Here is a 115,343-nt window from a genome sequence, read left to right as displayed (position 1 = left end):
AAACACATCGGAATTACCGATAGTGACTGCTCCAGCCGCTACTTGGCTCAGACCGGTCCCACTGCCGCCTCCTTGTACCGTGATACTATATTCAGGATTTTTTTCTGTAAAACTTTGTTGAGCTGCTTCTACTAACGGCTGCAAGGCTGTTGACCCTACAGCGACGATTTCTGTATCTGATTTTGATTCATTTGCTGATGATCCATCTGTATTGCTGCCGCAACCTGCTAAGATGATCCCCGTGATCCCTGTCAATGCTAAAATAAAGCTAAGCTTTTTCAATGTGTTCTCTCCTCTCTTGATTACATTTTTAGTTTATCAAGCGGTTGTAAACCTACCATTGAGTTGGTGTAAAGTTTCAGTGAAGTTATGTAAATTTTGTGTAAAAGCCGTTTCAAAAAACACATCAGTAACGTTTTATGAAAAATAGTGGTACACTTGAAACAATTCATAGATAAAGGAATGATCTATATGTTAGAAATCCATTACACCGTCAACAATAACGCAGAATATGTAAAGACATACGAAAAAGCCAGCGATTTTGTCGCAGCTCAATACAAAGAAGTCCCAGATCTGCAAGACAATTACACGATTGTCAAAGTGTTGCTGGAGGGCAACGAACTATCTCTGAAAGAAAAGACAGTCGGCGGATTATTCGATTACTTAAATAACTAAAAAACAGGACTCAAAAACAGCATAGACTGTTTTCGGGTCCTGATTTTTTTGTTCATTACTCAGCTGTCCGCTTAAAATTCTACGTTATTTTTCAACCACAGGAATGTAGATAGCAAATGTATTTTTTCCTGTGAACAACCCTGTTAAGATTTCTAAATTAAAATTCCCAGCAATCGCAACTTTTTCAGAAGCACCGATTTCTCCGTAAGATTGACCGATGAAAGCATCGATTTGTTCTTCGGCGATTTCTTCGGCTTCAAAGAATGCATATGTTCCAGCCTTGATCTCAAAGGTTGTAAATGAATCAGAAGAAGCTTGGACACCAACTAAATAGTTTTGCTGTTCGTTATTGAAATTCACACCATAGATTTGATCGTCTTGAGCGTTTTTTTCAAGTGTGTCTTTTTCAGATAAGAATTTTTTCCGCAAAACTTGTTTATCTTCTGTTAGTTTGCGAAAGCCGTCTTGGCTGTTAGGTACCTCTAGAGTCGTTGAGACCCCTGTGATCGTCATAGCGTTTAAGTTTTTCAATGTAAAGCTCATTTGATACACCTCTTTTTTATTTTTGTACATACAGAGTATACGATACAAAAGATGACAACTGTCTGTCATCTAAAAAAACAAATGTGCCGCCAGATAAAATCAGAACAGCTGATGACCTTAATTTTAGCCCTTTTCACAAAAAAACTCATGCAATCTGTTTTAAAATGATTGCATGAGTTTTTATAGAAATTGCTTATTTAGCAGTGACCACAACTGTTCGGTTGATGTTGATCAAAAAGCCGATATAGCGGATCAAGACGTATAATACCATCAAGAAAGCTCCTGCACATTCGATGATTTCTAATGCATCCAGTAAGACATAGTGATAACCGGCTGCTGTTAAAAATCCATTTACTGATGTCAATGCTGTCGCTGTGATCACCAACGGGAATGTAAATGCGGCATAACTTGGGTAGAATGGTAATTTCAACAGTTTGATCACGCGTCCCAGAACCCCTAAATACAAGATTTGTGATAAAATCAGTAAGCCTACTACTAATAACATGGATTGACCGGTAAATGATTTCATATAGCCAGTCAGGCAAAGGGAACCTGGTGCGGCAATGATCGTGATCAACGGCAATGTTGGTTCAGCCATTTCTACTTTCAATACGCGTTTTAAGACGATCGGCAGCAATGCAAGGTAAAGCACCAATGCTACCCAGAAAATCACTTGTCCAAGACTAGGATAAAATTTTCCAGCTGTTACTGAGATCACGCCAATCCCAACAAATACGATAAACCAGCTTGGGTAAACATCATGGATCTTGACTTGCGGTTTAGCTAAGTGATGATAGATGAAATAGCCCATCAATACGAAATGTACAACAACTGCCAACAACCACACATATCTGACAAGTCCTGCGATCGCTTGGAATTGTACAAAATAAGTACAGATCACCATCAAAGCCATTGTAAAGGTCGGTGATACCGAAGCGACGATAGGATCTTTCAATCCTTGTGTCGTATGTTTAAATAAGAAAAAGACTTTTGCTAAAATGAAGACCATCAATAAGATACCGATTGCTCCGATGCTATTTCCTAAAAGGACCAAGTGTTGATCCTTCAACAGATTTCCTAATGAAACTAAGCCTAATATCAGTCCACAGATTGGAACCGGAATTGTTTTCAGAAAGTTACTCATATATTTTCTCCTTTTTTTCTTTTTCTAAAGTATAGCTTGTTTTTTATCATTATGGAAATAAATGTTTATGATATTTATTATTACGATACATAATTAAAAATCAGGAGGTAACTAATGTTCTCGCTTATTAAAACCTTTATTGCTGTTTACGAAACCAAAAACTTTACTCACGCTGCCGAATCGCTATATCTGGCGCAACCGACTGTTTCTTCGCAAATTAAAAAGTTAGAGTCGTTGTTGGGCGTAGAGCTGTTTTTGCGTAAATCCAAGCATGAGATCATCCCGACTCCGGAGGCGGATTTTCTTTATCCTCGGTATCTCTCTATCTTGAAAGAATGGCAGGAATCTTCTGAACGAGTTTCCCAAAAAGAAAATTTTCGCGAACATTGTCATATCGCAGCCTCCAATACTTGTGCGATCCATCTGCTGCCAGAATCGATCCCCGATTTGATCGAACGATTCCCTAGAGTCGATTTTCAATTCAGTATGATGAATTCAGAAGAAGTCGTCCATCAATTGGAACAAAACAAAGCAGATATCGGTCTGATCGAAAAACATCAGCAGACACCGATCCTTCATCGCGAATTGCTGATGAAAGATCAGTTGGTACTGGCCGGCGATCCTGACTCTGAATTTTGGATCCAACGGGAACAGACTTCTGGATTGCGAGTGTTCAATGACGCATACTTAAAAGCTCACAATCTCACTCCCAAAATCATCGAAGTCAATAATAACGAAATGGTCGTTTCTATGCTTAGACAAGGAATCGGCAAATCGATCATCTCCTGTCTAGCCATTACAGAAGATATCCCTTGGCGTCCACTAGATGATTTAGAAAACCGTTCACTGTATTTGCTGACTCATCGCAAGGAGCGCTCACAACAATTGCAAGACGTAGCTGCTTTTCTCAAAGAAAGATTCCAACAATAAAAAAGACAAACAGCCCAGCTGTTTGTCTTTTTTTAAACTTTCCACCATAGTATTAGTCTTTTTTAGAAGCTGTATCTAAATAAGCACCTAATCGAACCATGGCTTCTTCAAGAGATTCCATGCTGGCAGCATAGCTCAAACGAACATAGCCTTCCGCTTCAGGTCCGAATGCGATTCCCGGAATCAAGGCCAGCTGATTTTTCTCTGCCAAATCGATACAAAACGCCATTGAGTCTTGTTCCAAACCGGCCGGGATCTTCGCGAAAATATAAAACGCCCCAGAAGGTTTCGCTACTTCAAAACCATACCCTGTCATTTTTTCAAAAAGGAAATCCCGACGTGCCAGATATTGTTCCCGCATCGCTACGGTATCATTTATTCCTTGTACTAAAGCGTCGATAGCCGCTTTTTGCGAAATAGTAGATGCCGCTGTCACCAAGTACTGGTGGACTTTAATGATCTCTGCAGTCAATTCTTTAGGAGCGAAAATAAAGCCGATCCGCCATCCCGTCATCGCGTGAGACTTGGATAATCCATTGATCAAAATCGTTTGCTCCGGCAAAAATTCCGCGATAGAAACGTGGCTGCCGTCATAGGTCAACTCACTATACACTTCATCACTCAATACAAATACTGGATATTTTTCCAACACTTCCGCCAAAGCTTTGACTTCATCCCGAGAATAAGTTACTCCTGTAGGATTGCTTGGATAGTTGAGAATCACTGCTTTGACATCATCACCATGTTCTTGCAAAGCCGATTCTAAAACTTCAGGAGCCAATACAAAACCGTTATCGCTTGTATCCATATAAACGGGTTGAGCACCTGCCAACGTGATCACCGGCTCATACCCAGGATAGATCGGTGCCGGAAGCAGAACTTTATCTCCTTCATTCAAAATCGCTAATAACGAAGCGGATATCGCTTCTGTCGCTCCGATCGTAACCAAAATTTCTGATAACGGATCATAGGACAATCCATATTTCTCTTTTAAAAAATATGCCGCTGCTTGTCGGACATCCACTAAACCGGACATCCCTGTATAGTGGCTGAAATTTTGCTGAATCGCGGAAATCCCCGCTGTTTTTACATGTTCTGGTGTATTGAAATCAGGTTCCCCCAGCGTCAATTTTAAAATATCAGGAATCTGGGAAACTTTTTCATCAAATTGACGGATCAGTGAAACCTGGATTTTACCTACTTGTTTGTTAAAACGTTGACTTAACTTATTCAAATAACTCAGCTCCTCTTTATTGTCTATTATCCTACCACAAAACCAAGAAATATTTAACAGCATTTATACTTGCAAACAAATTAACTCTCCGTCTAAACACTTGCAAACGAAATAACGATATGTTAGTTTATAAATAGATATTAATATAAAACGTTTGGAGATGATTAGATGAAATCGGAAAAAGTTTATCAATTGACAGATTATACTCAAGGATATTTTCAGGAAAACGACTATTATCATTGTTTATATTGCGATCAAAGTTATGAAGAAGGTCTGATTTATACGATAGATCAGCCGATGACTGCTGTAAAAGCAATGAAAAAGCATTTGGACACCGTGCATCACGGTCCTTTATCAGCGCTTTTAAGCCAATCAAAAGAAATCAGCGGATTGACAGAGATTCAACAAGAGATCCTGACTTTATTCGCACAGCAGTTGCCGGATGCCGTGATCGCCCAACGATTAGGGATCTCCACTTCGACAGTACGCAACCATCGCTTTAAATTGAAAGAAAAACAGCGGCAGTCGTATGTATTTTTAAGCATTATGTCGCTTTTGCAGTCGGATGAGTATTTAATCCCTCACACCGGAGCAACAATGGTGGACGACCGTTACCAAATCACAGAAGCTGAAAAAAGCAAAGTACTTGCTACTTATTTGGATGACGAAGGACGAATCAAACAATTCCCAAGCAAAGAAAAGCGCAAGATCATTGTGCTTACAGAGATCGCTCGTCAGTTCGATCCCCAAAAGAATTATTCAGAATCCGCCGTCAATGAGATCATCAAACGTTTTATCGAAGACTATGTGACGATTCGTCGCTACCTGATCGAGTATGGTTTTTTAAAGCGGACGAAAGACGGAAAAACCTACTGGGCAACCTCCGCTTGAATCTCCTCAGGTTCCAGCAAAAACACTATATTTTAAACATCCTTTTTAGAGGATGTTTTTTTATCTGTTTATAATAAACATTCCTTTAATAAAAAACTTGAGTATTCTTTTATTCTGACTATAGACTCCTTAGAGTTTTATCATTTAAAATGTAAACCTTTACAAAAGGTTTGATAATTCATTTTTTTATTTCTAAAATAAAAGTAGGTTATTATAACAAAACTCGGAGGTGGAGTACATGACCGGCAAAATCGTTCGGCTTCCTATCTTATTGTTCTGTATGCCCTTTGTTTATATTTCGTTGGTTTTAGATACGCTCTACCATTCAAGTTTTGGTTTTATGGCTTTGTTGTTCGTATGTTTAGCGATCGGCTTTTATTCAAAAGCGACTAACCAGCTCAAATGGTGGACTTTAGGTAACGTAGTAAGTACGATTTTATCGCTGGTGTTACAAAGCAAACATCCGGATTGGCAATTTATTTATCAGCCCTTCCATCCAACATTGCTGGTATTAGGATTGTCTGGACTTTACGTGATCCCGCAGCTTATCGGGATCTTTTGGGCCACTTTTCTTAAAGCTTCATCTAAGGAGTAAATATACTGATCCAACGATGTTTCCAACAAAGCATAAAAAAAATGGTATACCATACATCTTTAAAAGCAGACAGGTGTCTGGCTTTAGAAACGTATGGTATACCGTCTTTTTGGTTACAAATAAATCATGTATGATTGCTGATGGATCATTCTTCGATTTCTTTTAAATAGATTTTTTTGATGATCAATTTATCAAATAAAGTAGATGTACTGTCTTGTTCGCCGATCACTTCTGCTATCACGGTTTTGTCGTTGTGTTTTTTCCGCAAACGATACGCGATCTTACCGCTTTCTTTCAGTTCGTTGATCATATCAACGACACCTCCAAATCCGGTTTTCCGCGTGATGAAGCCGAAAGCTACCATTCGTTCATCAAGATTCTTGGCAGTGATAGTCGATCCTGTGATCAATGTATTGTGCATCATACCTAAGAAATCATCCAACCCATCCACTGTTGGCAGATCAGCTTCTGGTTGTTCCGGGCGCTTGTTTAATTCCTGCAACAAAGTTTCATATTGTTCTTGTGTCAACATGACTCCAGCTACTTTTTCACGGTTAAAAACATACACTGCTGTACCAGCTTCCCGTGCTTGATTAAATACATCCATTGGAGATTTTTTAACCTCAGTTATCGAAGTAGTGGGAACCTCTAACTTTTTCAGTTCCATAATTCTCCCTCCTTGTCTCAACGTTCACATTATAGCATAACTGCACCGGTGAACAGCAAGCGAACAGGCGAATTTTTCCTGATCAGCGTTATTTTCGTTTATTTCTTTTTTCATTAAGGATGTTCGAAAGGGACAAGCTGTGGGAGAATTGCCAGATAAAAAAACCGAAAGACAGTCGTTCCTGTGAAGAACGTAACACTATCTTTCGGTTATTTTTTATTGAACATCTTTTTTGAAGGTCCTCAGTAAATAGCGGGCTTTACTTGATCTTCAATGTCATTGCATTGATCGCTACGATGATGGTACTCAATGACATCAGCAATGCTCCCACTGCAGGATTCAAGATGATCCCAATCGGCGCTAGGATCCCTGCTGCTAACGGGATGGCTAAAATATTGTAGCCTGCCCCCCACCAAAGGTTTTGGATCATTTTTTTACGGGTTTGTTTGGCCAGATCAAGAAAATGCAAGATATCTTCCGGATTGCTATTGGTCAATACAACATCCGCTGAATCGATGGCAACATCCGTTCCTGCACCGATCGCGATCCCGACAGTTGCACGAGCCAGACTCGGTGCATCATTGATCCCGTCACCTACCATAGCGACACGATGATCTTTGGCTGATTCTTGAACGATTTTTTCCTTGTCTTCAGGAAGCAATTCACCATGGAATTTATCGATGCCTAAATATTCAGCGACTGCTGCAGCTGCTTCATGATTATCCCCTGTCAGCATCACTGGTTCGATTCCGCGTTCTTTCAATGTCTTGATAAAAGTTTTGGCTTCCGGTTTGATTTGATCTCCTAACGCGATCAACCCTGCCAAATGATCATCGATCAAAAGATAACTGATAGTATTGCCCTGTTCTTGATATTTTTGGATGATCTTAGGATCGACACTATCTGTTTTCTTCAGTGCTTTTTCATTGATGATCTTTACTTTTTTATTCTCTACAGTACCTTCTAGTCCAACACCGGAGATGTTTTTCACATCTTCTGCGGAATACGCCGTCACATTCTGTTTCTCAAGATATTTCATGATCCCGATCGCGATCGGATGATTGGCGGAAGCTTCCAAGGCACCGACATATTTCAGTAGTTCTTTTTGTTCGTATTGTGAATCGATCACTTCAAAACCAGTTACTGAAAAATCTCCTTGCGTCAATGTACCGGTTTTATCCAGCAAGATCATATCCAAGTCATGGGCTTGTTCCAAAGCGTTCCGATTTTTCAACAGTAAGCCGTTTTTAGCCGCGATAGATGTGGAACGAGCTACTACCAACGGAACTGCCAATCCTAAAGCGTGAGGACAGGCGATGACAAAGACGGTCACCATCCGGTCCAGTGCAGTAGGCAGGTCTGAGACAAACAACCAAATAACGAAGGCCAGTAAACCTACAGCTAATGCGACATAAAACAGCCATTTCGCTACTTTATCCGAAAGAGCTTCTAACTTGGATTTCTCTGATTGAGCTTTGCGGACCATCTCCATCACTTTTGCAAGATAGCCGCTTTCGCCTGTTCCGGTTACTTTGACTTGAATCGTGCCGTTGCCATTGACTGATCCGCCGATGACTTTTGCACCGACTTCTTTGGCAACGCCCCGAGATTCGCCGGTCACCGCGGATTCATCGACTGTCGTAGAACCTTTTTCAATGATTCCGTCTGTAGGCATTTTATCTCCGGCACGAACGATCAGCAGATCGTCCACTTTGACTTCTTGTAAAGAAACTTTTTCTTCTCCATCTTTTGTCAATCGTGTGACTGTATCCGGCAACAGTTCCGCCAGTTTTTTCAAGGCGTTGCCGGCATTAGAGACTGCATTCATCTCGATCCAGTGCCCCAATAACATGATCACGATCAGCGTTGCAAGTTCCCAAAAGAAATCCATGACATGCTCGCCATGCAGAAAATGATTGGCGATAAATGCGTAAAGACTGTAGATATACGCGACAGAGATCCCCATTGCGATCAAGGTCATCATGGCTGGATTTTTTTGTTTCAGTTCCATTTTTGCTCCGCTTAAAAACGGCTGTCCCCCATAGATGAACAAGATCGTGGCTAAGATCAATACGACCCAATCAGATCCGGGAAAAGTAAATTGAAATGGCAACTCTAATCCCATCATTGGTGATAGAACAATGATCGGGATAGCCAAAACCAATGAAAGCCAGAATTTCTGCTTGAAATTCCCCATATGCATGGAATGATCCATGCCGCCCATATCATGACCCATGTCGCCATGGTCCATGTGATGCATATGAGCATCATGATCTGAATGATGGGATGAATGGTCCTCCTTCATTTCTTTTTGGTGCATCTCATGATCGTGATGCATCTCGTGAGACATTTCGTGTGAATGATGGTCATGTTCTTCGTTCATTTCTTTCATGTGATCCATCTGCGGATGCTTTTTCTCTACCTCTGGATCATGTTGTACTTGTTTCGATGTTTCCTCCTTCACTTCTACCCCTTCTTTCACTTGATCATTAAATTTGGTCGTTAAATTTTTGTACGGTTCAAACTCAATGAATTCAATAACACACTCACAGAACTGAAAGCCATAGCGCCGCCAGCAACGATTGGATTTAAGAATCCTAATGCTGCAAATGGGATACCAATCGTATTATAAACAAACGCCCAGAAAAGATTTTGTTTGATTTTGCGGATCGTCGCTTTCGACAGCTTGAGCATTTTTTCCAAATAAGCTAAATCGCTGTGGATCAAAGTCACATCGGCAGTTTCCATCGCGATATCAGTACCGCTGCCCATGGCGATCCCTACATCTGCCAATGCAAGAGCTGGAGCATCATTGATCCCATCGCCTACCATGCCGACAATTTCACCGTCTTTTTTCAATAAAGCGACTTTTTCAGATTTGTCTTCCGGCATCACTTCAGCAAAGATATTTTCCTCTGGGATCCCTACTTGTTTACCGATATGACGTGCAGCTTGCTGGTTATCACCTGTCAGCATATAGACATTGACGCCGCTGTTTTGCAACGCTGCGATCGCGTCTTTAGATGTAGGTTTGATTTCATCGGCAACGGCGACTCCTGCGAGTACCTGCTGTTCGTTCGCTAAAAACATGATGGTTTTTCCTTGACTGGTCCACAGATCAGCCGCTTGTTGCAACGAATCCGACATCTTTTGCGTTAAAAATCGTTGCGTCCCTACTTGATACTTTTTCCCTTGGATCAGGCCTTCGATCCCTTTTCCAGGCAATACTTGAAAATCTTCTACTTCTAATAAAGGAAGATCTTCTGCATAGTGGACGATCGCTTTGGCTAATGGATGTTCTGAGTGCGCTTCTAAACTTGCCAACAACCTTTTTGCTTCTTCGTCTTCTGTTAGAAAATCAGTTACTGTTGGTTGTCCTACTGTTATCGTACCAGTTTTATCCAAAATTACGCTAGTGATATGCGAGGCGGTCTCCAACGCTTCCCCGCCTTTGATCAATATGCCGTTTTTAGCTCCTAGACCGGTACCTACCATGATGGCAGTCGGTGTCGCTAATCCTAATGCGCAAGGGCAGGCGATCACAAGGACAGATACGCTATGGATCACTGCTTGCTGCCAATCACCGGTTAAAATACCTGTCAGCAGTAAAGTGAACAATGCTACTATTAAAACTACGGGCACAAAAATACCGGAAATACGATCGGCGATCTGTTGGATCGGTGCTTTAGATCCCTGCGCGTCTTCCACCATCTGGATGATCCGTGCCAAGACCGTTTCATTGCCGACTTTCAGGGCTTTGATCCTTAATGTCCCTGTGGTATTGACTGTACCGCCAAAAACTGTCGCACCTTCTACTTTTTCAACAGGCAGGCTTTCTCCCGTCAGCATACTTTCATCTACTGCCGTTGCACCTTCCAATACCAGACCATCTACTGGGATCTGTTCGCCGGGGCGTACTAGAATCTCCATTTCCATTTCGATGGCTTCGATCGGCAACTCGATCTCTTGACCGTCTTGCAGGACACGAGCGATTTTGGCTTGTAAGCTCATCAGCTGCCGGATCGCTTTACCCGTCCGGTTTTTCGCTGCGGCTTCTAAATATTTGCCTAACAGGATCAAGGCAATAATCATGCCGCTGCTTTCAAAATACAGTTCATGGACATTATCCGCAAAAAAACCGTTGTACACGCTTAATACGTAGGCCGCTGTCGTCCCCATCGCAACAAGGACATCCATATTGGGTGCTTTGGTCTTCAACGCATGATAGGCACCTTTATAAAAACGAGCTCCGATCACAAACTGGATCGGTGTGACTAAAATCAACTGAACGATCGGACGATGGAAAAACATCACCCAATCTTGATGACTCCCCGCTACCATCGCGATCATAGAGATCATTAGAGGTGCTACCAAGATCAAACTGATGATAACGTCTCTTTTCATATTGGTGATGTAGCGTTTTTTCTCAGCGGCAACTTGCTGACGATGAGCTTCATCATCCAAAATAGCCCCATAACCGATATTTTCAACACTTGCGATCAATCGATCTGCCGTCGTATCGTCAAATTGAACGGTTGCTTTTTCAGTGGCTAAATTGACCGTTGCCTTTTGGACTCCGGGCTGTTGTTTAAGTTCCTTTTCAACACGAGCGGAACAGTTTGCACAAGTCATTCCCGTAATGACGAAATTTTGGACTTTAGTATCACTCATTTACAGCACCTCTGCTTCATACCCAACTTCAGTGATCTTATCGGCGATTTGCTGACTTGAGACTAGGTTCTCATCAAATTTCACGACACCATTGTTTTTCTTCAGTTGGATTTTTACTTTTTGGATACCGGGTAATTCATTGATCCCGTTTTCTACTCTAGCGACACAATGTTCACAGCTCATACCTTTGATTGAAAATGTTTGTTTCATTATAATTTCCTCCTGATTTATATTATCTTTTACAATTACATTGTCCTGGAATACAGTTGCACACGATAGTTGCGACTGGTTCCTTTTGTGATAAAACTTTTTGGATCTTTTCGATATCTTCTTGCGTGAGATCCGCTTCAGCGATCAAATCAGCGATCGTCGTCCCGACTCTTTTCGCACAGATATGGGAAAACAAGGTTTCCGTAGCGCTGCGGACGGTCTCTGCTTCACCGACAATAGGGAAGTAAATAAATTTTTTCCCCTCTGTTTCAGTGCGAACGACTTCTTTTTTTACCAAACGTCCTAACAATGTTTTGACAGTCGCTAGTTTCCAGTTCATCGTTTCAGAAAGCAGCTCATCGATTTCTTGCGCAGAAGCTTTGCCAAGTGTCCAAAGTACCCGCATGATCTCCCATTCTGAATCGCTGATCTTGATTGGTTCATGGATTGTCTGCATATAAAGCCTCCTTGTTTACAGTTGTAATCGATCTTTCATTTCAAAGTTTACACTTGTAAACGTAAGCTGTCAACTACTTTTGTTCAAAAAAAGACTGCGACAAAAATCGATGTTCCACAGATGACCCAACTATGCAGTCATAGTTAAGCCTCTGCTTGATCGATTTATGTCGCAGTCTATTCTTTTATTTGTAAATCAAAATTCTACATGATAGGTTGTTTTGGAGTGGAATGGGTTTTCTGGACGTAAAATGATATCCCCAAATTGAGAATATTTTTCCGTGCCTGGAATACCTTGAGGCTCGATAGCGATTCCGCCGTGGTCTGCCATCTCACCATATTTCATCTGCATACCTGCTTCTGAAGCTCCCGTTGTGTAAATAACGACTGCAGGCGCTGTCGTTTCGATCTCCAGCCGAACTTTTTCATCAGGGCTCGTCAAAACAAGATCCGGTGTTTGTTCATGGTCTAAAATAAATGGGTCATCCAAGTACGTATCGCTGATTTTTCGACCTTCGACGAAATCAAATTTCGTTCCCGCCACATCGACTTTGTTTCCAGTGGTGGTCACATCGGGATTGGTTTCCGCTACTTGTTTCGCGCCTACTTTCAATGTATGCTCATTGATACTGTTGACAGGAGATCCCGTCAAGTTGTAATAACCGTGGTTTGTCGGATTATAAAGTGTTGGTTTATCCGTTGTTGCTGTGTATTCGATTTGGTAATTATTGTCATCATCCAAGCTGTATTTTACTTTGGAAACGACATTTCCCGGAAAGCCGTTTTCTCCATCTGGATGTTCCAACGTGAAGATCACACCGGCTTTGTCTCCTTCTTCAAAGACTTCCGCTGCCCAGTCTTTTGTATCATAGCCTTCAAAACCGCCATGAAGAGTGTTGCCGCCGTCATTGTCTTGAGTTTGATATTCTGTGCCGTCGATGTTGTAGCTGGCCCCTGTGATCCGTCCGGCTACCGGTCCGATCGTTGCTGCGTAATAGCGGGCTTTTTTATGTTCTGCGATCGTCTTGAAGCCGACTAAAAGATCCCGATCCTCTCCGTCTACCGGTATGATCCAGTCCAACGCTCGTGCGCCTTGGGGACTGACCGCTAGCCGCACATTATTTTTGTTTTCAATCAAATAATATGTTCCATAATTTTCATTTTCTAATTTTTGTACATTGACCATTGTGACACCATCCTAACTGAAGTTTAAATAAAGCCTTTTCATTTTTAGTATAGACATCTTATTTGCTCTCGTCAATTCCTGTCGGGTTATCAATAAATGTTTTTTTATAAAAAAAAACGAAACTCAAAATGAGTTTCGTTTTCGTCTACTGGGGTAGCTGGATTCGAACCAACGCATGACGGAGTCAAAGTCCGTTGCCTTACCGCTTGGCTATACCCCAATGGTGGAGGAGAGTGGATTCGAACCACTGAACCCGAAGGAACGGATTTACAGTCCGTCGCGTTTAGCCACTTCGCTACTCCTCCAAAGCTGTATTAAAAAACCTGACTACGTTATAATACAAAAATTTCCATGAATTTGCAAGTGGTAATTTTAAATTTTTTTCGCTTTTTTTAGTCGTGAAGATTGTGTTGTGAAATGATCGCTTCAACAGCAGCGTCAAAATTTTTATATGAGCCCAGATCGGTCTCTCCTAAAAAAGCTTCAAATTCTTTTGCGCCGACAGTCAGCACTTCGCCGATCACTTTTTTGCCAATGATCAATTGTGCTACTTCATAGGTCTTGCCTTTGATCGTTTTTTTCGTTTCTTCCAAACGTACTTCGATATCTTTATTCTTTGCCATGTTTTCACCTCATTTTGCCTTGCCGGCTGTTTTCTTCTCGCTGATCCAGCTGACAGAAGGTACGTTGCCTATTTTATCATATTTCTGCAAAATTAACAGGATTTGACCCAAAGAAAAACGACCGTCTGCAAGAGTCGGCCGTTTTTCATTATTCTGCGTCTTTTTGCGGTTTTGTTACAACTGCCGAGACCACATGATACCCAGCCTCTGTCAAAAATTCTCTGACTTTTTCTGATTCTCGCGTTTCTACTTGGATTTCTACGATGGTAGCAAGCTCCATGCGATTCACAACGATCGTTAAAATACTTAGATCATGTTCAGCCAAAACATTTGTCAGCTCCGCCAAGATCCCTTTATGATCGTCAGTGATCTGGACTGTCACCCTTGTCCCGCCATCATGATAACCGGTGATTTTTAAGAACGCATCAAAAATATCATTGTTGGTAATGATCCCAACTAAACGTTCGTCCTCGATCACCGGGAGCACCCCGACATTGTTTTTCCGCATCTCATAAATCGCGTCTTCTAACAGCGCGTCTGGATCGATGGTCAACACTTTTTTCTCCATCACATCTCCAACAGTCGTTTTGTTCAATAGATAATTGATTTCATAAACGCTGAGGCTTGTCGCTTGTGAGGGCATCGCCGCTGAAATGATTCCTTCAGTGATCAAACCTACCAGCTGTTCATCCTGCAAAACCGGCAGCCGATGAATGTCGTGGCGTTTCATTAAATCAACCGCGTCAAAAATCGGTGTTTCCGGATGGACGACGACTAGATTTTTGGTCATAAAATCTTTTACACTCATGTTTCATCCTCCTAGATAGGCTTTTTTCACTTCTTCACTGGCTAATAACTCTTGGCCAGTACCTGACAAAACAACTTTCCCGGTCTCAAGAACATACCCTTGATCAGCGATCGACAACGCCATCTTCGCGTTTTGCTCGATCAGTAGGATCGTGGTCCCCTGCTGATTGATTTCTTGGACGATCGAAAAAATCTCTTTGATGAAGATCGGCGCCAGACCCATTGACGGTTCATCCAGCAATAGTAATTTCGGCTTAGACATCAGCGCGCGGCCGATCGCAAGCATCTGCTGCTCGCCTCCAGAGAGTGTCGCAGCGTCTTGACTTCTTCTTTCTTTCAGAACCGGAAATTTTTCGAACACCTGTTGATAATCTTTTTTGATTTCGCCGTCTTTGCGTAAAAAAGCGCCCATTTCCAAATTTTCCTGCACCGTCAGACCTGGAAAAACATGCCGTCCTTCAGGAACCTGTGACAAACCGCCAGCAACGATTTTTTGCGGCGCCTCTTTCGTGATCGCTTTATCCATAAAAGTGATCGAACCGTTTGATGGACGTATCAGCCCGGAAATCGTCCGTAAAATCGTGGTTTTTCCAGCTCCATTGGCTCCAATCAGCGAAACGATCGATCCTTTTTTTACTTCAAAGGAGACATCATGGACCGCTTGGATCAATCCATAATGGACAGATAGGTTTTCAACTTTCAGCATCACATTTCCCCTCCCAAATAAGCCTCGATCACTCGCGGATTCGTTTTGATCATCTCTGGATCGCCTTCTGCGATGATCTGTCCATATTCTAAAACGTAGATTCGTTCACACACTTCCATCACCAGACTCATGTCATGTTCGATCAATAAGATCGTCAGCTGGAACTCCTTTTGGATCTTGCGGATCAATTCGGTCAATTCCGCGGTTTCCTGTGGGTTCATCCCGGCTGCCGGCTCATCGAGAAACAACAGCTTCGGTTCCGTCGCAAGTGCCCGCACGATCTCCAGACGCCGCTGTTCGCCATAAGGAAGATTTTTCGCCAATACATCAGCTTTTTCTTCCAACTTAAAGATTGCCAGCAATTCATAGGCTTTTGCTTTTAATTTCGCTTCAGTCTTATAAAATTTAGGCAGCCGCAGAATACTCGTGACTAAAGAAACCTGATGCTTGCCGTTCATCGCGATCAAAACGTTCTCCATCACTGTAAGATCTTTGAATAAACGGATATTTTGAAATGTTCGGCTGATCCCTTTGTCTGCGATCTTATAAGGTTTGACGCCGTTCAAGCGTTCTGTCTTTCCTTGACTTTCAAAGATGACATCCCCTTCGCTGGGCACGTAAACGCCGGTCAGCAAATTGAAAAGCGTCGTTTTTCCAGCGCCATTGGGTCCGATCAAGCCTACCAGCTCGTTGGTCTCCAAATTCATGGTGACATGAGAGACGGCTGCCAAACCGCCGAAATTTTTAGTCAGATCTTTAACGTCCAATAGAGGCATTTGAATCATCCCCCTTTTTCCAGATTTTTTCAGTCAGTTTTTTGACAGAAAATTCCCATGTGCCCAGTAATCCGCCAGGCTTGAAGATCATGATCACGATCAATGCCAATGCGTAGATGATCATTCGCAACACACCGAAATCTTGGAGATACATGTTCAAAATCCCTAATACCACAGCCGATACGATCGATCCAGTAATACTGCCCATACCGCCGAAAACGACGATGATCAAGACATCGATCGACTTCATGAAGCCATAGTCCTTTGGAAAAACTGATTGTTGAAAACCAGCAAACAAGGTTCCCGCGATGCTGGCAGTCACAGCTCCTAATACAAAAGCCGTCACTTTGACTTTTGTCGTATTGACTCCCATCGATTCAGCGGCAATCTCATCTTCACGGATCGCCAAAGTTCCCCGACCATGCCCACTATTGATAAAATTAGCAACAACGATCACCGTTAAAACAGTAAAGAGATAGACCATCTCCCAGCTGGTGAACTGCAAGATACCAAAGATCCCTGCAGCCCCATTCGTTACTTCAGGCATATTGATGATCAATAACCGAATGATCTCCGATACCCCCAAAGTCGCGATTGCCAAATAGTCGCCCTTCAAACGCAGTGTCGGGATTCCTACTACTAATGCTACGATCCCTGAGAGTGCCATCCCTAACAGCATACCTGCAAAAAAGCCCATATACGTCGGTGTATTGATGGCAATGATCGCGCCGGAATACGCACCGATCGCCATAAATCCCGCATGTCCCAATGAGAATTGTCCGGAAAAACCGATGATCAAATTCAAGCCTACTGCTAAAATAATATTGATCCCGATATTGATAATGATTCGATTGGTGAACAGTGTGATCACACCGCCATTATATAAAGCCAGCAGTACGCCATAAATGATCAATGCGATCGCCAACCAGCCTAAATTGTATTTTAGATTTTTTTTCATGGCTGCCACCTACACTTTCTCTTTAAGATTTTTTCCTAAAATCCCTGCCGGACGAATCAATAAGATCAAAATCAGTACGATATAAACGATCGCATCTTTAAAATCAGAAAAGCCCAGAGCTGTCGCCAAGGTCTCTAATAGCCCGATCACAAAGCCGCCCAAAGCAGCCCCCGGGATGATCCCGATACCGCCTAAAACAGCCGCTACGAAGGATTTCAACCCAGGCACGACACCCATCAAAGGATCGATGGAATTATAGTAAAGCCCGATCAGCATCCCTCCAGCCGCTGCCAGCGCTGAACCTAACGCAAATGTAAATGAGATCGTGCGATTGACATTGATCCCCATCAATTGCGCCGCGTCCGCATCGACACTGACTGCCCGCATGGCTTTACCCATCCGCGTTTTTTTCACGATCAGTTGCAGCAACAGCATCAGAATCAGTGAAACAGCAAGAATCAGTACTTGGATATTGCTGACTTCAATAAACCCTATCTGATAAGTTTTTCGTTCAATGACTTGCGGAAATGATCTGGTATTCGCGGAAAAGAAATATGTCATAATATTTTGCAGCAAGAACGAAACACCGATTGCTGTGATCAATGCTGAGATCCGCGTTGATTTTCTCAAAGGTCGATAAGCCAGAAACTCGATCACCACACCCAACACGGCACAGACAGCCATTGAAATCAACAAAGCCGGGAAAAAGCCGATATTTGCTTGATTGATCAAAAAATAGCCGATAAAACTCCCAATCATGTACACTTCACCATGGGCAAAATTGATCAATTTGATAATGCCATAAACCATCGTGTATCCTAAAGCCAATAACGCGTATATACTTCCTAGAAACAAGCCATTGATCAACTGTTGGATCATCGTTTCCATCTCATCACATCCACCCCATCTTTTTTAAAAGAGACCGTGACACAAGTCGTAAGCTAACAGATATCCTACTATATACAGCGCTTCATACGATCAATCCTGCAAATGATATTTGCGGACAGGCTTTATATAGTCTGGTATTTTACTTAGCGTTGACTTGTGACACAGTCTTTTTGTTAGTTAGTATCGTCTAGTCATCTAATGCAACTGCTTCTGCTGAAGTTTCTTTGCCTTCTGTCAAGCCTAAAACAACCGCCGCTTTTTCAGGATTATGATTTTTGTCGATCGTGATTTCACCGGTTACACCGACAAAATCTTTCAATTCAGACAACCCGGCAGCGATTTTTACTGAATCAGCAGAGTCTTGATCTTCTATCGCTTGTTTCAACATATATACTGCGTCATATGCCAAAGCAGAAAATTGTGAAGGTTCTTCATTGTATTTTTCTTTGAAAGCTTTGATGAATGGTTCCACTTTATCTGTCGCTGGCGCTTTTGTTGAAAAATGCGCTGTATAGTATACATCGGAAACATTTTTTGCACCGGCGATCTCTACCAATTTAGCATCGCCAAATCCATCTGCGCCGATGATTGGTTGTGTGATCCCCATTTCTCTTGCTTGTTTGACGATCAGCCCAGCCTCTGCATAATACCCAGGTACAAACAGCACATCAAAGTCCGCTTTTTTGATTTTTGTCAGTACCGCTTGGAAATCTTTGTCGCCGGCAGTGAAGTTTTCTTCCATGACGACATCACCTTGATATTCATCTTTAAATGCCTTAGACAATCCAGTAGCGTAATCGCTGGAGTTATCTCCCAAGATCACCGCTTTTCTTGCTTTCAATGTATCATCGGCATATTTAGCTAAGATCTTCCCTTGAAAACTGTCTTGGAAACAAGAGCGGAAAGCAAATTGCTGCACGCCGTTGCCGGACAATGTAATGGAATCATCCGTTCCAGAAGGAGTGATCAACGGCACTTGCGCTTCTGTCGCGCTTGGTAATGCCGCTTTGGTAGCTCCAGAAGTCGCTGGACCGATCATAGCGACTACTTTGCTGTTGGTCGTCAAATTGGCAGCTACCGTTCCTGCTTCATTGTTATCTGACTTATTATCTTTCTCAACGATTTCTAGTTTCTTACCTAACACACCGCCGTCTTTGTTGATCGTTTCTACAGCAAGGTCGATTCCTTGTTTTTCTGCGTTGCCGTAAGCAGCAACTGAACCTGACAATTCCAAGTTCGCTCCGATCTTGATGGTTTCACCTTCTTGCTTATTACCGCCATCTGCGCCAGTTGTATTATTATCTGCTTTAGGTGCTGCGCTGCAAGCACTCAATAAAAATGCAGCGGCTAAAAAAACCAATTTCTTTTTCATCCTGCATCCCCCTTTATCTCTCTTGGATATGTTACTCAATATACTGAACTATTTCTAAAAAGTCAAATAATTTTCAGAATATTTTATCTTTTCTGAATTAGCAGATTTATTACGTGTGATTTAGAGTAAAAAAAAGAAGCCTATAACAGACTTCTTTTTACTTTCAGAAGAACGATCCGCTCAACAAAGCATTTCTTCTAAAAACTCATATCTCTGCTTTTATCCAGATGGTTATCCATCAGGGGCACTTATCACAAATTTATCCCATCAAATACTGCCTGATCAGAAATGATTTGCTTAGTGACACTTTTAAGCTTCACCTTGTTGCCGTGCATGGAAGTTTGCAGCAGCACCCACTAAATTCGCATCATTTCGATAATCACATAGCAAAATCTGAGGGACAAAATCTTTCAAATCTTGGGCTTGGAGTTTTTCCAGCATCCGGCGATTGATCTCATCTACCAATCCTTCTTTTGCACTGATACCGCCGCCTAAAATAATCACTTCAGGATCAAAAGCAAATTGGATACTGAATAATCCTTGTGTCAAATAGTCATAGAATCGTTCTGTTTCTTCTTTGGCGACTTTATCTCCTTGTTCAGCTAAAGCAAACACGTCTTTCCCGCTTTTAGCGGAACGATCCAGACCCATACGGTCACAGTAGCGCCAAGCCATTTGAACCGCTGTTCCTAATTGCGAGAAGGTTTTTCCCTGATCTAAAAACATCAATCCAAATTCGCCGCCATATAGATGAGCTCCTTTAGTGATCTGTCCTTTTGTGAACAAAGCGCCGCCTACACCTGTGCCGATAACGACAAAAGCGACATTTTGATAATCTTTTCCTGCACCATTATAAAATTCCGCCATTCCTGCACAGTTGGCATCATTTTCGATAGTTACCGGCAATCGGAACAATTCTTCTAATTCGTCAAAGATATTAAAATTATGGATATAAGGGATGGCGCTGATGCCGTTGATCTGCCGTTTATCGACATCCACTACTCCTGGCGCAGAGATTCCAACTCCGGCAATCGTTTCTGTCATACCTTCTTGGACTTCTTTGAGGGCTTGCTTCATCTCAGTCCAAGTTTTCGGTGTTGGAAATTGACTGGTATGTTCCAATTTTTCTCCTGTCCAATACCCATATTTTACTGCTGAACCGCCAAAATCAAATACTAATATTCCCATGTGTACTCTTCCTCTCCGTCGCTTTTTAGTAAGCGATTACTATTCAATATAAATCAAAAATTTTTTGTTAAAATCAATTGATTCCGTAATTGTTGACCATTCTCATAGATTGGTTCTGGATAATGCGTTACAAAATAATTTTCTATTAATGCTGTCGGCTGGAAACCTTTTTTCATGTATAAATGCAATGCCGGCGATGGCAGATCACCCGTCTTGATTACGCTCTTCTTTTTGGGGGCTTGCCGGTTCATTTTAGCAAAACTTGCGTCTAATAACTGACCGGCGATTCCTTTGCCTCGCTGATCTTCAGCCACTGCCAGATTCATGATCTCCCATTCGTCTTCTCTTTCTTGAAAAGCGATGACCCCTACGATCGTCTCTTCTTCATATACCAACAGTTGACTATCATCGATATACGAAGTCACCAGTTGGCGGTTAGGATCTGCTTCCAGCAATAGATCCCATGGCAGCTCAGCTTTTGGATCAAGATTTCTGATCATTTTTCTCTCCTATAGGTATAAGTTGGCTGTACTTTATCCACTGTATTACGTTTTAGACTGAAATTTCTGGGTACATAATCGATCCCGCCTTTGACAAACGGATGACAGCGCAAAATCCGTGCGATTCCCATCAGACTGCCTTTGAATGCACCGTGGACCTTCAAAGCTTGCAATGTATACCCGGAACAAGTTGGATAGTAACGACAGCTGGGAGGGAATAATGGGGAGATAAAACGTTGGTATCCCCGTACCAAAAAAATCAAAAAACGCGTCATTCTTTTTCCTTCTTTCAAAAAAACTATAACCTGTTTTCAAATGAGAAACAAGTCTAAACTATGTTAAATCTACCAATAAAAGGTATCATCTCGAAAATTTTTAAAATCAAAAATCCGAACAGCAGTGTGACCGTTCCTGTAAATCTAGGAGCTTTTCGTTGTGATTCGCAACGAAAACGTTCATCATCTGTGTTCGGATATTATCGTTTGCTTCATTTCAGGATTGGAAAATCAGCCTATGATCGTTACTTTTACTTGTCGACGTCCCCAAGAGATACATTCTGCTGCTGTTGGGAAATGGACATCAATGATGTTTCCTTTGATGGCTGAGCCGGTATCGACCGCATAGGCTTCACCGTAGCCTTCCACATATAAATGTGTGCCTAGCGGGATCACACTTGGATCGACTGCGACAGCGATGGGATTTTCCAAGAGGTTTTGACCAGTAGCTGTAACTGTTCCGCCGCCTAGTGCGTCAGCAGGATCAGAACTATAGGCTGTGGATTCCATCGTCAGCGTCTCACCGCTTGGTTGGTTTTCTTTGGCTTCGGCTTTTTGTGAAGCGGCTTTTTCTGCTTCTGCTTTTTCTTTAGCAGCTTTTTCCTTTGCCGCTTTTTCTTTGGCTGCTCTCTCTGCCGCTGCTGTTTCTTTAGCGGCCTTTTCTTTTGCCGCTTTTTCAGCAGCCTTCTCTTTAGCGATGACATCTGCTTTTACGGCTTGCACTGCTTCACCGTTTGCTGTCAATGCTAAAAGTGAACTGGATAATTCTTTTGCTGTATCATCAGAAATGATCTCTGTTTCAATCGGTTTGGTTTCGTTTGCTGTTTCAGCTGCATATGCGGGCAATAGATTTCCTGCCGCCATTACCATTGCTGTCATAATAACTGGAATCAAATGAGTTTTCATCTTTGGTAATATTCCTCCTAATTTCATACGAGTTGTATCTTAGCATGAGAAAAACGAGGATAGGTTACGAGGACGTTAAACCTCATTGACATAACCGGCAGAACACCGATATCTTTGTTACAAAAGAAATATTTTAAGAAAAATTTCATGAAAATTAGAAACAAACTATCACAAAACACCATGATAACAAGGACTACAAAATAAAAATTAGAAATTTATAAGTCTGCTGTTTCTTTCAAATGATGACGGAAACTTTGCTTTTTGTGAAATTTCTTACCGAAAACACTGAATATCCCTATAAAATCAGACAATATTACACGTATTTTACAAATAAGACAATGATTCAAAACAAAAAAAGGCTGTGACATAAGTCAATGCCGGTATAAAATACTTCCCCCAGCTTGATAAACTTATGTCGCAGTCCTTTTATTTACTATAGATAAAAACAGATCAAATAGTTTATTTCATAAAATCAAGAATATGTGTCCATAATCCTGGATCAAAGACTTTCAACGGCATTCCATCGCCTATGACGCCGTAACCGATCATCGTACCTACGATAAATAGTATCATTGCTAATACAATGACTACTAGGATTTTGATCAGTGTAGTTACGGTATAACGATTTATCTTCATGATCCGCACATCCTTTAAGCGTTGGCTACAGTTTCTTTAGCAGAGTTGCCTGCCACAGTCACACGTTCGACGTCGGCACCAAGTTTTTGTAGTTTTTCATGGAACTTATAATAGCCGCGATCCAAATATTTCAAGTTGCGTACTCGAGTGATGCCTTCTGAACGCAGTCCTAATAAAATCAAAGCTGCTGCTGCACGCAGATCCGTTGCATATACCAATGCTCCTTGTAAAGGATGTCCGCCTTCGATCACTGCGATATTGCCGTCGATCTTGACATGGGCATTCATTCGACGCATTTCTTCTAAATGCTGGAAGCGATTTTCAAAGACAGTTTCCGCTACGATACTGGTTCCTTCTGCTATCATTTGGATAGCCGTCATTTGTGCTTGCATATCCGTTGGGAATCCTGGATGAGGCATCGTCTTGACGTCTGTCGGTTTGACATGTTTAGGACCGATCACACGGATACCATTTTCTTCTTCAATGATTTGTGCGCCCATTTCAGTTAATTTAGAGATCAACGGACGGTTGTGTTCAGAGATTCCGTCTTGGATCAAGACATTTCCGCCTGTCATCGCTGCCGCTACCATAAATGTACCAGCTTCGATCCGATCTTGAACGATTGAATGAGTCACTGAATGAAGATGATCAACACCTTCGATACGCATTTTTTCTGTACCAGCCCCGTATACTTGTGCGCCCATTTTATTCAAAATATTCGCCAAGTCTACGATTTCAGGTTCACGAGCCACGTTTTCAATGACTGTTGTCCCTTTAGCTTTGACAGCCGCCATCATGATATTTTGGGTAGCGCCGACACTTGGGAAGTCCAGATAGATCACGTTACCAACTAATTCGTCAGCGATCGCTTCGATATAGCCGTCTCTTTGGATGATTTTTGCACCTAAGGCTTGGAACCCTTTCAAATGAAGATCGATCGGACGTTTGCCGATCGCGCATCCTCCGGGCATAGCAACTTTTGCATGTCCGTTACGAGCTAAAAGCGGCCCCATCACAACGATCGATGCGCGCATTTGACTAACCAATTCATAAGGTGCTTCAACACTTAAATCTCTTGAGGCATCAACAGTGACCTGATTTTTTTCTTCATCAAAAAAAACGTCTGCGTTCAAATGATGAATCACTTCGTTCATCGTTAGAACATCAGATAGAATAGGTACATTATTTAAAGTTGTCACGCCTTCTTCCGCTAACAACGTTGCAGCTAAGATAGGTAAAACGGCGTTCTTTGCGCCTTCAATTTTCACAGTTCCTTGTAATTGATTACCACCTTGAACGATAATCTCTTCCATTAAAATTCCCTCCAGAATATACTCTGAGCGAATTATTTCACTCAAAATCTTTTTTATTATACCACAATCATTGATGAAAAGTACTTTTTTTATCCGCCTAACCTACCGACAAAACGAAATTTCTGACAAGTGCCATTATTTCTAAAAAGAAGGAACTTGTTCCATATCCTAATGCAATAGCAAGGAGTATGATCACCATCCGTATTTGCGGCGTATGTAACGGTTTGAAAAATGTTTCTATCCTTAATGAACGCAAGGACCAAAAAGCGAGATAAATAAATGCGAGGTGGCTGACGATCCGAACGATTGCATCGATTCCATAAACTTGCATTTTCTTCTCCTTTTCATAAAATTTACGATAATCAAATCATACCACAAAACTGAAATTTACCAAAACACTTTTTACCGAAACAGTTTTTAAGCCGTCTTTTAAAAAACTTATCTCTAGTTATTTGATGAAAAATGTTGTTATTATGCGGTTTCAAAACATAGTTAGCAAGCTCCCTTACATTTCTTTCTGAAAAACCATCCGTTTTTTAAAACTTTTTAATGTTTTTCTCGAAAGATTTTTCGTGAAACGACTATAATAGAAGCTGAACATTCAGAAAGGAATGAATCAATGGAATTTAATAAACAAGATTTTGAGTTGTTTCAGCGGGAAGTATTTTCTTTCAAACAACTTAAACAAAATTGCAGCGAAGAAGAAATCGAACAATTAAAACAGTCCTACAAAACGGTTTGGGATAAATGGAAAGCGATCAATACAGCGAGTTACAGCTTATTGCCGACAAATGATTTGGCAAAACCAAAAGTAGAAAGCTGGACCAATGGCTGGAACCTGCGTAATCACTTTTGGTGTGCCTTGCGCAGTACGTCCCGCAAAGAACAAGCCGCCTGTCTCGCCGTTCTTTTAAATAAGAAGAATTTGCAAATTTATTTGATGTATCAGCATTATAAAAGCGACGAGCGCTATTTATCAAAAAAAGAATATAACAACCTTTTAGACCGGCTTCCTGAATGGAGTCTCACTGTTGATCCTGCAAACTATGTTATCTGGAGTAACGAGGAATCAGAACTTGCAGAACATCTGCCACTTGCCGATTATCTGGAAAATCCAGAGATCCAAGCAGCGTTTCGCCAGCAAATAGGCGCTACTACCTTTCAGTTAGGGGTCCAATTACCTGCTGGGGATATCATTGACGCCGAGAAAAAAATCGCCGCTTTTCTAGCCGAATTAGATGGTCTCTATCAAAAATTATAATCAAGCTGTCAATTGATGAAACCCGCCTTTTAACTATAAAAAAGACGGTAACATAAATACCATCAGACGAAACTATTGAAACTGTATAAAATGGGCTCTCTTATTCCCCGTGAATCTCGAGAGCTGCCGGGTAGAAAAAAAACTTCCTATATAGTACAGATATACAGTTTGCTGAAGCAATTATGACATGACAAAAAAACCATGGAGCAGTATTCTGATATGCTCCCCCTATATAGGACACTGAAATATAAAAGTCCTGTATAGGGGGTATTTTGTATGCCAAAAAGAAAGATGAAACTCACTCCAGAAAAACGAGTAGAACTAGTAGAGAGCTATTTGAATGGTGAAGACAGTATGACCAGCCTAGCTCGCACTGCAGACATTAGTTGGGCTGCTTTAAGGAACTGGATTATGCTTTATGAGAATGGGGGTCCTACTGGCTTATTAGCAAGACGGAAGAATACACACTATACAATTGAAACAAAGATTCAGGCTGTAAATGATTACCTAAATGGTTTAGGGAGTCTGTCGGAAATTACTAAGAAATACGGACTAAGACAGTCTAAACAACTACGAGATTGGATAAAGATATATAATACTCATGGAAACTTCAAAACAGGAAGCGGTGGAAGTCAAATGAGTCAATCAAGAAAAACAACCTTCAAAAAACGGGTGGAAATTGTCCATTATTGTATTGTGCATGATCATAACTATGGCAAAACGGCTACCAAGTATCAGGTATCGTACCAACAGGTACGTAATTGGGTACTAAAATATGAGGAAATGGGCGAAGCCGGCCTAAAAGATCGCCGAGGACATCGAGCTGGAACAAAACCCAGTCGGACACCTGAAGAAGAAATGCGTGATCAACTGGCTGAACAAGAACGCAAAATCAAACGGTTAGAAATGGAAAATGACCTCTTAAAAAAAGTCAGGGAGTTAGAAAGGAAGTGGGACTAGACCTCATCCGTCATATCTTTGAATACCAAGCAATTAAGGAACTTCATAATCTCAAAAATTATTCGATAAAATTAATGTGTGATTTTTTACACGTCTCCAGATCAGCGTATTACCGTTGGTTAAAGCAACCAAAATCAGCTCAAACTATCTTTAACGAGCACCTGGCAGACCTAGTAAGATATATCTATGAAGCAGATAACGACAAGGGGTATCGGAGAATCCGCGACGATTTGGTTCAAGACTTTGGTTTGCACGTCAATGACAAAAGAGTATTGCGGATTTGTCGTAGTCTTCAAATTAAATCTACCGTCAAACACCATCCAAACGGAATTACTAAAGCTTCCAGTAATCCTTATCATATTGCCAAGAACTATCTAAATAGAAATTTCCATGCAGATAAACCAAATGAAAAATGGCTAACTGATGTCAGTGAATTCAAGTACACTCTAGGAAACCAAGTAAAGAAAATTTACCTTAGTGCCATTCTAGACTTAGCAGATCGGCGTATTGTCTCTTTCATCATTAGCGATAGAAATGATAATAAGTTGGTTTTTGATACCTTTGACGAAGCGATTCGACTTGAGCCTGAGGCTCATCCGCTATTCCATAGCGATCGAGGGTTTCAGTACACCAGTAAAAACATGAGAACTAAAATCAAAAATCAAGGGATGAAACAAAGCATGTCTCGTGTTGCCCATTGTATTGATAATGGACCAATGGAAGGATTCTGGGGAACATTGAAACGTGAAAAATACTATCGTCGTAAATTTACAAGACGCGAAGATCTCGTATCGATGATCGAAGATTACATCAACTACTATAACAATGGTCGTTATCAACGATGCTTGAAATCCAAAACTCCATTACAAGTTCACCAACAGCTTTTAATGGTAGCTTAATAATCGTATCTCTTAGATGTGTGAAATGTCCTTTATTTCGTACATCTAAGGGATACGTCAACCGAGCGCAGTTGAAGTTTAAACAATGAAAAACAAAAGAACTGTTTGCCACAAAATTAGCAAACAGCTCTCTAAAAATTTTATTATATTTCCGTGTCCACTTGACGGGGAGCCAATCATTCACCTGCTTCATGGTTTTTTATCTCATACTTTGGAATTATCTGTGTTTTGATACATTGATCCGGTTTACGGCACGGTGCAATGCAACTGTCGCACGACGAAGCTGATCGATGTTTTCCGTTTGTTTGGCTTCTTCGATCATTCGTTCTGCTCGTTGTTTTGCTCGCTCCGCCCGAGATACATCGATGTCTCGTTCACGTTCCGCACTGTCAGCGATGATTGAAACAACGTTGTCACGAACTTCCATGATCCCGCCATTCACGGCAATCCAGTCCACATGAGTATCAGAGTCGGTACGTTTTACCCGTACTTCATCGATTCTCAGAGGAGCGATGATTGGCATGTGTTTTGGCAAGATCCCTAGTTCACCGTTCGTTGTATTAGCCACCACGATTTTTGCGTGGTGATCATACACGATTCCAGCTGGAGTTACCACATTAACTGTTAAATAGTTATCCATGGGGCACCCCTTTCTAGTAACCTAAAGTTTTAGCTTTTTCGACTGCTTCTTCGATTCGGCCGACATTACGGAAGGCTTCTTCAGGAAGATCGTCGTGTTTACCATCCAAAATTTCTCTAAAGCCTCTGATTGTATCAGCAACTGGTACATAAGAACCAGGCAGACCAGTAAATTCTTCAGCTACGTGGAAGTTTTGTGATAAGAAGAATTGAATTCTCCGCGCACGGGCTACCAATATTTTTTCTTCATCTGATAATTCATCCATCCCTAAGATGGCGATGATATCTTGTAATTCACGATAACGTTGCAAGACATGTTGGACTTCTGTCGCTACTTCATAGTGATCTTCCCCTACGATTTCAGGTGCCAACGCACTTGAAGAAGAAGCCAATGGGTCAACGGCAGGATAGATCCCTTGTTCTGTCAATTTACGTTCCAAGTTGGTCGTAGCATCCAAATGGGCGAAAGCTGTTGCTGGCGCTGGGTCAGTATAGTCATCGGCAGGAACGTAGATCGCTTGGATCGAAGTGATAGAACCTTTCTTCGTAGAAGTGATCCGTTCTTGCAATTGTCCCATTTCAGTCGCCAATGTTGGTTGGTAACCAACGGCTGACGGCATCCGTCCAAGCAAGGCAGAAACTTCTGAACCGGCTTGCGTGAAACGGAAGATGTTGTCGATAAACAGCAATACATCTTGTCCTTCAACATCACGGAAATATTCAGCAATTGTCAAGCCAGTCAAGGCAACACGCATCCGCGCACCAGGTGGCTCGTTCATTTGTCCGAATACCATGGCTGTTTTTTCGATAACGCCGGATTCTTTCATTTCAAAGTAAAGGTCGTTCCCTTCACGAGTACGTTCACCAACACCGGTAAATACGGAGATACCGCCGTGTTCTTGAGCGATATTATGGATCAATTCTTGGATCAATACGGTTTTACCAACACCGGCACCACCGAATAGTCCGACTTTACCACCTTTTAAGTAAGGTGCTAATAAGTCGATAACTTTGATCCCTGTTTCTAAGATTTCTGTACTTGTGCTTAACTCGTCAAAGCTAGGCGCTTTTTTGTGGATACCGCTGCGATCTGCATTTTCTGGGAATGGTTCTTGTAAATCGATAGTGTCTCCCAATACGTTAAAGACACGTCCCAATGTTTCTCTCCCCACCGGAACAGAGATTGAATTGCCTGTATCAATTACTTCCATTCCACGTTGCAGACCATCTGTTGATTCCATAGCGATCGTGCGGATAACACCATCACCAAGTTCTAAGGCGGCTTCTAAAACAACTTTTGTTTTTTGCTCATCGTTTTTATAAACGACCAGCGCGTTGTTAATATCTGGTAAGGATTGATCTAATGAGAATTCCACGTCAACAACGGGACCGATTACTTGAACAATCTTGCCTGAACTCATTTGTTTTCCTCCATTTCATTCTCGAAATTATTCTAAAGCCGAAGCTCCGGCAACAATTTCGGTAATTTCTTGGGTAATTGCCCCTTGACGTGCCCGATTATAAGAAATCGTCAAATCATCAATAATATTTTTCGCATTATCTGTTGCAGTTTTCATCGCTGTCATACCAGCAGCGTGTTCTGCTGTCTTGGCATCAACGATTGCTCCATAAATCAAGCTTTCTGCATATTGAGGAAGCAGCTGCTCCAAAATATCTTCTTTTGATGGTTCAAAAAGATATTCTTGTTGGTAGCTTTCAGCTTCTTCAGGATCTAAGTCCGTGATCGGCAACATTTTTTCAACACGAAATTGGCTTGTCAATGAATTGATATGATGGTTGTAACAAACATATAATTCATCGAACACTTCGTTTTGATACATCGTTGTCGCCATCGTCACGATCTTACGAACTTCTTCAAAACTAGGTTGATCAGAAAGGTTACGAAGTTCGTAAGCTAAGTCGATTCCTCTTGTTTTGAAAAAGTCGGCGCCTGTTCCGCCGATCGCGATCATTACATATTCATCCGGAGCTTTATGATCTTCTGTCAGCATCGTCATCATTTGTTTTAAGATGGAACTATTATAACCGCCAACTAGACCGCCATCAGAAGTGATGACGATGTAGCCGGTCTTTTTAACTGGTCGGCTGACCAGCATACTGTTATAATTGATTCCTTTTGATTCAGAACCTGTATAGATATCATTTAATTGGCTGGCGGTTAAATGTGTAACAACTTCCCGAACTTTTGAAGCATACACTTGAAATTGTTTCGAGTGAGCTTCTGATTTCGTCAGTTTTGCGGCAGAAACCATCTGCATAGCGTTGGTGATTTGACTGGTCTTCTTAGTAGAAGCAATTCGTTGCTTGATTTCATTTAGAGAAGCACCCATGTTTATTCACCTCTTTACGAATGTTCGATTGTTGATAATTTTTCTTGGGCAGAAGAAGTATTTGGCTTAGATGCCATGAAAATATCTTTTGCTTCTTTGATTGCTGCATCCAATGCTTCTTCTGCAGGCAAGTCTTTTGTTTCACGGATCGTTTCAAACAGATCAGCATGATTTGCATCAAGATATTCAAATAATGCTTCTTCAAAGTCTAAAATGCTGTCAACAGGAATACTGTCGATAAAGCCGTGTGTCAATGCATACAAGATCACAACTTGTTTTTCAACTGGAAGTGGTGCATGCAGTTTTTGTTTTAAGATTTCAACGGTACGACGACCACGATTCAATTTTGCTTGCGTTGCCGCATCCAAATCAGAACCAAATTGTGTGAAGGCTTCTAATTCACGATAGCTGGCAAGGTCAAGACGCAATGTCCCAGCGACTTTCTTCATCGCTTTGATTTGAGCTGAACCACCAACACGAGAAACAGATAATCCAGCAGCAACCGCCGGACGAACACCGGAATAGAACAAGTCGCTTTCCAAGAAGATTTGTCCATCAGTGATGGAGATAACGTTGGTTGGGATATAAGCGGAGATATCACCGGCTTGTGTTTCAACAAATGGCAATGCAGTCATTGAACCGCCGCCTAGTTCATCACTCAATTTTGCAGCACGTTCCAATAAACGTGAATGCAAGTAGAAAACATCCCCTGGATAAGCTTCACGACCTGGTGGACGACGAAGCAGCAAGGAAAGTTCACGATAAGCGACCGCTTGTTTTGATAAGTCATCAAAGACGATCAAAACATGTTTGCCGTTGTACATGAATTCTTCACCCATAGCAGCGCCGGCATAAGGTGCGATGTATAGCAATGGCGCTGGTTGAGAAGCACCGGCTGCTACAACGATCGTATAGTCCATTGCGCCATATTTACGCAATGTTTCTACTTGTGTCCGAACTGTAGAGTCTTTTTGTCCGATCGCAACATAGATACAGATCATGTTTTGACCTTTTTGGTTGATGATCGTATCGACTGCGATAGATGTTTTCCCGGTTTTGCGGTCCCCGATAACTAATTCCCGTTGTCCGCGGCCGATCGGTACAAGTGCATCGATTGCTTTTAAACCTGTTTGCATTGGTTCTGAAACGGATTTCCGTTGCATAACGCCTGGTGCCGCAGCTTCTACAGGGCGTGTTTTATCTGTATCGATTGGACCTAAGCCATCGATTGGTTGTCCTAAAGGATTGACTACCCGTCCGATCATGGCTTCTCCAACAGGAACTTCCATGATTTTACCGGTACGTTTAACTTTATCTCCTTCACGAATGGTTTCAAAATCTCCTAAGATAATGATCCCTACATCATTTGTTTCCAAGTTTTGCGCCATACCGAATGAACCGTTTGAAAATTCAAGAAGCTCACCGCTCATTGCGTTTTCAAGTCCATGGGCACGTGCGATACCGTCACCAACGTAAGTAACTGTACCGATTTCTTCAACTGTTAATTCGCTTTGATAATTTTTGATTTGTTCTTTGATCAAGGCACTGATTTCTTCAGCTTTAATAGCCATTCGATTCACCTCTTTACATGTCTGTTTATCTGCGTAGCTGATTGCGCAGATTTTCTAGACGGCTTTTAACACTGCCATCGAGCACTTGATGATTTGCTTCGATGATGACGCCGCCCAATATTTCTGGATCAACTTGTTCTGTCAACTCCGCTTTTTCATAACCAAGACGTTGCGCAATTTTTTTCGTCAATTGCAGCTTTTGATCTTCAGTCAGTTTTACGGCAGTCGTTACAGTTCCCAAGATCACTTTTTTTGCTTCATTATATCTGCGCTCGTATTCGTCGATGATAAACAATAAATCATCAAGGCGATTATAACGATAGGCAACTTCTAAGAAATTCTCAACGATTTCATTGTGTCCTTTAACGATTTTATCCATGATCTTGCGTTTTTTATCTGAATCTAAACGAACATCACTTAGCATATTACCAAGATCAGGGATTTCTTGAAAAATCTTGCGCAAAGTCAATAAATCTTGATAAACCGCTTCGGTCTGCTGTTCTTCGACCGCCAGTTCGAACAGCGCCTTGCCGTAGCGTTTACCAACTGTATATTTATCTAGTTTCATTATTTGATCCTAGACCTTCGATGTATTGATTGATTAAAGATTCATGCATTTCGGGAGAAAGCTCTTTATTCAATATTTTTTCCGCGATCTGCAATGAGATTGCTGCGACATCATCTTTGACATCGCTCAATGCAGCTTCTTTTTCCAAAGAGATATCAGAATGAGCTTTTTCTTTCATACGGCTCACTTCTTCTTTGGTTTCGTTCAAAATATTTTGTCGGCTTAACTCTCCGCTATCTTTCGCGCTTTTGATGATGTCTGCAGCTTCTGAACGAGAATTCATCAATTGTTCTTGACGTTGTTTCTCTAATTTTGCTGCGTTGACGCGCGATTCTTCTGCAGAATCTAAATCATTGGCGATCTTATTTTCTCTTTTTTTCATCATGTCGGATACTGCACCCCATGCGAAGTGTTTCAGTAATATCAACAAGATGACGAAAGCACCACTTACGACGATCATATTGCCGAGCATCGTATTTTGCACTTCCGCAACTACCAGATGATTTAGCATAAGTGTATCTCCTTTACTTGTAATCTAACTGTCCAATAGTTCATGCAAAAAAGCAGAACACCCGTATCGAACAGTTCTGCTTCTCTTCTTGATTAACGGAAGACTAGAAGTAAAGCAATAACCACACCTAGAATAGGAACAGCTTCAACTAGCGCTACACCGATAAACATTGTCGAACGTAATTGACCAGACAATTCTGGTTGACGTGCCATAGATTCGATTGTTTTTGAGATAACTTGTCCGTTACCATAACCTGCTCCGATTGCTGCTCCGACAATTGCGATACCCGCTGCGATAAAGTTCATAATTTTTTTCCTCCTAAGATTTATATCAAGATTTTTTAGTGTTCTGCCTCAATCTTATGGCTCATGAAGACCATAGATAAAGTAACGAATACGTATGCTTGGATAGCCCCAATAAATAATGAGAAACCGATCCAAACCATTTCCAATGGGATAACTAATGGTAATGATAGCCATCCGATTTGGTTCATCATATTTGCGATCAGTCCTAAAAGAACTTCTCCCGCAAAGATATTACCGTAAAGACGCAACCCTAATGTGATTACGTTGGTGAATTCTTCAATAATTTTAATCGGCAGTAAAAAGCTGACCGGTTTAAAATAAGAATTCTTAATGTAGCCTTTTAACCCAAATGTTTTCACACCAAAATAATGCGTCAGTGCGATCATCATCAGTGCTAAGGTCAATGTCACGAATGGATCAGCAGTCGGACTCTTCCAAAATGTGATCTCATTACGGGTCACTATCTTAGTGACCAATCCAATTTCGTTGGCAACAAAGACAAATAGAAACAATGTTACTGACAGCAAATGAAAATTATTGATCTCCTTGCTAGGCAAGTTTTCGGAAAGAATTCCCTTGATGAAATCAATGATCCATTCAATAAAGTTTTGCTTTCCTTTTGGCTTCATTTGCAAGTTTCTGGTACAAACGAAAACAAGAGCAAAGACAATGATACAGGTGATCGCCGTCATCAAAGTGACAGTGCCGTCAAACCAAATCGGACCAATGTGAAACATTAGTGATTTGTCTTCCAATATTCTCACCTCTTTTCCCACGATTTCCAAGTAAAATCTGTTTAATAATTGCTATGATGCCATAAGTTCGATAACAATCGGTATCATACCACCACCATTGAAAAATTTCAAAACATTTTCAGCTAAAATTAGACATTTTTCCCACTTTGCATAATAGGATTTTCAAATATCTTCAATAAGGAAAGCCAATGAAACCAGTTTTATGAAATCGAACATTGATATAGCGACATCTTTTGTTTAAATGCTATCAAAAATCCGCAACTTTAGGAAGCGATAACTATTGGAATCTCCCAAGCAATTTAAGAATATTATGAGAAATTTTTAAGTGCTCGTTTGATCTGACGTTCTTGGTCTTTTCGTTTCAAGGTTTCCCGCTTGTCGTATTGCTTTTTCCCTTTCGCAATACCGATCAGTACCTTGGCATATCCGTCTTTGATATATACCTTCAACGGCACGATGGTCATTCCATTACTTTGGGTCTCACCGATCAAACGAGCGATTTGTTTTTTATGGAGTAATAACTTCCGTGTCCTCAATGGATCATGATTGAAGATATTTCCCTGTTCGTAAGGACTGATGTGTACATTGTATAAAAAGGCCTCGCCGTTTCGCACCCGTACGAAACCGTCTTTCAAATTGATCCGACTGTTGCGGATCGATTTGATTTCGGTTCCTTGCAGCACGATGCCCGCTTCCATCGTGTCGACGATCGTATAATCATGCCGTGCTTTTTTGTTTTGTGCGATCAGCTTTCCTTCACCTTTGGGCATAAAGCCACCTCCAGCTATTTACCTTTTTTCTTGATTCCTTTATAAAAAGGTTTTTTATTTTTCTTATTTTTATTTTTGCTTTTTCCTCTGCCTTGTGTGGCTTTTTGATTTTTCGGACGTTTGTCTTCTCTTTTTCCGCGTCGTCCGGCCGGTTTATTTTTTTTGTCTTGTTTGATTGGTTCAACTTCTTCGGCTGAGAGCAGTTCAAAATCAATCTCTCGAGTCGTTGGATCGGCCTTGACAACTTTGACCCGGACTTTTTGTCCGATCTTATAGGTCAATCCTGTGCGTTCACCCACCAGTGCCAAGTGATTTTCCAAGAAATGGAAGTAATCATTTTTCAATGCACTGATATGGATCATTCCTTCGATGGTATTTGGCAGTTCCACAAATATCCCGAATTTCACAACAGAACTGATGATACCGTCAAATTCTTCGTCAATATGATCCGCCATAAATTCCGCTTTTTTCATAGCATCTACTTCACGTTCCGCATCGACAGCACGTCGTTCCATCTGTGAACTGTGGACCGCGATATCCGGCAGTTTTCCTGCCCAAAGCGCTTGATTTTCTTCTGACTTGTCTTCTGTATAAGAACGGATCAGACGGTGAACGATCAAATCAGGATAACGACGGATCGGCGAAGTAAAGTGCGTATAATATTCCGCCGCCAAACCATAGTGACCGTAATTGACCTCTGAATATTTGGCTTGCTGCATGCTTCGTAAAAGCATCGTATTGATGACCATCGATTCCGGTTTGTCCGCAACATCTAACACCACTTGCTGCAGATCTTTCGGTGTAATACTGCCTTTAGTCTGTTTGACAAGAATTCCGATCGCCGATGCAAAATCAAAGAAACGCCGTAATTTGTCCTCTTTCGGTTCTTCATGAATCCGATAGATAAACGGCAGTTTTTGTTTGGCAAAATGCTGCGCCACTGTCTCATTGGCCGCCAGCATAAACGATTCGATCAACCGTTCCCCAACACCACGTTCGCGCAAAACGATATCCATTGGATGGCCTTTAGGATCTACCAACACTTTTGCTTCCCGATCTTCAAAAGAAACCGCACCGCGCTGGATACGCATTTTTTCTAGAATGTCATGGAGTTCCGCCATTTCTTCAAACATCTTCACTAACTCGTGATAACGACGACGGGTCTCTTCATCGCCGTCTAAAATCTTATTGACCGCGGTATAAGTCATCCGTTCTGTTGTTTGGATCACACTTTGAAAAATATCATAGGAAACTACCTGTCCGTTTTTGTCAATCTCCATCTCGCAACTCATCGTCAAGCGAGGCACCTTGGGATTTAACGAACAGATTCCGTTAGAAAGCCGTTGCGGAAGCATCGGGATCACTCGGTCAGTCAAATAAACACTTGTTCCTCGTTCAAATGCTTCGCCGTCTAACTTGCTATCTTCTGTTACATAATAAGAAACATCAGCGATATGCACCCCTAAAAAGTAATTGCCGTTGTCCAGCTTGCGAACAGTTACCGCATCATCCAAATCTTTTGCGTCCTCACCGTCGATCGTGACGATCTGCTGGTTTCTTAAATCACGACGTTCTGGAAATTTTTCCGGATCGATCGTATCAGGTACCGCATCAGCTTGCGCTAAGACATCTTCTGGAAACTGTGTCGGTATCCCATTGGCTACTACGATCGACAAAATATCCATTCCAGGATCATTTTTGTGACCGATAACTTTTTTAACAATTCCTTCCAAGCTTGTAGCATATCCTTTTTCCGGATAATGGGTGATCTCTACGATAACGATATTGCCATCCACCGGTCGGATTCCTTCCGCCGCGATGTAGATTTTCAATTCGCCCATTTTTTTATCTTTAGGTACGACGACACCGTATAGATCTGTTTCTTTGATTTCTTCTTCAGAAAACAGTGTAAATTCACCGACGATCTGGCTGATTCCCCGTTTTCTTATTTCTACGACTTTTCCTTCTGCTCCTCGATCGCCAAAAGGACTGGAAGGTTTCAAAATATCGATTGCGACAATATCGCCGTCCATTGCATATCCCGTAAATTCTTTCGGTATATAAATATCATCTTCTTCCGGATCGACGGTCACAAAACCGAAGCCACGTTCATTAGCGCGAAAAGTTCCTTCCACCAATACTAATTTCGGCGGCAATTTTATTTTGCCTTTTTTATTGAAGATAACGGTTCCTTCTCGTTCCATCTGAGCGATCGTTTGGACCAGCGCTTTAAAATCCGCACTTTTTTTCAGTCCTAACCCTTCTGCGATTTCTTCTGCCGAAAAGCTTTTTTTACTACTTTCTTCAATAAACAACAATATCTGTTCTTTAATATTCTTCACTCTTCTCCCTCATTCCAAGCGAGTCCCTCAATAAAATCCAGTACATCTCGCTCAAAGTCTTTATGCACAGGATCAACGGTGATCACATGCTGGCTTTCAGGGTACCATTTCAATGTAAATGGTACCTGTGTGATTCCTTGCGCGGTGCGAAAAACCGTTTTGGGATCGATCATTTCATCTTTCCCAGCTTGCGCTAAAAATACAGGCACTTGGATCTTCGCTAAATTTTCACTGGTTGTGCGGCCAAGTTCTTCGATATCTTGCAGCTGCTGTTGCACACCCTGCTGGACTTTTGCCAAATTGGTTGCTAATTGTTCCCCGGCGACTGTGCTATAACGATATACTTGTTGCGCATACTTAACGAAGTTTTCCGGCACTTGATTTTTAGTTGGATAAATTGGCGAGCAGAATACACCGCCTCCAATGATTTCTTGATCTGCCAGAGTCAACGTATGTGCCGCGAAGATGCCTCCCATCGATAATCCGAAAACAGCGATCTTGCGATATCCTTTTTCTTTCAAAAATCTGAGTGCATCCTGTACGTCCTGCTCCCAAACTATTGTCGATTCTTCTAATATGTCTAAAGGCTCCATCGTCCCATGTCCCGTAAACATCGGTGAATACACCGTATAGTTGTGTTTTTCCAAAAAGCGATGCAGCATACGTACATCGTTTGGACTTCCTGAATATGCATGAAGCAGGATCACTGCGCGTTGCCCCTGTTCACTAAAAAGCGTTTTTGGCATCTTAATTTTTGCTGCCATTCGTTTCACCTCACACCACCAATTTTAACATACTTTCCTCAAAGCACCTGTTCTATCAGATCCACAAATTCATTGAAATTTTGACATAAAAAAAGCGAAACACCTGTCAATCTTCTTGAACCGTGTTTCACCTATTCATCTTCTATTGAAAAAACTTCAGGCTGATGGACTGATTAGTGTGAAGACAGATACACCAATACAAAAAGTAAAATCAACCATACAGCAGCCATGATCGCTGTTGCGCGTTGCATTACCGCTTCAAATCCCCGCGCTTTTTGTTTTCCGAACAATTGATCGGCACCACCAGTAAATGCGCTGGCCGCACTGTTTTGTTTGCTAGGCTGCATCATGATAGCAATGATCATTAAGATAGATAAAACAATTACGATTCCGACAATCAAATTATACACTAGGCTATCCTCCTCAGTTATTAGAAATCATCTCTTATAATGTAGCATACCTCAGCTTTTTTTTCCATAAAAAGATCTATTCCATACTATTATATAGGAAATGAAATAATTAAAGAATCGGCGCTAAACAGAAGACTGTTTTCGCCGCCGATTCTTTGATCACTCTAAAGTTCAATAAAAGCTATTTACGCAAAACATCTTGGTATTCGCTTTTTTCATCAAATTCTTTTTTGGCATACGGGCATAAAGGAACGATTTTGACACCATCCCGTCGCGCTTTTTCCACGCCGCTGCGAACTAATTTTTCTGCTAATTTTTGTCCGCGATACGTTGGATCGACAAACGTATGGTCAATGACCATGATATCTTCCCCAGCATCGACCCAAGTCATTTCGCCGATTTCCGTTCCTTCATCATTATACAATGCAAAACGGTTTTTTTCTTCTTTGATCTCCATCTATTTTCCATCCCTTCAAGTAACTTTTTTATCCTGGAGGCAATGCCACAGCATAAATATTTTTCTACATTCTAGCAGTATCGTCAGTTACTGGCAACTAATTATATTCCGCCTTATATTAGTTAAGGATAGTATGTACGAACCTGCCCGTAAATGAGACAGGCTCAATCCTGTAATTTACTCAATCATACCGACGAAACGATAATAGATTTCAATATCCCATATCTTTTTGCCGTTTTCGTCCCGTCGTGCTTCGTGAACAAGGATTTTGTCAATTAACTCGTTCAGAAGCGGTGCGGTAAGCTCATCTATTGCAGAATACTTACCAATTAAATCAATCCATTTCTGTGTGTTGTTTACATCGGCTTCGGACTGTGAAAGCCGTGTTTCCCTTTGCTCTATCTGCTCGGATAGCTTTAGCTGCTCTGTGCGGTATTTTGCGGTCAGCATTTTGAAATTGTCCTCGTCAAGCCTGCCGCTTATGCTATCCTCATACATCTTTGCGAATAGTGCGTCGACCTCTGCTTTGCGTTTGCGGGCTTTCTTGAGTTCCTTTTCATCGTGCCTTCGCTCGGTGTTACGCTGCTTATCGCCCGACTTCAAAAGCCTGTCAAGCAGCTTGTCGCTGTTGGTGTGTACCTCTTGCAGCCAATACTGCAATCATGCAAGCACCACACCGTAAAGCAGATTGTAGGTGATGAAATGCAGGGAGCATTCGTCTTTGCCTTGCTGACTATACTTTGTGCAGCGAAAATACTTGCTCTGTTTCTTTTTGCTTGCACTACTGAGCGATCATCCGCATTCTCCGCAGTAGACCAGCCTTGCAAAGATGTTGTCCTCGCCCCGTTTGGCTTCCCTCTTTCTGGAATCCATATGAGCGTGGGCTAAATCCCAGATTTCCTTTGAGATAATCGGCTCGTGCGTATTTTCTACCCGCAGCCATTCATCTTCGGAGGTGACACGGTTTTTCTTGCTCTTGAATGAGGTCTTAACCAACTTGTAATGAACGGTGTTCCCGATAAAGCATTCGTTATCCATTAAATGCTGTACTGTAACAATATTCCATCGGTATTTGACTTCTTCAGGCTGTCCCTCAAAGCGTTTGGCTCGTTCTCCGTAACGTACATACCGAAACCAAGTAGGGGTAGGAATTTTTTCGGCTTTCAGTATTCTTGCGATTGCTCCCGCACCCTTACCGTGTGCTGCAAGGTCAAAAATCCTTTCGGGAATCCATCGTGTTTCCTCATCAATAATGAGCTTGTTTTTGTTGTTCGGGTCGATGATATAACCGATGGGCGTAACAGGAGCGATATATTCGCCATTGTTGAACTTCACCCGCATAGCCGATTTGACCTTTTTGCTGGTATCTCTCGCCACCATCTCATTGAGAATGTTGCGGAACGGAGCAATGTCGCTTTCACCGTCTTTGGAATCCACGCTGTCGCTGATGGCAATATACCGCACACCCTTTGACGGAAAATAAATCTCGGTGTACTGCCCTGTGAGAATATAGTTTCTGCCAAGTCGGGATAAATCCTTTGTGATAACACAATTTACCTTACCGTCCTCAATATCGTCTATCATTCTCTGAAAGCTCGGTCTGTCAAAATTCGTGCCAGACCATCCGTCGTCGATATACTCGTCAACAATGTGAAAGCCCTGTTCCACAGCGTAATCTTTGAGTATTTTTCGCTGTGTGCCTATGCTTGAACTCTCCGAATGAAGCTCATCATCACGAGAAAGCCTGCAATAGAGTGCTGCGTTATAGATTTGTTGTTTCAAATTATCCTCCTTTTCTCGGAAACAACTCACGCTATAACACACTGTTTACGAGCATATTATATGCATAAATCATACCGTATTTCCATATCGGGTTTGTTAATTTACAGCTTTCTCGGAGCTTTTGCCCTCATATTGTATCGTGCTTTCAATCAAATCGGTTACCGTTGCCTTTGTGTCGGGAAAATGCTCGGTCAGGCAGACAACATTTTTACCTGAAACAAAATAGGTTTTGCCGTCATTCTCGATAAGGTTACCTGTGGCAATGTCCTCATCCTTTGGCTTGATTTGTTGAGTTATCATTCGGTCAAACAGCTTTTTAATCATCTCTCACGCTCCTCCTTTTTCTTTTTCGGGCGGTGATTTTCCTTTGCCTGTTGCTCATTTTCATATAAAGCATTCATACGCTCGTCAATGCGGATAGAGCGTTCCTCAATACCTTTGGCATATTTTAATTTCTTGCGAAGGTCTGTGATTTGCTCAGTAATGCCTGTTTTCTTGGCTCGCAGTATTTCTTTTTCAGCAGGTGATGCCCTGCGGATTTTGTTCTGCAAACGCTTTCGATAGTCAATGAGATTATCCATTTCCGATTGATTTTTATCCCTGTCAGCGTGCAAATCAGAGAGAGTGGAGATGTTGTTCGTTGTCATATACCGCACCTGTGCCGAAATTTCGTCTATCTTTCGCAATTCCTCTTTCATAAACGGACTGGTAGGCTTGTAGTCTGTGCCTTTCGGAAATATCCCCAACTGATAGCACCAGTAATAATACAAAGCCAAAATGCCTGTGGTTTTCTTCTTTGGTTTCCACGCATTTTTGTATTCTTCGGGCATATACGGGGAGTAGGTTACTTTGGCGAGGCGGTTTCCGTATCGTGTTTGTGAACCTAAATAACTACGAATAAAATCGGGGGTCAGTCGCTCGTCAAGCGTATCTAATCTTGTGAAATACTGATACTGCGGCAGCTTCATTTTCCAATGCTTGCCCGAAAAATTTACCTCATAGCCTTTGCGGATAAGATATTTCGCCATATATTCTATGGTGCGGCTGCCGCTGATTGCTTCAGCTAAGTCCTCACGATAGACATTATATCGGGTGGGCTTGCCGCTTTTTTCATCAAGGTAAAGCGGTCTTGACGGTGTTTTTTTCGGGCGGTTTATGACCGATAATCCATAATCCCTGCATAGTCTGTCGAACACATCACGCAGTCTTTTCTGTTCCGTTTTTGAGTAGTTGTATTTGCCGCCATCAAGGTAGGATACGGAATTGAAACAGAAATGATTATGCAAATGCTCTTTGTCAAGGTGGGTAGTGACGATTATCTGATATCTATCTCCCCACATTTCTTGGGCGAGTTTCAAGCCAATTTCGTGGCATTGTTTAGGTGTTAGCTCGTCAGGCTTAAAGCTCTGATAACCGTGCCACGCAATATATTTTCCCGTTTTTCCATACTGCTGCTTTGTTAAAATCATCTGCTGCAAGGCTGTTTCTTTCAGGCAATTGATAGCGGAAACATATTCGCCCTCATTGGTTTTGGCAGGATTAGCGGCATAGGAAAACACTTGAAAGAAGTCTTTCATATCCTCGGTGGGTGTGGTCTTATCGGGATTTTCAACATAGTCAATGAGGTCTTTTAATCGCCCTTTGATGTGCCATAGGCTTGTAGTAGCCACTCTAAACTGCCTCCCCAACAGTAAATTTCTTTTGCAAATCTACAATGAACTCCTCAATATCTTTGCAGATTTCCAATGCTGACGGCTCATATTTGGAACATTCTTTGAAGCCGTTATGAACCTCATATAGTGCGTTCAACAGTTCCCAAAACGCTTTAGGCGGCACAGGCTTTGGGTAGTTTCCTCTACATAGTTGCCGCATAAATTCCGATACAGACAAGCCGCAATCGGTAGCATAACGTTTGAGATTTTCGCTTTCCTCCTCAGTCAAGTGCAAGCCAACTCTTACTTTTTCTTCGCTCATTCTTCATTCCTCCAGTCTTAAATTTCACCTTTAACGGGGTATTCAGGGGTGTTCCCTGAGTAAAGTCCACATCCCTTTAGGGTGTGGATTTGGATTGTGGCTGCCACAATCCGATGCTCGCTATTCCTGTGGACAGAGCCGCAGGGGTATTTTCGTGTAGCTGATATTCATTTTTGTCTTTGCTTGCTGAAAAGAAAATCCTTATGTTTTATCACCGACCTTTTGGATATGATTTCCTTTATTTCGGGCAAACAAAAAAGCCGCTACACGACATTGCGGATAGACGGGAGATTTCTCTCGTTCTAATTTCGCAATGCTATGTAACGGCTTTGAGATTCAAAACCTTTTCACTCACAGAAAATTATATGGGTAACAGTATGTATTCAGTTAAACTCAAAATTGAGTATTTCATATTAACACATAGAATATGGGATTGTCAAGATTTTGCACAAACTTTTTAGTATGACCGCAATTCCAGAAAATTATACAGACTTTTTCAGAAGAAAATTGAGTGAGAGGTTTTTTAGCCTCTCACCCAATAGCCCATAGGAAAGCGAACTTTATTAGATACTATAAAACCTTTTGCAGCTTCTTCCGCAAATGGTCTAATCTTGCATAGATAGCTCCCGTTGTTATATGAACAATCGGTGCAATCTCCTTTGCGGAATATCCCTGCATTTTCAGCAGAACAATCAGCAGAGTACGCTTGTCTACTGTAAGCAACGCATGATACAGACTTTCGTTTTCAATCTCATTCAGCAAATCTGCTACTGTGTTGACCTCTGTACTGTGTTCCTTTTCTGCGGTTTCCTCGATGTATTCGCCTATATCGTTCAAGCGTCTGTAAAACCGCCTGTTGGAATTAAAATCTGCTCTGTCATAAATGCGAATTTCTTCAATGGTGCTTTCATCAACACCACACTCACGCATTATTTGTTCCTCAGCTTCTTTCCAGAGCCGCCATTTCCGTTCTTCTTTGGCTTTGTTGTAAGCCATATTGTTTTCCTCCAATCTGAATTTTTTGAGAAAATCCAGAATGGAGGGAGGGGAACGACAACCGGGGCCGCTGTGCTTTAGCGGCCCGGCCCTAACCTCGGGCCAAGTTGGCCCGAAGTGGCGATAGACTTTGTTGTCCTCTGGCTAAACCCGGCCACTATGTTGCCATAGCGGCACAACGCAAAACAGGGAATACAATAGGCGTGAAAACACGGCGATACCTCCTAAAGTACCGCCGTGTTGCTAAAAATGGGCGCAGTTTACCAAGCCCTCCGAAAATAGAGAACGGCGGTTTTGAGAAAATCAAAACCGCCGTTAAGCTACTATCTATATGTTTTGGACACAGCTATTCAGCCGCCGCAACAACGGTTTTTTTTATTTCCGTTGGGGCGGTATACTATTAGCTAAAATTGCAGCATTTATTATTCCAAAAAGCTAAGCGCACGTTTGGCTATTTTTTTCAGTAGTAGAATTGCCAAAATAAGTAGCAATCCCATAATAAGAGTTGAAAAAACCACCTCCCCTATTGTCAAATGTACAGATATTTTTTTGTATAAAATAATGCTATTGAGCGGGATTAAAAGAAAGCTACCTGTTAATATACCGGGGCAGTATTTTCTTGTTTTAATAAAAAGTGCCAAATGTGGTACTATGGCATTTATCAACATCACTCCAACACAACCAACAAATCCATAATTGAATATCGTATTATTGGGAAACAAGAGATATAATCCAGAAACTAAATGTAACAAAACAGTAATGCCAATAACCGCAAATATAAAATAATTCTTTTTTATGTTTCTCCGGCTATTGGGCATTTCTTTTTGTTGCCATTCCATAAGCCAAAGGGCTTCTTCAATATTGTGAAGTGATACGCACAGCATAAATACAATCGCATCCATTTTTTTATCGCTCCTAAATGTGCTACACATGTAGCGTTTTGTCTGATTTTAGTATATACTATGAACATATTATGGTTAATTATCTGGCTGTAAGTGCTACACTACTCCCTTAAATCTTGCGCTTTTTTGAAAGGAGCAGGCCATGCGAAAAGAAACAACTAACCCCATTGCCATCCAATCTCAAGAATGGATTGTGGAATCCCTTTTAGAACTTAAGTTGTTCATTCTATATTCCTCCTGAAATAGCATTCTAATTTTCTTCTTGATAAAAATCAAAGAAAGCTATGTGTTTTTTTGTAAGTGGTGAACGCATCATAGTAAAAGCTAATCTTGCTTGTGTCTTTAACCGAAACTCCCAAGACCAAAAGATTATCTTTCACATTAAACCAAGCATCATACTCTGAAAGTTCAGGTTGTAGATATGCGTAGAAATAATGAGGGTCTAAGTCAATAGTTCCCTGATTAAAGGTTTGAAAAGTCGTGATCTATCGGGCATCATCATAACCGAGTTTTCGTTTAAATGTTCCAACAACTCCCTCGCAATCAATAATGTAGTGTGCTTTTTTGTATATGTTTTTTGGTCGCTAAGCATAGTGACAGTTACCGTTTGATCATCTTTTACACAAGATATCGCAGTAGTACAATCCCTTATTTCTGCACCACTTTCTTTTGCTTTATCAACAAGCCAGTTATCAAAAGAGCTTCTCCAAACATTAAACCCTTCTTGTTCAAAGCGATATTCTTTGCCTTTATCATCTGTGAAAATCATTCCTTTGTTTTGAATTGGTTCACACATTGATAGGGCAGGAACGTCCTCATTGAAGTATTGCCAAACCAAATCCATAGTCTTTTTTATTAAAACTCCAGAACAAGATTTGTAACGTGGTAATTCAAATTTTTCAATCAACAACACTCTGTATCCATTTTGGGAGAGTGTTTTTGCGGCAATACATCCTGCCGGGCCTGCACCAATTACTATCACATCATACATTAGCAATTCCTCATTAAATTTTCTTGTTACACTTTGGATTTTAACAAAACAGAATTTATCTATAATTTCTCTAAAATAGATGGTTTAATTACTTCCTCTATAAAATCAACTCTGTCAAAAACTGTTGGTTTAAAATAAGAAGTGACCGCAATCACAATGTCGTTTTGGGGATCAATATAGATTACATTCCCGCTGTTCCCAATGGCGGCATATACTTTTTTATCTTTATCGATAATCCACCAGAGGTAGCCGTACATCATGTTTCTAAATTGGTCGCTTTCTACTAAGGCAGGAGCAGTCATTTCATCAATCCATTTAGACGATACAATTTGCTTACCATCAAAACTCCCTTTGTTCAAACACAGCAACCCTATTTTCGCCATATCTTCAGCAGACAAACACAGTCCGTATCCCGGAGTTGCTATTTGCATTGGATCACAAAACCATACATCTTCTTTCGGCTCTTTACACATTGTAAAATGCTTGTGTTCATCTGCCGTCTCGGCATAAAAATTGATATGGTTTTTGACGCCTATCGGTGCAAACAAATACTTATTTGCATAATCAACGGTTTTCATGTTACAGACTTGATGCAACAACCCTGTTAAGATATGTAGGCACACGGTTTGATATTGAAACTCATTTGTTAAGCCTTTTCTTCCGCCTAAAAAGTCCAGCGATGTTTTCGTCCAATCTGCGCTGGTGCATATTTTTGTCCACGGGTCACCTTTGCATTTGTAGGGTGCTCGCATGGTAAGCAAATGTTTAATCGTTATTGCATAGATGGTCTTTTCGCCGCGTTTCACCGTATAATCGGGAAAATAGTCAAGCACCTTATCATCTACACTTTTAATTAACCCATGATCCAACGCGATGCCAATGAGCAATGCAACCACGCTTTTTGTAGCGGACATAATATGCGTGCAATCGTCCGCTTTATAATGATTCCATTCATCACTGTATATTTTTTTGTTGTCTTTATATGCAACAATCTGACAAATATTTGGTTGTTCTTTTTTAATCAAATTATGTAATGCTTCTTTAGTCATTCTTCACTTCCTCCACAACTTCTGATTTATTTTCATAAATCAAGACCCTTATCATTCGGCTCTTTGATAACGGTTATTTGTAAGCTTTTTGCTTCAATCAAACTTTCCTGTTTGCATTTCGGGCAGTAAAGAGGAAAAATTTTTAAAATGGTATCTTCTCTAACTCTATCACGAGTTTTATTGCCACAAACAGGACAGCATATCCATTCCGTCTTACCCATGCATTTCACCTTTATTAATGCCTAAGCTGTGTGTTTCCCTATGAAAGCAAGCACCTAAAGCGAACATCCCAACCGTTGCTCCAATTAACCAAGCCATTGCTCCAAGCATCATAATAATCGCTATATCAAAAGCAACTCCCACAAGAAACAAAGGAATTGCTAAAGCAGAGCATACAAATAGCCTACGTATCCATTTATAGTTTTTATCTTCCTTTGAAAACACAAAAGCCGCAAAGAAAAGAGAAATACACATCAAGAAGTATGATGCCATTAGTGCATAAAATATTGAGTTGGAATACCCACTAACAAGCAAAGTAAGCCCTTCGGTCATCCCATTTTGAACACTTGGTATTACCGTGACGAGTTGTATCAGATAATTTGCGATGGATATTCCTGCATAGAGCAATCCAAAACTCAGTGCCAACTGATTCCATATTTTTTTATTGCCAGAAGCGTAAATATGTAAGCCGCTAACAAAAACCACATAGGAAATGGCAAGTAACATAGATGGCACTACTGTAAGCATCTGAATAGGATGAAAGGCATTTTGATAGTTGACAATTCCTTTCCATTCTGCAAAATCAAAGGTAAATGCCAAGAGGACAATAAATAACACTGCGAATATCGCAACGGCTATCGACGAAATACCACAAACTTTATATATTAAACGATTATCCTTTTCCATATCTATTCCTCCATTACATTAACAGCGTGTAATTTTCCAAAATTTTTTACGTGTTCCCGAATTAATTCATTGAAAGTAGTACCGTTTTTCTCAGTATCGTATGCAGCTATCATCAAGAAAATCGGACCATAAAACTCCATCGCCAATAAATGAGGGTTTCCTTGCTTGAAAAAGCCATCCTCAATTAAACGGCTGACAATCGCTTCTTGGAAATCAATGACTCCCGACAGAAAATACTTATTATAGAGAACCGCAAGTTTTGAATTGCGATACTGTTCTATAATCAGCATTTTACGAAACAGTGCTGCATATTCATCCTGTGTCCAATATAGAAATAGAGCCTCGCCTATATCCGCCATATTATTGAGCGTTTTTTCGGTATATTGCTCAGCTCGCTTGTTGCTGTTACCGGATACCAATGTCATTTTATCCAACTGTTCTTTATAGTTGGCATCCATGCGTCCAACGATACTATCGAAAATTTCTTGCTTTCCAACAAAATGTTTATACAGCGAACTTTGTCTGATTCCGACTTTTCCTGAGATATCCCTCATTGTCACACCGTCATATCCAGAGTGAGCAAAGAGCCGGAGTGACTCTATTAAAATATCCTCTTTTGTATTACGCTTCATTCAAGACACCTCTCTCAATACAATTTAGCTACCATTTGTTCTCCTTTATATTATAGCTACTAACTGTTCGCTTGTCAAGCCGGTAGTCTAAAATTGAAAGAGCAGATGAACTGTAATATCCTATCATAGGAGTTATCTTTTCCACGAGCAAGAGATGTGTACTCGTTTAACAAAACTTTCTGAAAAAAACAGCGGCAGAGATTTCACACTCTGCCACCGTTCTGTTATGCATATATGATTTCCTTATTAACAATCTCCATAGCACACGCCCGTACGTTATTCATTCTCTGTACCCATTCCATAGGCTTTTCGTCCTTTAGCTGCTCGGTTATATCCTGTACCTGTTTCATCTGCTCTATGAACATTTGAAAGCGTTCCTGTGCCTGCTTATCTATATCCGCAAGATAAACATTCAACTTACCGCTTGTTAGAAGATTTGCGTATGTAACCCTGCGATACTCTTTCAGATACCGCAAATGCCGCCGCCCCCAAACACCGATAGACTTTTCTTCTTCGGCGGGTAACGCAAGGTTAGGAATAAGATAGTCGCTTTCTTCGTGATATGTGCCGCCCATTTGCTCAAATAATGATTTTCCCATTTTACATTTCTCCATTCAATTTTATAGTTTTGCGAGGAGTTCTGTAAGCAGTGTGTTTGTGAGTTTCTCCATCCGACTATCCTTAACTTAAATAATCCCCCCGTTATTTGTTACCTAAAAGAAGATTTGTGAACCGGCTATTAAAAGTATTTCTTGATGAAGTCAGATATCGTTTGCCAATACTCATCGGTATTCGTTACTTTTGCTTGCAGATGATCCGCTCCGTCAAAAATCTTCAACTGTTTCTCCCCGGCTGTCGCTTCCATCAATGTGGCGGTTTCTTTGACTGGAATAAACTGGTCTTTCCGACCATGTAAAAACAATACCGGCAAATGATTGCTGCCTAATTGACGTGTCACAGAAGCATGACGTAAAGAATAGCCGAGCTTTTTCTTGGCATATTTATTAGCTAATTTCATAAAGCGATTGATGGGATATTTTGTCAGTTTCCGTAGCATCCAATGAAACTCACTGTAGACCGATGTATAACTGCTGTCAGAAATCAACAGCTTGACATTTGACGGCAGTTTTTCACCGCTAGCCATCAAAATTGCCGCAGCACCGATAGATTCACCTTGCAAAATAATTTTTGCATCGGCATCGTGTTCAACTATTTTTTGCACCCACGCGATCACATCCAACCGATCCAGCCAACCAAGCCCAATGATCTCTCCTTGGCTTTCTCCATGAGCCCGCAGATCCGGCACCAATACATTGTATCCAGCTTGATAATAATGCTCGGCAATCCTTGCCATATCACGAGCGCCATCACTGCGATAACTGTGGAAACAAACCACCCAGTTGTGTGAACCTCCATCAAAGAAGGCAGCCTGTAATCGCAGCCCATCTGCAGTAGCCAGCCGCCATGTCTGTTTTGTTTGCCAAAAAGTTTCATTTGTTTGAATGACTTCCTGCTTTTTCCAGCCAGGATTCAACATTTGTCGTCCATCTTCTTCGTACCAAAGATTATCCCTTTGCAAAACCGCATCGACAAAAAAATACGCCCAATGACGCAAATATAAATAGCCTGCTGCTATAAGCAGAATAATTATGATCAATAGGATTCCGATAAATTTCAACATAAGCTTTCTTCCCTTCGCTTTTACCATTTCAAGTGTAGCATTTTAGCGGTGCTTTCAGCAATTCATCAAAGCAATGTTTGAAATAAGTTAATTTTTCAAAGTTTCGGTATACTATAATTAAGATTGTATTTCCAGTATTTTTCTGCTGTAGAAATTCAGGATCTAGCTTCCTACTTACTTTGAGTAAGAATGTTTGATAAAAAAATCGTTCAGGAATACAATAACACTATAAAAAATCATGAAAGAAGTGGTCATCTATGTCAAAAATCAATGCAAGTGTAGCAATGGTAAAAGTCATGGCAGATTGGGGAATCGATCATATCTACGGGATTCCCGGCGGTTCCTTCAACTCTACGATGGATGCGCTTTATGAAGAACGAGAAGAAGTAAAATATATTCAAGTACGCCACGAAGAAGCGGGCGCACTGGCTGCAGCAGCTGATGCCAAATTAACAGGTAAAATCGGCGCTGTCTTCGGTTCTGCCGGCCCTGGGGCAAGTCATTTGATCAATGGCCTTTATGACGCACAAATGGACAGTGTGCCGGTATTAGCTTTGTTGGGACAAGTTCCTTCAACTTCTATGAACTATAATGCCTTTCAAGAATTGAATGAAAATCCAATGTTCGCAGATGTCAGCGTCTACAACCGTACAGTGATGAATTCTGAAAGTCTGCCTCACGTAATAGATGAAGCAATCAAAGCCGCTTACGAACAAAAAGGTGTCGCAGTAGTTACGATCCCAGTTGATTACGGCTTTGCAGAAATCGAAGATACGTTTGTTTCTTCTGCCAACACTCATCAAAAAGTGTTGCCTCTACCACAAGAAAGTCAATTGGAAAAAGTATTACCGTTGATTCAAGAAGCAAAACAACCGGTACTTTATATTGGGCAAGGAGTCCGCGGTGGTTTTGATACGATCAAAAAATTCACTGAACATTTCAGCATGCCAGTTGCGGCCGCTGTTTTAGCAAAAGGGATCATTCCTGACGATTATGAAAACTTCTTAGGTTTTGCGGCTCGTGTTGCTACCAAACCAGCCAACGAAGCATTGGCAGTCGCCGATTTGATTTTATTTGTCGGAAGCAATTTTCCATTTGGCAGCATCTTCTTCAATCCTAATGCCAAATTTGTGCAAATCGATATCGATGCCTCGAAATTCGGCCGCCGCCACGCAGTAGATGTCGCCGTTTTAGGAGATGCCATCACCGCACTTGATCGTTTAGTTGAATTAGGTGATGCTCGCCCAGCAGATCATTGGTATCGTGCAAACCAAGAAAACATCAAGAATTGGCATGAATGGCGTCACAGCTTTTACGACGATGACCGCGCACCTTTACGTCCCGAACCAATCTTCAAGGAAATCAATCGCATCGCTGAAGATGACGCGATTTATGTTGTGGATGTCGGTAATGTAACATTAAGTTCGATCCGTCATTTAGAAATGAACGGCAAACAAGCATTCACTACTTCCGGTTGGTTCGCTACCATGGGTTATGCTGTTCCTGGCGGGATCGCTGCGAAATTGAGCTATCCTGATCGACAAGTCTTTACGATCTCCGGTGATGGCGGATTTGCAATGAATATGCAAGATATCATCACTCAAGTCAAATACAATTTACCGATCATCAATATCGTTTTGACGAATGATTCTTTCGGTTTCATTGAAGCTGAACAAGAAGATACTAATAAAGCCTACTTCGGTGTGTTACTGCAAGATGCAGATTACGGAAAAGTCGGTGAAGCGTTAGGTGCCAAAGGCTTTACTGTCACTTCTTACGATCAATTAGAATATGCATTTGAAGCGGCTAAAAAATCAGATCGTCCTGTCGTGATCGATGTGAAGATTGCTGATGAACGCCCATTACCAGTGGAAGCAATGGAACTAGATCCCGAAAAATTCTCTGAGGAACAAATCAACAAATTCAAAGAACGGTATGAAGTAACGAATATGCCTAGCCTGACTGAATTGCTTCGCTAAGCAACTCAAAACCGTTAGAATTCCGTCAATAAAATAATAAAAACATATCCGGATGATAAAATCGAAAACTCGATCTTGCCATTCGGATATGTTTATTTAGTAAACTATTTATTTTAGTGCTTGATTCACATTGTCCAACATGATTTCCAGCGATTCCAAGCCGCTTCCGGCTAGATACCAGACTTGCGAATCTAAAGAAATGACTTGGTTGTTTTTACCGGCAGTCGTTTGTTGCACCAGCGCATTGTCAGCGACTTGGTTCTTGCTGTCATCTCCGCCTACCGCTTTTGTCCGATCGATTACGAAAAGAATATCCGGATTTTTCTCCAAAATATACTCATAGGAAATACTTTGTCCATGGGTGGAAGCTTCGATCGTTTCATCTGCTGGTAAGAAACCGAATGTATCATGGATGATACTGAAACGGGAACCCGGACCATACGCCGAAAGGTTGCCTTCGTTTGCTAAAACCACCAACGCTTTTTGTTGAGATTTTTCTGCTTGTTCTTTTACAGCAGTGATTTTTTCTGAAAGAGCTGCTATTTTTTCTTCCGCATCTTTTTCTTTCTCAAATATTTTTCCTATTGTTGTTATATTTTCTTGGATCGACTCCCAAGTTCTTGTCGTATCCACACTTAAAAACAACGTTGGCGCAATAGCGGACAATTCTTTTTCAAAATCCCGTTGGCGCCCAGAGATAATGATCAAATCCGGCTTCATTTGATTGATTTTTTCCAAGTCCGGTTCTTTGATCCCGCCGGCTGATTCTACCTTGTCATATTCTTTCAAGTATTCAGGCAGATTTGCTGTAGCAGCGCCGATCACCCGATCACCCACACCTAACGCATCCATTGTATCTAATGCACTGTTGTCAAAAACCACGACCTTTTGAGGATCTAAAGGTACTGTGGCTTCTCCTTCTGCCGCTGCGACTATTATTTCTTTTGCTGAAGTCCCTTCTTCAGCCGATGTTGCTGCTTGTTGATTACCGCAAGCTGTCAATACAAAAAACGAAACAAAACATAAAATTCCTACAGTGATTTTTTTCATCTCTTCCTCCTATTGAAAATACATGCAAAATCGTTTTCCATCGATTTCACATATTTTTATATTCATCCCATAAAGCCGATTGATGATTTCCGGCTGAATGATTTCTTCTGTGGATCCATCGGCAAATACTTTGCCATCTTTCATTGCCACGATATGATCAGCAAATCCTGCCGCAAAATTGATGTCATGCAAAACGATCACGATAGTCTTCTGTTTTTCCCGCACGAGTTTTTGCAGTAAATGCATCATTTGATTGGCATGATTCATGTCCAGATTATTCAATGGTTCATCTAACAAAATATAATCGGTATCTTGTGCTAGGATCATTGCGATATAAACTCGCTGCAGTTGTCCGCCAGATAGGGTATGGATAGATCGCTCAGCCATCTCTGACAATTCCATCTGGATCAGCGCGTCATCGATTATCGTTTCATCTTCGGCTGACAATCGGCCGCGGCTGTACGGATAACGGCCAAAAGCGACTAATTCCCTTACTGTGATGTTTAACTGGATACCGTTGCTTTGCTTTAAGATCGCTAATTTTTTCGCCAATGCTTTTGATTTCCATGTGCGGACTTCCTCATGATCCAAATAAATCTCACCGCTAGATTGAGATTGAAGACGGCTGACTAAAGATAAAAAGGTGCTTTTTCCCGCTCCATTCGGTCCAATAAACGCTACCAGTTTGCCTTGGGGAATATCCAGATCCACATGATCTAAGACAGGCTTTTCTTGATAAAATTTTGAAATTTCCTTTGCAGAGATCATATCCGTTTCCTTTCTGAGAAAATTTTACCAACAAAAAAGATTCCGCCGATAAATTGAATGATCGTACTAATGGTCGTCGTCAGCTGAAAAATTTGTTCGACTAAAAACTGACCACCGATCAATAAGATCGCGCCGATAAAAAAACCGCCTAGAAACAGTTCTCGATGACGATACGTATCAAAGATCTGATAACTGATAGTCGCAACGATAAAACCTAAGAAGATCGTCGGACCCACCAACGCCGTCGCAGTCCCGGTCATTACAGAGATCCCCAACAGACTCCATTTCTGGAAGGCTGACAGCTTGATCCCTAAATTGATGGCATGATCTTTGCCTAAATGCAGTACATCCAACTCCGGAGTCGCCAGCCAAAAGAAAACACTGCAAAACAGCACCAATCCGGCAGCAGTTACTAAATGCGCGGTGTTGATATTGCCGAAACTAGCAAAAAGCCGTCCTTGCAAAAGATCGTATTCATTCGGGTCCATCAATACTTGCAGGAAACTGCTGATACTGGAAAAAAATGTACCGGCGATCATTCCCACCATCAATAACAAAAATAATTCATGGGAATGTTTGTTTAAAAAGACCCCGATAAATAAAACGCTCAATAATGCCATGATCCCTACATTCAGCAAAAACAAACCTGTGCTTTCCTGACCCAGCATCGTGATCCCTCCTGCAAAAAAGAATAGCAGTGTTTGGATCATTACATATAGATTATCCAATCCCAAGATACCGGGGGTCAGAAATTGATTTTTCGTCAGCGTTTGGAAACTGATGGTGCCGATGGAAGAAACAAGAGCCACCAATAAAAAGGCAGCGATCTTTTTCCCACGCAGCTGCAATGCGAATTCCCAATTGCCATATGTATTGAATGTAAGGTAGCCGATCATCAGCCCCACCATGATCAAAAAGAGCCAAAGCAGTTTTTGAGAAACAAGTCTACGGATCATCGCACGTTCCTCCTTATCAATAAAAATAAGAAACAAGCTCCCCCAAGTACGCCTACTACAACGCTGACCGGCAATTCATAAGGCGCGATCACCAAACGGGCGATAATGTCGCAAGTCAATAAAAAAATACTTCCAATGATCGCCGTCATCCCTAATGTATCTTTTAAATGATCACCGTAAAACAATGAAACCAAGTTAGGAACAACAACACCCAAGAAGGGCAGATTTCCTACCATGATCAGTACCGAACTGCTTGCTAAGGCAACTAAAGCAAAGACGACCAGTTGCAGACGACCATACTCCACACCTAAATTTTTCGCCATTGTTTCTCCCAAACCAGCGATTGTGATTTGGTAAGCAAGGTAGTATAAAAGAAAAAATACCGGAACCGTAATATACAATAGCTCGTATCTTCCTTGCATAACAGTGGAAAAATTGCCTTGCAGCCAAGAAGAAACATTTTGAACCAATTGAAACTGATACGCGAAAAATGAAGCGAGAGACCCGACAATATTCCCGAACATGACACCTGTCAGCGGTAGGATCATTGGATCTTTTTTAGGCAGCCAGCGACTTAAATGCAAAAACAGCAGAACACCAGCATACGCAAACAAAAAAGCGACTCCTGACCGCAATAAGATCGAGCTATCAGGTAAAAACAGCATGACCAGTAAAATACCTAATCGGGCACTGTCCATCATTCCGATGGTGTTCGCCGATACGAAGCGATTTTGCATCATATGCTGCATGATCATACCGCAAACACCCAATATTCCTCCGGCTAAAACCAGACTGATGGTTCTTGGCAATCGTGTCTGTGACAGCAATAGCCACGCCAATGGATCACCTGATAAAATCCCTGATAACGTCACATCATGAAGGCCAACGAAAATAGAACCAATGATTAGAAGGAATAACACGATAATACTGATTTTTTTCATAGCGCATTCCTTTACTTTTTTAATTGAGAATGATTATCACTCTCACTTTCTCAGTTTATGCTAAAGCGCTCTATTTTTCAATCACTTTTTAATGATTAAGTTCTTTTAATTGCAGAATATTCGTCATTTAGAGAAAAATTAAATAGAAATTTACTCTATTCACCTCAACCGTTCCCTGTATATAAAATAAATTTTTTGTTATTAAATATTTTTTCTGTTATTGTTCGTTTCCATAATGTTGTTATCTTTATACCGACTGCAATCATCAACTCCTAAGCAAATTTTTTGTTAAGCGATTTCAACTAATGTTATGATTCATAAGTAGGAGGTGTCACATGAAAGAACAAATTTTACTTGTAGTCAATGATGAAAACTTATATTTTTTCCCCGCTTGTTCCGAATTTACTGTCGTCAGCAGTTCTCGCCTGTTGACCAATGAGTATTATAAAGAAAACATTTCTCAGTTAGCGCAGCTTGAGTTGGTGGTCTTTTTGGATTATGGTTTCAAAGTAGCGATGGCGGAAAAATTACGCGGCTATACACCGGCTAAAATCATTTTATTTTTCTGGAATCACTTGACGGAAACTCACCTAGAGTTACTCCGAGAAGCCCAAAAAAGCGCCGCAATCGACGATATCTACCATTTTGATGCGTTAGAAGCACAACAATACAATCTGAAACATAACTCTTCCTTTTATCGTAAACCAGATCTTGATCCTGATACTATCGAAAAAAAATACGATCTGTTTTTAGGCGCTACCAACAGCGGTCGCAAAAAAGAAGCTGACTTTCTACAGCAGGCTTTTGATGATATGCAGCTTAGCTACTATTTCCACTTTTTATCTGGAATCGGCGGCCACCGTCAGGCAGGTTTCATGCCTTATCATGAATATTTGGAAAAGACACTGGAAGCACAGGCGACTGTCGAACTGATGCGCCCTGGTCAAACAGGATTGACATTGCGCAGTTTAGAAACTATCTATTGGCCTATCAAACTAGTAACAAATAACCCTGTCATCGAGCACTATCGTTTTTATCATCCAGATAACATCTTTGTTGTAGGAAAAGATCCTTTAGATCAGCTGCCAAACTTTTTGAAAAAACCTAGCGTTCCGATTCCATCTGAAATCAAAGAATTCTACCAGCCGATAAATTGGGCGCAACGCTTTTTAAAAGAAGATGTGGATTATGGCGAGCTTGAATACCACCCTACACTTTTTCTTAAAAATGTCTCTGATCTGTAATAACAAAAACTCTTTTGACACGATCCCAGTGATCAGTCAAAAGAGTTTTTTTGCAGGTATTCCACAAAAAAAGCACTTCCTGTTTTCACAGAAAGTGCTTAGTCATCGATGGATTATTTACCAGCGAATGGGTTGTTTTTGATGTTGTAGAAAGATTTGATTCCTTTGTATTCTGCAACTTCACCTAATTGGTCTTCGATACGTAGTAATTGGTTGTATTTAGCAATACGGTCAGTACGTGATAGAGAACCTGTTTTGATTTGGCCAGCGTTTGTAGCAACTGCGATGTCAGAGATTGTTGAATCTTCTGTTTCACCTGAACGGTGAGATACAACTGCAGTGTAGCCAGCTTCTTTAGCCATTTCGATTGCTTCGAATGTTTCTGTCAAAGTACCGATTTGGTTAACTTTGATAAGGATAGAGTTAGCTACGCCTTTTTCGATAGCTTTTGATAATTTTGCAGTGTTTGTTACGAACAAGTCGTCACCAACTAATTGAACTTTGTCGCCTAGACGATCAGTTAATTTCTTAGTACCTTCCCAGTCGTTTTCGTCTAATCCGTCTTCGATTGAGATGATTGGGTATTTAGAAACTAATTCTTCGTAGAATGCGATCATTTCGTCAGTTGTTTTTTCGCCTTCGCCTGAGTCAGCTAAAACGTAAACACCTTTTTCTTTGTCGTAGAATTCTGAAGAAGCAGCATCCATAGCAAGAACAACATCTTTACCAGGAACATAGCCAGCTTTTTCGATAGCTTCGATGATTACTTCGAAACCTTCTTCGTTTGAACCTAAGTTAGGAGCGAAACCACCTTCGTCACCAACTGAAGTAGCTAAGCCTTTGCCTTTTAAGATAGAAGCCAATGCGTGGAATACTTCAGCACCCATACGTAGAGCTTCTTTGAATGTTGGTGCGCCAACAGGCATGATCATGAATTCTTGGAAGTCGATTGAGTTATCGGCATGTGATCCGCCGTTGATGATGTTCATCATTGGTGTTGGTAAAACTTTTGTATTGAATCCGCCTAAGTAGTGATATAGAGGCACTTCTAAATAGTCAGCAGCTGCACGAGCAACAGCGATAGAAACACCAAGAATAGCGTTTGCGCCTAATTTACCTTTGTTAGGAGTACCATCTAAAGCGATCATTGCTTTGTCGATAGCCATTTGGTCACGAACATCGTAGCCGACGATAGCTTCAGCGATGATGTTGTTTACGTTGTCAACAGCTTTGCTTACACCTTTACCGCCATAACGAGCTTTGTCGCCGTCACGCAATTCAACAGCTTCGTATTCCCCAGTTGAAGCACCTGAAGGAACCATTCCGCGTCCGAATGCGCCTGATTCAGTATAAACTTCTACTTCGATTGTTGGGTTACCACGTGAATCAAGGACTTCGCGTGCGTAAACATCAGTAATAATTGACATGTTTGTTTCTCTCCTTTGAGTTTGGTTTATCTAAAGGGAATCTCCCTTAGGAACAATTTTAGTTGACTTTTCTTGTTTCTGCAAATAGAAATTTCTTTACATGAAAGAATTCAAACTATTTTACAGCATCTAACAATGCTAAGAAAGAGTCAGGTTGTAAGCTGGCACCGCCGACTAAAGCACCGTCAACGTTTTCTTTTGCCATATACTCAGCAATATTTTCAGGTTTTACTGAACCGCCGTATTGGATACGTACTTTGTCAGCAACTTCTTTGCCATAAAGTTTTTCAACTGTTTGACGAACAACACCACAAATATCATTAGCGATCGTTGCATCAGCAGATTTACCAGTACCGATTGCCCAGATTGGTTCGTAAGCGATAACCATGCTTGAAACTTGTTCAGCAGACAGGTCAGCTAAACCAGCAGTGATTTGTCCTTCGATCCATTCAGCAGTTTTACCTGCTTCATAAGTTTCCAAAGTTTCACCACAGCAAAGGATAGGAGTCATACCGTTTGCGAAGATTGCTTTTGCTTTTTTGTTGATTTCTTCGTCTGTTTCGTGGAAATATTCACGGCGTTCTGAGTGACCGATGATCACATATTGAACACCTAGATCAGCTAATGCTGCAGGTGAAGTTTCACCTGTATAGGCGCCTTCGTTTTCCCAGAAGCTGTTTTGAGCAGAAATTTGCAAATCTGTTCCTTTTGCTGCTTCTACTAATGTTTGTAAGAATAACGCTGGTGAACCAATAACTGAATCCACTTTGTCGTTTCCAGGGATTTTTGTTTTGACTGCTTCAGCAAATTCTTTTGCTTCTGCTGCAGTTTTATTCATTTTCCAGTTACCGGCAATGATTGGTTTGCGCATGATAGCGACACTCCTTTTAATTTTTTTACACAAAATCGGAACAAAGTCGGCAACAAGTGAAAAATCCCCGAACTATTCATCGATCAAACCGTTTCATGACAACTCATTCGGCGTACCTACTAAACAGCAGGGACAATCTATATATAGCTCGGACATTTCACTGTTGCACTAGCTGAACGCCAGTTCCAAAATTTTTTTATTTATCGTTGATAGCTGCAAGTCCAGGCAATTCTTTACCTTCAAGCAATTCTAAGCTGGCACCGCCACCTGTAGAGATATGCGTGAATTTATCAGCAAAGCCTAATTGTTCAGCAGCTGCAGCTGAATCGCCACCGCCGATGATTGTTGTTGCGCCTTCAAGGTTAGCGATTGCTTCACAAACGCCGATCGTACCTTTTGCAAAGTTGGACATTTCAAATACGCCCATTGGTCCGTTCCAAACAACTGTTTTAGCGCCTGCCAATGTATCAGCAAACAATTTAACAGAAGCAGGTCCGATATCTAATGCCATCAAGTCTTCTGGAATATCGCCTTCGATGACTTTTGTTTCTGCATCGTTTGAAAATTCTGGTGCACATACGTTGTCGATTGGTAATACCAATTTGTCGCCAGCTTTTTCAATCAAGCTTTTCGCTAATTCGATTTTGTCTGATTCAACTAATGATTTACCGATGCTGATTCCTTTTGCTGCGTAGAAAGTATATGTCATACCGCCGCCGATCAAAATCTTGTCTGCTTTAGGGATCAAGTTTTCGATTACGCCGATTTTGTCAGAAACTTTCGCGCCACCAAGGATCGCGATCATTGGACGTTTAGGATTTTCAACGGCTTCGCCGATGAATTTGATTTCTTTTTCCATCAAGAATCCAGCAACTGTTGGGATACCAGTTGAAGCGATTCCTACGTTTGAAGCATGGGCGCGGTGAGCTGTACCGAATGCGTCGTTAACGAACACATCGCCTAATGAAGCCCAGTATTTGCCTAGCTCAGGATCATTTTTGCTTTCTTTTTTACCGTCTACATCTTCAAAACGAGTATTTTCGAAGACAACAACGTCGCCTGCTTTCATGTCAGCAACTGCTTTTTCTAATTCTGCGCCGCGAGTTTCAGGAACGAAGGTTACTTCTTTTCCTAATAATTCGCCTAAGCATTTTGCAACAGGTGCTAATGATTTGCCGGCTTTATCTTCTTCTGTTTTTACACGACCTAAGTGTGAAAACAAAATCGCTTTGCCGCCTTGTTCTAAAACGTAGTTGATTGTTGGCAATGCAGCTTTGATACGTGTATCGTCACCGATCACGCCGTCTTTCAAAGGAACATTGAAGTCAACACGGACAAGGACTTTTTTATCTTTTAAATCGATATCTTGAACGGTTTTTTTTGCCATGACAGATTTCCTCCTAATAGTAAAAATACATCATTCTTGAAAAAAAAGCGGAGAAGCGCGTCGCTTCCCCGCTTTCATCGTGCAATGTTTTGTTCTACAGTTGTACGTGAATCTTATAATTTTGCGAAGTATTCTAAGGTACGTACTAATTGAGCAGTGTAAGACATTTCGTTGTCATACCAAGCAACTGTTTTAACAAGTTGTTTGCCGCCAACTGTAAGAACTTTTGTTTGAGTTTCGTCAAACAATGAACCATATGTCATACCTACGATATCAGAAGAAACGATAGCGTCTGTATTGTAACCGAATGATTCGTTTGAAGCTTCTTTCATTGCTGCATTTACTTCGTCAGCTGTTACTTCTTTGTCAAGAACAGTAACTAATTCAGTTAATGAACCAGTTGCAACAGGAACACGTTGAGCAGCTCCGTCTAATTTACCGTTCAATTCTGGGATAACTAAGCCGATAGCTTTAGCAGCACCAGTTGTGTTAGGCACGATGTTTGCTGCTGCAGCGCGTGCACGACGGAAGTCGCCTTTAGGATGAGGTCCGTCAAGAGTCATTTGGTCACCTGTGTAAGCGTGGATTGTTGTCATTAACCCTTCAACGATACCGAATTTGTCGTTCAATGTTTTTGCCATAGGAGCTAAACAGTTTGTAGTACATGAAGCACCAGAAATAACTGTTTCTTCACCAGTTAGAGTTTCATGGTTTGTGTTGTAAACGATTGTTGGTACATCGTTACCACCAGGAGCTGAGATAACTACACGTTTAGCACCAGCTTTTAAGTGTAATTCAGCTTTTTCTTTAGATGTGAAGAAACCTGTACATTCAAGAACGATTTCAACACCTAGTTCGCCCCAAGGTAATTCTTCAGGGTTACGGTTAGCTAAAACTTTAACTTCTTTTCCGTTAACGTTGAATGAACCTTCGTGAACTTCTACAGTACCGTTGAAACGACCTTGAGTTGTATCATATTTTAACAAGTGAGCTAACATGTTAGCGTCTGTTAAGTCGTTGATCGCTACTACTTCGATTCCTTCTACATCTTGGATACGACGGAATGCTAAGCGTCCGATACGTCCGAATCCATTAATACCTACTTTAACTGTCATTTAAGATTTCCTCCTTATGAAAATCAAAAAAATTTTTATTTTAAAGGGTTGCCCCTTTTAAAATCTCATTAGCAGCAGCTTCATCAGTGATGAGCCACGTTTGTTTTGGAGCATTTTTCATATAGGCGTGAATCGCTTTGGCTTTAGATTTCCCGCCAGCGACTGCCAGAATTATAGGGATGTGTTGCAGATCTTTCAACTGCAAACCGATCCGCGGAACTTTGTAGACAACTTTTCCAGTTTCATCGAAAAAGTAGCCGAATGATTCCCCTACCGCATTGTTCTGCTTTAACATCAAAATCTCGCTCTCAGACATCTTTCTTCGAGCCGCCATGTGTAAAGCACGTCCAATACTATGAATAACACAATTAGCTTCACTTATCAAGTTTAACACCTCAATGATCAAGGGTTCTCGAAGAAGTGAATCATAGGTTGCAGAGCTTAATTGTTCGGGAACATAAAGTGCCCGATGATCGCCGTTTGTCCGCATCGCCATAACTGCACTGACTGAATTTGCTTGCACGGTCACTGCCTCGCCGATCCCGCCTCGCGCAGGAACGAATAAGTTGTGACGTCGCTTGCTTTCCAGATTAGTCAAGTTCTCAGCTACTGTCGCCATTGTTGTGCCGCCCATCACAGCGATGATATTTTCACCTTCAGGAAGCAGCAGATCCAGCGATTCATTAAGAATAGCGCCAAATTTATCAACGACTTTGCTTTGCTGATCGCTATCGCCGGCAGCGACTAAACAGCGTTCGTTGCCAAAGTAATCCGTCAATTTTTTTTCGATTTGATGCATGCCGAAAAGCTGATCCATTACTTTATTCAACGCGTCATAAACTTCCTGGCCTTTTTTTGTCAATGCCATTCCGCTTTTTGACGAATCGATCAATTGGAGTCTTTTCAGTAAATCAGTTTCGGTACGCAAAACGCGTTCCGTCATGCCTAGACTTTCGGCTAAATTACGCCGTCCGATCGGCTGCATCCAGTAAATATTACGCAAGATCTTGAAGCGCTCTTGTAATACTGAAAGGATATCTGGAGCAACTGCTTCAATCAATTTCAATTCATCAAGCATGGTAAACTCCTCCGTGGGACTTTTTTTGTCCGTCATAGACTTAAACCGACCCATCTACTATAAAAAAAATTGGATCTTTGACTTAGCCTCACAGTGGTATAGTATCACTTTGGAACGTTTTATGCAACTGATAAACTTACGCAATTTGTTTCAAAAAAGAAACACCACGAAAACTATTTTTTCAGCTCCGTGGTGTATAGTAAATCATTTTCTGAAAAAAATCAATCAAATCTTTTCCGTTTGGATGAACTTGGTATTTTCAAAGCATCACGATACTTGGCGACGGTCCGTCGAGAAATGTCGATTGCTTCTTTTTTCAGCAGTTCTACCAGCTTTTGATCTGACAACGGCTTGCGTTTGTCTTCTTGATCCACCAATTCCTTCAATCGTTTTTTTACAGAATCAGTCGATAGATCTTCGCCGTCTTCTGTACGACTGGCTATTTTCTGACTAAAGAATGTCTTTAATTCAAACACGCCAAAGTCGGTCTCCAGATATTTTCCATTGACGGCCCGGCTGACAGTAGATTCATGGATTCCTAACTCTTCTGCCACTTCTTTTAAAATGAGAGGCTTTATAGGCCGTGCTTTATCAAAGAAAAAGTCTTGCTGGTGGCGGATGATCGCTTCACCCACTCGCAAGATCGTGTCGCCGCGTTGCTGGATCGTTTTTTCAAGCCATTCAAAATCTTGCTGCTTCTCTTTTAAATATTTCAGTACTTCAGGATCTTTGGCTTGTGCCATCTGTTCGAAGTAATGATGCTGAAATTTTATTTCCGGCACACCTTGGCGATTGGAGGTCAAATGGATCTGTCCCTCACTGATCCTTACCGTCAAATCAGGAATGATATACAGTCCTTCCGTAGAACCGAATACTGCTCCAGGAGTTGGTGTCAATGTTTGGATATAGTCGAATACTTGCTGGATCTCGTGCAACGTGATGTTGAATCTTTTAGCGATCAGATCCCATTTTCGCTGGACCAGCTCTTCAAAAGTTTCTTCCAAGATGATATAGGTCAGCACCGGAGCAAAATCATCTCTTTCCGTTTGCAGCATCAAACTTTCTCTCAGATCACGGGCGCCCACACCTGCTGGATCTAACTGTTGGATCAATGTCAATGCATCTAGCATTTGGACCATCGTAGCTCCGGTCGTTTCGCTAGCCTCTTCTAACGAGATCTTCAAATAACCGTTTAAATCAATGTATTCCACCAAAAACAATACCAATGTTCTCAAATATGTATCTCGATAATTAAGATGGATCTGGTCGATCAGATATTCAAACAGCGACACGGTGTTATCAGGGATTTGACTTAAATATTCCATCTCTTTTCCAGAAGAGGAGCGCGGCTTGGAATAATTCAATGTGTAATTAGGCTCCGAGATTTCAATCAATGGATTGGCTAGTGCTTCTGTTTCTACAAATTCAACTAATTCATCCATCGAGAATTGCAACACTTGGATCGACTGCTGCAATTTCTGCGTCATAGCCAATTTTTGTGTCTGTTTTTGCTTTTGTGAAAAACTTTGTTCAAATTTCATCGTTTTTCCCCTTGTAATTTATCTTAAAATTCGCTAAACTAGTATTCGTTGATGCGTCCTTAGTGTAGTGGATATCACGTAAGATTCCGGTTCTTGAGACGGGGGTTCGATTCCCTCAGGACGCGTTCTAGCAACTGTTCTGATTATACTTTAAATTTCAAAGCGTTGCAAAGTCTTGTTTTAAAGCGGTTTACATCATCTTGCCGCTAAACAACTCAAATAGGACTGATAGTTAAGAGAAGCGTTCGCGCTTCTCTTTTTTTGTCATGAAATACTATGTTTACAAACCAACATTTCTCCAAAAAAAAGAATAGCTTGCGCTATTCTTCCTCTTCATCATCATCAAAATCATCATCTTCGTCGTCGATGATCGTCAAATCTTCTTCGATGTTTCCAGGAACTACTTCCTCATCATCGGTATCATCGTCAGCGCCGATTTCTTGCAAGTCTGAGTTGTATGCCGCGATTTCTTCGTCTTCGTCATCATCGTCATCATACAATTCTTTATCATCATCGTCATCTACTAAATCGGTATCTTCCGGATCATCATCGTTATAGTCGATCGCATCTTCGTCGTCACTGATGAAGGCATTGACTTTTTTACGTTTGCGTTTGCGTGGTGTATCTTCGTCTTCTTCGTCGATGCCATGATTGACTTCCTCATCGATCGAGTCGATCGCGTACCACGAACGTAAGCCCCAACGATTATCACCTAGAGAAATAAAACTGCCGTCAATATTCAAGTCAGTATAAAATTGTGCCAAAGAATCGCGGATTTCGCTATCTGATTTTCCTAAGTAGGTTTGGATCTGATTGACCAAATCTGAAAATTCCATCACATCGCTGCGTTGTTCTAAAATCGCATGAGCTACTTCGATCATGGATAATTCGCTTCTATTGACACCTTCAAAAACATTAATTTCCAATTAGGACACGTCCTTTCACAGTCTACCCCTTATCATACAAAAATGTCGTTTAAAATGCAATTTTTTCTTTAAAAATCATGCCGTAAAATCCAAAGAAATTTGATACTCGCCAATTCGTTCATCCATCATATAAAGATCATAGTCAATATAAAGGCTGCCTGCGGTTGGTCGTTCTTTCAAACTCACGTGGAGATTTTTAGTAAACGTACTGAAAAACATCATGCCATAAGGCGTTTTATAGGAAGTTTCCATTTTTTCTTGATAAACAAACTTCAAACGCATCCGCATATCTCCTGCACGCGTCAGATGAACTGTCCCATCAGGCAGCAATTTGATCGTTACCGGCACTTCGCCATCTTCTTGGACCTCTTTATAACGGATATATAGTGTGTCCCCCATTTTGACGATTTGTCCTTGCAGATCAAAAATAAAATCTTGCGTTTCCCCGTGTTGCCGAACTTTTGTAGCTAATTTTATAGAAATCGGCAATCCGTTTGTTATATCCATTTTTTTTTGCTCCTTTATCATCTGTTTATGCTTATTGTTCACAGTTTTCGATCATTTGTCAAACGTTGCGGTCAAAAAGCTTAGTGAGTACTGCTTTTTGACTGTTTTCGTATATAATGAAGAGGATAAAGAAAAGGAGTTTTTTTATGCAGCCAATTTTGATTGATCAAGCACCTTATACATATAAGCAGGCTTATAGTCCATTTGCTTTGACTGATCTGTTGATCGACAACGCGGATCGCAAGCAGCAGTCCTTCCTCCATTTTTGGCAATTGGAACACACAATGATTTTAGGGATGAAGGATACACGAGTCGAAGATCTTCCAGCAGGTGTAGCGCATCTGGTGCAAGCTGACTACCCGCCAGTTGTTCGTAATTCCGGCGGTCTGGGTGTGATTGCCGACAGCGGCATTTTGAATATCTCGCTTGTTCTGCCAAATCCTGATAAAAAATGGACCACAGACCAGGCTTACGAACAAATGCTTGCTTTTACGAAAAAAGCTTTACCTGAACTTTCGATCGAAGCCTATGAGGTTTCAGATTCCTATTGTCCCGGAAAATATGATTTCAGTGTGAATGGACAAAAAATCGCGGGAACTGCCCAGCGTCGGATCAAAGATGGTGTGGCTGTAATGATGTATCTAAGTGTCAACGGTGATCAGATTCAACGCGGAAAAGTCGTACGGGAATTTTACCGGCAGAGCCTGCCAACGACATTCGGCACAAACGGCTATCCCCCTGTCCGTCCCGAAAGTATGACCACTGTCGCCGCATGTTTGGATCAGAATATCACTGTTGAGGAAATGAAACAGCGTTTTTTAGATGCCTTGGAGATCACAGACGCCCCTCTTGATTCACAAAAATGGATCAAAAACGAAGATCTATCTGCCATCTATATAGAAAAACTGAACCGCATGATCCAAAGAAATCAAGTAATAAAGGAGCTTATTGATGACGATACCTTATAAATACCAGCTGCTGCCGATCGAAAAAGTTTTCCGCGATCCAGTCCATAATTATATCCATGTCCAACACCAAGTGATTTTAGATCTGATCAATTCAAAAGAAGTCCAACGCTTACGTCGAATCAAACAACTAGGCACGACTTCTTATACATTTCACGGCGCGGAACACAGCCGTTTCTCCCATTCGTTAGGAGTTTATGAGATTTCCCGACGCATCTGCGATATTTTCCAGCGGAACTTTTCCCGCGAAAAAATCGGTGCTGGCGGTTGGGATGACCAAGAACGTCTGGTGACGCTTTGTGCAGCATTATTGCATGATGTGGGACATGGCGCGTTTTCCCATACCTTTGAGCACATTTTTCAAACCAATCATGAAGCCATCACGGTGGAGATCATCACGTCGCCGCAAACAGAAGTCTATCAAATCTTGAATCGGGTCGAAGAAGGCTTTCCTGAAAAAGTTGCCAGTGTGATCACGAAAACATATCCCAATCCTCAAGTCGTCCAAATGATCTCCAGCCAGATCGATGCGGATCGGATGGATTATCTGTTAAGAGATGCCTATTACACTGGTACTGAGTATGGAACGTTCGATCTAACTCGTATTTTGCGGGTGATCCGTCCCTATGAAGGCGGGATCGCATTTTCCATGAACGGGATGCATGCGGTAGAAGATTATATTGTCAGCCGCTATCAAATGTATGTACAAGTATATTTCCATGCGGTTTCCCGGAGTATGGAAGTCCTGTTGGAACATCTTTTGAATCGTGCTCATGAACTTTTCCAAGAAACACCGGAAATTTTTGAACATCATTCGCAACTGATGCTGCCATTTTTGAAGCAGCAATTCACATTGGAAGATTACCTGAAATTGGACGATGGCGTTCTAACGACCTATTTCATCCAATGGAGCGAAGAAAGTGATGTAGTGCTGAGCGACTTGGCAAAACGCTGGCTAAATCGCAAACCGTTGAAATCCGCATCCTTCACTGGTGAAAATCAGTTGCCGCTGATTGAAAAATTGCGGGATCTGGTAGAACGTGTCGGTTTCAATCCAAAATATTATACGGCGATCAACTCAAGCTATGATTTGCCTTATGATTTTTATCGCCCTGAATTAGGCAAACATCGGACCCAGATCGAATTGCAGCAAAAAGACGGCAGTCTGTTGGAACTTTCCAAGGTCAGCCAATTAGTCTCTGCACTCGCCGGACAAGAACAGATCGATCAGCGGTTTTACTTTCCAAAAGAAATGGTTGACCCTTCCACGCAAGACAATTATGATTTGTTTAGCGATACTTACCGAGAATTCGCCAGCCATATTCATAATGGCGCTTTAGTAGAATCCACATTTTAGGAGGAAATTATGTCAATCAAATTAGTCGCCATCGATATCGATGGTACTTTGGTCAACAGCAAACGGGAATTGACCGAAAATGTGAAAAAAGCTTTACAAGAAGCTCATCGAAACGGAGTCAAAGTCGTGTTGTGTACCGGCCGACCATTGCCGGGCGTACAGCCTGAACTAGAGCTTCTCCAACTGACTGGCAAAGATGATTATGTCATTACTTATAATGGCTCACTCGTTCAATCAGTAGCATCCGAAGAAGTGATTTCTGCTTATGAATTGACCTATGAAGATTATTTAGAGATCGAAGTAATGGCCCGCAAATTAGGCGTCCACCTGCATGTTTCCGGCAAAGACGCGATTTATACTGCCAATCGCGACCTTAGTCCTTATACGATTTATGAATCCTTTTTAGTCAACATGCCGGTAAAATACCGAACACAAGAAGAGATGCAAGAAGATATCGAAATGATTAAAATCATGATGATCGATGAACAAGAGATCTTAGACGCCGCGATCGCGAAACTTCCTCAATCTTTCCGGGAAAAATACACCGTTGTCAAAAGTGCGCCTTTTTATTTAGAAGTGCTGAATAAAAAAGCCAGCAAAGGTGCGGCATTGGCAAGCCTTGCTGAACATTTGGGTCTAGAACAGGATGAAATCATGGCGATCGGTGATAACGAAAATGATTTGACGATGATCGAATACGCCGGTGTTGGTGTCGCCATGAAAAATGCGATCCCATTAGTCAAAAACGCCGCTGATTATGTAACGATCGGCACCAATGACGAAGACGGCGTTGCTGAAGCATTTCGCAAATTTGTGCTTTAAAAGTATTAAAAACACAGAGCTATGAATCAACACTAAAAAAACAAAAGTAATTTAGCGACTTTGTTTAAACTGTTACTGAAATCATCACAAAAACAGCTTCAGCAATCATTTGACTGCTGGAGCTGTTTTTTTCTCTATTTGTTCTCCTGCTTCAACCACTGTTGGACTGCCCAGCGATGACTGCCCCGTTTTAACAGCAGCATGGCGTCATCGATACTGTGCCAAGAGATATGATTGGTCGTTTCCGTCGGTTCTGCGATTTTTTCCCAACGCGCGGCACAATAAAAATATCCGGGATGATAATAATAAGTGTCGCGATGACTGGAATAAAAATATTCCACCGCTTCTCCCAAGTACGCGCCGATTTCCACCTTAAACCCCAATTCTTCCAGCATTTCACGATCAATAGCCATTTCATGGGTCTCGCCTTTTTCGATTTCTCCACCAGGCAAGAAAAATGCTCCGTTTGGTGCTTGTACCAATATGATCTCCTCATTGTTCTTTCTGCCAATCACGATATAAGCGCCATAGCGTGCTGTATACTCTTTTTCTTCCTTTTTTCCAAAAACTGGATGTTCCATCGATTCCCCTCCATGACTTTGAATACCTCCTATTCTACTCAATATAGAAATATTTCACAAGAAATTTATCAGAATATTCACACCCTTGGATTTTAGGCGTAATCCTTATCAACACTCTTGGACTATGATAAGATGAAGAAAATGTATCGAAAGGATGATTATTATGAAAATGGCACATACTTGTGTTCGCGTAAAAAATTTGGAGGAATCATTAAATTTCTATCAGCAAGCGTTTGGTTTTGAAGAAAACCGCCGCCGTGATTTCCCTGAAAATAAATTCACCCTTGTTTATTTGACATTACCAAATGATTCTTACGAATTAGAACTAACCTATAATTACGATCATGAAGCCTATGATTTAGGGGACGGCTACGGTCATATCGCTATCGCAACTTCTGATTTGGAAAAACTTCATGAAGAACATAAATCAAAAGGACTTGAAGTCACTGATCTAAAAGGCTTGCCAGGAACTGCTCCTTCTTACTATTTTGTAGTAGATCCAGACGGGTATAAAATCGAAGTGATTCGAGAAAAATAAATTTTAGGAGCGTTGGTTATGAAACCTGTTGTCGGAATTGGCGGCAACGATCATTTTATGAGCGTACCGGACGCCCATTGGACTGCTTACACGCCAAAAAGTTTTGTTGACGGTATCCAGCAAGCAGGGGGTATCGCAGTGATCTTGCCCATTACAGAAGATCCAGAAACGATCCAATACTATATTTCCAGTATCGATAAATTATTATTGACTGGCGGTCAGGATGTGGCGCCAGAGTTTTATCACCAAGCGCCTCATCAAAAACTGGGAGCTGTCTATCCTGCTAGAGACCGCTTCGAGATTGCTTTGATCCAAGAAGCGTTGAAGCAGGACAAACCTATTTTTGGTGTCTGTCGCGGTATGCAGTTGTTAAATGTCGCTTTCGGGGGTACATTGCTGCAAGACCTTTCACTAAAAGAGCATGCGATAAAACATGATCAGCTGCCGACACCTTTTCAGATCCCTACCCATACGATCCAAGTCGCCCCTGAAAGTCGGTTGGCAAAAATCGTTGGTACTAATTACAGCGTCAATTCATTCCATCATCAGGCGATTGATCAATTGGCAGACGGCTTTGTCGTGACTGCCTCTGCTCCTGACGGAATCATCGAAGGCATCGAGAGCACCGCGAAAAAAATCATGGGTATCCAATGGCATCCAGAATTGGCTCATGCCGTGATCCCTAGCGAACAAAGTATTTTTGATTTTTTTGTTCATGAATTTTAACGAATTATCAAAACAAACACATAAAAAAACTCCCAACGATAGTGTATGCACGGCTTGATATGCCGGTATCATACTCTCGTTGGGAGTTTTTTATTCACATTTCAGTTGGTACTTTTAAGTAAATGAACCCCCAGCATCAATAAACTAAGAAGCTTTTTGGGAAACTATTTTTCATTTTTCATCAATGAGAAAGATTGTTTCAATGCGGACCAGACGCCATTTTCATTGTAGATCAAGACGTTAGATTTATACATCCGTGCAGAAGCCAGCATCAAAACGATCGTCGCAACTGCTAAAATCACAACAGAGATCGCCGCACCGCCGACTGATACTGTGTCATTCGCCAAACGAATCGGCATGATATAAGAAGAGATGAACGGAATATAAGACGTCACGCGAATGATCACATTGGTAGGATCCGCCGCACCTAAAATCAAGCCCAGCATATACCCTGCCAATGAAAGATAGGTCACCGGCATGATGGCTTTGGCGGTGTCTTCCGCTTTGTTCACTAATGATCCGCAAAGGGCAGCCAAAACAGAATAAATCAATACACCTAATATGATAAAGATGATAGTAAAGTACAAGAAGGGGCCAAAAATATTATCTAAAGAAAGGTTTTCCAACAATGGTTTGGCAAATTCCATTTCTTTGATCCTTGAATAGCTTACGCCAAAGATCAGTCCATACAACCCGATTTGTGTCAGTGCGACTAGCAGAACACCGGTCAGCTTGCCGTAAAAATGGGTCTGCGCTTTTGTACTTGAAAGAATAACTTCCATGATTCTGGTTCCTTTTTCAGAAGCGATCTCTTGGGCAATGATCTGGGCATAGGTGATGATAAACATAAACAACACGATAGTCCCGACATAACTTACGATATATTGAGTGGTGCTATTGTCTTCCCCAACTTCCATTTGTCCGTCTTCGGCAAAGCTGACTTTTTGTTTCGTAAAATCAGCCGGTTGAACTAAACTGGCTACCTGTTCTGAATTCAGACCAAGGGATTGTGCCCGCGCGGTGCTTTGCAGATTGGTTAATATCTGCTGGATAAGAGTTTCGGTTGTTTGCCCGAGGGAAGATTCGCTGTAAAGCGTCCCTTTGACATTGTCAGTCTCAGCATCCAACACGATATATGCATCGATTTTTTCATCTTTCAACTGTTCTTGTGCATTTTTTTCAGAATCCAGCGCTTTAAAATGATAATCATCGTTATCACTTTCAGCTAATGCTTTGGCTAATTGTGTTTGTTGCGAGTAGACACCGATCGTTTTGATCTCCGAAGAATTTCCGGCAAAGATCCCGGCCAGATAAAACACACCCAACGCGATGAACGGGATCAAGATCATGATCAGAAAAGAGATCGATTTGACATTCTTTTTATAAACATCGCTAGCGATGATCCAAAATTTATCCATGAACGGCACCTGCTTTCCATTTGAAGATCTCTTCCAGTGTTGGCGGTTGTTGGTTGAACATTGGGATATAGCCGGATTTTGTCGCCTGTGCAAATATTTCTTTTCCGGCATCCGGATCTTCCAAAGTGATCTCCAAACTGCCGTCTTCTCTTTGCTTCACGTCACGCACCCCTGCGATCTCTTGAACATTTTCTTTCGATAAATCGGATTCTAAAAAGACTTTCGTTCGACCGAAAGATTCTCGAATCTCATGGACTTTCCCGTTAAGGACTGTTTGTCCATTTTTCAGCATGATCAGATGGTCGCAGATTTTTTCCACATTATCCATATTATGACTGGAAAAAATGACGCAAGATCCTTTCTCTTTCAACTCCAGAATACCGTTTTTCAACAATTCCGCGTTTACCGGATCCAATCCGCTGAAAGGTTCGTCTAAGATTACTAATTTCGGTTCGTGGATCAGTGTAGCGATCAGCTGGACCTTTTGCTGATTCCCTTTAGACAACGATTTGACTTTATCCGTTTTCTTGCCTTTGACTTGGAATTTTTCCATCCATTCATCGATCTTCGGCTCGATCTCTTGTTTGGACTTTCCTCGTAGACGAGCAAAGTAGATCAATTGTTCTTGAATCGACGACTTTGGATACAGTCCTCTTTCTTCCGGTAAATAGCCGATGATATTGTATTCTTTTGCACTTAATGGCTTGCCGTTCCATAATACTTCGCCGTGTTCAGCTTTAAGGAAATCTAAAATCAAACGAAACGTTGTGGTTTTTCCTGCTCCGTTTTGTCCGATCAATCCCATGATCTGCCCGTCCTGAATGTTAAACGACAGATCGTCGACAGCGGTATAACTGCCGAATGTCTTGACTAAATGCTTTGCTTCTAACATGTTGCTCCTCCTTCTGACCATCACTACATAATATGATTAGCTGCAATAGATCAGTGATCCATTTGCTGTTTTGTAGATACTCCTTTTTCTTGCCCTTCGATTTCTGACATCAAGTCAGCTCCCGCCTTATAAAATAATCGTCGTCGTTCAATTTCTCGGACCAGAGTATTTCTTCCTTTTTGCGTGATACGATAAATTTTTTTTCGATCATTGCTTTCTTCCAGTTGAATCATTTCATGTGCCTGCAATCTTTTCAAAATCGTGTACATACTTGCCGGCCCAATCTCAAAAGCTCCGTGGGTCAGTTTGCTGATCTCTTTCATGATTGCATATCCGTGCTGCGGTTTGAGCAATGCGAGTAATATCAAATACGTCGAATCTGTCAACGCTTCTTCCATTGCTTTCCACCTCCAAAATATATGTCAACAAGCGATATATCACATAACGATATAGTAAGCGCTGTAAAAGTGTTTGTCAATCTTTGTCAAGACAAAAAACCAAGACAGCGTATATGCATGCCTTGGTTTTAAATCAGCAGTTCATAAATCAATGATAGATCTTGACCGGTGTATTATACGGAATATTATAGTAGAACCATTTTGCATCCGGCACGGATAAACGGATACAGCCATGAGATGCCCGCATCCCTAATTTTGCCCCTTCTCTTGCATTAAAGGCATTCGTAGTTCCCGGATAAGCGATCGGTACTGTGTGGAACAAGTACACACCATGCTGATGATAAGAACGATAATATGCCCCGCCTGAACCGCCGTACCAGAAGGACAATCCTTTTTCTCCTTGTATTCGGAAATTACCGTAAGGAGTCGGATAATTCCAAAGGCCAGTCGAACAGATCATCGTATAGATTGTTTTAGAACCGGAACGGATATAGACCCGCTGTTTGCTGACGGAAACTTGGATATTCAGATTCTTCACCTTCAAAGAAGGATAACGGCCGCCAGTGGTATGCATCCAATAATTAGACTGTACACTAGTCGTTTGATTGGATTTGACCCAGCCGAGATTTCCGCCTGGCATCACTAGATATAGAAAAGTTCCGTTGTTGGTTTTCGCTTCCTTGATAGCTCGAGCCATATACCCTTTATAAGTAGATTTTTTTCCTAAAGCACGGCTATAAGGATCAGGATTTGCCAGAAAGTTTCCAGAACCATTCGTCAGTTTTACAAAACGATTGATCGTTTTTTGTGAATAAACGACATTCGGTGTACCAAAAGCACCGGAATTACCATAGCCTAACCATTTGCCGTTTGTTGTATACAATGAATAATACGTTGAACCGTTAAAATGACGATATTTGCCTTTTACTTGCAGGATCTGGTTATGATAGCTGGTAGTATTCCCACGCTTCTGCCAACTGAAATTCTGCCAAAGAGTATAATTTTTTTTAACGACACGGACTTTTTTCGTTTCTTTTTGCCAGATTCCGCCAGCATTTTTAGCGACTGAGGCGGCCTTTGCATTGAGATATCCTACCCATTTGCCTTTATTATTGTATAGTGAATAATAAGTAGAGCCGTTGTAATGGCCGTATTTTCCTTTTGCCAAGAAGGTCTGTCCGGAAACTTTGGTGGTAGTATTTTTCTTTACTTTCCAGTTGAAACTGCCCCAGATCGTATAGTTTTTTTTCGTGATCGTTACGTACTTGCCGTAATTTTGATAAGTACCTTGCGGATTTTTAGTAGCTTTCAGACCAGTGGCATTCATATAGCCCAGCCATTTGCCTTTTGAATCGTATAAAGAATAATATCGTGATCCGTTGTAATGCTCGTAACGACCTTTTATTTTGACTGTTTTGCCGGCGTAAGCGGCACTGGTCCCTTTTTTCTGCCAGTTAAAATTATTCCAGATCGTGTAATTTTTGCTGGTGATCGTTGCGTATTGGTTGTCGCTTAAAAAGATCCCTTGTTGCCCTGGTGCAGCGGCTGTTCCGCTAGCATTGATATAACCGACAAACTGTCCATTATTGCGATAAATAGCTAAATAATCAGAACCGTTAGTATGGTGGAACACTTCAGCGACTCGCAGTGTTTTCTGATAATAGGGAGCACTTTTCAGATTTTCTTTTGCAAAACTCGGATCTTGCCAAAAAGAATATCCTTTTTTCGTGATAGTGACATATCGATTGACTGTTTCATAGCTGCCTTTCAGCACTGTCACTTCAGCTTTTTTGACCCAACCTAGTGCTTGGTTTTTTTGGTCAGAGATCGCTAAAAATTCACCATCTGCTGCCTGTGCTTTTTTTGTTGTTTTAAATAGCTGGCTGGAGGCCGCTAACGTTTTTGTCGGGATCAGTTCGCTTCCCTGCAATGTGTATAGAACAGCGGCGCGATTGATTTTTACATATTGCCGATCGGTTTTTTGAGCGGAGATTTCGAGTTTTGGTTTTTCTTCACTGGAAGTCGAGGTTTCTTGAGTAGAACTTGAGGTTTGTTCATTGAGCGTCATTTCAGGTGCAGATGTCGCTTCCGGTATTGTACTTTGGTCGATTTCAGTTTCCTGTTCTATCGGTTCAGAAGATACAGTGCTTTCTTCGGTTGTACTGGTCGTAGAAACAGTTTCAGCAGTTGTAGTCAGCGGCGCTGTTGTAGATTCCGTCAGGTCTTCTCCGACCATCGTTTCTGCATGTCCGGCTATTGGATAGAAGGTGGTCAGTAAGATACTCGCGCAAAAAATCAGCAACCCTTTTTTCATTCTACCTCACCTCTTTTTAATTAATAATTCATCTAATTATAACACGAGGTTTTTATTCTCTACAAACGATAACCACATTCCAGATACTTCCAAATAAATCAATGCACACCTCAATAAATATTATCTTACCTCTTTTACTAAAAGAGAGATTCTCCTCAAAGCATCTATTATCTAGACTTTTTTCGCCCGGATCAGCAACATCATCGGCCGCCGCAATTCATCTTTCATTCCCGGCAGATCCAGCATATCTTGAGGCGGTCTCGCTTCTTCTACAGTTTCCAATACAAAACCAGTTGAAAGCAAGCCATTCAAAATCTGGGTCAGCGTATGATGCTGTTTGGTCACGTGTTGTCCTAAAAATATGGTTTCCCGTTGTCCGGTATAAAAATAGTTATCGATCGGCCAGTTTAGGATTTCACCATTTTCTCCATATGTCCACTCTTGATTGACACCAGATGTATAGATCGGGTGTTCGATATTAAGTAAAAAAATACCGCCAGGAGTCAACGTACGATTGATTTTTTTATAGATCTCCTCTAAATCCTCGATGTAATGAAGAACAAGATTTGAAATAACCAAATCGAAAGTCTCCGCTGGGAACGCATACGTCTCAAGATCTTGGACTTGATAGGTGATTTTCGGATCTGAATTCAGCTTTTTTGCCCTCTCAATCATTTTGACACTGCCGTCAAAAGCAAAAACGGATTTTGCACCGTTATCTGCTGCATACTTGCTGTGCCAGCCATATCCGCAGCCAATATCTAAAACTTTTAGATTCGTCAAATCCGGGAACAGCTCTTGAAATTGCCCCCATTCCCCTGCGCCTTTCAAACCTTCTTTGCTTCTGTCCATCTCAGCATATTCATCAAAAAATTGCTGAGAATCATAGATATTTTTAGTCATTTTTTCTCCTTTTAACCGTTTTTCAAATTTTTTCAAAAAACGCTCATGGTACGCTTCTAGCGCTTTTTGATCTTCACTTTGCGTGTATGCGTCAGCATATAGCCACTTTCCGCCAGTCGTTCCTAAAGCACCTTCGGAAAGTTCCAACGCCATCAATGCAGCAGGAGAAGAACCATCTTCTAACGTGATCCCGAATCGGCTAGCAGGAACAAAGCCAAAACGAGGATAATATGCTTCATGTCCCATGATCAAAAGAGATTTATAGCCTAGTTCTCTCGCTTTTTTCAGACTGTGCTGAATAAGTGCCGAACTGATTCCCCAGCCTTGTAATTCTGTCTTCACAGCTACCGGACCAAACGTCACTGTTTCAACTACTGCGCCATTGGGTCGGATAACTTTGCTTCGACTATAAAAGATACTGCCAATGATTTCATTATTGTAAACTGCGACAAAATCCAGTTCAGGAATAAAATCAGGGTCTTTTCTTAATAAACTGACGAGATAATGCTCAGTTGGTATCTTTCTTTTGGGCATTCCCGGAATATCAAGATCGACAAAACTTCTAAATGTGAGAAACTCGACTGCTTCGTGATCATCGAATCCTTCCTGACGTATCGTTAGTTGCTTCGTATCCATAAAAATACGCTCCTCTCCTACTACATTATTTTAATCGCTTTATTTTACCATAGACCTCACTTGAACATGAAAAAAGCCCAGGAGTTCTCTCCTGGGCTTTTGATCGATGAGATTACGCGTGAGCGGTAATCAATTGTTTTAATTGATCTTTTGTATGAACGCCGATCACTTTTTCAACAACTTGGCCGTCTTTTTTCAAGACCAATGTTGGGATACTCATGATACCAAATGATGCAGGTGTTTCTGGGTTTTCATCCACATCCATTTTAACGATCTTCAATTCGTCTTCGTCATATTCGTCAGCTAATTGTTCTAAGATCGGTGCTTGCATGCGACAAGGTCCACACCAAGTTGCCCAGAAATCAATCAACACTAATCCGTTATCTGTTTCTTCTTTAAACGTTTTATCTGTAATTGCTTTTGCCATTGTTTGGCCTCCTCTTAATTTCTGTTCCTATTATAGCATCAGATTTTTTTTGTTGCTAATTTTTTGCTTACATTTAGTAAGACTACTTAAAGGTAACGATCGTAGCACCGTTTCCGCCTTGATTTGCCGGTGCAAATTCAAATTTTTTCACACTTCGGTGGTTTTTCAGATATTCGGTGATCCCTTGACGCAATGCGCCGGTCCCTTTGCCGTGAACGATCGTGATTTGCGGATAGCCCGCCAAGATCGCCGCATCTAAATATTGATCCACTTCATTCAACGCTTCTTCATAACGTTTGCCCCGAAGATCCAATTGGTTTGGTACCGGATCATTTCCTGATGAACGGACGGTATTGACGATCCGCTGTACCGGTTCTTTGACTGGAGCCACACTTTGCAGGTCAGCTTCCGGCAATGTCATCTTCAAGATACCCAGCTGTACTTGCCACTGGTCACCGATTTTTTTGATCAGTGTACCCCGCTGACCATATGAAGTGACTAGGACTTCATCACCGGCTTTTAATTTTTTCGCTTGTTTGGCTTTTTGCAATACTTTGTTTTTTTGCAGCTGTTCTTCTTGACGCAGATTACTCAATTTTGTCTTGGCATCGATCAATTCGTGCTCTTTGACTTTGGTTTGGCCGCCGGCTAACTGCATTTTTCGCAGATCAGAAATGATTCCTTCCGCTTCTTCTTTGGCTTTATCGACGATTTGATTGGCTTTTTCTCGTGCTTTCGCCAATTCTTTTTCCCGCTCTTCAAAGAAATACGTGTAGGCTTCTTTCAGATCGCCATGAAGTTTCTGAGCTTCATCTACATAATGTCGGACTTCAAGATATTCCGTCTCTGTCATCTTGCGGCGGTTTTCCAGATCAGCGATCATTTCATTCAGATCTTGGCTTTCACCATCCATGATTTGTTTGGCTTCTTGAATGATATGTTCTGATAATCCTAATCGTTTAGAAATCTCAAAAGCGTTACTGCGTCCAGGCACTCCAATCAGTAATCGATACGTCGGACTTAACGTATCCACATCAAATTCCATGCTGGCATTGATCGTGTTTGCCCGATTGTAGCCATAGACTTTCAATTCCGGATAGTGAGTAGTTGCCATGACATAAGCGGATCTGGCGCCTAATTCATCTAAGATCGCGATAGCTAACGCCGCGCCTTCTTGCGGGTCGGTCCCGGCTCCCAATTCATCGAATAGGACTAGACTCTGGTCATCTACTTTATCCAAGACTTCCACGATCGTTGTCATATGAGAAGAGAAGGTAGACAGACTTTGTTCGATGGACTGTTCGTCACCAATGTCCGCAAAGATCTCTTTAAAGATCCCCATCTGACTTTCTTCCCCGGCTGGGATCGGCAATCCTGATTGTCCCATCAGTTGCAGCAGTCCTAGTGTTTTCAATGTGATCGTCTTCCCGCCGGTATTCGGTCCGGTGATCACGACTGCTTGGTAGTCTTTACCGATCATGATGTCATTAGCAACGACTTTTTCCCCATCGATCAACGGATGGCGAGCTTGTTTGAAATAGACATGATTTTCAGCGCTGATGGCCGGTACGATCGCTTGGACTTCTTTGGCAAACCGTGCTTTGGCATTCATGAAATCAAATTTACCGATCACATAGGCGTTGTGCAAAATCTCTTTACGATAAGGAACCAAAGCAGCGGAAAGCTCTGCTAAGATCCGTTCGATCTCTGTTCGTTCCGCGATTTGATGTTGCCGCAGACGATTATTTGCTTCAACGATCTGTTTTGGTTCGATAAATAGTGTTTGACCGGAAGAACTTTGGTCATGGACCACACCGCCAAAGATTCCGCGATATTCTTGTTTGACCGGGATCACGTAACGATCATTACGCATCGTCACGATGGTGTCGCTTAGATAGCGGGCATTTTTTCCGCGAACGATGCCATCCAGCTGTTCACGGATCGTTTGTTCACTGCGGCGGATGTTTTGCCGAATAGAATGTAATTCCGGCGAAGCATCGTCTGTGACATAGCCGTCCTCGTCAATGGCTCTTTTTAACTGCTGACTCAATTCCGGGATCGTGACTAATTGCTCGTTCCAGAAGTACAATCGGGAAAATTCGATCTCACTGTCTTCCAAATCATTGATGAAACGTTTGATCTCGCTGGTAGTGGATAACACCCGAGAAACTTGGGCCAATTCGATGCCATTCAGATCTGCACCGATCTCGATCCGTTTCATTTGCGGACGGATCGTTTCGATTTTAGGAATCGGGATCCCGCCCCGCAATCGTTGGACTTTGATGCCGTCTTCTGTTTCCTGCAACCAAGAAGAAATCGTCGTTTCATCGCTGACGGGTTGTAATTGCGACAATTCTTCTGTACCTTGAGCGGTCGTCAGATATTGCGCGATCATTTGTTTGACTTTACTAAAGTCTAATATATTAAGTATTCGATGATTCATTTTTTCACCTACTTTTCATTCATTAAAAAGGACAAAAAAGGACAGATCAGGTTGCTGACTCAATCTTGTCCTCTTACGCTAAAATATTCGTCACCCATAATTTATGGAACAATTCAGATAAAATCGGAGTATCTTCAACAACCATCCGCGCGATGGAACTATCTCGAAAAACATTTTGAATGATTGCTAAAGGCACCATGGACAATACGTATAGCAGTAAAAAGATCACCGTATACGCGATGACTACATTCAACAGTCCGCCAAGCAGCCAATCATAGTTTTTCAACAATCGTTTGAAACGCAGATTATTGAAGAAAATCAATACTAATTTGGTTACTAACCAGCCTCCGAACAATACCAAAAGAAAGGAAATCGCGGCATAGTAAGCTTTATCCAAATCAAGAGCGGTGGTCAGATCAAAAAAGACCATTTTTGAATCTTCTGTCACCGATGGATAGGGAATATACAATTCCAATTTTTTCGCAAGGTCTTCATACAGCATCTCAGCCACAAAAAGCGAAAAACCAAAACCGATCGTCGAGACGATCTGTAAAGGCGTACCACGTCGGCCGCCTACATAAAATGCACTTATTAAGATAAGAAGGATGATCAATCCAATCATTCTCAGGTCCTTTCTGCTATTCTTGCGTAGCCTTTTCTTGAATATCTCGTTTCCGCTGTTCATTTAGGATCTGCTGAGCCTCCACGTGATTGTGGATCTCCACATCTTGTCGTCCCGTCCGATCCAATACAGCCCGCGCTTCCGCTTCAATAGCTTCGATCCGTTTGATGCGGTTTTCCAATTCCGTCGCTTTGATCGCTTGCTTATGTAATTCACCTTGCTTTTTCTGCAACTTCAACAATTCTTCTTGTTTTTTCAACTGATCAGAAATCGCGTTGATCGCTAATAAAATAGCCGCTTGTTCCGTATCGATCTGCGGAGATAGGGCTTTGATCTCATTGAGTTGTTCATTGACTAATTTTGTGACAATATCCATATGGCGATTGCTTTCGCGTCCGATGATGGTATATGTTTGGTTGGCAATAACCGCTTTATAGCGTTTCTTTTCTGTTGCCATACGAATCAATTCCCTCCTGTTTTTTACCAACGTTCTTATTATAGCACGGAGATATTAATTTTTTCTTTTCGCAAACTCCTATCTATTATATGCGAAAAAACGAATAATTTCCATGTCAAACCAAAATAATCCCTCATGATTTTCCGTTCTGTGTTAAAATCTTTAACAAAGAAAAAAGTCAGGATGAAAAGAATGAGCCATGTTGTTTTAAAACTCGCAAAAACAAAGATTACAGAAATGAAACACGCCTACCAGCGCTATCTTCTGAATAAATCCGTACCTTATACGGAATTTATCGCTAAGAAAAACGGCATCACCATCACAGCCTATACATCCGGCAAAGTGATGTTTCAAGGCAATGATGCAGAAAAAGAAGCCGCGCTTTGGGGAGATGCCACTGACACGAAGAGCCCACAATCTACCGCGGCAAAAACAAGTCTGCCGCCGAATTTTTCCCAAAGAAGTATCATCGGCAGTGACGAAGTAGGCAATGGCAGTTACTTTGGTCCATTAGTGGTCTGCGCCGTATATGCTGAGACGGAAAAACTGCCAGCGCTGAAAAAACTCGGTGTCAAAGATTCCAAAATGTTGACCGACCCGCAGATCCGTCAGCTGGCACCGCAAATCAAGGCATTGGTCCCTTATCAGCAACTGATCGTGGAACCGAGAAAATATAACGAGATCCAGCCCGCCTATAATGCCGTGCGGATGAAAGTCGCGCTTCATAATCAAGCCATCTACCTATTACAGAAAAAAATCGCACCGCAAAAACCAGAAGGCATCCTGATCGATCAATTCACCAGTGAAGCCAATTATCGCAAGTATCTGCGGTCAGAAAAAAATCAAGTGACTGAAAATCTGTTTTTCATTACCAAAGGAGAACAATATCATTTAGCCGTCGCAGCGGCTTCGATCTTATGTCGTGCCGCCTTTCTGGAAGCACTAGAGAAAGCTTCTTCAGAAGTCGGTATCCACTTGCCTTCCGGTGCCGGCACCAAATCCGACGAAGCCGCCGCCAAAATCTTAAAAAAAGGCGGGATCGCTTTACTGGGTGATTACGCGAAGCTTCACTTTGCCAATACCGTAAAAGCAGAAAAAATCGCCGCCCGCTGATTTCCAACTAAAAATCGTGGCTGCCATTACAAAAAGCCCAACATTCGAGACCCTCTTAGCCGTAGAGCAAGGAGCATTCTCAAATGTTGGTTTTTTGTTTTATTCGATTGTATCCTAATCCTCTAAATGCAAGCGTCGCAAATAAACATTTTCCAATCTTTTTTGAACCCATTCGATACCGATACAAAGCAGCCAATAGATGATCGCGACCAACACGTACATGGACATATAATCAAACGTCCGCCCGCCAACGATCTTGGCTTTCTGGAAAATATCCGGGATCGTGATCATGGCCGCTAACGAGGTCCCTTTGACAAGATCCATTGCGACATTGCTCAACGCCGGGATCGAGATCCGAAAGGCCTGAGGTAAAATAACCAGACGCATCACTTTGAAAAACGGCAATCCTAACGCATAGGCCGCATCCCATTGACCACGATCCACGCCGTTGATGGAACCGCGATAGATTTCCCCGATAAACGCGCTGCTGGTCAAACTGAAACAAATGATCGTAGCAGTCAACGCGCTCAACTGATAAGGCAATCCGAAATAAAGCAAAAACAACAGGACTAGTGCCGGGACACCCCGCAAGAAAGATAGATAAAATCGTACCAGACTTTGCAAGATCTTAGAAGGAATCATCCCTAGAATTGTCAACACCAAGCCTAAAATGTTCCCCAAAAGAAATGAAAGCACGCCGATTCCCAACGTATAGCTCAATCCTTGCAATACAAAGGGCAGTGAATCGATCATCAGTTTGATATCTAGTGTTGGAATATACATTAGTCAGGAGATACCGTTTCTGTGATTTTTTCTTTTGGCTCTACGGAAACATCAGTCTGGAAGTAACTTTCCGCGATTCTTTTCATGGTACCGTCCTTCTTCATTTCTTTAATGGCGCCGTCAATTTTTTCTTTCAATGCTTCATCCTTCTTATCAAATAAAAAGCCGGTATGATTTGCGTTGAAATAGACATTTTCTAAGATCTTCACGGGGATATCAGGCAGCGCCGCTATCGACATCTTTTGTAAATAGTAATCGTTCAAGATCACATCCGTCCGACCGTTAGCGACATCTGTCAAATATTGGTCGTTCGTAGCATTATCATAAGTCACCGGTTCTGCGCCGTATTTTTCAGCGATCTTCATGTAGCTGGTGTTTGGCTCTCCGGCGGCTTTCTTGCCTTTCAGATCTTTCAATGAAGCGATCCCTGAATCGTCGCTTTTGCGCACGATCATACTGTCAAAGGAATATTTGATCGGTTCTGAAAGAACGAATTTCTTCCCGCGATCTCCCGACAAACCAAAGTCATTGGCTGCAAAGTCTGCTTCATTGCGATTGACAGAAGAGATCTGCCCGTCAACATTGTATTCTTTGAATTCGATCTTCACATTCAAACGTTTTGCCACTTCTTTTGCGACATCCACATCATAGCCTACTAATTTATTATCGTCATTGTAATAGGAAGAAGGAAATAACGTGCCTGAAGTCGCCACTGTCAATTGCTTTTCATCCGCGACTTTTTTCCAACTGTCGTCTCCAGAGCTTTCTTTCGATTGAGTGCCGCATGCGCCCAATAATAAAACTGCCATTCCTAATAATCCTACGGTCCACTTTTTCACTTTTCTTCCTCCTAGTTTCGATAAGCTTTCGGTAATTGGAACAATTGATTTTCTTCAAAAAGATATCCTGCTTGCAGCAACAGATCTTCCCGCCCTTTTGATGCCATAAATTGAATCCCTAATGGCAAGCCAGAGTCGGTGATCTTTGTCGGCAAGCTGATCGCCGGCTGTCCAGTAAGATTAGCCAGCTGGGTATAAGGCGTCAAGCGCAAACTTTTTTCGAACATGTCTGCTACTAATGTTTCCAGTTCTTTTTTCGACAGCTCTTCTGCTTGGCCTAACTGTTGAAATATCGCTTCACTTTGCAATTCAGCATCGATCCTAGGAGCAGGAAATGCTGTTGACGGTGTCAAAAACAGATCATAGGTATCGAATAACTGTTCCATTTGATATGCAGCTCCATCCCATTGATGAAGCCCACGAATGAATTCTGCGGCTTCGATCTTCCTACCGTATTGATAGATTCCCCAAGTCATCAATTCCATATCTGAACGTGTGACTTTGCGTCCAAGTCCCTCGGCGATCTCATCAAACATCGCCGCCGTCTCGCCGCCATTCATCAAGTAATAACATTCGATCAAAGGACGGCCATTTAATGGATAAGAAATCTCTGTCACATCATGCCCTTGATCAGCCAGAAAAGCTGCCGCTTCTCTGACCGCCGCTTTTGCATCCTCAGAAATCGGTGTTCCGATCGGTGATTCCGTCGTAAAAGCAATGGTCAGTCGTTTTTTATTTGCCGCTTGATGATGCTGCCATTCTTCACGAACAGCTTGATAAGGCGCCGCTTTGTCGATCCCGTCCCGCATACCGTAAAACAGCTTTTCTGTATCCCGCATGGAGACTGTCAACGCAAAATGGACCGCCGCTCCTTGCCAGCCCCGCCAATTACCCGGTCCGACAGGCATTGCACCTCGACTTGGTTTCAAACCGATCAATCCGCAAAAAGAAGCCGGGATGCGGATCGAGCCACCGCCATCGCTGGCTCCTGCCATTGGAAAAATCCCCGATGCGACAGCCGCTGCCGCGCCCCCGCTAGATCCGCCAGGTGTGTGCTCCAACGCCCATGGATTCCGTGTTGGACCATAGATTTCAGGATCCGTAACATTCTTAAACCCAAATTCCGGTGCATTGGTCTGCCCCAATGGAATCAATCCACAACGTTCCATCTGTGCGACAAAGGAATCTGTATGTCTGGCACGACGCTCCTTCAAAACCCTTGAAGCTGAATTAGCCAGCCAACCTGCTTTTTCTTGTCCCAACATTTTTAATGGTATCGGTAAACCGGCAAACAATGTATCCGTTCTCTTTTTTTCATAAAATTCTGTAATAGCTTGCTGTCTGTCAAATGTGATCAACGCATTAAGCTCTTTATTTTCTTGTACCTTCTGTTCGATTGCGGCCGTTAGCTCTTCAAAACTGATCTGATTTGCTGCTAATTTTTCTGCCCAATAAGTCCCGTCTTTCATCGTTATCACTCCTTTCGTTATTAATAGCATAAAACAATATATATAACAAGCGATACACACCTGTTTCAGTCGTTAAAATCGCTTGTTCCATCGACATTATCATCATACGAGTATAAAAATCTTTTTTACTATAACAGTTATTTCTGTTGTACTATAATGTGATCATTGAAATTATCTGCTGGCTATGTCAGAATACAAAAGGAATACAGCAGGAGGAATGCAAATTGAAAAAAATCGCAATTATTGGCGGCGGTATTATTGGTTTGACGCTGGCAAATTATTTAGATACGAATAAATTCACTGTCACTGTTTTTGATGAAACAACTGGGCAAGCTACCGGTGCCAGCGCGGGGATCATTTCCCCATGGTTATCCAAACGACGAAACAAAAAATGGTATCGTCTCGCTCAAGATGGCGCGGCGTTTTTTCCAAAACTGATTCAAGATATGGCACTGACAGACGATATCTATCAGCAAACTGGTACTTTGATTTTGCGGGATGCCAGCGAACTGACTGAACTTGCGGAATTGGCTGAAAAACGCAAAGCGGACGCTCCAGAGATCGGCACCATCCAACAATTGACCGCTGAACAGACCCAGCAGGCGTTGCCTTTATTGAAAAAAACTCCTTCATTGAAGATCTCTGGCGGCGGAAAACTGGACGGCAAAGCTTATCTGGCACATCTGAAAAAGCTCGCAGAAAATAAAGGCGTTCGCTTCATTTCTGAAAAAGCAAGCATCAAGAAAAATGCTGATGGCTGGCAAATGATCACAGCAAACCAAACTATGGACTTTGATCTGGCAGCCTTGGCACCCGGACCACGGTTAAAAGAACTCTTAAATGAAATCGGCTATCAAACAGATCTTCGGCCGCAAAAAGGACAGCTTTTAGTTTTTGAGACTTCTTTTAAAGAAAGCGGCGCATGGCCTGTCGCTATGCTGGACGGAGAAGCAGATTTGATTCCATTCATGGACGGTAAGATTTTATTAGGCGCTACTCACGAAAATGAGGCCAGCTGGGATTTGAAGCCGACAGATGAAGCTTATAGACAATTGACAGAAAACAGCCGAGAATTCTTACAGATGCCGGATGAACTTTTCCGTCAATTCAAAAATTACCGTGTCGGCACCCGCGCCTACACTTCTGATTTCGCGCCGTTTTTCGGTCCCCTTCCAGAAGAACCTTCCTTAGCTGTAGCAAGCGGCCTTGGTTCATCAGGTCTCACGACAGGACCTTATATCGGTTATTTGTTAGCGAAATATTTCAATAACGCCGCTTGGCAGACTGACGAGTATCAAAAACCGATGGAGAATTATGTGGGTTTATAGGTATTAAATAGGAACTAAAAAATGACAAGCCGCATCCACCTAATAAGCGAGTCTCTACGCTCATTAGGTGATGCGACTTTTACTTTCCACTCAGCAAAACTTCTTTTGCGGTTTTCTTGCAGTATTTGTTTTTTGACTATTTTAACTACTTCGTCACTGATAGTCATGCCACATTTTTATTTTTTAGATCATTATTAGTTGCTCGTTCAAGTTCCAACAACTCCGCTAAACATTGAAATCTAGCACTATTTTTCTTGAATACACAGATCAGCTCTCAGCCAACCTCCGCTTTTCAAATTTACCGTTCGTCAACACCGTGACTTCTTTAAAGCCAAGTTTTCTTAAACGCTCCAGTTCTTCTTTAAAGCCGAAATTCAATGTTGCTGGTTCGTGGCTGTCGCTGGATAGGATGATTGGTATATTTTCTTGCTGCAGCAGCGTGAGTAAAAAATCATCCGGATAAGCGGTCTGCTTCCAGCCGCGGCTGACACCGCCTGTATTGACTTCCACCATTCCGCCGTAAGTTTTTAATTCCCGTGCGACTGACAACAGCGCCTCAGCGGCGATTGACTGATACTCCTCGTCCACTTCGTCAAGATAATGGATCCGGTCATTGAACTTTGCGATCAGATCGAAATGACCAACGATCGTAGGATGATTTTGACGGACATGCTGGATCACAAGCTGATAGTAATCCCGCACCATCGCCAAAACGTCTCCTTGAAACCACTCCTGCAATGTCTCCGCTAAAAGTTCCGGGCTTTGATCGACACTGCGGTACTCTCCGTTTCGGGGTGAAAAATAGTGGACCGATCCAATGGTATAGTCATAAGTTTCCTGCAAATCACTAAAGTAATCCCATTCGATACCTAATGAGATCGCAAGCTTCCCTGCATTTTTCCGGGCCAAATCTTCCACCGCTTTTTTATAGGCTTTCTCGTCTTGGATACCGGGACAGCTTGGGTCAAAGGGTGCGGGAGAGTGGGAGGAAAAACCGAGATCCGTGAAACCTAGCGCAAGTGCCTGCTGGACCATTTCCTCTATCGTGGCTTTCCCGTCGCAAAAGGTACTGTGAGTATGAGCGTTTGATAAATACTCCATGATCATTCCTCATTTCATTCGTTCTTGCTTTAATTTATGATCGATGACATGCCGGCCTGTCAATTCCTTTTTCACTTCCGCAACGCTGATATCCATTTCAGTCATCAGCACCAATACGTGATACGCCAGATCCGCGATTTCATAGATCGTCTCTTCCTTGTCCTCTTTGATTCCGCCGATAATGACTTCTGCGGATTCCTCGCCGACTTTTTTCAATATTTTTTCCAGCCCTTTATCAAAAAGATAGCTGGTATAGCTGTCGGCTTGGGGGACCTTTTTCCGTTCCTTTAATAGACCCTGCAATCCTTCCAAGGAAAACAGCTCACTAACGTCACCGTACAATCCATTGGTAAAACAGCTCTCACTTCCGGTATGGCAAGCCGGTCCATCCTTGACTACTCTGGCCACCAGCGCATCTTCATCGCAATCGGCAGTCAAAGATCGCAGATATTGAAAATTTCCGCTAGTTTCGCCCTTTACCCATAATTTTTGACGCTTGCGGGAAAAATAAGTCATCTTCCCGCTTTCCAAAGTCTGTTGCAGACTTTCCTGATTCAGGTAAGCCAATGTCAGCACTTGATTTGTATAGTAATCCTGCACGATCACCGGAATCAATCCTTTTTCATCAAAACGAACCATCTAAAACTCCTCCATTTCTTTTAAACTGGACGAACAAAAATCTGATTGTCCAACAAATATTTCTTCAATTCTGAAATCTCAACGGAACGATCATGAAAAATCGAAGCGGCTAATCCGGCATCTATTTTGGGATGTTGAAACAGCTCCAAAAAATCAGCTTTTTTTCCCGCACCTCCAGAAGCGATGATAGGCAGTTGGGTTCGTTCCGCCACTAAATCCAACAGCTCTAGATCAAAGCCGTTTTTCACTCCGTCGGTATCGATACTGTTGATGACCAGTTCACCGGCTCCCAGATCTTCTCCGTATTTGATCCATTCCAATGCGTCGATCCCTGTGTCCTTGCGCCCGCCCTCTGCGAAAACATGAAAGGCGCCCGCAACGCGTTTGACATCCACGGAAAGGACCACGCATTGACTGCCGAAACGCTGCGCCGCTTCACGGATCAGCTGGGGTTCTTTGATTGCACCTGAATTCACGCTGACTTTATCTGCCCCGGCATGCAGTACCCGATAAAAATCATTCAGGGAATTGATTCCTCCGCCGACGGTCAACGGGATAAAGATCACTGAGGCAACTTTTTTCAAAACCTCTGTAAACAATTCCCGTTTTTCATATGAAGCGGTGATATCATAAAAGACCAGCTCATCTGCGCCAGACCGATTATAAAAATCAGCTAAAAGGACCGGATCTTCGATTTCTCTCAGCTGAGAAAAACGAACTCCTTTGACCACCTTGCCGTCTTTCACATCCAAACATGGGATAATACGTTTAGCAATCATCGCTTTTCCTCCTGTCTGCCGGCAATGCTCAAGATATCCTCTAACACCAGATCATTTTGATACAGCGCTTTGCCGACGATCGCCCCTTCAATACCGATATTTTTTAATTCTTCAATATCCTGCAAAGTTGCTACACCGCCGGAAGCTGTGATTTCCAATGGTAATCGATCCAGCTCTTGATACAATTTGCTGTCGATCCCTGCGCCTGTTCCGTCTTTCGCGATATCCGTATAGATGATTCGGCGGCAGCCCCAATCCGCCAAATATTGACAAAAAACAGCGGCAGAGGTTTCCGTAGTATTCAGCCAGCCTTCCGTCGCGACTTTTCCTTCACGGACATCGACACCAATGACGATTTTTTCTTGGTATTTTTTCAGCATTTCTTTAGTAAAATCCGGGTCTCGCTGCGCGACAGTCCCTAAGATCACCTGTCGGACTCCGGCATCTAAATAAGCAGCGATCGTCTTTTCCTCGCGGATCCCGCCGCCGACTTCTACAGCTAATGACGTGTTCTCAACGATTCCCTGTATCATATTGAAATGATGCCCTGTCCCCGTTTTTGCTCCATTCAAGTCAACCAGATGCAAAAAACGCGCGCCGGCAGTCTCAAATGATTTTGCAAAACTCAGCGGGTCTAAACCGAATATGCTTTGTTTTTGGTAATCGCCTTGATAAAGGCGGACGACTTGCTGATCCAACAAGTCGATAGCTGGATAAATGTTCATAAGCTTCCCTCCGCAAAATTTTGTAGCAATTTTGATCCGGCCCTTCCGCTTTTTTCCGGATGGAACTGGGTCCCGAAAAGATTGCCCTTTTGAACGATGCCAGGAATCTTGACGCCGTATTCGCTATAAGCCGCCACTACCGGTTCGGTTGTTTCTGCATAGAAACTGTGGACATAATAAAAGAAATCTTGGTCTTGGATCCCCTGCAATAACGGGCAATCCTTTTGAAAAACCAGCTGATTCCACCCCATATGCGGGACTTTCAGCGGCTGTTCAGTTGATAAAAAGCGTTCCTTCAAAGACGTGACTTTACCGGAGATCAAACCGAATCCTTTCTGAGTCCCAAATTCCTCGCTTTCTTCAAATAACAGCTGCATTCCCACACAGATTCCTAAGATCGGTGTTCCTTTGCCTGCCATCTCGATCAATGTCTGATCCAAACCCTTTTCCGCTAATTTCTTTTTGGCATCGCCAAATGCACCCACACCTGGAAATATGATCCGATCCGCCTTCTCCACAACAGTCGGCTGGTCTGTCACACAATGTTCGATCCTGAGGGAAGTCAAGGCACCTTGCAAACTGAATAAATTTCCTACTCCGTAATCAACGACTGCGATCATTGCCTCTCCTCCTCTATAAAATCGTTCCCTTGGTGGAGGGAATCTCATTAGGTGCTTGTTCATTGATGGCGACAGCTTCGGCTAACGCCCGACCAAATGCCTTAAAGCCGGCTTCAATGATATGGTGACTATTTTTCCCGGCAAATTGCTGAAAGTGGATCGCCGCTCCCAATTCACGGGCAAAGGCAATGAAAAATTCCTCCACTAATTCAGTAGCAAACTCACCTACCTGCTGACTAGGGATCGAAAATTCCGGCATCGCTATTCCGCGACCGCTGATATCGATCCCGCATAACACCAACGCTTCATCCATCGGCAGACAGACCGTACCGTAACGTTTGATCCCGGTGCGATTCCCCAACGATTCGGAAAAAGCTCGCCCTAAAACGATCGCCACATCCTCTACCGTGTGATGTCCGTCTACATAAGTGTCTCCTTCACAGACGATCTGCAAGTCAAAGCGTCCATGCCGGCAAAACAGTTCCAGCATATGATCAAAAAAACCGATACCTGTGCTGATCTCCTGTTTGCCTGTTCCTTCTAGGACTAAAGTTGCTTGGATCGCTGTCTCACTTGTCTTACGTGTGATAGTTGCTGTTCTCATATGCAGATTCCTCCAATAACTTTTTTATTGTTTCCATCAAAATTGCCATCTGCTCCTTGGAACCAACTGTGATCCGTAAATAATCGCGGATCTCAGGCTGATCGAACCAGCGGACAAAAATATTTTTTCCCTTCAAGCTTAAGTACAAATCTTCACCATCAATGTTGGGATGTTTGCCAAAAATAAAATTTGCTTGACTATCAGTCACTTCAAATCCAAGATCACGAAATTCCTGTTTCGCTGCTTCGCGATTTTCAATGATCTCTTTCCGACAAAACTCAAAGTATTCCTGATCCGCCAAAGACGCGGTTCCTAACGCTAATGTCAGCCGATTGACATTATAGGGATTAAAGGAAAATTTCAGCCGATTCAGATCCGCAATAATATCAGGATGACCAATGGCAAAACCCAATCGTGCGCCTGCCAGCTGTCTGGATTTGGAAAATGTCCTGACGATCAGTAGGTTGGTATAGCGTTTCGTCAATGAGATCGCAGATTCTCCGCCAAAATCGACATATGCTTCATCCACGATCACCAACCGCTCCGGCTTTTCCGCTGCCAATTCCTCCAACTGCTGCTTTGTCAAAGCCAGACCAGTCGGAGCATTGGGATTGGCAATCACGATAGTTTTATCTGAACGTTTATAGGGAACAAGATCAATGCTTAAATCCTCCGCCAGCGGGACCGCTTCTGTCTCGAGTTGATAAAGCTGAGCGAAGACTTGATAAAAGCCGTAGCTTATTTCTGGGAAAATCACGCCGTTTTCCATGAATCCCTGAAAACATAACGCCAAGATCTCGTCGCTTCCGTTACCGATAAAAAGTTCCGCCGGGGACACTTGGTATTCCTCAGCTAACGCCGCGATCAGCAGACTGCCGGCAGGATCAGGATAGCGAGCCAATTCTTCCGCCTCTTTCATAAGCACTTGAAGAACCTTTTTTGAGGGTGGAAAGGGACTTTCATTGGTATTCAGCTTGACGATCCCTTTTTCTTTCGGCTGTTCTCCCGGAACATAAGGAGTTAATTTGGCATAACGTTGGGCTAAAAAATTCATTGCTTCTTCTCCTTTCGAACCAAGATAGAACGAGCGTGACCTGCCAACCCTTCACTTTCGGCAAATACCGCGACTTTATCGGTGGCTTTAGCAAGTTCTTCTGCTGAATAATAAAGATAACTGCTGCGTTTGACAAAATCATCCACCGATAGAGGCGAATAAAAACGTGCTGTTCCTTCTGTCGGCAACGTATGATTGGGACCGGCAAAATAATCTCCCAAGACCTCTGGCGTGTGGTAGCCCAGAAAAACACTGCCAGCGTTTTTGACCCGGCCTAGCCAGATAAATGGTTCATTGACCGCTAATTCCAAATGCTCCGGAGCAATAAGATTCGCCAGCTCGATTGCTTCTTCCAGACTGTCTACTAAAATGATCCTGCCGTTGTTTTCGATGGATGCCGCGGCAATTGCTTGGCGGGGCAATGCTTGTAGCTGCTTTTGGACCTCACGCTGAGTCTCATCAGCCATTTTTTTGCTTGTCGTGACCAAGATGGCTTGTGCGTTTTCATCATGTTCCGCTTGTGCCAACAGATCCGCCGCCAGCCATTTTCCTTGGGCCTTCTCATCAGCGACGATCAGCACATCACTAGGTCCTGCGATCATGTCGATCGCCGTGGTGCCGTACACAAGTTTTTTGGCGGTAGCAACATAGATATTGCCCGGCCCAACGATCTTGTCCACTTTCGGGATGGTTTCAGTCCCATATGCCAGCGCGGCGATCGCTTGAGCGCCGCCGATTTGATATACCGCCGAAACTCCCGCCAGTTTCGCGGCTGCCAAGATAGCCGGTGCGATCCCGCCTTTTTGATTCAGCGGGGTCACCATGATGATTTGCTCAACTCCCGCCAGTTTTGCCGGAACGGCATTCATCAATACGGTACTTGGATAAGCCGCGGTACCGCCGGGAACATAGATACCTACTTTTTCCAGCGGGATCACCCGCTGCCCCATGACCCGTCCTGCTTGCGCATCGATAAATCCTTCTTGCAGCTGACGCTTATGGAAACGACGGATATTCGCTAAGGAAGATTTCATTGCTTCCAATAATTCCGGCGAGATTTGTTGAACAGCGCGGTCGATCTCTTCTTGACTGACTTTAAAAGCAGTCGGTGCGATCCCGTCAAACCGCTCCGCAAACTCCATCAGCGCCCTATCGCCTTCTGTTCTCACTTTCTCGATGATCTCACTGACTTGCTGGGTGACTTCCGCAGTGGTCTGAGCGTTGCGTTGTCTTAATTCCTTGATTGAAAAATTTTCTGCTTTTACGATCTTGATCATTCACGATTCCTCACTTTCTCCACAAGTTCATTGATCCGTTCCCGTTTAAAACGCCAAGCTCCGTTATTTGCGACCAGATGACCGCTGGAAGTCGTGATTTCCTCAAGAACGACTAAATCATTTTCCTCCAAAGTCTTCCCGGTTTCCACGATGTCCACGATCACATCCGCCAGACCCACGATCGGCGCTAATTCGATCGAACCATGCAACGGGATCAATTCGATCGGCTGACTCCGCTTGCTGTAATAATCTCGAGAGATCGCAGGATATTTTGTCGCTACTTTCAGCGGTCGCGTCCGATCCGTCTCAAATCCTTGTTTACCCGCTACCGCTAAACGACAGCGGCCAATAGATAATGTCACTAGATCAACGACCTCTGCCGCTGTTTCCAATAAAACATCTCTGCCGATCACTCCCAAATCCGCTACCCCATGTTCCACATAACTGCCGATGTCACTAGGCTTGACCCAAAAATATCGACAACGATATTTAGGATCCTCAAAAAATAATTTGCGGCTGTCATCGTCTATCGGGATCGACAGTAAGCCCGCGTCATCAAACATCTGAAGTACTTGCTTGCCCATCCGTCCTTTTGGAAGAGCGATATTCAAAAAATCATCCTGTACAAAAATTTTCTCTGTGGCCGCCGTTTCGACTTCTTCCAAATAGATCCCAAAACCGATCGCCCCTTGCTCCTTGCCAAGAGAGGTCAATAATTTGTCATAACGGCCGCCAAATAAGACCGCATTGGGCGTATTTTCAATAAAGCCCCGGAAAATGATCCCGCTGTAATAATTCGTATCAGTGACAATGGACAGATCAAATTGGAGGGTAACGTTAGAAAGGTCAGTATGTTGCCAGCAGGCAGTGACGATCTCTCGAATCCGATCCAAAGCTTCCGTGATTTTAGGAAAATCCTGCAGATCGTTTATTCCTTCTGTCAAATCCTGAATGATATCTTCTGATGAGCTCATCAAACGATAAATACCTTCTAACGTTTTTTGAGACAATTCAGTTCGTGCCGCCAATTGTTGCAATTCCTGCAGATTTTTATTTTTCAGAATCTGTAAGACATCTTTTCTCATATCTTCTGGAAATAATTCCAAGATCCCGTTTAACAGCTCACTGTCAGAGATCTCTAATTTCGAAACGCCGATCACGGCCAATGATTCCATTGCTAACGATAAGACTTCGACCTCCGTAGATAGATCGACCGCCCCCAACACTTCCAACCCGATTTGATTGATTTGACGGTAATCTCCAGTCTTGCGATTCTTCCGAAAAATATTCTCGTTGTAATACACTTTTTGACTCGTTTGCGCAGGAGTATTTTTTACGATGGATAAAGTGATATCCGGATTAAGAGCCATCGTCCCGCGAGTATCATTGACGGTGATGACTTCATCCTCGGTCAAAAAACGTTTATTCTCCAAATAAGAATCATAACGCTCAAAACTGCTCAATCGGAAAAAACGATACCCTCTTCCCTGATAGATTTTTCGCAATTTTAAAGCGATCCGCTCCTCTGCTCGCAAGACTTCTGTCGATACTTCCATTTGCTCCACTCTCCTTTTTTCATAAAAAAAAGCCCTCCGGCAATTACTTGCCAGAGGACGTGTACGCGTGATCCCACCTCTATTTATCTACTCCTCGCGAAATAGACCTCATTCGGTCATTGAAAGTAAAAAAAGTCCTTTGATCGTATCGACCAAAGGACGTAATTTACGTGGTTCCACCTTTTTTCATCAGCTCCTTGCGGAAAACTGACCTTATCAAGTCATCTATCAATGACCGAGGCTGTAACGGGCCGCCCGGACTCTCTTACTCTTTTCAGAAAGCCGACTCTAAGATGTGTTTCATTATCTTCCGCTGCCTCTTCTCACCAACCAGAGACTCTCTTAAAACATTCTGATAATTACTCTTCTTTTCGATGTCTTATTTATTAGATTGACATTAATTTACAACGATAAATTTCTTTTGTCAATGGGTGTTTTTTAATTTTCGGAATATTTTTTTAATAAACCAAGAAATTGATAGCTGCTTTTGTTTTCCCCTTCTAACATCTACTGCAATCAGTAATATCCTATTAAACTCCAACAGTTTCCGGATCGATTTTTGTAGTTCCGTTTCCGATATGCGCAACGTAAAATTCCGGAGCATAACCTACGACTTTCATGTATTCATCATAGACATTGTTTTTGAAGACAGGGATGTTTTCTTCTTTGACAAGCGCGATCGCGCAGCCGCCAAATCCGGCACCTGTCATTCGTGCGCCTAAGACGCCTTCTTGTTGTTGGGCAGCGTCCACTAATGTATCCAATTCGATGCCGGTTACTTCATAATCATAGCGCAGAGAGTAGTGGGAGTCATTCAGCAGTTGTCCGAACGCTTCCAGATTTCCCGCTTCCAATTCAGCTTTTGCCTTCAGCGTCCGTTGGTTCTCAGAAACAGCGTGCCGTGCTCTGCGTATCAATGTATCATCACCGATTTGAGCGATATTTGCTTCAAATTCTTCTTCATCCAGATCTCCTAAAGAGGAAATGTCTAGTGTTTTTTGTAAACGCGCTAAGGCCTCTTCACATTCGCTGCGGCGTTCGTTGTATTTTGAATCTGCTAATTCTCGCCGTTTATTCGTATTCATGATGACAATAGCATAACCATCTAATTTCACAGGAACCATTTCATATTTCAATGTATTTGTATCTAATAAAATTGCGTGATCCAACTCGCCAAAACCGATAGCAAATTGATCCATAATACCAGAATTGACACCGATAAATTCATTTTCTACTTTTTTACCAGTTTGGACCAACTCTAAACGATCCGTGTTTAAATCAAACAGATCTTCTAATACGACACCGACTAATAATTCCAAAGAAGCACTGCTGGAAAGCCCTGCGCCGTTAGGAATCGTTCCTTCAACCAATAGTTCAAATCCATGATTGATCGGATGACCAGCTTCTTTTAATTTTACAATCATTCCTTTTACATAATTCGCCCAATTTGCTTTTTTATTGTAGGCTAATTCATCTAGAGTAAAGCTAACAACACCGACATCCTCAAAATTTGTGGAGTAAACTAATACTTTGTCATCCTTTCGAGGACCTGCCACTCCTTGGGTTCCGTAAGTGATAGATGCTGGGAAAACGTGTCCGCCATTATAATCCGTATGTTCGCCGATCAAATTGATACGGCCTGGCGAGAAGTATTGCGTGGTTTGTTTTGGACCGAAGATTTCGGCAAATTTTGTGTTTAAACTTTTTTTGATCTCCATGATGCTTTATTCCTCTCTTGTTTTGATTTTGAATTCCGTTTTCGTTTCAAAAGGTATGCCGGCTTTTAAATGAATCGAACCAAATGCCGGAAACTGCTCTGCCCCTGGTGCTGTTTGAGTTTCAAATGTGATACCGCCGTGATGAACCAGCTTTCTACCGTGCATTTCGGGAGTTTCTGTTCCAAAATTCGCAGTGAAAACAACAACGCTGGAAGCATCTGTGGCTACCTCAATTTGGATTTTTTTATCTGGACTGGTTAGACGGGAAGCTGGTTTATCCAGTCCAGTTTCTTTTAAGAAAAATGGATGATCGATACCATCGACGAGCACTTTTTGTTCAAAATCACTGGCAAAAACCGTTTCCATCTTTTTAGACGTTTGAAAGTCAAAAGCCGTTCCTGCCGTGTTTTCTTTTACACCGATAGGAATGCTGTCTGCTCGTAAAGGAGCGTAAGCTTCACTGTTCAGCCAAAGTTCATGCTGATCGATCGGTTGCGAAGGATCGCCATTCAAGTTGAAGTAAACGTGGTTTGTCGGATTGAACAACGTATCTCGATCACTGATTCCACGAGTAGTTACTCGCCAAATATTATCTTGTGTTAATGTATAGCGGACTTCGACATCCAATGTACCTGGAAAACCGTGTTCATTGTCGTGACTGGAAGTAGTAAAAATGACAGAATACTCGTTTTCGCCATTCAAAATAACATAAGACCATTTCTTCAATTCAAATCCGGGAGAACCGCCATGCAGAGTATGTCCTGTTTCAGGATCTGTCATTAATTGGTAGTTTCTGTCATTAAGCGAAAAGCGTCCATTTTCGATTCTTCCCGCTGTACGGCCGATAGAAGCGCCGATATACGGATCTTTTTCGATATATTCTTCAGCGGTACCAAATCCCAAAACCAATTCTTGATCATTTGATTTCAAACTAACGATCCTAGCACCTAAATCAGAGACAGAAAGTACCAGTTTATTTTTGTTTTCCAAGGTTATCAAATGATACCCTTGACCAAAGTCTTTTTCTGTAATCTTCATTTTCAAGATCCTTTCTTAATGTGAAGGAACGACTGCATCATGAAGTTCATCTTCCGCTGTATCAGCCGGTGCCAATTTATTTTCTAATTCTTCCACGATCTGTGCATGTTTTTTCTCTGTCAATGTAATCTTCCAAGCAAAAATGATTGCTGAAAAAATCATCAAAGCCGCTGGAGCGTAGAATGCGTAAGCCTTGAATGTCTCTACTCCGTGAGCCGTGATATCAGCAGCGGTAGCATTACCTGTCATCCCAGAAGCAATAGCGACAAAACCTACGATCCCATTAGACAAAGCACCGGCGATTTTATCCAGTAAAGGTCGGATCGACAAAGTGACTGCTTCATTGCGGATGCCGTTTTTCCATTGTCCGTATTCAACAGAGTCTGTGATAGTCATCAAAGCAGATAAGAAAATCAACTGTTGTGGGAAGTAAAACAAGACTAATCCTACAATAACGATTGGCAGACTTGAACCTGCGATCGTAAAGAACAAGTAAGAGGAAGTCATCATTGCGATTCCTCCAAGATATACATAACGGCGGGAAATGACCCGCGTAAGAACAGGGAATAACGGAACCGCTATCAATCCAAGCAAAGCTGCAACAAGACCTACGATCCAAAATTCAGTTGGTTGACCAAGAACGTATTTGAAAAAGTAGAACAATACAGCGGTAGTTGCCACATTAGCGATCGCATAAGCGATATAAGCAAGTGCAAGCCACATCAACTGATCATTTTGAGCGATTGCTTTGAAGACATCTTTGATCCCAGCTTTTTCATTTTGCTGACGAATCGCCGTGTCGACTTCTTTTGTACCTAGAGCGGTAATAATAGCAGTACCACCTGAAATAACCGCTGCGATCACACCAAACCAAAACCAGCCTGAAGCGCCTTCAATATGTTTATGAGTAACAAGGTAAGTAAAGAAAGTAACGATAGGTACGACCACTAGAGTAGTACCATTTGCTCCCAGAGATGAACCAAAACGAGCGAATGTCGCGAATTTTTCGCGTTCTTTTGTTTCAGTACTCAATGCCGGAATCATGGACCAAAAAGCAATATCTTTGAATGAATAAAAGCTGTCTAATAATACGAAAACGATTGCAAATAATACAATAAATAAAGTCGTGTTGTGAGTAGCTAGTCCAAAGAAATTAGTAAAGATCGCTACAAGAAGTACGGAACTGACCACACCGCCAATAACTAACCATGGTTTGAACTTACCGTATTTCGTTCGTGTATTGTCGATGATCCCGCCAATCAAAGGATCAAAAATAATTTCAACTAAACGGATACCCACTACCAAACTTGTGACTGTGGCAATCATTCTAGCATTCGTTGCTTTATCTGCACCTGCAAACATCTGACTTGTAACGAATACCATAAAATAAGTGCTCAATGTAACATAGAATGTATCGTGCCCAAAAGCGCCTAAAGCGTAGGACACACGTTGGATCATTTTGTTTCTCATAATCTATATACCTTCCCTCTTCAATAAATGACAAATGATAAAACGGTTACAATAAATAACGCATATCTTTTAATGACTTAAATTTAACAAGAAGTCCTTTTCTTTTTAATATCCTTCTGTGACTTTTATTTAACTTTTTGTTGCATTATACTAAAGAAGGAGTGATATATATGGAACAATCGATTTTCTTAAAAAAAGAGCCGCAACAATTGGAAAAAGAATTATACTTTGACTTTTGCGGGTTCTCTAAAACAATGCCCTTTCATTCTTTTGGTCCTGCAATCCGAAACAACTATATTTTGCATATCGTTATGGAAGGCAAAGGCTCTTATCATGTAAAAAACCAACAATTCCAATTAAAAAAAGGTGATCTGTTCTTGATCCGTCCTGGCGATTCAAACTTTTACTTGGCAGACGGAGAAGACCCGTGGATGTATTGCTGGCTTTCTTTTGGCGGCTCAGCTGCGGAAGAAATCATTCGGCGCTCACTTTTCAAAGAAGACCAATATACGATGATTTCTTCTAATATACAAAAATATGTCGATATTATTGTGGAATGTATGAAAGAGACCGAAGAGAATCTAGAAAGTGAACTGCAATTAACTGCATTGACCTATCGTTTTTTAGCGGTTCTTTTAAAAGATGGCGGCAAGATCAGCGGCGGTATCCCAAAGGTCCATTCCTCTTTAGCTGTTGAAACCGTCAAATATATCGAAGAACATTATGCGGAAAACTTATCAGTTGAAGAAATCGCCCAGCACTTATCTGTCAACCGCAGTCATTTATCACGTGTGTTCAGCAATTATATGGGAACAAGCATCAAAGAATATTTGATCGGTGTACGGATCAACCGGGGAGCGTTTCTCCTTTCTCTAACTAATGACTCTGTAGAAAGCATTGCTTATCAAGTAGGATTCAACAGTTTAGTCGTATTTAGCCGTATGTTCAAAAAAAGTACCGGAGAGACGGCGACAAACTATCGTAAACGGATGAGAAATGAAAATTTCAAAGATATTTCTTTAGATACCTTGAAAAAACAATTGGAAAAACAAACAGCAGTTTCCTGGACGACCTGATTTTTTGAGAGAATGACATGTATCTATTAAGAGAAGCCGCTGCAAGCAAAGAAATAAACTTGCAGCGGCTTCTCTTATTTATCCCACTCTATCCTATAGTTCCTACGTTTTTAGTCAGCAAAGCCGATGATAGTGTTCGTGATCCTTCTCGTATTCAACGAAAAAAAAGCTGAACCCTTATTCTCAAGGGTTCAGCCATCATTTTAAGACTATTCTTCTTCTTCCGCCATGAATGTGTTGAAAACTTCTTCGATCATGTCCCATTCAGCTTCGGTTTCGATTTGTTGCAATTCGCCTTCTGTGCCGTCTTCGTTTTCGATATAGGCATAGGCTTGCAATTCAACGTCTTCATCTTCTGATGCGCCGGCTGGATAAAGCAGCACGTAATTACGTCCGAATTCTTCTTGGCCGTCAACGGTCAAAAGGATCTCATAAAGTGTTTCATTGCCTTGATCGTCTACCAATGTGATGTGTTCATGTCCTTCGTGGTCATGATCATGGTTGTGATCGTGGGTATGTTCAGTCATTTAAATTCCTCTTTTCTTTGCATTTATAGCAGATTCTTGCTTGCGCCATCCAAATAATTTTGCAAGATCATCACTGCCGCTAATTTGTCGATAACTTTTTTTCTCTTGGCTCTGGAAGTGTTAGCTTGTTCTACCAACATTCGTTCTGCTTGTACTGTCGTCAATCGTTCATCCTGATAAGCAACGGGAAGATCAAACAATTCAGCGATCTTTGCGCCGTAAGCCATCGAAGCTTCCGCCCGCGGTCCGATCGAATTGTTCATGTTTTTTGGCAGTCCGACGACAAATTGAGTCACCTCATATTCAGCGACTAATTCACCTAAACGTTCAAAACCAAACTCGCCATTTTCTTCATTGATCCGAATGATCTCTACACCCTGTGCAGTCCAGCCCATGGGGTCGCTGACAGCGATCCCAACCGTTTTGGAGCCGACGTCTAATCCCATGATTCTCATTATAAACTGATCCCGTGATTCCCTAGATAATAGCGAATCAATACTTCTAAAATTTCATCGCGCTCATGGCGACGAATCAAATTACGGGCGTCTCGATAACGAGGAATGTAGGCCGGGTCTCCAGAAAGCAGATAACCCACGATTTGATTGATTGGATTGTACCCTTTTTCTTCCAAGGCACGATACACGATCGCCAGTGTCTCGCTCACTTCTTTTTTTCTGCTATCATCAAAATCAAAACGTACCGTTTCATCTGTATAACCCAATTTTCTACACCTCTTTCTATGTGCCTCTATCCAAGTGCTATTTTACTAAATATGGATAGAAACTACAAACAAATGTTTTTTTGCTGTAAATATTCTTATTTATATCCTACCATAAAATGTGAATTTTTTTTGTGAAAAAATTTTGAAAAATCAATTTAAAAAACTTTTTTAATTTTTTCGATTCCTTCATCGATTTCCTTCATTGAGATCGTCAATGGTGGCAATAAGCGTAACACATTTTGCCCGGCTTTTAAAGTCAGCAAGCCGGCTTTTTCCAAATCTTTTATAATATCTTCAACAGAAAATTCTTGCTGCAATTCGATACCGATCATCAGTCCTCTGCCGCGGACCTCTTTGATTTTTGACGAATCGATCTTTTTCAATGCTTCTAACAGATATGTTCCTTTTTTCTGAACGTCTTCCAAAAATTCGGATTGATCGATTTGACGAACGACTTCCGCCGCGACTGCCATCGCCATTTTATTGCCGCCGAATGTTGTGCCGTGACTGCCGGGACCAAAGTGTTTTCCTAGTTCCTGTTTGCCAAGCATCGCACCGACTGGAAAACCATTGCCTAAACCTTTCGCCAAAGTAAAGATATCCGGTTCAATATCCATTTGTTGGAAAGCATAGAGACTGCCAGTCCGTCCCATACCAGTTTGGATCTCGTCTATGATCAGCAGACTTCCGGTTTCACGGCAACGTTTTTCGATCTCTTGCAGCCACTCTTTCTCCGCTAAAATGATCCCGCCTTCTCCTTGGATGACTTCTACTATGACTGCGGCTGTATTTTGATCCATCTGCTGGTCGATCCCATCCCTATCGTTGTAATCCACATAAACAAAATCCGGTACAAGAGGAGCAAATCCTTGATGGACCGCCGCTTGACCTGTGGCGCTCATGGCTCCATAAGTTCGACCGTGAAAGGATTGAACAAAGGTAATGATTTTCGATCGATTGGTAGTTTTACGAGCTAGTTTGATCGCGGCTTCGATTGCTTCAGCACCGCTATTACAAAAATAGGCAGAATAATTTTCTTTTCCCAAAACATGGGCAACAGTTTCTTGGAGTTGATTTTGATAAAGATTCGGGGTGTGCATCAAACGTTTCGCCTGTCTGATCAAGGCGTCCTCCACAGCCTCATTGCCGTATCCCAAATTGACGACACCGATCCCGCTGGTAAAATCCAAATAGCGTCGGTCTTGGTCGTCTGTCAAATAACTGCCGACACCTTCAACGATTTCAAAATCTTTGCGAGCATAATTCGGAAATAGATTAGTCATGTTCATCCTCCTAACTAAGCATGGTAAAGTCCATTGATTTTTATATACTCATAACTTAGATCACAGCCCCAAGCAGTTGCTTGTTCGTGGCCATCTTGCAGATCGACGGTGATGACGACCATGGAACCTTGCAGATATTGGCGCAGCTTGTTTTCATCATAAACGCTAAGTGTACCTTCTTTTAAAACAGTGTGCGCACCGATTTTCAAGTTGATTTTTTTGGATTCAAGCGGAAATCCTCCATTGCCTGCTGCAGACATAATTCGCCCCCAGTTGGGATCTGCACCGAACATCGCTGTTTTTACCAGCATTGATCCCGCAATTTCCTTAGCGATCACACGCGCCATTTGCAAGGAAGGAGCACCTAAGATTTGGACTTCTAAAAGTTTTGTAGCCCCTTCACCATCTTGAGCGACTTGCTTCGCCATTTGGATCATAATCTGTTCAAGAGCCGCATAAAACTGGTGTTCTTCCACAGAATCCGGTTCCAATACGACACCTGACGCACCGTTTGCCATCAAATAGCAGCTGTCGTTAGTGGAAGCTTCACCGTCGACGGTCACTTGATTAAAACTGTTATCGACAGCTTGTTTCAATAAGAAGGATAATCGATCCGCTGGAATCTCTGCATCCGTCAGAATAAATGCTAACATCGTACCCATATTTGGATGGATCATCCCAGAACCTTTGACAATCCCTGTGATCTGGATCTGCTTATTATCGATTTGAAGTGTAGCGCTGGCAGCTTTCTTTTGGGTATCGGTAGTCATGATCGCCTGCTCAAAATCCGCAAGATTTTTTTCGCGGACATCTAATTTTATGATAGCCTTTTCAATTTTCTCCATCGGCAATTGACGACCTATGATTCCTGTAGAACTGACAGCGATCAGCTCTGGCGAGACTCCGGCAATCTTTGCAAACAGCAGCTGCATCTTTTGCGCGTCTGCGATTCCCTGCTGTCCTGTCACGGCATTAGCATTGCCGGAATTTACAATAATTCCTTGCAAGCGGCCATCTTGCAGCACTTGTCGAGAAAGCTGGACTGGCGCCGCCGCTAGTTGATTTTGTGTAAAAACACCCGCAGCTTGACATACAACATGGGAAAAAACAAAACCGATATCCAGATTTTTTTCTTTCAATCCGCCGCGGATCCCACCAGCATAAAAACCTTGTGGCAATCGAAGTTCTTTCATCTCGTTTCCCCCTCTCTTTCATTAAACCATAACTGCCGATAAAATGCTGTATAAAAAAAGACCGTGAGATACGTCTTTCAAGCTAACTACTCAGCTATGTCACCGTTGTTCTTACAACACGGCCGTATCTGCAAAAATGATTTTGTCGTTTTTGCAGACATACATAGCGGTATATCAGCGTGACTTATCTCACGGCTTTGATTTTTAGATTAAATAGTACTTGTTGCCAATTCTCTTACTTCAGGTTTGCTGCCGTCATGCAGGAAGTAGACATCATACCAAGTCAGGAATGTAAAGATCGTCCAGATTTTGCGGCGAGCATCATTCTTTCCTGTATAGTTGTCATCCAGCATTTTCAAGATCGCGTCTTGTTGGAAAAATTCAGAAACGAAATCTTGTTCAAACAGATTACGCACCAATTTATAGTATTTTTCTTCTCGCAACCAGTCTTTGATCGGTACTGGAAAACCTAATTTTTCCCGATTGTACCATTCTTCTGGTAAGTGACGTGCTGCTGCTTGGCGGAAAGCATATTTCGTATTTTTAGAATTGATCAAGTATTTGGTTGGGACTTGTTCAGAAACTTTCATCAATTCTTTGTCCAATAGAGGAACCCGTAATTCCAATGAACTGGCCATCGACAATTTATCGGCTTTCAACAAGATATCTTTCGGCATCCACTGGTGCATATCCAAGTATTGCATCTTTTTGATCTCAGACATATCTTGGACTTTTTGATAATGGACATCGACGATTTCTTTGACAGAAGGACTTCCTTGGTAAGTCGGTTGCAAAATATCCACCGCTTCAGATTCTTCAAAGACTTTCGCTTGGCCGATGAAAAATTCTTCTGCTGGTGCCAATGATGTATATAGATGAAGCGCACCATGGAACGTTTTTCCTTTAAAGCCTTTTGCCAATTTATAACGCATTCCTTTTGGCAACTTCTTCAATCCTTCAGCTACGACTTTGACCACTTTGGAATGACTATTCATCCCATAAGCTTGATAGCCGGCAAATAATTCATCAGCGCCTTCACCACTCAAGACCACCCGTACATCCCGGCTGGCTAATTCTGCTAAGAAATACAATGGTACACAAGAAGGATTAGAATCTGGTTCATCCAAATGATATTGGATGATCGGGAAATATTCAAACGCTTCTTCCCCGGTAACCACTCGTGCAGTGTTGTTCAATCCGATCATATCAGTAAGTTTTTTCGCTTCTACTGATTCGTTGTAAGTTTTGTCACCAAAACCGATCGAATAAGAATGTTCCGGACGCAAGACAGATGTCACGTAACTTGAATCGACACCGGATGAAAGAAAGGCACCTACTTCAACATCAGCGATTCGGTGGGCATTGATGGATTCCACAACGGTTTCATCGATCAGATCCACTGTTTCTTCCAATGTTAAATTGGTTTCTTTTTCTTTTACGTCCCAATATTGTTCGATCGTCAACTTTCCATCTTTATAAATAAAATAATGGCCTTCTTTGATACGATAGACATTTTTGAAAAATGTTTCATCAAGTGCTGAATATTGGAAAGTCATATAAGGTTTCAATGCTTCTTTGTTCAATTCTTTAACAAAATCAGGGTGTTTCAAAAAGCTCTTGATTTCTGAACCGTACATGAATGTTCCGTTCATTTGTGTATAATAAAGGGGTTTGATCCCAAAATGATCCCGCGCGCCGAATAATTCTTGTTTTTCAGCGTCCCAAATAACGAACGCGAACATCCCGCGAATCTTTTGCAGCAGCTCAACACCATATTCTTCATATCCGTGAAGCAATACTTCCGTATCGGCATGTGTGGTAAACACATGTCCTTTAGCGATCAAATCTTCTCTGATCGCTTGATAATTATAAATCTCACCATTGAAAGTGATCACTAATTTTCCGTCTTCGTTATAGATCGGTTGTGTTCCGCCTTCTAAATCGATGATACTTAAACGGCGAAAACCTAAGGCAGCTCCTTCATCCACATGCTGTCCAGAACTGTTTGGTCCGCGATGGATGATCGTATCCATCATTTCTTTGATTGTTTTATTCTTTTGTTCAATATCGGCATGATTGATAAAGCCTACGATTCCACACATATTCTTCCCTCTTTCACATATTGCCTTTTCCTTACTACAACTTTTTCAGTATAGCATACTTCTTTTTTTGTTTCAGCAGACAAAAACTTGCGGCTGAATATTAAAAGGAGTGATAGACATATTGATTTTTTGGTGCGCTGATTTTTACTACTTTTGCAGCAGCAACGGTTGGCAGCTCCCGTTTTAGCGGTTGATAAAAATCTGTGCCGATCGTCCCTTCGACACGGACCCACTCGTCATTTTTTACTGTAACGCCTTTTGGTAAATGAACCAACAGACCAAAGACGCCGGAATCTGCGACACAGTGGATGATGCCAAAGCGAAAGACGAAATTGTTTTCAGCTGCGTCTTGTTTCGCGTGATAAATAAAACCTTGATAAATGATCTTGCGACCGAGAAATTCGCTTGGATAATTGTAGATCAATTCCATGACATCAAGATAATTTTCATCGGTGATCTGCAAAACACCATCTTTGCTATATTTTTTCATCAGTTTGTCCATCTGCTTTTGATAATCTGATTTATTGTAATACAGACTGGTATTCGGCTGTAGATATTGTGTCTGCACCTCTGGATCCCCGACGGATTCTTGACTGACGGGAAATTGAAATCCTTTTGCCTGTACGATCGTCGTATCCAGACTGACTGTCGGAAACAGCAGACCTACCATGATAGGCAGCGCCAGTAAAATATAAGCGATCGCCCGCTGATGAGGTTTTTTCAATCCGTGGTCATGATCTGCACCATGATGATCGTGCTCTTCTTGATCGTTTTTTACCCAGCGGAACAATTGGACTAATGCCAGTAATAAAGATAAGATCATCGAGATGATTGCTAAATAACGATAATGGACATTGATGAATTGATCTAATTTGCCGCTGACTTGCAAATACATCATTAATTCAAAATATCCTGATAGAATCAAAAATCGCAGCATACTGTCCCCTCCTATACCAACAATGCGTAGCCAGTCACGCACAGCATGATGATGGCAACCATCGATACGATGAATCTGCCGTTAAAATAGCGGTTCATCATCAAAAGATTTTTAATATCTACCATTGGCCCAAAAACAAGAAAGCCAACGACTGGACCGGCACCAAACAGGCTCAACAATGAAGAGCCGATAAAAGCGTCTGCTTCTGAGCACAATGACATCGTCACTGCCAATACCAACATCACTAAGACTGCTAAAATTTTATTGCTGCCTAATGTCAACATCACGCCAGTCGGCAGATACGTCTGCATCAATGCCGCCAACAATCCGCCGATCATCAAGTAACGACCGGTATCAAAAAACTCGTCCACACTGTGATAAAGCATACTTTTGACTTGCTGCAAAAAAGCAGGTTTTTTCTGCGGACCGTCATGTTCTTCATGGCCCTGATGGTGATGGTCATGATCTGTTTGGAAAGCAGAAGCTTTCAAGATCGGTTTTTTGTTGATATACGCCAGCCAGGTTCCGATAACGATCGCCACAAAAATACTGCCAATCACTCGCAAAAACGCATAACGGGCAGAATTTCCAAAGGCGATAAATGTTGAAAAAATCACGATTGGATTCACGATAGGCGCCGTCAGCATAAACGCAAACGCTGTATGCTCAGGAACGTCTTTTTTTACGAACTGGTTGACGATCGGTACGATCCCACACTCACAAGATGGGAAAAATACCCCTAAAAAACAGCCAACCAAAATAGAAGCAAATTTATTTTTAGGTAAGAATTTATTGACGCGTTCCGGTGTCAAAAAGACGAACAGCGCGCCGGATATGATACAGCCCAGCAGAACGAACGGAAAGGCTTCGATCACGATGGATAAAAAAATCATGCTCATCTGTAAAACAGAATTAGGAAGATGATCAAACATATACTTCCTCCTTATTTTTATTTTCGCGTTTTACTATACCCTTGTAAATTTCCAGAAACAAGCGCTATTTGTAAATTTATCAATCTCTTTAAGAAGCGGGAATGAAAATCTGCTATGAATTTTTATTTTTCCTTGCTTGAAAACAGAAAAATTGACTTTTTATTTTTCCCCTCGTATCTTTAGGTGGAGGAGGTGCTGTCATGTATCACGCAGCAACAATCGAAGACGTTCGCCAAAAAATCGCTGATGAATCGATTGCTATCGTCTATATTTCTATGCCGAATTGCAGTGTCTGTGTTTCTGTCAAACCACAATTGGTAGAGCGATTCGATACAAAAGTCCCTATCATCCACGCCGATGCTGCAGAGATACCTGAAGTCGCCGGCGAATTCCAAGTACTGACCGCTCCAGCAGTTTTGCTTTATGTAGATCAAAAGGAAGTCCACCGTGAAGCACGCTTCATTGATTTCCATAAATTGGAAGAGCTTGTGGAAAACTATTCAAATATTTCCGGAACGGTCGATTATGACGAACTGTTCAAATAAAAAATACCGCAGAAAATTGAGCCTGCCGCAAAATCCAGATCATTTCATCTGATTTTGCAGTCGGCACAAACATCTGCGGTGTTTTTATTTGTAAGCAAAAGTTCTTATTCTTCGCTATCGGTTTCCATGACATGACCAGAATGAAGGAAATAGATCAATGTCTGCAACTCATTGGTTAGATCAACATTTTGGATCAAGACATCTTTTGGTGCGTTCAAGCGCGCCGGTGTAAAGTTCAAGATCCCTTTGATTCCGAAATCGACTAATTGATTGACAATACTTTGAGAATGTTCAGCTGGAACTGTCAAAATGGCGATCTCGATCTGTTGGATCTTGATTTGTTCCGCCATATCTTCCATTGGGTAAACGGGGATACCGTCTACAATCCGTCCGACGATTTCTTCGTTCACGTCAAACGCCGCACTTACACGGATACTGTTGCTTTGATGGAATTTGTATTTCAACAGCGCGCTGCCGAGATTTCCGACACCTACTAATGCCACATTCGTCATGTGGTCGTCATTAAGGGTTCTGGCAAAGAAGTTCATCAGATCTTCGACATCGTAGCCGTATCCGCGTTTTCCTAATTCACCGAAGTAAGAAAAATCACGGCGAATCGTTGCGCTGTCGACTTGTACTGCTTCACTCAATTCTGTAGAAGAAACTTTTTTCTTTCCAGCATTATTTAAGATTCGTAAATAGCGATAATATAATGGCAACCGTTTGGCAGTAGCTTTAGGAATGTTGTGTTCTTTCACGATATGACCTCCGTTTGTGAATTTTTCACTTTTAACGAAACACATCATAACAGGAACCATGAAGTAATTGCAATTTAAGTGCTCACTATTTGTGAATTTTTATCTGATTTTAACAATTGGACCTACTCGCGCCGGACTTTAAAATGTGATAGACTAGCACATGATGAAACAAATAACGACATATCAACATTTTCACAATGTTTTTGATACAAAGTTAGGAAAGAGGAGCCTATGATTTTACTACAAGCTAATCAGATCGCTCGCCTATTTGGGGCGGAGGTCTTATTTGAAAATATCCATCTAGAAATCGACTCTCATTCTCGCATCGCTCTCGTTGGCAGAAACGGTGCCGGTAAATCCACACTATTGAAAATCTTGGCTGGAATCGAAGCACCGGATCGAGGAACGATCGCTAAGAATAAAAACGCGACATTGGGTTATTTAGCTCAAGATACTGGTTTGGATTCTGATGAGACAGTTTGGAACGAAATGCTGAAAGCCTTTGACGCCGTCCGTCAAATGGAAGCCCGTATGCGTGAATTAGAGATCAATATCAGCCAAGCATCCCCTGAAGATGCCGGTTACGACAGTTTGTTAAAAGAATACGATCATCTGCAACATGAATTTTCCGATAAAAACGGTTATGGCTATGAAAATGAGATTCGCTCTGTCCTCCATGGATTTCAATTTGACGAATCTTTTTATGCACAGCCCATCGCTACCCTCTCCGGCGGTCAAAAAACACGACTAGCTTTAGCCCGCATGCTTTTACAGCATCCTGATATCTTGATCCTGGATGAACCGACGAACCATTTAGATATCGATACATTGGCTTGGCTGGAAAATTATTTGCAAGGGTATTCCGGCGCGCTGCTGATTGTTTCCCATGACCGTTATTTTTTAGACAAAGTCGCCAATGAAGTCTACGAACTCAGCCGCCAAAAAATGCGCCATTATAAAGGAAATTACAGCCGCTATCTTGAATTGAAAGCTGAACAGCTGACTAGCGAATGGAAAGCCTACGAGAAACAACAGCAGGAAATCAATAAATTGGAAGATTTCGTCGCTAAAAATCTAGTACGGGCATCAACGACAAAACGCGCGCAAAGCCGACGCAAACAACTGGAAAAAATGGAACGGTTGGACCGCCCGCAAGGCAAAGAAAAATCTGCTCATTTTCTGTTTGATATCGATAAAGTTTCCGGCAATGTGGTCTTGCAGTTGGAAGACGCCGCCATCGGTTATTCTGACGGCGAAGTACTGGCAGCACCGATCGATCTGGATGTCCGCCGCAAAGATGCTATCGCATTAGTAGGACCGAACGGTATCGGCAAATCGACATTATTGAAATCACTGATCGGTAAATTGCCTTTTCTTAAAGATACGCCGCATTTAGGAGCGAATGTTTCTATCGGTTATTATGACCAAGGGCAAGCTGAACTGAATACGAATAAAACGATCTTGCAAGAACTATGGGATGAACATCCTACTACTCCGGAAGTCGAGATCCGCAATGTTTTAGGCGGCTTTTTATTTTCCGGAGAAGACGTGGACAAACCCATTGCATTATTGAGCGGCGGTGAAAAAGCCCGTGTCGCGCTGGCCAAATTATCGATGAACCGTGAAAATTTCTTGATTTTGGACGAACCTACCAACCATTTGGATATCGACAACAAAGAAGTCTTGGAAAATGCGCTGATTGATTACGAAGGTACCTTGCTTTTTGTTTCCCATGACCGCTATTTCATCAATCGGATCGCTACGAAAGTCATCGAATTGTCCAAAGACGGCAGCCGTCTGTTTTTAGGAGATTATGATTATTATTTAGAAAAGAAAAAAGAAGAAGCCGAAATTGCCGCGCTTTTAGCAGAAGAAACTGCTGAAAAAAGTATTTCCACCGGCAAGCGCTCCTTCCAGCAAACCAAAGAAAGTCAAAAACTCCTGCGAAACCTAAAACGAAAGATTGCAGAAGTTGAAGAACAAATGGCTGAATTAGATGAAAAGATCGCTCAATTGGAACAAGCGATGGCTTCTCCTGAAGTATTGGATGACCATGTTCGATTGAATGAAATGAATACTGAATTGGAACAAGCCCGCCAAAAACAGGAAGAGCTTTTGACCCAATGGGAAGATTTCAGCTTGGAATTGGAAGAAATTGAAGAAAGCTGATTACACGTCAGTTATTGATTGATGTTAAAAAATGGTTGAATGCTAAAACAAGTATAAATAAAAACAGCACAATGTTGGATTTTTTTGAAATGATCCACTAGCATTGCGCTGTTTTATTTTTAGATAATTGTTCTTAAAGCTTACCAACCATTCCACTCCTGTTAACTTAAACAATTATTTTATCAATCTACATTTTAACCATCTTTCCACCTTTAGACCGAGGTAATTTTTTATGATATGAGTTTTAATGATAGATGAATACAAAAATGAGGTGATAAAGAATGGCTAAACGTAAACAACGCAAACAGCGCCATCCTTTCTTGATTTTGATTGGGTTCTTTCTTATACTGGCGAGCGCCTTTTTGTTCAGCCATCAAGAATCATTTTCCTTCTCTCAGATTTCCCAAGAAACTTTCAGTAAGAACGCGAATCAGCACTTAGATGATGAAGGATTCAAGACACCGTTGCTGCTGCAAACAGATGAACGGTGGAAAGATCTTGCTTACGGTACCGGTGAAGAAAATGATATTGCCCATAACGGCTGCGCCCTTTTGTCGTTAAGTATGGTATTGTCTCATTGGCGGCAAACAACCATCGATCCGCAGGAAATCTTTTCATGGGCACAAAATCGGTACTTCGTTGAAGGTGCGGGAACTGCTTGGAGTATTTTTCCTGATTTCGCCAACCAGTATCAGCTGACTTACCATGATTTAGGCAACGATTTTCAAAAAGCTCAAAGTTATCTGGAACAAGATATCCCCGTTATCGCATCTGTGACTGCCGGAGATTTTACCGATGGTGGACATATCTTGGTTTTAGCTAGAATGACAGGCACAGAAATTCGTGTACTTGATCCTAATGATGATCCTGAGAAAAATCATTTCAAACAAAATTTTTCAACGGAAGAAATCCAAAATCAAGCGATCCATTATTGGACATTCACGAATTGATGCCAACACCAGCTCCTTTACTTCCAACAAATAAAACGAATAGATGAACGATCGCGACAATTCTTCAATTTTCTGTCGCGACCGTTCATTTTTCAATTTACAACAGAGTCTCTGCTTTGGAAAGCGTTTTAATTAATGTATAATAAAATAAAACGGTTAAGGGGGGGTTCTATGAAAATAGGAATCTTAAAAGAAATCAAAAATAACGAGAACCGTGTTGCTTTGCCGCCAACAGGAGTGGATGAATTGATCCATGCCGGTCACACAGTCTTGGTGGAAAAAGGCGCCGGAGAAGGTTCAGGGATTCCTGACGAAAAGTACCAAGCAGTTGGTGCCCAGCTGGTCTCTGCATCAGAAGCTTGGGCAGCAGACTTAGTGATCAAAGTCAAAGAACCGCTGCCGGAAGAATATCAGTATTTCCGTCCCGGATTGATCTTATTCACTTATTTGCATTTAGCCGCTAATAAAGAGCTGACACAGGAACTGGTAGCCAAAGGTGTTACCGGGATCGCTTATGAGAATGTCCAGCTATCCGACGGTTCATTACCGCTTCTCGCCCCTATGAGTGAAATTGCCGGTCGTATGGCAGCACAAATCGGGGCACAGCTTTTAGAACGTTCAAATGGCGGGAAAGGAATCTTGCTAGGTGGTGTGCCGGGCGTTAGACGCGGACATGTAGTAATTATCGGCGGCGGTGTTGCCGGTACGAATGCCGCAAAAATCGCATTGGGTCTGGGAGCGCAAGTTACGATCTTAGATGTTGACCTGTCACGATTGAAAGAACTTGACGCGCAATTTCAAGGGCAAGTCCAGACCCTTTTTTCCAGCTCGCTGAATATCGAAGAAAGTTTACAGACTGCTGATTTAGTGATCGGAGCGGTCCTGCTTCCAGGTCACAAGGCGCCTACTTTAGTAACTCGACATATGGTAGAAAAAATGCCTGAAAAATCAGTGATCGTCGATATCGCTATCGATCAAGGAGGAATCTTTGAAACCGGCGATCAAGTAGCTACCCACGATGATCCTACCTATATCCGTGAAAATGTCATTCATTATGCTGTCGCTAATATGCCCGGATCAGTTCCCCAAACCGCTACATATGCACTTAGCAATGCGACGATTTATTACGCTCGTTTATTAGCCGATTCACCACTTCTTGAGGTGTTTGAAAACCATGCCGCATTAGCAAATGCCGTCAATACTTATGATGGCAAGCTGACATTGCAGGCAGTCGCTAAAGATTTGGAACTTGCGTATACGCCATTAAATGAATTGATCAAATAAACAGGGCAAAAAAATACTATTATCAATAGCTCAACAGAAAAATCCGAACGCCAGAAGACTGCCCACTGATTTTCACGATATGTGATATGCTCCCCCTATATAGGACACTGAAATATAAAAGTCCTGTATAGGGGGTATTTTGTATGCCAAAAAGAAAGATGAAACTCACTCCAGAAAAACGAGTAGAACTAGTAGAGAGCTATTTGAATGGTGAAGACAGTATGACCAGCCTAGCTCGCACTGCAGACATTAGTTGGGCTGCTTTAAGGAACTGGATTATGCTTTATGAGAATGGGGGTCCTACTGGCTTATTAGCAAGACGGAAGAATACACACTATACAATTGAAACAAAGATTCAGGCTGTAAATGATTACCTAAATGGTTTAGGGAGTCTGTCGGAAATTACTAAGAAATACGGACTAAGACAGTCTAAACAACTACGAGATTGGATAAAGATATATAATACTCATGGAAACTTCAAAACAGGAAGCGGTGGAAGTCAAATGAGTCAATCAAGAAAAACAACCTTCAAAAAACGGGTGGAAATTGTCCATTATTGTATTGTGCATGATCATAACTATGGCAAAACGGCTACCAAGTATCAGGTATCGTACCAACAGGTACGTAATTGGGTACTAAAATATGAGGAAATGGGCGAAGCCGGCCTAAAAGATCGCCGAGGACATCGAGCTGGAACAAAACCCAGTCGGACACCTGAAGAAGAAATGCGTGATCAACTGGCTGAACAAGAACGCAAAATCAAACGGTTAGAAATGGAAAATGACCTCTTAAAAAAAGTCAGGGAGTTAGAAAGGAAGTGGGACTAGACCTCATCCGTCATATCTTTGAATACCAAGCAATTAAGGAACTTCATAATCTCAAAAATTATTCGATAAAATTAATGTGTGATTTTTTACACGTCTCCAGATCAGCGTATTACCGTTGGTTAAAGCAACCAAAATCAGCTCAAACTATCTTTAACGAGCACCTGGCAGACCTAGTAAGATATATCTATGAAGCAGATAACGACAAGGGGTATCGGAGAATCCGCGACGATTTGGTTCAAGACTTTGGTTTGCACGTCAATGACAAAAGAGTATTGCGGATTTGTCGTAGTCTTCAAATTAAATCTACCGTCAAACACCATCCAAACGGAATTACTAAAGCTTCCAGTAATCCTTATCATATTGCCAAGAACTATCTAAATAGAAATTTCCATGCAGATAAACCAAATGAAAAATGGCTAACTGATGTCAGTGAATTCAAGTACACTCTAGGAAACCAAGTAAAGAAAATTTACCTTAGTGCCATTCTAGACTTAGCAGATCGGCGTATTGTCTCTTTCATCATTAGCGATAGAAATGATAATAAGTTGGTTTTTGATACCTTTGACGAAGCGATTCGACTTGAGCCTGAGGCTCATCCGCTATTCCATAGCGATCGAGGGTTTCAGTACACCAGTAAAAACATGAGAACTAAAATCAAAAATCAAGGGATGAAACAAAGCATGTCTCGTGTTGCCCATTGTATTGATAATGGACCAATGGAAGGATTCTGGGGAACATTGAAACGTGAAAAATACTATCGTCGTAAATTTACAAGACGCGAAGATCTCGTATCGATGATCGAAGATTACATCAACTACTATAACAATGGTCGTTATCAACGATGCTTGAAATCCAAAACTCCATTACAAGTTCACCAACAGCTTTTAATGGTAGCTTAATAATCGTATCTCTTAGATGTGTGAAATGTCCTTTATTTCGTACATCTAAGGGATACGTCAACCGAGCGCAGTTGAAGTTTAAACAATGAAAAACAAAAGAACTGTTTGCCAC

120 protein-coding genes, 3 tRNA genes, 1 pseudogene and 1 other annotated feature (1 of these 125 running past the window's edge) are annotated in these 115,343 nt (G+C 41.8%); of the genes and pseudogenes, 24 read left to right on the top strand and 100 right to left on the bottom strand.

Going from position 1 to position 115,343, the window contains the following annotated elements:
- Window positions 1-282, bottom strand: the beginning of a protein-coding gene (locus tag EFB00_RS09495) for a phosphate ABC transporter substrate-binding protein PstS family protein (protein ID WP_122646583.1). Its footprint begins 606 nt before the window's first position; 282 of the gene's 888 nt are visible here — the first part of the coding sequence; the start codon lies at window positions 280-282; its stop codon lies beyond the left edge, outside the window.
- Between the two features lie 189 nt (window positions 283-471).
- On the opposite strand from EFB00_RS09495, the gene EFB00_RS09490 reads away from it, so the two are divergent.
- Window positions 472-675 (top strand): hypothetical protein, encoded by a 204-nt coding sequence (locus tag EFB00_RS09490; protein ID WP_122646582.1) that lies wholly within the window; start codon window positions 472-474, stop codon window positions 673-675.
- A gap of 84 nt (window positions 676-759) precedes the next feature.
- On the opposite strand, the gene EFB00_RS09485 is transcribed toward EFB00_RS09490, so the two are convergent.
- Entirely contained in the window at window positions 760-1,218 is a 459-nt protein-coding gene (locus EFB00_RS09485) for an effector binding domain-containing protein (protein WP_164709454.1), read from the bottom strand.
- 193 nt (window positions 1,219-1,411) lie between these two features.
- On the bottom strand, window positions 1,412-2,362 hold the full coding sequence (locus tag EFB00_RS09480; RefSeq protein WP_122646580.1) for a TDT family transporter: 951 nt from the start codon (window positions 2,360-2,362) through the stop codon (window positions 1,412-1,414).
- Window positions 2,363-2,476: 114 nt separating this feature from the next.
- Between EFB00_RS09480 and EFB00_RS09475 the strand changes: the two genes are divergently transcribed.
- On the top strand, window positions 2,477-3,292 hold the full coding sequence (locus EFB00_RS09475) for a LysR family transcriptional regulator (protein WP_122646579.1): 816 nt from the start codon (window positions 2,477-2,479) through the stop codon (window positions 3,290-3,292).
- Between the two features lie 52 nt (window positions 3,293-3,344).
- Here EFB00_RS09475 and EFB00_RS09470 read toward each other — a convergent pair whose 3' ends face one another.
- Window positions 3,345-4,526, bottom strand: a complete 1,182-nt coding sequence (locus tag EFB00_RS09470; RefSeq protein WP_122646578.1) for a pyridoxal phosphate-dependent aminotransferase — start codon at window positions 4,524-4,526, stop codon at window positions 3,345-3,347.
- Between the two features lie 168 nt (window positions 4,527-4,694).
- Between EFB00_RS09470 and EFB00_RS09465 the strand changes: the two genes are divergently transcribed.
- Window positions 4,695-5,417 (top strand): DUF2087 domain-containing protein, encoded by a 723-nt coding sequence (locus EFB00_RS09465; RefSeq protein ID WP_122646577.1) that lies wholly within the window; start codon window positions 4,695-4,697, stop codon window positions 5,415-5,417.
- A gap of 238 nt (window positions 5,418-5,655) precedes the next feature.
- On the top strand, window positions 5,656-6,012 hold the full coding sequence (locus EFB00_RS09460; protein ID WP_122646576.1) for a hypothetical protein: 357 nt from the start codon (window positions 5,656-5,658) through the stop codon (window positions 6,010-6,012).
- A 145-nt stretch (window positions 6,013-6,157) separates the two neighbouring features.
- On the opposite strand, the gene EFB00_RS09455 is transcribed toward EFB00_RS09460, so the two are convergent.
- The 22 genes from EFB00_RS09455 to EFB00_RS09350 all read right to left on the bottom strand — a co-directional run bounded on the left by EFB00_RS09455 (window position 6,158) and on the right by EFB00_RS09350 (window position 24,481).
- Window positions 6,158-6,679 carry a type II toxin-antitoxin system Phd/YefM family antitoxin gene (locus tag EFB00_RS09455; RefSeq protein WP_122646575.1) on the bottom strand — a complete coding sequence of 174 codons (522 nt, stop codon included), beginning with the start codon at window positions 6,677-6,679 and terminating at the stop codon, window positions 6,158-6,160.
- A gap of 259 nt (window positions 6,680-6,938) precedes the next feature.
- Window positions 6,939-9,080, bottom strand: coding sequence for a heavy metal translocating P-type ATPase (locus EFB00_RS09450; RefSeq protein WP_122647081.1), 2,142 nt, complete (start codon window positions 9,078-9,080; stop codon window positions 6,939-6,941).
- A 101-nt stretch (window positions 9,081-9,181) separates the two neighbouring features.
- Window positions 9,182-11,350, bottom strand: a complete 2,169-nt coding sequence (locus EFB00_RS09445) for a heavy metal translocating P-type ATPase (RefSeq protein WP_122646574.1) — start codon at window positions 11,348-11,350, stop codon at window positions 9,182-9,184.
- On the bottom strand, window positions 11,351-11,560 hold the full coding sequence (gene copZ, locus EFB00_RS09440) for a copper chaperone CopZ (protein WP_122646573.1): 210 nt from the start codon (window positions 11,558-11,560) through the stop codon (window positions 11,351-11,353).
- Window positions 11,561-11,582: 22 nt separating this feature from the next.
- Complete coding sequence (locus EFB00_RS09435; RefSeq protein ID WP_122646572.1) at window positions 11,583-12,017, bottom strand: CopY/TcrY family copper transport repressor; 435 nt, start codon at window positions 12,015-12,017, stop codon at window positions 11,583-11,585.
- 195 nt (window positions 12,018-12,212) lie between these two features.
- Window positions 12,213-13,202 carry an aldose epimerase family protein gene (locus EFB00_RS09430; RefSeq protein WP_122646571.1) on the bottom strand — a complete coding sequence of 330 codons (990 nt, stop codon included), beginning with the start codon at window positions 13,200-13,202 and terminating at the stop codon, window positions 12,213-12,215.
- Between the two features lie 148 nt (window positions 13,203-13,350).
- Window positions 13,351-13,422, bottom strand: a tRNA-Gln gene (locus tag EFB00_RS09425).
- Between the two features lies 1 nt (window position 13,423).
- Window positions 13,424-13,507, bottom strand: a tRNA-Tyr gene (locus EFB00_RS09420).
- A gap of 87 nt (window positions 13,508-13,594) precedes the next feature.
- Window positions 13,595-13,825: a DUF2969 domain-containing protein gene (locus EFB00_RS09415; protein WP_122646570.1), complete on the bottom strand. Its 231-nt coding sequence runs from the start codon at window positions 13,823-13,825 to the stop codon at window positions 13,595-13,597.
- Window positions 13,826-13,973: 148 nt separating this feature from the next.
- Complete coding sequence (locus tag EFB00_RS09410; protein ID WP_122646569.1) at window positions 13,974-14,633, bottom strand: CBS and ACT domain-containing protein; 660 nt, start codon at window positions 14,631-14,633, stop codon at window positions 13,974-13,976.
- Between the two features lie 3 nt (window positions 14,634-14,636).
- Complete coding sequence (locus tag EFB00_RS09405) at window positions 14,637-15,338, bottom strand: ABC transporter ATP-binding protein (protein WP_122646568.1); 702 nt, start codon at window positions 15,336-15,338, stop codon at window positions 14,637-14,639.
- Window positions 15,338-16,114 carry an ABC transporter ATP-binding protein gene (locus EFB00_RS09400; protein ID WP_122646567.1) on the bottom strand — a complete coding sequence of 259 codons (777 nt, stop codon included), beginning with the start codon at window positions 16,112-16,114 and terminating at the stop codon, window positions 15,338-15,340. The genes EFB00_RS09405 and EFB00_RS09400 overlap by 1 nt, the downstream gene beginning before the upstream one ends.
- A complete protein-coding gene (locus EFB00_RS09395; protein WP_122647080.1) occupies window positions 16,095-17,072 on the bottom strand; it encodes a branched-chain amino acid ABC transporter permease in 978 nt (325 codons plus the stop codon). The genes EFB00_RS09400 and EFB00_RS09395 overlap by 20 nt, the downstream gene beginning before the upstream one ends.
- A 9-nt stretch (window positions 17,073-17,081) precedes the next feature.
- A complete protein-coding gene (locus EFB00_RS09390; RefSeq protein WP_122646566.1) occupies window positions 17,082-17,960 on the bottom strand; it encodes a branched-chain amino acid ABC transporter permease in 879 nt (292 codons plus the stop codon).
- A 187-nt stretch (window positions 17,961-18,147) separates the two neighbouring features.
- Window positions 18,148-19,332 carry an ABC transporter substrate-binding protein gene (locus tag EFB00_RS09385; RefSeq protein WP_122646565.1) on the bottom strand — a complete coding sequence of 395 codons (1,185 nt, stop codon included), beginning with the start codon at window positions 19,330-19,332 and terminating at the stop codon, window positions 18,148-18,150.
- A gap of 309 nt (window positions 19,333-19,641) precedes the next feature.
- A complete protein-coding gene (locus EFB00_RS09380) occupies window positions 19,642-20,520 on the bottom strand; it encodes an ROK family protein (RefSeq protein WP_122646564.1) in 879 nt (292 codons plus the stop codon).
- Between the two features lie 53 nt (window positions 20,521-20,573).
- On the bottom strand, window positions 20,574-21,020 hold the full coding sequence (locus EFB00_RS09375) for a GNAT family N-acetyltransferase (RefSeq protein ID WP_122646563.1): 447 nt from the start codon (window positions 21,018-21,020) through the stop codon (window positions 20,574-20,576).
- Window positions 21,017-21,295 carry a membrane protein insertion efficiency factor YidD gene (gene yidD / locus EFB00_RS09370; protein ID WP_122646562.1) on the bottom strand — a complete coding sequence of 93 codons (279 nt, stop codon included), beginning with the start codon at window positions 21,293-21,295 and terminating at the stop codon, window positions 21,017-21,019. The genes EFB00_RS09375 and yidD overlap by 4 nt, the downstream gene beginning before the upstream one ends.
- Window positions 21,296-21,526: 231 nt before the next feature.
- The gene (locus EFB00_RS09365; RefSeq protein WP_122646561.1) at window positions 21,527-22,201 is read right to left on the bottom strand and encodes a 3D domain-containing protein; all 675 of its coding nucleotides are present in this window, start codon (window positions 22,199-22,201) and stop codon (window positions 21,527-21,529) included.
- Between the two features lie 459 nt (window positions 22,202-22,660).
- The gene (locus EFB00_RS09360; protein WP_122646560.1) at window positions 22,661-22,837 is read right to left on the bottom strand and encodes a DNA-directed RNA polymerase subunit beta; all 177 of its coding nucleotides are present in this window, start codon (window positions 22,835-22,837) and stop codon (window positions 22,661-22,663) included.
- 14 nt (window positions 22,838-22,851) lie between these two features.
- A complete protein-coding gene (gene murA, locus EFB00_RS09355; protein ID WP_122646559.1) occupies window positions 22,852-24,150 on the bottom strand; it encodes a UDP-N-acetylglucosamine 1-carboxyvinyltransferase in 1,299 nt (432 codons plus the stop codon).
- A gap of 97 nt (window positions 24,151-24,247) precedes the next feature.
- Window positions 24,248-24,481, bottom strand: coding sequence for a DUF1146 family protein (locus EFB00_RS09350; protein ID WP_122646558.1), 234 nt, complete (start codon window positions 24,479-24,481; stop codon window positions 24,248-24,250).
- A gap of 288 nt (window positions 24,482-24,769) precedes the next feature.
- Between EFB00_RS09350 and EFB00_RS09345 the strand changes: the two genes are divergently transcribed.
- From EFB00_RS09345 to EFB00_RS13550, 3 genes are all read left to right on the top strand, one after another.
- Window positions 24,770-25,411, top strand: coding sequence for an HI_0552 family protein (locus EFB00_RS09345; RefSeq protein WP_122646557.1), 642 nt, complete (start codon window positions 24,770-24,772; stop codon window positions 25,409-25,411).
- A 276-nt stretch (window positions 25,412-25,687) separates the two neighbouring features.
- Window positions 25,688-26,371 (top strand): helix-turn-helix domain-containing protein, encoded by a 684-nt coding sequence (locus EFB00_RS13555; protein ID WP_206423473.1) that lies wholly within the window; start codon window positions 25,688-25,690, stop codon window positions 26,369-26,371.
- Complete coding sequence (locus EFB00_RS13550) at window positions 26,362-27,270, top strand: IS3 family transposase (protein WP_206423472.1); 909 nt, start codon at window positions 26,362-26,364, stop codon at window positions 27,268-27,270. The genes EFB00_RS13555 and EFB00_RS13550 overlap by 10 nt, the downstream gene beginning before the upstream one ends.
- Window positions 27,271-27,487: 217 nt before the next feature.
- Here the strand turns inward: EFB00_RS13550 and EFB00_RS09335 are convergent, their stop codons facing one another.
- The 28 genes and pseudogenes from EFB00_RS09335 to EFB00_RS09210 form a co-directional block, all read right to left on the bottom strand.
- On the bottom strand, window positions 27,488-27,910 hold the full coding sequence (locus EFB00_RS09335; RefSeq protein ID WP_122646556.1) for a F0F1 ATP synthase subunit epsilon: 423 nt from the start codon (window positions 27,908-27,910) through the stop codon (window positions 27,488-27,490).
- Window positions 27,911-27,923: 13 nt separating this feature from the next.
- Window positions 27,924-29,330: a F0F1 ATP synthase subunit beta gene (gene atpD / locus EFB00_RS09330; RefSeq protein ID WP_122646555.1), complete on the bottom strand. Its 1,407-nt coding sequence runs from the start codon at window positions 29,328-29,330 to the stop codon at window positions 27,924-27,926.
- 27 nt (window positions 29,331-29,357) lie between these two features.
- Entirely contained in the window at window positions 29,358-30,260 is a 903-nt protein-coding gene (locus EFB00_RS09325; RefSeq protein ID WP_122646554.1) for a F0F1 ATP synthase subunit gamma, read from the bottom strand.
- Between the two features lie 14 nt (window positions 30,261-30,274).
- A complete protein-coding gene (gene atpA, locus EFB00_RS09320) occupies window positions 30,275-31,831 on the bottom strand; it encodes a F0F1 ATP synthase subunit alpha (protein ID WP_122646553.1) in 1,557 nt (518 codons plus the stop codon).
- A gap of 25 nt (window positions 31,832-31,856) precedes the next feature.
- Entirely contained in the window at window positions 31,857-32,399 is a 543-nt protein-coding gene (locus EFB00_RS09315; protein WP_122646552.1) for a F0F1 ATP synthase subunit delta, read from the bottom strand.
- On the bottom strand, window positions 32,386-32,910 hold the full coding sequence (gene atpF, locus EFB00_RS09310) for a F0F1 ATP synthase subunit B (protein ID WP_122646551.1): 525 nt from the start codon (window positions 32,908-32,910) through the stop codon (window positions 32,386-32,388). The genes EFB00_RS09315 and atpF overlap by 14 nt, the downstream gene beginning before the upstream one ends.
- Window positions 32,911-33,002: 92 nt before the next feature.
- Entirely contained in the window at window positions 33,003-33,215 is a 213-nt protein-coding gene (gene atpE / locus EFB00_RS09305) for an ATP synthase F0 subunit C (protein ID WP_122646550.1), read from the bottom strand.
- Between the two features lie 35 nt (window positions 33,216-33,250).
- Window positions 33,251-33,970, bottom strand: a complete 720-nt coding sequence (gene atpB / locus EFB00_RS09300) for a F0F1 ATP synthase subunit A (RefSeq protein ID WP_122646549.1) — start codon at window positions 33,968-33,970, stop codon at window positions 33,251-33,253.
- Window positions 33,971-34,278: 308 nt separating this feature from the next.
- Complete coding sequence (smpB, locus tag EFB00_RS09295) at window positions 34,279-34,740, bottom strand: SsrA-binding protein SmpB (RefSeq protein WP_122646548.1); 462 nt, start codon at window positions 34,738-34,740, stop codon at window positions 34,279-34,281.
- Between the two features lie 14 nt (window positions 34,741-34,754).
- The gene (gene rnr / locus EFB00_RS09290; RefSeq protein ID WP_122646547.1) at window positions 34,755-37,082 is read right to left on the bottom strand and encodes a ribonuclease R; all 2,328 of its coding nucleotides are present in this window, start codon (window positions 37,080-37,082) and stop codon (window positions 34,755-34,757) included.
- Window positions 37,079-37,846, bottom strand: coding sequence for an alpha/beta hydrolase (locus EFB00_RS09285; protein WP_122646546.1), 768 nt, complete (start codon window positions 37,844-37,846; stop codon window positions 37,079-37,081). The genes rnr and EFB00_RS09285 overlap by 4 nt, the downstream gene beginning before the upstream one ends.
- A 173-nt stretch (window positions 37,847-38,019) precedes the next feature.
- Window positions 38,020-38,256: a preprotein translocase subunit SecG gene (secG, locus tag EFB00_RS09280; protein ID WP_122646545.1), complete on the bottom strand. Its 237-nt coding sequence runs from the start codon at window positions 38,254-38,256 to the stop codon at window positions 38,020-38,022.
- 181 nt (window positions 38,257-38,437) lie between these two features.
- Entirely contained in the window at window positions 38,438-38,713 is a 276-nt protein-coding gene (locus EFB00_RS09275) for a GNAT family N-acetyltransferase (RefSeq protein WP_122646544.1), read from the bottom strand.
- Window positions 38,714-38,890: 177 nt separating this feature from the next.
- Window positions 38,891-39,373: a DUF4368 domain-containing protein gene (locus EFB00_RS13840; RefSeq protein ID WP_241153424.1), complete on the bottom strand. Its 483-nt coding sequence runs from the start codon at window positions 39,371-39,373 to the stop codon at window positions 38,891-38,893.
- Window positions 39,374-39,478 (bottom strand): annotated as a pseudogene (locus EFB00_RS13835) (hypothetical protein); the annotation flags it as partial.
- Between the two features lie 27 nt (window positions 39,479-39,505).
- The gene (locus EFB00_RS13830; protein ID WP_241153423.1) at window positions 39,506-40,495 is read right to left on the bottom strand and encodes a recombinase family protein; all 990 of its coding nucleotides are present in this window, start codon (window positions 40,493-40,495) and stop codon (window positions 39,506-39,508) included.
- Window positions 40,496-40,591: 96 nt separating this feature from the next.
- Window positions 40,592-40,819, bottom strand: a complete 228-nt coding sequence (locus tag EFB00_RS09265; protein ID WP_122646543.1) for a hypothetical protein — start codon at window positions 40,817-40,819, stop codon at window positions 40,592-40,594.
- Window positions 40,816-42,165, bottom strand: a complete 1,350-nt coding sequence (locus tag EFB00_RS09260; RefSeq protein WP_122646542.1) for a relaxase/mobilization nuclease domain-containing protein — start codon at window positions 42,163-42,165, stop codon at window positions 40,816-40,818. Before EFB00_RS09260 ends, EFB00_RS09265 begins: the two co-directional genes overlap by 4 nt.
- A gap of 1 nt (window position 42,166) precedes the next feature.
- Window positions 42,167-42,469 carry a ribbon-helix-helix domain-containing protein gene (locus tag EFB00_RS09255; RefSeq protein ID WP_122646541.1) on the bottom strand — a complete coding sequence of 101 codons (303 nt, stop codon included), beginning with the start codon at window positions 42,467-42,469 and terminating at the stop codon, window positions 42,167-42,169.
- 570 nt (window positions 42,470-43,039) lie between these two features.
- Window positions 43,040-43,465, bottom strand: coding sequence for an RNA polymerase sigma factor (locus tag EFB00_RS09250; protein ID WP_122646540.1), 426 nt, complete (start codon window positions 43,463-43,465; stop codon window positions 43,040-43,042).
- Window positions 43,466-43,887: 422 nt separating this feature from the next.
- Window positions 43,888-44,367: an HXXEE domain-containing protein gene (locus EFB00_RS09245; protein ID WP_164709453.1), complete on the bottom strand. Its 480-nt coding sequence runs from the start codon at window positions 44,365-44,367 to the stop codon at window positions 43,888-43,890.
- A gap of 442 nt (window positions 44,368-44,809) precedes the next feature.
- Entirely contained in the window at window positions 44,810-45,358 is a 549-nt protein-coding gene (locus tag EFB00_RS09240; protein WP_206423476.1) for an NAD(P)/FAD-dependent oxidoreductase, read from the bottom strand.
- A gap of 59 nt (window positions 45,359-45,417) precedes the next feature.
- Window positions 45,418-46,407, bottom strand: coding sequence for a serine hydrolase domain-containing protein (locus EFB00_RS09235; protein ID WP_122646538.1), 990 nt, complete (start codon window positions 46,405-46,407; stop codon window positions 45,418-45,420).
- A 32-nt stretch (window positions 46,408-46,439) separates the two neighbouring features.
- Entirely contained in the window at window positions 46,440-46,628 is a 189-nt protein-coding gene (locus tag EFB00_RS09230) for a cysteine-rich KTR domain-containing protein (protein WP_122646537.1), read from the bottom strand.
- Entirely contained in the window at window positions 46,621-47,313 is a 693-nt protein-coding gene (locus EFB00_RS09225; protein ID WP_122646536.1) for a hypothetical protein, read from the bottom strand. Before EFB00_RS09225 ends, EFB00_RS09230 begins: the two co-directional genes overlap by 8 nt.
- A gap of 2 nt (window positions 47,314-47,315) precedes the next feature.
- Complete coding sequence (locus tag EFB00_RS09220; protein ID WP_122646535.1) at window positions 47,316-47,945, bottom strand: TetR/AcrR family transcriptional regulator; 630 nt, start codon at window positions 47,943-47,945, stop codon at window positions 47,316-47,318.
- A gap of 224 nt (window positions 47,946-48,169) precedes the next feature.
- Window positions 48,170-48,544 (bottom strand): TnpV protein, encoded by a 375-nt coding sequence (locus EFB00_RS09215; protein ID WP_122646534.1) that lies wholly within the window; start codon window positions 48,542-48,544, stop codon window positions 48,170-48,172.
- A gap of 140 nt (window positions 48,545-48,684) precedes the next feature.
- Window positions 48,685-49,626 carry an alpha/beta hydrolase gene (locus tag EFB00_RS09210; RefSeq protein ID WP_122646533.1) on the bottom strand — a complete coding sequence of 314 codons (942 nt, stop codon included), beginning with the start codon at window positions 49,624-49,626 and terminating at the stop codon, window positions 48,685-48,687.
- 257 nt (window positions 49,627-49,883) lie between these two features.
- Here EFB00_RS09210 and spxB point away from each other — a divergent pair, with 257 nt between their 5' ends.
- Window positions 49,884-51,605 carry a pyruvate oxidase gene (gene spxB / locus EFB00_RS09205; protein WP_122646532.1) on the top strand — a complete coding sequence of 574 codons (1,722 nt, stop codon included), beginning with the start codon at window positions 49,884-49,886 and terminating at the stop codon, window positions 51,603-51,605.
- A gap of 108 nt (window positions 51,606-51,713) precedes the next feature.
- Here the strand turns inward: spxB and EFB00_RS09200 are convergent, their stop codons facing one another.
- From EFB00_RS09200 to EFB00_RS09185, 4 genes are read right to left on the bottom strand one after another with little or no spacing between them, the layout of a single operon-like run.
- Complete coding sequence (locus tag EFB00_RS09200; RefSeq protein ID WP_122646531.1) at window positions 51,714-52,655, bottom strand: siderophore ABC transporter substrate-binding protein; 942 nt, start codon at window positions 52,653-52,655, stop codon at window positions 51,714-51,716.
- A 9-nt stretch (window positions 52,656-52,664) separates the two neighbouring features.
- Complete coding sequence (locus tag EFB00_RS09195; RefSeq protein WP_122646530.1) at window positions 52,665-53,423, bottom strand: iron ABC transporter ATP-binding protein; 759 nt, start codon at window positions 53,421-53,423, stop codon at window positions 52,665-52,667.
- The gene (locus tag EFB00_RS09190) at window positions 53,420-54,379 is read right to left on the bottom strand and encodes an iron chelate uptake ABC transporter family permease subunit (RefSeq protein ID WP_122646529.1); all 960 of its coding nucleotides are present in this window, start codon (window positions 54,377-54,379) and stop codon (window positions 53,420-53,422) included. Before EFB00_RS09190 ends, EFB00_RS09195 begins: the two co-directional genes overlap by 4 nt.
- A complete protein-coding gene (locus tag EFB00_RS09185) occupies window positions 54,376-55,320 on the bottom strand; it encodes an ABC transporter permease (protein ID WP_122646528.1) in 945 nt (314 codons plus the stop codon). Before EFB00_RS09185 ends, EFB00_RS09190 begins: the two co-directional genes overlap by 4 nt.
- Before the next feature lie 335 nt (window positions 55,321-55,655).
- On the opposite strand from EFB00_RS09185, the gene EFB00_RS09180 reads away from it, so the two are divergent.
- Window positions 55,656-56,564 (top strand): WaaS/CpsH family glycosyltransferase, encoded by a 909-nt coding sequence (locus tag EFB00_RS09180; protein ID WP_122646527.1) that lies wholly within the window; start codon window positions 55,656-55,658, stop codon window positions 56,562-56,564.
- 113 nt (window positions 56,565-56,677) lie between these two features.
- Here the strand turns inward: EFB00_RS09180 and eno are convergent, their stop codons facing one another.
- From eno to rpoN, 6 genes are all read right to left on the bottom strand, one after another.
- The gene (gene eno, locus EFB00_RS09175; RefSeq protein ID WP_122646526.1) at window positions 56,678-57,991 is read right to left on the bottom strand and encodes a phosphopyruvate hydratase; all 1,314 of its coding nucleotides are present in this window, start codon (window positions 57,989-57,991) and stop codon (window positions 56,678-56,680) included.
- Between the two features lie 115 nt (window positions 57,992-58,106).
- Window positions 58,107-58,862 (bottom strand): triose-phosphate isomerase, encoded by a 756-nt coding sequence (gene tpiA, locus EFB00_RS09170; RefSeq protein ID WP_122646525.1) that lies wholly within the window; start codon window positions 58,860-58,862, stop codon window positions 58,107-58,109.
- A gap of 196 nt (window positions 58,863-59,058) precedes the next feature.
- Window positions 59,059-60,249, bottom strand: a complete 1,191-nt coding sequence (locus tag EFB00_RS09165; protein WP_122646524.1) for a phosphoglycerate kinase — start codon at window positions 60,247-60,249, stop codon at window positions 59,059-59,061.
- Between the two features lie 113 nt (window positions 60,250-60,362).
- Entirely contained in the window at window positions 60,363-61,364 is a 1,002-nt protein-coding gene (gene gap, locus EFB00_RS09160; protein WP_122646523.1) for a type I glyceraldehyde-3-phosphate dehydrogenase, read from the bottom strand.
- A 40-nt stretch (window positions 61,365-61,404) separates the two neighbouring features.
- On the bottom strand, window positions 61,405-62,496 hold the full coding sequence (locus EFB00_RS09155; RefSeq protein ID WP_206423475.1) for a sugar-binding transcriptional regulator: 1,092 nt from the start codon (window positions 62,494-62,496) through the stop codon (window positions 61,405-61,407).
- A 167-nt stretch (window positions 62,497-62,663) separates the two neighbouring features.
- Entirely contained in the window at window positions 62,664-63,983 is a 1,320-nt protein-coding gene (gene rpoN, locus EFB00_RS09150; RefSeq protein WP_122646521.1) for an RNA polymerase factor sigma-54, read from the bottom strand.
- Between the two features lie 53 nt (window positions 63,984-64,036).
- Between rpoN and EFB00_RS09145 the strand changes: the two genes are divergently transcribed.
- Window positions 64,037-64,108 (top strand) — tRNA-Arg (locus tag EFB00_RS09145).
- Window positions 64,109-64,303: 195 nt separating this feature from the next.
- Here the strand turns inward: EFB00_RS09145 and rpoE are convergent.
- The gene (gene rpoE / locus EFB00_RS09140) at window positions 64,304-64,909 is read right to left on the bottom strand and encodes a DNA-directed RNA polymerase subunit delta (protein ID WP_122646520.1); all 606 of its coding nucleotides are present in this window, start codon (window positions 64,907-64,909) and stop codon (window positions 64,304-64,306) included.
- Window positions 64,910-64,984: 75 nt separating this feature from the next.
- A complete protein-coding gene (locus EFB00_RS09135) occupies window positions 64,985-65,416 on the bottom strand; it encodes a YwiB family protein (protein WP_122646519.1) in 432 nt (143 codons plus the stop codon).
- A 146-nt stretch (window positions 65,417-65,562) separates the two neighbouring features.
- On the opposite strand from EFB00_RS09135, the gene EFB00_RS09130 reads away from it, so the two are divergent.
- The 3 genes from EFB00_RS09130 to yidA are packed head-to-tail and all read left to right on the top strand — an operon-like array spanning window position 65,563 to window position 68,560.
- Complete coding sequence (locus EFB00_RS09130) at window positions 65,563-66,384, top strand: lipoate--protein ligase family protein (RefSeq protein ID WP_122646518.1); 822 nt, start codon at window positions 65,563-65,565, stop codon at window positions 66,382-66,384.
- The gene (locus tag EFB00_RS09125; protein WP_122646517.1) at window positions 66,368-67,738 is read left to right on the top strand and encodes an HD domain-containing protein; all 1,371 of its coding nucleotides are present in this window, start codon (window positions 66,368-66,370) and stop codon (window positions 67,736-67,738) included. The genes EFB00_RS09130 and EFB00_RS09125 overlap by 17 nt, the downstream gene beginning before the upstream one ends.
- Window positions 67,739-67,747: 9 nt before the next feature.
- The gene (yidA, locus tag EFB00_RS09120; RefSeq protein ID WP_122646516.1) at window positions 67,748-68,560 is read left to right on the top strand and encodes a sugar-phosphatase; all 813 of its coding nucleotides are present in this window, start codon (window positions 67,748-67,750) and stop codon (window positions 68,558-68,560) included.
- 134 nt (window positions 68,561-68,694) lie between these two features.
- On the opposite strand, the gene EFB00_RS09115 is transcribed toward yidA, so the two are convergent.
- Window positions 68,695-69,141, bottom strand: a complete 447-nt coding sequence (locus tag EFB00_RS09115) for an NUDIX hydrolase (protein ID WP_122646515.1) — start codon at window positions 69,139-69,141, stop codon at window positions 68,695-68,697.
- 163 nt (window positions 69,142-69,304) lie between these two features.
- On the opposite strand from EFB00_RS09115, the gene gloA reads away from it, so the two are divergent.
- Together gloA and EFB00_RS09105 are read left to right on the top strand one after the other, a co-directional pair.
- On the top strand, window positions 69,305-69,679 hold the full coding sequence (gene gloA / locus EFB00_RS09110) for a lactoylglutathione lyase (protein ID WP_122646514.1): 375 nt from the start codon (window positions 69,305-69,307) through the stop codon (window positions 69,677-69,679).
- 18 nt (window positions 69,680-69,697) lie between these two features.
- Window positions 69,698-70,405 (top strand): gamma-glutamyl-gamma-aminobutyrate hydrolase family protein, encoded by a 708-nt coding sequence (locus EFB00_RS09105; protein WP_122646513.1) that lies wholly within the window; start codon window positions 69,698-69,700, stop codon window positions 70,403-70,405.
- A gap of 164 nt (window positions 70,406-70,569) precedes the next feature.
- On the opposite strand, the gene EFB00_RS09100 is transcribed toward EFB00_RS09105, so the two are convergent.
- From EFB00_RS09100 to zapA, 9 genes are all read right to left on the bottom strand, one after another.
- Window positions 70,570-71,823, bottom strand: a complete 1,254-nt coding sequence (locus EFB00_RS09100; RefSeq protein WP_122646512.1) for an ABC transporter permease — start codon at window positions 71,821-71,823, stop codon at window positions 70,570-70,572.
- Window positions 71,816-72,715: an ABC transporter ATP-binding protein gene (locus EFB00_RS09095; RefSeq protein WP_122646511.1), complete on the bottom strand. Its 900-nt coding sequence runs from the start codon at window positions 72,713-72,715 to the stop codon at window positions 71,816-71,818. Before EFB00_RS09095 ends, EFB00_RS09100 begins: the two co-directional genes overlap by 8 nt.
- Window positions 72,716-72,765: 50 nt before the next feature.
- Entirely contained in the window at window positions 72,766-73,113 is a 348-nt protein-coding gene (locus EFB00_RS09090) for a PadR family transcriptional regulator (RefSeq protein ID WP_122646510.1), read from the bottom strand.
- Between the two features lie 148 nt (window positions 73,114-73,261).
- On the bottom strand, window positions 73,262-75,427 hold the full coding sequence (locus EFB00_RS09085; RefSeq protein ID WP_122646509.1) for a L,D-transpeptidase family protein: 2,166 nt from the start codon (window positions 75,425-75,427) through the stop codon (window positions 73,262-73,264).
- Window positions 75,428-75,598: 171 nt separating this feature from the next.
- Window positions 75,599-76,966 carry a GNAT family N-acetyltransferase gene (locus EFB00_RS13810; RefSeq protein WP_122646508.1) on the bottom strand — a complete coding sequence of 456 codons (1,368 nt, stop codon included), beginning with the start codon at window positions 76,964-76,966 and terminating at the stop codon, window positions 75,599-75,601.
- 112 nt (window positions 76,967-77,078) lie between these two features.
- Window positions 77,079-77,393: a thioredoxin gene (gene trxA, locus EFB00_RS09075; protein WP_122646507.1), complete on the bottom strand. Its 315-nt coding sequence runs from the start codon at window positions 77,391-77,393 to the stop codon at window positions 77,079-77,081.
- A gap of 82 nt (window positions 77,394-77,475) precedes the next feature.
- On the bottom strand, window positions 77,476-79,836 hold the full coding sequence (locus tag EFB00_RS09070; RefSeq protein WP_122646506.1) for an endonuclease MutS2: 2,361 nt from the start codon (window positions 79,834-79,836) through the stop codon (window positions 77,476-77,478).
- Between the two features lie 73 nt (window positions 79,837-79,909).
- Window positions 79,910-80,458, bottom strand: a complete 549-nt coding sequence (locus EFB00_RS09065; RefSeq protein ID WP_122646505.1) for a CvpA family protein — start codon at window positions 80,456-80,458, stop codon at window positions 79,910-79,912.
- 16 nt (window positions 80,459-80,474) lie between these two features.
- Window positions 80,475-80,915 (bottom strand): cell division protein ZapA, encoded by a 441-nt coding sequence (zapA, locus tag EFB00_RS09060; protein WP_122646504.1) that lies wholly within the window; start codon window positions 80,913-80,915, stop codon window positions 80,475-80,477.
- A gap of 192 nt (window positions 80,916-81,107) precedes the next feature.
- On the opposite strand from zapA, the gene rnhC reads away from it, so the two are divergent.
- The gene (rnhC, locus tag EFB00_RS09055; protein WP_122646503.1) at window positions 81,108-82,028 is read left to right on the top strand and encodes a ribonuclease HIII; all 921 of its coding nucleotides are present in this window, start codon (window positions 81,108-81,110) and stop codon (window positions 82,026-82,028) included.
- Window positions 82,029-82,142: 114 nt separating this feature from the next.
- Here the strand turns inward: rnhC and EFB00_RS09050 are convergent, their stop codons facing one another.
- Genes EFB00_RS09050 through EFB00_RS09040 form a run of 3 tightly spaced genes read right to left on the bottom strand, consistent with a single transcriptional unit; the run spans window position 82,143 to window position 85,119 of the window.
- Window positions 82,143-82,811, bottom strand: coding sequence for an amino acid ABC transporter permease (locus EFB00_RS09050; RefSeq protein WP_122646502.1), 669 nt, complete (start codon window positions 82,809-82,811; stop codon window positions 82,143-82,145).
- Window positions 82,811-83,620 (bottom strand): transporter substrate-binding domain-containing protein, encoded by an 810-nt coding sequence (locus tag EFB00_RS09045; RefSeq protein ID WP_206423502.1) that lies wholly within the window; start codon window positions 83,618-83,620, stop codon window positions 82,811-82,813. The genes EFB00_RS09050 and EFB00_RS09045 overlap by 1 nt, the downstream gene beginning before the upstream one ends.
- A gap of 41 nt (window positions 83,621-83,661) precedes the next feature.
- On the bottom strand, window positions 83,662-85,119 hold the full coding sequence (locus EFB00_RS09040; protein ID WP_122646500.1) for an amidase: 1,458 nt from the start codon (window positions 85,117-85,119) through the stop codon (window positions 83,662-83,664).
- Between the two features lie 224 nt (window positions 85,120-85,343).
- Here EFB00_RS09040 and EFB00_RS09035 point away from each other — a divergent pair, with 224 nt between their 5' ends.
- Window positions 85,344-86,447 (top strand): NAD(P)/FAD-dependent oxidoreductase, encoded by a 1,104-nt coding sequence (locus EFB00_RS09035; protein ID WP_122646499.1) that lies wholly within the window; start codon window positions 85,344-85,346, stop codon window positions 86,445-86,447.
- A gap of 267 nt (window positions 86,448-86,714) precedes the next feature.
- On the opposite strand, the gene EFB00_RS09030 is transcribed toward EFB00_RS09035, so the two are convergent.
- The 12 genes from EFB00_RS09030 to EFB00_RS08970 all read right to left on the bottom strand — a co-directional run bounded on the left by EFB00_RS09030 (window position 86,715) and on the right by EFB00_RS08970 (window position 99,028).
- Window positions 86,715-87,548, bottom strand: coding sequence for a histidinol-phosphatase (locus EFB00_RS09030; protein WP_122646498.1), 834 nt, complete (start codon window positions 87,546-87,548; stop codon window positions 86,715-86,717).
- Window positions 87,549-87,557: 9 nt separating this feature from the next.
- Entirely contained in the window at window positions 87,558-88,187 is a 630-nt protein-coding gene (gene hisIE, locus EFB00_RS09025) for a bifunctional phosphoribosyl-AMP cyclohydrolase/phosphoribosyl-ATP diphosphatase HisIE (RefSeq protein WP_122646497.1), read from the bottom strand.
- Window positions 88,188-88,207: 20 nt separating this feature from the next.
- The gene (gene hisF / locus EFB00_RS09020) at window positions 88,208-88,966 is read right to left on the bottom strand and encodes an imidazole glycerol phosphate synthase subunit HisF (protein ID WP_122646496.1); all 759 of its coding nucleotides are present in this window, start codon (window positions 88,964-88,966) and stop codon (window positions 88,208-88,210) included.
- Window positions 88,963-89,691 carry a 1-(5-phosphoribosyl)-5-[(5-phosphoribosylamino)methylideneamino]imidazole-4-carboxamide isomerase gene (hisA, locus tag EFB00_RS09015; RefSeq protein ID WP_122646495.1) on the bottom strand — a complete coding sequence of 243 codons (729 nt, stop codon included), beginning with the start codon at window positions 89,689-89,691 and terminating at the stop codon, window positions 88,963-88,965. Before hisA ends, hisF begins: the two co-directional genes overlap by 4 nt.
- A complete protein-coding gene (gene hisH, locus EFB00_RS09010; RefSeq protein ID WP_122646494.1) occupies window positions 89,688-90,311 on the bottom strand; it encodes an imidazole glycerol phosphate synthase subunit HisH in 624 nt (207 codons plus the stop codon). Before hisH ends, hisA begins: the two co-directional genes overlap by 4 nt.
- A gap of 13 nt (window positions 90,312-90,324) precedes the next feature.
- Window positions 90,325-90,915 carry an imidazoleglycerol-phosphate dehydratase HisB gene (gene hisB, locus EFB00_RS09005; RefSeq protein WP_122646493.1) on the bottom strand — a complete coding sequence of 197 codons (591 nt, stop codon included), beginning with the start codon at window positions 90,913-90,915 and terminating at the stop codon, window positions 90,325-90,327.
- Complete coding sequence (gene hisC / locus EFB00_RS09000; RefSeq protein WP_122646492.1) at window positions 90,890-91,969, bottom strand: histidinol-phosphate transaminase; 1,080 nt, start codon at window positions 91,967-91,969, stop codon at window positions 90,890-90,892. The genes hisB and hisC overlap by 26 nt, the downstream gene beginning before the upstream one ends.
- A complete protein-coding gene (gene hisD / locus EFB00_RS08995) occupies window positions 91,966-93,243 on the bottom strand; it encodes a histidinol dehydrogenase (protein ID WP_420889763.1) in 1,278 nt (425 codons plus the stop codon). The genes hisC and hisD overlap by 4 nt, the downstream gene beginning before the upstream one ends.
- The gene (gene hisG / locus EFB00_RS08990; protein ID WP_122646490.1) at window positions 93,243-94,802 is read right to left on the bottom strand and encodes an ATP phosphoribosyltransferase; all 1,560 of its coding nucleotides are present in this window, start codon (window positions 94,800-94,802) and stop codon (window positions 93,243-93,245) included. The genes hisD and hisG overlap by 1 nt, the downstream gene beginning before the upstream one ends.
- Window positions 94,803-94,954: 152 nt before the next feature.
- Window positions 94,955-95,186, bottom strand: a binding site (T-box leader).
- A 146-nt stretch (window positions 95,187-95,332) separates the two neighbouring features.
- Window positions 95,333-96,520, bottom strand: a complete 1,188-nt coding sequence (locus tag EFB00_RS08980) for a galactokinase (protein ID WP_122646489.1) — start codon at window positions 96,518-96,520, stop codon at window positions 95,333-95,335.
- Window positions 96,521-96,526: 6 nt separating this feature from the next.
- Complete coding sequence (locus EFB00_RS08975) at window positions 96,527-97,558, bottom strand: galactose-1-epimerase (protein WP_122646488.1); 1,032 nt, start codon at window positions 97,556-97,558, stop codon at window positions 96,527-96,529.
- A 15-nt stretch (window positions 97,559-97,573) separates the two neighbouring features.
- Window positions 97,574-99,028: a glycoside-pentoside-hexuronide (GPH):cation symporter gene (locus EFB00_RS08970; RefSeq protein WP_122646487.1), complete on the bottom strand. Its 1,455-nt coding sequence runs from the start codon at window positions 99,026-99,028 to the stop codon at window positions 97,574-97,576.
- Window positions 99,029-99,198: 170 nt separating this feature from the next.
- Between EFB00_RS08970 and EFB00_RS08965 the strand changes: the two genes are divergently transcribed.
- Window positions 99,199-100,104, top strand: coding sequence for an AraC family transcriptional regulator (locus EFB00_RS08965; protein ID WP_122646486.1), 906 nt, complete (start codon window positions 99,199-99,201; stop codon window positions 100,102-100,104).
- 209 nt (window positions 100,105-100,313) lie between these two features.
- On the opposite strand, the gene EFB00_RS08960 is transcribed toward EFB00_RS08965, so the two are convergent.
- The 8 genes from EFB00_RS08960 to EFB00_RS08925 form a co-directional block, all read right to left on the bottom strand.
- Window positions 100,314-100,631 (bottom strand): DUF1292 domain-containing protein, encoded by a 318-nt coding sequence (locus EFB00_RS08960; RefSeq protein WP_122646485.1) that lies wholly within the window; start codon window positions 100,629-100,631, stop codon window positions 100,314-100,316.
- Window positions 100,632-100,654: 23 nt separating this feature from the next.
- Window positions 100,655-101,086, bottom strand: a complete 432-nt coding sequence (ruvX, locus tag EFB00_RS08955) for a Holliday junction resolvase RuvX (protein ID WP_122646484.1) — start codon at window positions 101,084-101,086, stop codon at window positions 100,655-100,657.
- Entirely contained in the window at window positions 101,086-101,352 is a 267-nt protein-coding gene (locus tag EFB00_RS08950; RefSeq protein WP_122646483.1) for an IreB family regulatory phosphoprotein, read from the bottom strand. Before EFB00_RS08950 ends, ruvX begins: the two co-directional genes overlap by 1 nt.
- Window positions 101,353-101,507: 155 nt before the next feature.
- Window positions 101,508-102,635 (bottom strand): acetylornithine transaminase, encoded by a 1,128-nt coding sequence (locus tag EFB00_RS08945; protein WP_206423474.1) that lies wholly within the window; start codon window positions 102,633-102,635, stop codon window positions 101,508-101,510.
- A gap of 14 nt (window positions 102,636-102,649) precedes the next feature.
- Entirely contained in the window at window positions 102,650-103,828 is a 1,179-nt protein-coding gene (argJ, locus tag EFB00_RS08940; RefSeq protein ID WP_122646481.1) for a bifunctional glutamate N-acetyltransferase/amino-acid acetyltransferase ArgJ, read from the bottom strand.
- A 209-nt stretch (window positions 103,829-104,037) separates the two neighbouring features.
- Window positions 104,038-105,930 (bottom strand): asparagine synthase (glutamine-hydrolyzing), encoded by a 1,893-nt coding sequence (asnB, locus tag EFB00_RS08935; protein ID WP_122646480.1) that lies wholly within the window; start codon window positions 105,928-105,930, stop codon window positions 104,038-104,040.
- A gap of 100 nt (window positions 105,931-106,030) precedes the next feature.
- Window positions 106,031-106,867 carry a TIGR03943 family putative permease subunit gene (locus tag EFB00_RS08930; RefSeq protein ID WP_122646479.1) on the bottom strand — a complete coding sequence of 279 codons (837 nt, stop codon included), beginning with the start codon at window positions 106,865-106,867 and terminating at the stop codon, window positions 106,031-106,033.
- Between the two features lie 11 nt (window positions 106,868-106,878).
- Window positions 106,879-107,799, bottom strand: coding sequence for a permease (locus EFB00_RS08925; protein WP_122646478.1), 921 nt, complete (start codon window positions 107,797-107,799; stop codon window positions 106,879-106,881).
- A 200-nt stretch (window positions 107,800-107,999) separates the two neighbouring features.
- Here EFB00_RS08925 and EFB00_RS08920 point away from each other — a divergent pair, with 200 nt between their 5' ends.
- Window positions 108,000-108,344 carry a thioredoxin family protein gene (locus tag EFB00_RS08920; RefSeq protein WP_122646477.1) on the top strand — a complete coding sequence of 115 codons (345 nt, stop codon included), beginning with the start codon at window positions 108,000-108,002 and terminating at the stop codon, window positions 108,342-108,344.
- Window positions 108,345-108,448: 104 nt separating this feature from the next.
- Here EFB00_RS08920 and EFB00_RS08915 read toward each other — a convergent pair whose 3' ends face one another.
- Window positions 108,449-109,102 (bottom strand): redox-sensing transcriptional repressor Rex, encoded by a 654-nt coding sequence (locus tag EFB00_RS08915; RefSeq protein WP_122646476.1) that lies wholly within the window; start codon window positions 109,100-109,102, stop codon window positions 108,449-108,451.
- Between the two features lie 231 nt (window positions 109,103-109,333).
- Here EFB00_RS08915 and EFB00_RS08910 point away from each other — a divergent pair, with 231 nt between their 5' ends.
- The 5 genes from EFB00_RS08910 to EFB00_RS13540 all read left to right on the top strand — a co-directional run bounded on the left by EFB00_RS08910 (window position 109,334) and on the right by EFB00_RS13540 (window position 115,231).
- Complete coding sequence (locus EFB00_RS08910; RefSeq protein ID WP_122646475.1) at window positions 109,334-111,271, top strand: ABC-F family ATP-binding cassette domain-containing protein; 1,938 nt, start codon at window positions 109,334-109,336, stop codon at window positions 111,269-111,271.
- A 281-nt stretch (window positions 111,272-111,552) separates the two neighbouring features.
- Window positions 111,553-112,221, top strand: a complete 669-nt coding sequence (locus EFB00_RS08905) for a C39 family peptidase (protein WP_122646474.1) — start codon at window positions 111,553-111,555, stop codon at window positions 112,219-112,221.
- A gap of 171 nt (window positions 112,222-112,392) precedes the next feature.
- Window positions 112,393-113,505: an alanine dehydrogenase gene (gene ald, locus EFB00_RS08900; protein WP_122646473.1), complete on the top strand. Its 1,113-nt coding sequence runs from the start codon at window positions 112,393-112,395 to the stop codon at window positions 113,503-113,505.
- A gap of 143 nt (window positions 113,506-113,648) precedes the next feature.
- A complete protein-coding gene (locus EFB00_RS13545) occupies window positions 113,649-114,332 on the top strand; it encodes a helix-turn-helix domain-containing protein (protein ID WP_206423473.1) in 684 nt (227 codons plus the stop codon).
- The gene (locus EFB00_RS13540; protein WP_206423472.1) at window positions 114,323-115,231 is read left to right on the top strand and encodes an IS3 family transposase; all 909 of its coding nucleotides are present in this window, start codon (window positions 114,323-114,325) and stop codon (window positions 115,229-115,231) included. The genes EFB00_RS13545 and EFB00_RS13540 overlap by 10 nt, the downstream gene beginning before the upstream one ends.
- The last annotated feature ends 112 nt before the right edge of the window (window positions 115,232-115,343 follow it).

The organism is Enterococcus mediterraneensis, assembly GCF_900604485.1.
Lineage (GTDB): Bacteria > Bacillota > Bacilli > Lactobacillales > Enterococcaceae > Enterococcus_C > Enterococcus_C mediterraneensis.
Note: the sequence above shows the minus strand (reverse complement) of the source record. Positions and strands in the feature narration are given on the sequence as shown.

Excerpts from the sequence above, each read along its gene's own strand:
- EFB00_RS09490 (WP_122646582.1), top strand. The coding sequence starts at position 472 with ATGTTAGAAATCCATTACACCGTCAACAATAACGCAGAATATGTAAAG.
- EFB00_RS09485 (WP_164709454.1), bottom strand. The coding sequence starts at position 1,218 with ATGAGCTTTACATTGAAAAACTTAAACGCTATGACGATCACAGGGGTC.
- EFB00_RS09480 (WP_122646580.1), bottom strand. The coding sequence starts at position 2,362 with ATGAGTAACTTTCTGAAAACAATTCCGGTTCCAATCTGTGGACTGATA.
- EFB00_RS09475 (WP_122646579.1), top strand. The coding sequence starts at position 2,477 with ATGTTCTCGCTTATTAAAACCTTTATTGCTGTTTACGAAACCAAAAAC.
- EFB00_RS09465 (WP_122646577.1), top strand. The coding sequence starts at position 4,695 with ATGAAATCGGAAAAAGTTTATCAATTGACAGATTATACTCAAGGATAT.
- EFB00_RS09460 (WP_122646576.1), top strand. The coding sequence starts at position 5,656 with ATGACCGGCAAAATCGTTCGGCTTCCTATCTTATTGTTCTGTATGCCC.
- EFB00_RS09455 (WP_122646575.1), bottom strand. The coding sequence starts at position 6,679 with ATGGAACTGAAAAAGTTAGAGGTTCCCACTACTTCGATAACTGAGGTT.
- EFB00_RS09450 (WP_122647081.1), bottom strand. The coding sequence starts at position 9,080 with ATGGATCACATGAAAGAAATGAACGAAGAACATGACCATCATTCACAC.
- EFB00_RS09445 (WP_122646574.1), bottom strand. The coding sequence starts at position 11,350 with ATGAGTGATACTAAAGTCCAAAATTTCGTCATTACGGGAATGACTTGT.
- copZ (WP_122646573.1), bottom strand. The coding sequence starts at position 11,560 with ATGAAACAAACATTTTCAATCAAAGGTATGAGCTGTGAACATTGTGTC.
- EFB00_RS09435 (WP_122646572.1), bottom strand. The coding sequence starts at position 12,017 with ATGCAGACAATCCATGAACCAATCAAGATCAGCGATTCAGAATGGGAG.
- EFB00_RS09430 (WP_122646571.1), bottom strand. The coding sequence starts at position 13,202 with ATGGTCAATGTACAAAAATTAGAAAATGAAAATTATGGAACATATTAT.
- EFB00_RS09415 (WP_122646570.1), bottom strand. The coding sequence starts at position 13,825 with ATGGCAAAGAATAAAGATATCGAAGTACGTTTGGAAGAAACGAAAAAA.
- EFB00_RS09410 (WP_122646569.1), bottom strand. The coding sequence starts at position 14,633 with ATGAGTGTAAAAGATTTTATGACCAAAAATCTAGTCGTCGTCCATCCG.
- EFB00_RS09405 (WP_122646568.1), bottom strand. The coding sequence starts at position 15,338 with ATGCTGAAAGTTGAAAACCTATCTGTCCATTATGGATTGATCCAAGCG.
- EFB00_RS09400 (WP_122646567.1), bottom strand. The coding sequence starts at position 16,114 with ATGCCTCTATTGGACGTTAAAGATCTGACTAAAAATTTCGGCGGTTTG.
- EFB00_RS09395 (WP_122647080.1), bottom strand. The coding sequence starts at position 17,072 with ATGAAAAAAAATCTAAAATACAATTTAGGCTGGTTGGCGATCGCATTG.
- EFB00_RS09390 (WP_122646566.1), bottom strand. The coding sequence starts at position 17,960 with ATGGAAACGATGATCCAACAGTTGATCAATGGCTTGTTTCTAGGAAGT.
- EFB00_RS09385 (WP_122646565.1), bottom strand. The coding sequence starts at position 19,332 with ATGAAAAAGAAATTGGTTTTTTTAGCCGCTGCATTTTTATTGAGTGCT.
- EFB00_RS09380 (WP_122646564.1), bottom strand. The coding sequence starts at position 20,520 with ATGGGAATATTAGTATTTGATTTTGGCGGTTCAGCAGTAAAATATGGG.
- EFB00_RS09375 (WP_122646563.1), bottom strand. The coding sequence starts at position 21,020 with ATGATCAGAAATCTTGATCCAAAAGCTGAGCTGCCATGGGATCTATTG.
- yidD (WP_122646562.1), bottom strand. The coding sequence starts at position 21,295 with ATGACGCGTTTTTTGATTTTTTTGGTACGGGGATACCAACGTTTTATC.
- EFB00_RS09365 (WP_122646561.1), bottom strand. The coding sequence starts at position 22,201 with ATGAAAACTCATTTGATTCCAGTTATTATGACAGCAATGGTAATGGCG.
- EFB00_RS09360 (WP_122646560.1), bottom strand. The coding sequence starts at position 22,837 with ATGAAGATAAATCGTTATACCGTAACTACACTGATCAAAATCCTAGTA.
- murA (WP_122646559.1), bottom strand. The coding sequence starts at position 24,150 with ATGGAAGAGATTATCGTTCAAGGTGGTAATCAATTACAAGGAACTGTG.
- EFB00_RS09350 (WP_122646558.1), bottom strand. The coding sequence starts at position 24,481 with ATGCAAGTTTATGGAATCGATGCAATCGTTCGGATCGTCAGCCACCTC.
- EFB00_RS09345 (WP_122646557.1), top strand. The coding sequence starts at position 24,770 with ATGGAATTTAATAAACAAGATTTTGAGTTGTTTCAGCGGGAAGTATTT.
- EFB00_RS13555 (WP_206423473.1), top strand. The coding sequence starts at position 25,688 with ATGCCAAAAAGAAAGATGAAACTCACTCCAGAAAAACGAGTAGAACTA.
- EFB00_RS09335 (WP_122646556.1), bottom strand. The coding sequence starts at position 27,910 with ATGGATAACTATTTAACAGTTAATGTGGTAACTCCAGCTGGAATCGTG.
- atpD (WP_122646555.1), bottom strand. The coding sequence starts at position 29,330 with ATGAGTTCAGGCAAGATTGTTCAAGTAATCGGTCCCGTTGTTGACGTG.
- EFB00_RS09325 (WP_122646554.1), bottom strand. The coding sequence starts at position 30,260 with ATGGGTGCTTCTCTAAATGAAATCAAGCAACGAATTGCTTCTACTAAG.
- atpA (WP_122646553.1), bottom strand. The coding sequence starts at position 31,831 with ATGGCTATTAAAGCTGAAGAAATCAGTGCCTTGATCAAAGAACAAATC.
- EFB00_RS09315 (WP_122646552.1), bottom strand. The coding sequence starts at position 32,399 with ATGAAACTAGATAAATATACAGTTGGTAAACGCTACGGCAAGGCGCTG.
- atpF (WP_122646551.1), bottom strand. The coding sequence starts at position 32,910 with ATGCTAAATCATCTGGTAGTTGCGGAAGTGCAAAATACGATGCTCGGC.
- atpE (WP_122646550.1), bottom strand. The coding sequence starts at position 33,215 with ATGAACTTTATCGCAGCGGGTATCGCAATTGTCGGAGCAGCAATCGGA.
- smpB (WP_122646548.1), bottom strand. The coding sequence starts at position 34,740 with ATGCCCAAAGGTGAAGGAAAGCTGATCGCACAAAACAAAAAAGCACGG.
- EFB00_RS09285 (WP_122646546.1), bottom strand. The coding sequence starts at position 37,846 with ATGGCAGCAAAAATTAAGATGCCAAAAACGCTTTTTAGTGAACAGGGG.
- EFB00_RS09275 (WP_122646544.1), bottom strand. The coding sequence starts at position 38,713 with ATGGAGATCAAAGAAGAAAAAAACCGTTTTGCATTGTATAATGATGAA.
- EFB00_RS09265 (WP_122646543.1), bottom strand. The coding sequence starts at position 40,819 with ATGATTAAAAAGCTGTTTGACCGAATGATAACTCAACAAATCAAGCCA.
- EFB00_RS09255 (WP_122646541.1), bottom strand. The coding sequence starts at position 42,469 with ATGAGCGAAGAAAAAGTAAGAGTTGGCTTGCACTTGACTGAGGAGGAA.
- EFB00_RS09250 (WP_122646540.1), bottom strand. The coding sequence starts at position 43,465 with ATGGCTTACAACAAAGCCAAAGAAGAACGGAAATGGCGGCTCTGGAAA.
- EFB00_RS09245 (WP_164709453.1), bottom strand. The coding sequence starts at position 44,367 with ATGGATGCGATTGTATTTATGCTGTGCGTATCACTTCACAATATTGAA.
- EFB00_RS09240 (WP_206423476.1), bottom strand. The coding sequence starts at position 45,358 with ATGTATGATGTGATAGTAATTGGTGCAGGCCCGGCAGGATGTATTGCC.
- EFB00_RS09235 (WP_122646538.1), bottom strand. The coding sequence starts at position 46,407 with ATGACTAAAGAAGCATTACATAATTTGATTAAAAAAGAACAACCAAAT.
- EFB00_RS09230 (WP_122646537.1), bottom strand. The coding sequence starts at position 46,628 with ATGGGTAAGACGGAATGGATATGCTGTCCTGTTTGTGGCAATAAAACT.
- EFB00_RS09225 (WP_122646536.1), bottom strand. The coding sequence starts at position 47,313 with ATGGAAAAGGATAATCGTTTAATATATAAAGTTTGTGGTATTTCGTCG.
- EFB00_RS09220 (WP_122646535.1), bottom strand. The coding sequence starts at position 47,945 with ATGAAGCGTAATACAAAAGAGGATATTTTAATAGAGTCACTCCGGCTC.
- EFB00_RS09215 (WP_122646534.1), bottom strand. The coding sequence starts at position 48,544 with ATGGGAAAATCATTATTTGAGCAAATGGGCGGCACATATCACGAAGAA.
- EFB00_RS09210 (WP_122646533.1), bottom strand. The coding sequence starts at position 49,626 with ATGTTGAAATTTATCGGAATCCTATTGATCATAATTATTCTGCTTATA.
- spxB (WP_122646532.1), top strand. The coding sequence starts at position 49,884 with ATGTCAAAAATCAATGCAAGTGTAGCAATGGTAAAAGTCATGGCAGAT.
- EFB00_RS09200 (WP_122646531.1), bottom strand. The coding sequence starts at position 52,655 with ATGAAAAAAATCACTGTAGGAATTTTATGTTTTGTTTCGTTTTTTGTA.
- EFB00_RS09195 (WP_122646530.1), bottom strand. The coding sequence starts at position 53,423 with ATGATCTCTGCAAAGGAAATTTCAAAATTTTATCAAGAAAAGCCTGTC.
- EFB00_RS09190 (WP_122646529.1), bottom strand. The coding sequence starts at position 54,379 with ATGATCCGTAGACTTGTTTCTCAAAAACTGCTTTGGCTCTTTTTGATC.
- EFB00_RS09185 (WP_122646528.1), bottom strand. The coding sequence starts at position 55,320 with ATGAAAAAAATCAGTATTATCGTGTTATTCCTTCTAATCATTGGTTCT.
- EFB00_RS09180 (WP_122646527.1), top strand. The coding sequence starts at position 55,656 with ATGAAAGAACAAATTTTACTTGTAGTCAATGATGAAAACTTATATTTT.
- eno (WP_122646526.1), bottom strand. The coding sequence starts at position 57,991 with ATGTCAATTATTACTGATGTTTACGCACGCGAAGTCCTTGATTCACGT.
- tpiA (WP_122646525.1), bottom strand. The coding sequence starts at position 58,862 with ATGCGCAAACCAATCATTGCCGGTAACTGGAAAATGAATAAAACTGCA.
- EFB00_RS09165 (WP_122646524.1), bottom strand. The coding sequence starts at position 60,249 with ATGGCAAAAAAAACCGTTCAAGATATCGATTTAAAAGATAAAAAAGTC.
- gap (WP_122646523.1), bottom strand. The coding sequence starts at position 61,364 with ATGACAGTTAAAGTAGGTATTAATGGATTCGGACGTATCGGACGCTTA.
- EFB00_RS09155 (WP_206423475.1), bottom strand. The coding sequence starts at position 62,496 with ATGGGTCGGTTTAAGTCTATGACGGACAAAAAAAGTCCCACGGAGGAG.
- rpoN (WP_122646521.1), bottom strand. The coding sequence starts at position 63,983 with ATGAAATTTGAACAAAGTTTTTCACAAAAGCAAAAACAGACACAAAAA.
- EFB00_RS09135 (WP_122646519.1), bottom strand. The coding sequence starts at position 65,416 with ATGGATATAACAAACGGATTGCCGATTTCTATAAAATTAGCTACAAAA.
- EFB00_RS09130 (WP_122646518.1), top strand. The coding sequence starts at position 65,563 with ATGCAGCCAATTTTGATTGATCAAGCACCTTATACATATAAGCAGGCT.
- EFB00_RS09125 (WP_122646517.1), top strand. The coding sequence starts at position 66,368 with ATGACGATACCTTATAAATACCAGCTGCTGCCGATCGAAAAAGTTTTC.
- yidA (WP_122646516.1), top strand. The coding sequence starts at position 67,748 with ATGTCAATCAAATTAGTCGCCATCGATATCGATGGTACTTTGGTCAAC.
- EFB00_RS09115 (WP_122646515.1), bottom strand. The coding sequence starts at position 69,141 with ATGGAACATCCAGTTTTTGGAAAAAAGGAAGAAAAAGAGTATACAGCA.
- gloA (WP_122646514.1), top strand. The coding sequence starts at position 69,305 with ATGAAAATGGCACATACTTGTGTTCGCGTAAAAAATTTGGAGGAATCA.
- EFB00_RS09105 (WP_122646513.1), top strand. The coding sequence starts at position 69,698 with ATGAAACCTGTTGTCGGAATTGGCGGCAACGATCATTTTATGAGCGTA.
- EFB00_RS09100 (WP_122646512.1), bottom strand. The coding sequence starts at position 71,823 with ATGGATAAATTTTGGATCATCGCTAGCGATGTTTATAAAAAGAATGTC.
- EFB00_RS09095 (WP_122646511.1), bottom strand. The coding sequence starts at position 72,715 with ATGTTAGAAGCAAAGCATTTAGTCAAGACATTCGGCAGTTATACCGCT.
- EFB00_RS09090 (WP_122646510.1), bottom strand. The coding sequence starts at position 73,113 with ATGGAAGAAGCGTTGACAGATTCGACGTATTTGATATTACTCGCATTG.
- EFB00_RS09085 (WP_122646509.1), bottom strand. The coding sequence starts at position 75,427 with ATGAAAAAAGGGTTGCTGATTTTTTGCGCGAGTATCTTACTGACCACC.
- EFB00_RS13810 (WP_122646508.1), bottom strand. The coding sequence starts at position 76,966 with ATGGATACGAAGCAACTAACGATACGTCAGGAAGGATTCGATGATCAC.
- trxA (WP_122646507.1), bottom strand. The coding sequence starts at position 77,393 with ATGGCAAAAGCAATTACAGATAAAACGTTTAAAGAAGAAACAGATAAC.
- EFB00_RS09070 (WP_122646506.1), bottom strand. The coding sequence starts at position 79,836 with ATGAATCATCGAATACTTAATATATTAGACTTTAGTAAAGTCAAACAA.
- EFB00_RS09065 (WP_122646505.1), bottom strand. The coding sequence starts at position 80,458 with ATGATTGGATTGATCATCCTTCTTATCTTAATAAGTGCATTTTATGTA.
- zapA (WP_122646504.1), bottom strand. The coding sequence starts at position 80,915 with ATGGCAACAGAAAAGAAACGCTATAAAGCGGTTATTGCCAACCAAACA.
- rnhC (WP_122646503.1), top strand. The coding sequence starts at position 81,108 with ATGAGCCATGTTGTTTTAAAACTCGCAAAAACAAAGATTACAGAAATG.
- EFB00_RS09050 (WP_122646502.1), bottom strand. The coding sequence starts at position 82,811 with ATGTATATTCCAACACTAGATATCAAACTGATGATCGATTCACTGCCC.
- EFB00_RS09045 (WP_206423502.1), bottom strand. The coding sequence starts at position 83,620 with ATGGCAGTTTTATTATTGGGCGCATGCGGCACTCAATCGAAAGAAAGC.
- EFB00_RS09040 (WP_122646500.1), bottom strand. The coding sequence starts at position 85,119 with ATGAAAGACGGGACTTATTGGGCAGAAAAATTAGCAGCAAATCAGATC.
- EFB00_RS09030 (WP_122646498.1), bottom strand. The coding sequence starts at position 87,548 with ATGGAGTATTTATCAAACGCTCATACTCACAGTACCTTTTGCGACGGG.
- hisIE (WP_122646497.1), bottom strand. The coding sequence starts at position 88,187 with ATGGTTCGTTTTGATGAAAAAGGATTGATTCCGGTGATCGTGCAGGAT.
- hisF (WP_122646496.1), bottom strand. The coding sequence starts at position 88,966 with ATGATTGCTAAACGTATTATCCCATGTTTGGATGTGAAAGACGGCAAG.
- hisA (WP_122646495.1), bottom strand. The coding sequence starts at position 89,691 with ATGAACATTTATCCAGCTATCGACTTGTTGGATCAGCAAGTCGTCCGC.
- hisH (WP_122646494.1), bottom strand. The coding sequence starts at position 90,311 with ATGATCGCAGTCGTTGATTACGGAGTAGGAAATTTATTCAGTTTGCAA.
- hisB (WP_122646493.1), bottom strand. The coding sequence starts at position 90,915 with ATGAGAACAGCAACTATCACACGTAAGACAAGTGAGACAGCGATCCAA.
- hisC (WP_122646492.1), bottom strand. The coding sequence starts at position 91,969 with ATGAATTTTTTAGCCCAACGTTATGCCAAATTAACTCCTTATGTTCCG.
- hisG (WP_122646490.1), bottom strand. The coding sequence starts at position 94,802 with ATGGAAGTATCGACAGAAGTCTTGCGAGCAGAGGAGCGGATCGCTTTA.
- EFB00_RS08980 (WP_122646489.1), bottom strand. The coding sequence starts at position 96,520 with ATGGAGATCAAAAAAAGTTTAAACACAAAATTTGCCGAAATCTTCGGT.
- EFB00_RS08975 (WP_122646488.1), bottom strand. The coding sequence starts at position 97,558 with ATGAAGATTACAGAAAAAGACTTTGGTCAAGGGTATCATTTGATAACC.
- EFB00_RS08970 (WP_122646487.1), bottom strand. The coding sequence starts at position 99,028 with ATGAGAAACAAAATGATCCAACGTGTGTCCTACGCTTTAGGCGCTTTT.
- EFB00_RS08965 (WP_122646486.1), top strand. The coding sequence starts at position 99,199 with ATGGAACAATCGATTTTCTTAAAAAAAGAGCCGCAACAATTGGAAAAA.
- EFB00_RS08960 (WP_122646485.1), bottom strand. The coding sequence starts at position 100,631 with ATGACTGAACATACCCACGATCACAACCATGATCATGACCACGAAGGA.
- ruvX (WP_122646484.1), bottom strand. The coding sequence starts at position 101,086 with ATGAGAATCATGGGATTAGACGTCGGCTCCAAAACGGTTGGGATCGCT.
- EFB00_RS08945 (WP_206423474.1), bottom strand. The coding sequence starts at position 102,635 with ATGACTAATCTATTTCCGAATTATGCTCGCAAAGATTTTGAAATCGTT.
- argJ (WP_122646481.1), bottom strand. The coding sequence starts at position 103,828 with ATGAAAGAACTTCGATTGCCACAAGGTTTTTATGCTGGTGGGATCCGC.
- asnB (WP_122646480.1), bottom strand. The coding sequence starts at position 105,930 with ATGTGTGGAATCGTAGGCTTTATCAATCATGCCGATATTGAACAAAAG.
- EFB00_RS08930 (WP_122646479.1), bottom strand. The coding sequence starts at position 106,867 with ATGCTGCGATTTTTGATTCTATCAGGATATTTTGAATTAATGATGTAT.
- EFB00_RS08925 (WP_122646478.1), bottom strand. The coding sequence starts at position 107,799 with ATGTTTGATCATCTTCCTAATTCTGTTTTACAGATGAGCATGATTTTT.
- EFB00_RS08920 (WP_122646477.1), top strand. The coding sequence starts at position 108,000 with ATGTATCACGCAGCAACAATCGAAGACGTTCGCCAAAAAATCGCTGAT.
- EFB00_RS08910 (WP_122646475.1), top strand. The coding sequence starts at position 109,334 with ATGATTTTACTACAAGCTAATCAGATCGCTCGCCTATTTGGGGCGGAG.
- EFB00_RS08905 (WP_122646474.1), top strand. The coding sequence starts at position 111,553 with ATGGCTAAACGTAAACAACGCAAACAGCGCCATCCTTTCTTGATTTTG.
- ald (WP_122646473.1), top strand. The coding sequence starts at position 112,393 with ATGAAAATAGGAATCTTAAAAGAAATCAAAAATAACGAGAACCGTGTT.
- EFB00_RS13545 (WP_206423473.1), top strand. The coding sequence starts at position 113,649 with ATGCCAAAAAGAAAGATGAAACTCACTCCAGAAAAACGAGTAGAACTA.